Here is a 113,068-nt window from a genome sequence, read left to right on the forward strand (position 1 = left end):
GGTGCCTGTGCGGTCGTCTGCGCAGCACTCGTCGCGGTGAGTCCGGCATGGGCGGCCCCCTCGACCGAGGTCGTGCAGGGACAGGTGCTGCGGCTGGTCTCCGTCGCCGACTGGGATGCCGCGTCGAGCCTCCTGCCTGGTCAGCCCGTGCAGTGGGATGTGACGGTGAGCGCGGAGGCACCGGACCCCGGGACCGTGGCGGTCGGAGTCAGTGCGAGCGGCGGTGCGGCGCTGGTGATGGACGTGCTCCGCTGTGCGCAGGAGTGGGATGAGAGCGGATGCCGGGGAGGCGCGACCACACTCGAGTCCGGCTGGTCGATACCTCGTGACGGCCTCGAGGTGCCGCTCGTCGAGATGGCCGACACAGAGGTGGCCCACCTCAGGCTCGTCATCGCGTTGGACGGCGCGGACGACGGCAGCACCCAGGTGCGCGTGCATGCACGCGGCGCCGGAGAGTCCGCGACGGTCGGACCGGACGGCGGGCTGGCGACGACGGGCGGTGCGCCCTTCGCTCCCTGGGCGATCGGCGGGGCGCTGGCCCTGGTGGCCGGTGGTGCCGCGCTGAGTGCGACCCGGCGCCGCCGCAGCACCGGAGCTCACCGAGGCGAGTCGTGATCGTGCGGCGGCAGCGCGTCCTGGCCGGAGTCGCCGGTGCGGCGCTGCTCTGCGGAGTGGCCCTCGCGCCGCCGGCGCAGATCACCGACGCGGCATTCACCGACCCGGAGTACGGTCGAGCCACGATCACGGCGTTCCGCGTTCCCCCCGCCACGATCATCGCCTGCACGGTGGCGAACAACGGTCTGGGCGTCTTCCAGAACGTCCGGCTCGTGTGGACGTCGGTCTATCCCGCCAGCGGGGTCAGGCTCACACTCACCCAGGGAGCGACGACAGCAGTGGTCCCGGCGGCGAACATCACCACGACAGGTCCTGCCGGCGGCCTCTACACCCACACCGCCGTCCTCACCCAGAGTCTGCTCGCCAGCCTCATCTCCAACCTTCTCGGCAGCACCACGACATTGACGGTGACCAACCTCCTGGCCGGTACGTCCTGGGTGTCGGCCGGGACCTCGCGCCAGCTGTCGATCGCGCTGCTCGGGCTCAACGCGTCCTGCACGTGAGTTCGTGCGGTGCGGACCGGCTCAGTCGGCGAGTGCGAGAGCGCGGAACGCATCGCGCTCGCGCAGGTGCTCGCGCCGGCTGGCGGCGGCGGCCGCCGCGGCATCCGCGATGCGGGTCGGCACCTGCTGACCGGTGGTGCGCCGGTAGAGCTCGTCGATGAGATCTGTGGCGAGGCCCACGAGCTTCGCGATCTCGCGGTCGTCGCGGTCGATCCAGACGCAGCGGGGTTCGTCATGGATGGGGGAGAAGTCGACGTGCTCCTCCCAGACGAAGAGCGTGCGCTCGGCGCCCAGCACGTGCTGCTGCCACCACACCTGGCGCAGGTAGGTGCGGGGGATGCCGCGGAACGCCTTGTTCGTGGTCTTGATCTCCGCGAGCTTCACGCGACCGTCGGCGTCGACGGCGATACCGTCGGGAGTCGCGAGATGGCGGTGCTCGACCTCGGCGCGGAACAGGGCGGAGGAGGGGAGGATGCCGTGCGTCGCCGCCACCCAGGCGGCGATCTCGGGCTCGCGGCGGCGTCCGTGATCGGTGTAGGCGTTGCCTCCGAACCGGGGCCCGCCGCCGAGCTTGGAGTCGGCGGCGCGGGCGATGGACCGCTCGCTCGTGAGTCCGGCGACATCCGTGGCGGTGATCCCACGGGACCGTGCCCGCATCCAGGCGACGCGGTCGCGGGAGTCCGCGACGATGCGAGCTTGGAGTTCGGGGGTCACCTATCGAGGGTAACCCCGGTCGCCGACTCTCCCTCCCGCACACGCCGCCCGGGGCGTTCCCTCGGGCGTTCGACCCCGGCAGAGACTCAGCTGTGCGTCGGCCACGCCTCCGGGCCGGCGGATCCGGCGACGTAGTCGTCGAGCGGCACATCGCCCCGCTGCCACGCCTCGAGGATGGGGGCGACGATCCGCCACGACTGCTCGGCGGCGTCTCCCCGCACGGCGAGCATCGGATCCCCGTCGAGGACGCCGGACAGCACCTCGGCGTACGCCTTGAGCGCGCCCTCGCCGAGCTCCGCGGACAGGATCGCGCGTTCCAGCTCGAGCGGGTCCTCGGATGCGTTCAGGTTCAGCTCGAGCGACATCCGGTCGGGACCGAGCGAGAAGCGCAGCACCGCTCCGTCGGACGTGCCGGTGAGCCCGCGGGGCAGATGGCGGACAGGACGGAAGCGCACGACGATCTCTCTGGCGGGCGTTCCGAGGGCCTTGCCGGAGCGGAGCCGGAACGGGATTCCCGCCCAGCGCGCGTTGCGGACCTCGAAGGTCGCCTCGGCGAGCGTCTCGGTCTCCCGACCCGGGTCGACGCCGGGTTCGTCGACGTACGAGGGCTTCGCGGTGCCGTCGATCTCTCCCGCGGTGTAGCGGGCGCGGCGAGACGACCCGGCGGGGTCGTCGCCCCACACGGTGGTCGCGCGGAGCACCGCGCCGGTCGCGGCGCGGAAGTCGACCTCGTCGAGGGTGGCGGGCTCTTCCATCGCGAGCACGGCGAGCACCTGGAGCAGATGACTCTGGATCATGTCGACCAGTGCGCCGGCCTTGTCGTAGTAACCCGCACGCCCCTCGAGCGCCAGCGCTTCGTCGTAGACGATGTCGATGGACTCGATGCTCTCCGCAGACCAGAGCGGTTCGAGGATGCGGTTCGCGAACCGTGCGCCGAGGAGGTTCAGCGTGGTCGAGCGACCCAGGAAGTGGTCGACGCGGAACACCTGGGTCTCGGGCACGAGGGCGGTGAGGATGCTATTCAGCTCGCGGGCGCTCGACTCGTCGGTGCCGAACGGCTTCTCCATCACGAGCATGGCGCCCGCGGGCAGCATGTCGGGCGTGAGTGCGGCGATGCACGCCGCCGCCACGGCCGGAGGCACTGCGAAGTAGAGGGCCACGCGGCCGGTGAGTCCGCCGAGCAGCGCACGCAGATCGTCGGCGCGCGTGATGTCGGTGCGGGCGTAGGTGACGTCGACACGGGCTGCCGCGTCCTCGGCGTCCATCGAGGCGAAGGCCGTGTCGACGACGGCCCGCAGCTCGGCATCCGTCCACTCCTCGCGATCGGCGCCGACGATCCGCACCGAACGCGCGGGTTCTCTCTTCAGCAGCTGGCCCAGAGCGGGCAGGAGGAGCCGAGAGGTGAGGTCGCCACCTGCACCGAGGATCACCAGCGTCGTCGCATCGGTCATGTTCTCACCGTAATCGCTCCGACCCTCGCGTGAACATGTCAGACTCGGTCGATGCCCGCTCCGATCGAGGACTACGCCCTGCTCAGCGACTGCCGCACCGGCGCGCTCGTCTCGCGAGACGGCAGCATCGACTGGCTGTGCCTTCCGCGTTTCGATTCGTCCTCGGTGTTCGGCGCTCTCCTGGGCGACCCCGGTCACGGATGCTGGACGCTGCGCCCGAGCGATGCCGGGGCGACATCGACGCGGTACTACCTCTCGGACACCTTCATCCTGGTCACCCGGTGGGAGACGGCGGAGGGCGTCGCGGAGGTGCACGAGTTCATGCCGATCCAGCCGACCCGCACCGAGGTCATCCGCAGGATCGTCGGCGTCTCGGGCAGCGTCGAGTTCGACACCGAGCTGCGCCTGCACTTCGACTACTCCCGTCGGCTGCCGTGGGTGCGGCAGGTCGGCACTCCGGATCGCCCGGCGCTGCATGCGACGGCCGGGCCCGAGTCGGTGATCGTGCGCGGCGTGCGATTCCACGCCGAGGACCATCGGCACCGGGCGACGGTGACGGTCGGCCCCGACGAGATCCGGGACCTCACGCTCAGCTGGTTCCTCTCATATGAGCACGCGCCGAAGCCGCTCGACGTCGAAGAGGCGATCGCCGGGACGCGGGCATGGTGGCAGGGATGGGCGAGCGGGATCCGCCACGACGGCCCGCATCGTGACGCCGTCGTCCGCTCTCTGCTGGTGCTGCGTGCGCTCACCAACAAGGACACCGGAGGCATCGTCGCCGCGGCCACGACCTCGCTGCCCGAGGACTTCGACGGCTCGCGCAACTGGGACTACCGCTTCGTCTGGCTGCGGGATGCCGCGCTGACGCTCGAGGCGCTGATCGCTCATGGCTTCCTCGCCGAAGCGCATCAGTGGCGTCGCTGGCTGCTCCGGGCCGTCGCGGGGGAACCGCGGGAGGTGCAGATCATGTACGGGATCGCCGGGGAGCGCGATCTCCTCGAGCGCGAGCTGACCAGTCTCCCCGGTTATGACGGTTCAGCGCCGGTGCGCATCGGCAACGGGGCCGTCGACCAATACCAGGGTGATGTGATCGGCGAGGTCCTGGTCGCTCTCGAGGCGGCCAGGATCGCGGGTCTGGAAGAGGGGGACTTCTCCTGGCCCTTGCAGCGCGCGCTCGTCCAGCAGGTGATCGCGTCGATCGATCGCCCCGACAACGGCATCTGGGAGATCCGGGGCGAGCCGCAGTGGTTCACGCACTCGCGGGTCATGATGTGGGCCGCGCTCGACCGGGGAGTCCGTGCCGTGCGGGAGCACGGTCTCGCCGGCGATGCCGAGCGGTGGGAGGGCGTGCGCGATCGCCTGCGTCGCGAGATCGACGACCGCGGTGTCGATGCGGAGGGCGGCCATTTCGTCCAGCACTACGGATCCGGCGACGTGGATGCCTCGCTGCTGCTGCTGCCGCAGGTCGGGTACTGCGCCGCCGACGACCCGCGCATGCTGCGCACCGTCGCCGAGATCGAGAGTCGCCTGCTCGTGAACGGATTCGTGCGGCGCTACCGCACCGAGTCCGGCGTCGACGGACTCGGTGGAGGGGAGCATCCCTTCATCGCCTGCAGCTTCTGGCTCGTCGAGCAGTATGCGGCGAGCGGGCGCACGGGCGACGCGCAGACCCTCATGGCCGGAGTGATGGCGATGGCGAACGATCTCGGCCTGCTCTCGGAGGAGTACGACGTCGGACACCAGCGGCAGGCCGGCAACACTCCGCAGGCGCTCTCGCACCTGAGTCTCATCCGGGCCGCCGACGCACTCGCCGGGCACCGGGGACGCGCGGCGCACCGGGACTGACGTCCGATTTGAGGGTCGGCGGTCGATGAGGTAGCCTGGGATCAACCGAAGACCGCTGGTCATCGTCGTGCGTGAGAACGCGAGGCGATCGAAGCTCTGCTCAGCAGGGGCCCGCGCAGGACACGAACTTTCAAAGCTCCGTGCGCTTGCGCCGGAGCTTTTCTGTTGCATGCGGTCAGGGGTCGGCGCCTCACCTCCGTGAGGCGCCTCGTACACACCAAGGAGTGACCATGGCGCAGAAGGACGCATCGGTTGCCGAGCTCACGAAGTCATTCGAGAACTCGACTGCCGTTCTGCTGACCGAGTACCGCGGTCTGACGGTTGCCCAGCTCAAGGAGCTGCGCAACAGCATCCGTCAGGACGCTGAGTACGCCGTGGTGAAGAACACGCTGACCAAGATCGCCGCCAACAAGGCTGGCATCACCGCGCTGGACGACGACCTCAAGGGTCCGTCGGCTGTCGCGTTCGTGCATGGCGACTTCGTCGCCACTGCCAAGGCTCTTCGTGACTTCGCCAAGGCCAACCCGCTTCTCGTGATCAAGTCCGGCATCTTCGAGGGCAACGCCCTCTCTGCCGACGAGGTCAACAAGTACGCCGCGCTCGAGAGCCGTGAGGTTCTGCTGGCGAAGGCTGCGGGCATGATGAAGGCGACGATGGGCAAGGCTGCTGCCACCATCGATGCTCTTCGCGAAAAGCTGGAGACCGCTGAGGCCGCGTGAGCGACCCACGATCTCGTTCAACAAACCCACCTATCTAGGAGATACATCATGGCTAAGCTCACCACTGAGGAGCTGCTCGAGCAGTTCGCAGGCCTGACCCTCGTCGAGCTCAACGACTTCGTCAAGGCGTTCGAGGAGAAGTTCGAGGTCACCGCTGCTGCCCCCGTCGCCGTTGCAGGCGCAGGCGGCGGCGCTGCTGAAGAGGTTGAGGAGAAGGACTCCTTCGACGTCATCCTCGAGGCTGCCGGCGACAAGAAGATCCAGGTCATCAAGACCGTCCGCGAGCTCACCTCGCTCGGTCTCGGCGAGGCCAAGGCCGTCGTCGACGGTGCTCCCAAGGCCGTGCTCGAGGGCGCGAACAAGGAAGCAGCCGAGAAGGCCAAGGCTGCCCTCGAAGAGGCAGGCGCCACGGTTACCCTCAAGTAATCCGTTCCAGGTCGCGGCGTGATGCCTCGCCCTGGAAGCGTCTGAACGCTTCACGAAAGCCCCGGGTCCGCCCGGGGCTTTCGTGCGTCCGGGGCGCAGATCCGCAGAGGAGCGGTCAGCGTCGTCCGGCGGTGGAGCTCCGGACGACCAGCGAGGATGTCGTCACGGTGCGCTCGCGCGGAGAATCCGGGTGGTCGATCTGCTGCCGCAGCAGGCGCACTGCCTCGTGGCCCTGTTCGCGCGGTGACTGCCTGATGGTCGTGAGCGCGAACATCTCGGCGTGCTGGTGGTCGTCGACTCCGACGATGCTGAGCTCGGTCGGCACGGCGATGCCGAGGCGACGTGCCGCGATCATCGCGCCGATCGCCGCCTCGTCGCAGACGCCGACGATCGCGGTGGGGCGTCCTCTGCGGTCACCGAGGAGCTCGACGGCGGCGGCGTAGCCGCCGGGCATGGTCGGGCGGCTGTCCGCGATCCTCGCGACCGCCTCGAGTCCCGCCGCGGCGAGAGCCTCGAGATATCCCTCCACGCGCTGGGCGTCGCCGAAGCTGAGATGGTCCGGATCCGTGGATCCGCCGACGAACGCGATATCGGTATGGCCGAGTTCGATCAGGTGCTCGGTGGCGATCCGGGCGGCGGCGATGTCGTCGATCGACACGGCACTGGATCCCTCACTGTACGGACCGACGCTGACGAGCGGTCGCTCGGAGCGGTGCAGACGTTCGAGCTCCTGTGCGCTGGGCTGGATGCCGACCGCGATGATCCCGTCGAACCGTCGCCCGGGCAGCACGACGTCGAACAGGCGCTCGCGGGTCTCGCTGCCTTCGCGGATGCCGTAGAGGGCGAGCTCGTAGTCGAGGGCGAACAGCGATTCCTGGATGCCGGCGAGCAGCTCCGAGAAGAACCAGCGGTCGACCGGCGGCATGATGACTCCGACGGTCTGCGTGCGGCCCGTGGCGAGACTCGTCGCGGAGGAGTGTGCGACATAGGCGAGTTCTCCGGCAGCATCGGCGACCCGCTTGCGGGTGTCTTCCGAGACGTAACCGCGTCCGCTGAGTGCTCGGCTCGCCGTCGCCTTCGACACGCCAGCGCGCGCCGCGACGTCGGCGATCGTGCTCATCCGGTCCTCCTCGACCATGACTGCGACGCGAGCCCCCACCCCTGCGCCGATGACAGCGTAACGGGTCGCAGGGACGAAAAGGAACCGGTTCCACAGGAATTGCGAGGGAGCGCTCCCATGGTTCGTGCCAGGGCGCTGCGAATGGTTGTCAGTCTGTGATCCTGGCTTATTGTGCCGCGGCGTCGGACCCCGATAGGTTGTCCTGGAATCGGTTCCCGATTCTGTGCCGAGGGGCGGCGCGGAATGACGTGGGAGCCGGGAAACTCGAAGAGGAGAATTCACATGGGTCTGTCACAGCGTTCCCGGCGTTACGCGCCAATCGCACTGCTGGGAGTCGCGGGCATCGCGCTCGCCGGTTGTGGTGCTCCCGGCGGCACGGACGGCGGGGGAGAAGGCGGCGGCGGAGACAACACCGTCACGATCTACGGCACGATCGTCGAAGGAGAGGCAGAACTTCTCGCAGAGTCCTGGGCGGACTTCGAGAAGGAGAACGACATCACGATCAAGTACGAGGGCAGCCAGGACTTCGAGACTCAGCTCGGCACCCGTGCACAGGGCGGCAACCCGCCCGACATCGCGATCTTCCCGCAGCCGGGTCTGTTCGCGGACTACGCGGCTCGCGACTTCCTGAAGCCGGCCCCTGACGCCGTCGAGGCGAACGCCAAGGAGTACTGGACGCAGGGGTGGGTCGACTTCGGCACCTACGAGGACGAGTTCTACGGCGCGCCGCTCATGGCGAGCGTCAAGGGCTGGGTCTGGTACTCGCCGACGAAGTTCGCCGAGTGGGGAGTCCAGGAGCCCACGAGCTGGGACGAGCTGCTCACACTGACCCAGACCATCCAGGAGAAGAGCGGCAAGGCACCCTGGTGCGCCGGCTTCGAGTCGGGTGTGGCGACCGGCTGGCCCGGCACCGACTGGATCGAGGACCTCGTGCTCCGCAACGCGGGCGCCGACGTCTACGACCAGTGGGTCAAGAACGAGATCCCCTTCACCGACCCGCAGATCAAGGAGGCGTTCGACGCCACCGGTGAGATCCTGCTCAACCCGGCCTACGTCAACGGCGGCTTCGGCGACGTGCGTTCGGTCAACTCCACGGCATTCGGCGACGTGGCCCCTGCGGTCGCGAGCGGCGAGTGCGCACTGACGCACCAGGCGTCGTTCCTGTCGGGCTTCTTCCCCGAGGGCACGAACATCGCCGAGGACGGCGACGTGTGGGCGTTCCTGCTTCCGAGCCAGAGCGAGGACGAGACGTTCATCACCGGTGGTGGCGAGATCGTCGGCGCGTTCAGCGACGACGAGGCGACGCAGAAGGTGCTCGAGTACCTCTCGAGCCCCGAGTGGGCTGACAGCCGTCTGGCGCTCGGTGGCGTGACGTCTGCGAACAAGGGCGTCGACATCGAGGCCGTCGAGAACCCGATCCTGCAGGAGTCGATCAAGCTGCTCCAGGACGACTCGGTCACGTTCCGCTTCGACGGATCCGACCAGATGCCCGGCGCCGTCGGCTCGGGAACCTTCTGGAAGGGCATGGTCGCCTGGATCAACGGCACCTCGACCGACGAGGTCCTGACCCAGATCGAGACCGGCTGGCCCTCCAGCTGATCGGATGAGGTGGGCCGCCCCGTCGGGCGGCCCACCTTCTCCCTCTCGGTCCGCGCATCGCCGCGCGGACCGCTGATCAGCTCCGTCTCATGAAGGGGAATCCATGAACGCGACTGTGTTCTTCCAATGGATCGGGTCTCTGCCCCCGATCGCCCAGGCTCTCGCCGTGGTCATCGCGTTCGCGGTGGTCGTCGTCGTCATCCTGCTTCTCGTCGACATCGCGCCCCGTAAGGGCGCGCTCTACACCGGCATCCGCCTGGCGATGTGCCTGCTCATCCCGTTCGCGGTGATGTGGTTCTTCAACTCCTATTACTGGGCGATGGGAGTAGCGGTCGCCGTCGGTGCCCTGTTCTTCTTCCTCGACTACCGTTCCCGCGACGGAGCCGGGTACCTGATCCAGCTCGTGGCATTCATGGCCCCGGCCATGCTGCTGCTGCTCGCGGGCCTGATCCTGCCGTCCATCCAGACGGTATACGCGTCGTTCTGGAACTCCACCGGCAGTGACTTCGTCGGCTTCTCGAACTACCTCTGGATCTTCACGCAGTCCGACGGCGTCACCTCGGTCGTGAACACGATCGTCTGGGTGCTCCTGGTCCCGACGCTCTCGACCATCGTCGGTCTGGCCTACGCGGTGTTCATCGACAAGACCCGCGGCGAGAAGATCTACAAGCTCCTCGTCTTCATGCCGATGGCGATCTCGTTCGTCGGCGCGAGCATCATCTGGCGCTTCGTCTACGCCTACCGCGGTCCGGAGTTCGAGCAGATCGGTCTGCTCAACCAGATCCTGGTCTGGTTCGGCGGAGAACCGCAGCAGTTCCTGCTCAACGGACCGTGGAACAACCTCGCCCTCATCGTCGTGCTGATCTGGGTGCAGACCGGTTTCGCGATGGTCGTCCTGTCGGCGTCGATCAAGGGAGTTCCCACAGAGCTCCTCGAAGCGGCCGAGCTCGACGGCGCGAACGCGTGGGAGCGATTCCGTTCGGTGACGATCCCGTCGATCCGCCCCGCGCTGATCGTCGTCCTCACCACCATCTCGATCGCCTCGCTGAAGGTCTTCGACATCGTCCGCACGATGACCGGTGGCAACTACGGCACCTCGGTGCTCGCGAACGAGATGTACACGCAGTTCTCCAAGTTCGAGGCGGGACGCAGCGCTGCGCTCTCCGTCATCCTGTTCATCCTGGTGCTCCCGATCGTGATCTACAACGCGCGCCAGATCAAGAAGCAGCGGGAGATCCGATGACCGACACCGTGAACTCAGACACCGGACAGAGCACGAGGGCGATCACCACCGCCGGACGCTTCGAAGCCTCGGCCGGCCGCGCGCGCAAGCGCCTGAGCCGTCCGTGGGCCACTGTCGCGTCGATCGTGATCGCCGTGGTGTGGACGATTCCGACGCTCGGGCTGTTCATCTCGTCGTTCCGTGAGAGGGACGCGATCGAGACGAGCGGCTGGTGGACGGTCTTCACCAACCCGCAGCTGACGCTCGACAACTATGTCGCCGTGCTGCAGTCCGGAACGACGCAGCTGACGATCCTGGAGTCGTTCTTCAACTCCATCGTGATCACGATCCCCGCCACGCTCATCCCGCTGATGATCGCGGCGATGGCGGCCTACGCGTTCTCCTGGATCGACTTCAAGGGACGCAACGCGCTGTTCATCTTCGTGTTCGCGCTGCAGATCGTGCCGATCCAGATGGCTCTCGTGCCGCTGCTGTCGTCGTTCTCGCGGGGCATCAACCTGTTCGGCGTCCAGGTGACGCAGGGACTGGACGCCTCGGGCGGCTACGCACAGGTGTGGATCGCGCACACGATGTTCGCGCTGCCGCTGGCGATCTACCTGCTGCACAACTTCATGTCGGAGATCCCGGGGGAGATCATCGAGGCGGCTCGCGTCGACGGCGCCTCCCGCGGACAGATCTTCTTCCGGATCGTGCTTCCGCTGACGATGCCGGCGATCGCGTCGGTGGCGATCTTCCAGTTCCTGTGGGTGTGGAACGACCTGCTCGTCGCCCTCGTGTTCGCCGACGGCGCCGCCTCGCCGATCACGAAGGTGCTCGCCGAGATCACCGGTCGCGGCGAGGGATGGTACCTGCTCACCGCAGGAGCCTTCGTGTCGATCATCGTCCCGCTGATCGTCTTCTTCTCGCTCCAGCGGTACTTCGTGCGAGGACTCCTGGCGGGGTCCACCAAGGGCTGATCGGCTCTCGGAGACAGGTCGAGCACACGATGCCGCGATCGGGCGCAACACAGCCCCGGTCGCGGCATCGTCGCACGTACGCTGTGAACATGAAGTACGCAGACTCCATCGTCGACCTCGTCGGCGACACGCCCCTCGTGAAGCTCCAGCACGTCACCGAGGGCGTGGAGTGCACGGTTCTCGTGAAGCTCGAGTACCTCAACCCCGGCGGCTCCGCGAAGGACCGCATCGCCTCGCGCATCATCGACGCGGCCGAGGCCTCGGGCGACCTGCGGCCGGGCGGCACGATCGTCGAGCCGACCAGCGGCAACACCGGCGTCGGACTCGCGCTGGTCGCCCAGCAGCGCGGGTACAAGTGCGTCTTCGTGCTGCCGGACAAGGTCGGCGAGGACAAGATCGACGTGCTGCGCGCCTATGGTGCCGAGGTGGTCGTCACTCCGACCTCGGTGGCGGCCGACAGCCCCGAGTCGTACTACAGCGTGAGCGACCGGCTCGCCCGCGAGATCCCCGGGGCGTTCAAGCCCAACCAGTACGAGAACCCCAACGGGCCGCGCAGCCACTACGAGACCACCGGCCCCGAGATCTGGCGAGACACCGACGGCCGCGTCACGCACTTCGTCGCCGGGGTCGGCACCGGGGGCACGATCACCGGAACCGGCCGGTATCTGCGGGAGGTGTCGGACGATCGGGTCCGCATCGTCGGAATCGACCCCGAGGGCAGCGTCTACAGCGGCGGCACCGGGCGCCCGTACCTGGTCGAGGGAGTCGGCGAGGACATCTGGCCCGGCGCCTACGACCCGAGCGTGCCGCACGAGATCGTCGCCGTCGACGACGCCGAGTCGTTCGCGATGACCCGGCGGCTCGCGCGAGAAGAGGGCATCCTCGTCGGAGGCTCCAGCGGCATGGCCGTGGTCGGCGCGCTGCGGGTGGCGCGTGACCTTCCGGCGGACGCCGTGATGGTGGTGCTGCTGCCGGATGGCGGGCGCGGGTATCTCGGCAAGATCTTCAACGACGGCTGGATGCGCTCGTACGGCTTCAGCGAGGTGGAGGAGGGCGAGACCGTCGGCGACGTGCTCGCCGCGCGCACGGCCCGCCTGGGGGAGGGCATCCCCGATCTGGTGCACGCGCATCCGACCGACACCGTGCTCGAGGCCATCGGCATGATGACCGAGTACGACGTCTCTCAGCTGGTGGTGCTGAGCGCCGAGCCGCCGGTCATGATGGGCGAGGTCGTCGGCACGGTCGACGAGAAGGGGCTGCTGGACCTGCTGTTCCGAGGCGATGCGAAGCCCGCGGACGCCGTGGGCGATCATGTGGGGGACAGGCTGCCCCTCATCGGCATCCACGCGCCGATCGCGCAGGCACGTGCGGCGCTCGCCGACGTCGACGCGCTGCTCGTCACCCTCGACGGCAAGCCGCACACGGTGCTCACGCGACAGGACCTGCTGTCGTACATCTCCCGCTGATCCCGCACGGACGCCGGACGTAACAGGAGCGGATGCGGTCGCCGGAGCGGACGTAGGCTGAGGGACATGTCCGAGCATGCCTTCGCCACCAGAGCCATCCACGCAGGTCAGGCGCCTGACCCGACCACCGGGTCGATCATCCCGCCGATCTATCAGGCCTCGACCCATGTGCAGGACGGCATCGGCGGGTTCCGAGACGGGTACGAGTACAACCGAGCCGGCAACCCGACACGGTCATCGCTCGAGACGCAGCTCGCCGCACTCGAAGGCGGCGCGAGCGCGCTGTCGTTCGCGTCGGGGCTCGCTGCGGAGGATGCGCTGCTGCGCGGCATCCTCCGACCGGGCGATCACATCGTGCTCGGCAACGACGTCTACGGCGGCACCTACCGACTGCTCACCAAGGTGCTCGCGCCCTGGGGCATCGAGACCACGACGGTCGAGCTGTCGAACGTCGACGAGCTGCGCGCGGCGATCCGGCCCGAGACGAAGATCGTCTGGGTCGAGACGCCCAGCAACCCGCTGCTGAAGATCGTCGACATCGAGCTCATCGCCGAGATCGCCCACGCGGCCGGGGCGATCGCCGTCGTCGACAACACCTTCGCCTCACCGGCACTGCAGCAGCCGCTCTCGCTCGGCGCCGATCTCGTCGTGCACTCGACCACGAAGTACCTCGGCGGGCACTCCGACGTGCTGGGCGGTGCTGTCGTGTTCCGCGACGACCGTTTCTTCGAGCAGGTCAAGTTCCAGCAGTTCGCGGTGGGTGCGGTCTCCGCGCCTCTCGACGCCTGGCTCACGACCCGCGGCATCAAGACGCTCGCGGTGCGGGTGCGCCAGCACTCCGAGAACGCGCAGGCCATCGCCGAATGGGCAGCCGGCCGCCCGGAGTTCGCGACCGTGTACTACCCGGGGCTCGCCTCTCACCCGGGGCACGACGTCGCCACGCGGCAGATGAGCGGGTTCGGCGGGATGCTGTCACTCGGTCTCTCCGCCGGTGCCGATGCAGCCAAGTCGTTCGCGGAATCGACCGAGCTGTTCCAGCTCGCGGAGTCCCTCGGCGGTGTCGAGTCGCTGATCGGATACCCGCCGGACATGACCCACGCCTCGGTGCGGGGCACCGCGCTCGCCGTGCCCGAGAACGTCGTTCGGCTGTCCGTCGGCATCGAAGGCGTCGACGACCTGATCGCCGACCTCGAGCAGGGGCTCGCTCGCCTCGGCTGACCCCTCAGCGTCGATGGCGCACGCAGGTGGGCGCGAGCGGGCTGTAGCATGGGGACTTCGCCCGGATCGAATCGATTCGACTTCCGTCGCGGATTCGGCCGCTCTCGCGACGTGATCCCTCGCGACTCACCTGATCCCCCCCAACTCCGGAAGGACCGTCGTGCCCGACGCTCCACGCACTGACTCCATCCCGACCGCCCCCGCTCCTGAGCGGACCGCCACGGGCAGCATCCGCATCCCGTCGTCGACGGGCGCGATCCGCACGCTCGGCTCGAACCCGGCCACCGCGCCGATCATGCTGCACCCCGGCGACTCGATCTCGAACGGCCGTCGAGCCCTGTACATCGTGCTGCTCGGCGCGCTCACCGCGCTCGGCCCGTTCACGATCGACCTGTATCTGCCTGCCTTCCCGGTGCTGGAGCAGGACTTCGAGACCACGGCGGCAGCGATCCAGCTGACCCTGACGGGCACGATGATCGGCTTCGCGCTCGGCCAGCTCGTCGTGGGGCCGCTCAGTGACAAAGTGGGCCGCCGAATCCCGCTGATCGTCGTGACAGCGCTGCACGTGCTCGCCAGTGCGGCGGCGGCGTACGCGCCCACCCTTCCGCTGCTCAGCGGCGCGCGAGTCTTGATGGGCGTGGGAGCGGCCGCGGGCGGCGTCGTCGCCATGGCCATCGTCCGCGATCTGTTCGGCGGCCGCAGGCTCGTGGTGATGCTGTCGCGGCTCGCCCTCGTGTCGGGCGTCGCCCCGGTGATCGCCCCGCTGATCGGCTCATGGCTGCTCACGCTGATGCCGTGGCGCGGCATCTTCGTCGTGCTGGCCCTGTACGGCGTCGTGATGCTCGTGTCGGCCATCGTCTTCATCCCCGAGACGCTGCCGATCGCACGCCGCCAGGAGAAGGGCGGCGCGACAGTTATGCAGCGCTACCGCTCGGTGTTCTCCGATCGCGTCTTCATCGGCGTGCTGATCATCGGGGGCATGACCTTCTCGGGTCTGTTCTCGTACCTGTCTGCCTCGCCGTTCCTGTTCCAGCAGACGCACGGGCTCGACGCGCAGCAGTACGGTCTCCTGTTCGCGGTCAACTCGCTCGGTGTCGTCGCCGGCGTGCAGACGGCCTCGCGACTCGCCGCGCGCTTCGGACCGCAGTGGGTCATGGCCTACTCGACGGCGGTCCTGCTTCTCGCGGGCATCGCCATCATCGTGACCGATCAGCTCGGCCTCGGGCTGTGGGGCACGGTCATCCCGCTGTTCGTCTTCATGACAGCCTGTGGCTTCACCTTCCCGAACGTGCAGGTGCTCGCTCTCGACAGGCACGGCAAGGCCGCGGGCACCGCGGCGTCCGTGATCGGAGCCACGAACTTCGGCGTCGCAGGGCTGATCTCGCCGGTCGTCGGCTGGGTCTCTCAGGGTGCGGGGATCACCGCCACGACCATGGCCTCCGTGATGGTCGGATGCGCGGCCATCGGGGTCCTGTCACTGTGGCTGATCGTGCGTCCACGGACTGTCGGCATGCTGGCTCCCTGACTTTCAGCTTCCGACCGGCAGAATGGTTCGATGAGATCACGAACGCTGCTGTGGTGGGGAATAGGGATGCTCGTCGCGGCGACGCTCCTCGGAGCGGCGATCGTGTTCGGGTACACCGAGCCTCCCGGCTTCGACACCTGGTGGAACGAGACGATCAGCACGTACCGCACCGACGCGATGCTGTCGTTCGCGTTGGTGCTGAACAGCATCGGCGGCGGGTGGATAGCGATCCTGCTCGTTCCGCTGCTGCTGATCACCGCTCTTCTCGTGGCTCGGCGATGGCAGGCCGCCGTGTTCGCCGCTGTGGCGTTCCTCGCGAGCGCCGGCGCCGTGCAGCTGCTGAAGCACCTGTTCGGACGAGCGCGCCCGGAGGACATGATCGTCGTGAGCGACTACGGATCGTTCCCCTCGGGGCACGCCGCCAACGCGGCGACGATCGCGATGGTCCTGTGGCTGGTCTTCCCTCGCGTGTGGACCGCGATCCTCGGCATCCTCTGGGTGGTCGCGATGGCGCTCTCGCGTACTCTCCTGTCGGTGCACTGGGCCACCGACACGCTGGGCGGTGCGCTGGTCGGCGCCGGCGTCGTTCTCGTGCTGGGGGCCTGGCTGCTGCCGTGGGTGCAGTCGACGTCGCAGCGGGACGACCCCGCAGTCGCGCCGGTAGGCTGACACCGTCCACATCGCATCGAGGAGCAGCATTGTCGCGCATCCGTCCGTATCGTCCGTCCGACCGCGCCGCCCTCTACGATGTCTGCGTCAGGACTGCGGATGCCGGAGCCGACGCGACCGGGATCTTCTCGGACGACTCGCTCTGGGGTGACCTCTTCGCCGTGCCGTACGTCGAACGCCACCCCGACCTCGCCTGGGTCGTCGAGACCGACGACGAGCGCGTGATCGGCTACATCGTGGCGACGGACGACACGGATGCCTTCGCGACCTGGTTCCGCGACGAGTGGTGGCCTAGGCGACAGGAGCGGTACCCGAGGGTCGACGAGCCGAGCACCCGTGAGGATCGCATGATCGAATACGGCTATGCGCAGGCCCCGGGCCGGGACGCGAACGCGGAGGAGTACCCCGCGCACCTGCACATCGACCTCCTGCCCGAGACCCAGGGTCAGGGACTCGGGCGCCAGCTGATCGAGACGCTCTTCAGCGAACTGCGCCGTCGCGGAGTGCGGGGGCTGCATCTGGGCATGGACCCGAACAACACGGGCGCCGCCGCCTTCTACAAGCGGCTGGGCATGACACCGCTCCCTGCGGAGCCGGGCGGACAGAGCTTCGGCGTGACGTTCGACTGAGCTCTCGGCCGGGCGGCGGGACTCCGGTGCTCGCTGCGCTCGCGCCTCCCCGAATCCCACGGTGCTCGATAAAAAGCATGAAGGGCCCCCGCTGGCGCGGAGACCCTTCATGCTTTTTGGCGGTGACGGCGGGATTCGAACCCGCGGTTGCTTGCACAACACACGCTTTCCAAGCGTGCTCCTTCGGCCGCTCGGACACGTCACCAAGGAACAACCTGAACAGTCTATCCGATCGGGTGGGCAGCCCATGACCAGCTCGTGTGAGGAGCCTCATACGGCGGGATGCTGCTCCACCGGTATGCGATCTGTCCGAGCCTTGCGCCCGCAAAGCGATGCTCTCTAGCCTCGAACGTAGGCACTATGCAGTCATATAAGAGCGCACGGCCAGGGTGTGTGAGCCCGGCCGCGCAGCCGACACCGATCGGCGAACTCGTCTCGGAAGGACGTTCATGGCGACAGACCCTCTGCCCACCGTGGCCAGCACTCCTGTGCGCACCGCGTTGCGCCTGGCACACTCCCGCGCTCTCGCAGACCTCGGCCTCGATGCGATCGGCCGTTCACGCTTCGGATGGCGCGACCGGTCGATCGGCTCAGCCGTCGAACGGGCCGGCTCCTCATACTGGTTGCGAGTCGTCTGGGCTCGAAGCGAGTGGGCGAGGAGCTCGTGGTGGGTCGGCAACCAGGACGCGATGACCATCACCGGGGTCGAGAAGCCCCGACTGATCGACGCGCGGGCGTGGGAGGAAGGACCGCTGGTGTATCGGGCCGACCTCATGAGCCTGCTTCCCGGTCGGGTGTGCGCTCCGACATCCGTGCTCGAGCGGACGCCCGGGCTGGACGAGACGTGGTGGACCGCGCTCGAACGCAACCTCGACGCCGTCGCGGCGACGCCGACGGACCGCACCGTGCTCGATTCCGAGATCATGCGCCGCAGGATCGGCGTGTTCTTCGGCATCGACCTCGACGTCGACCAGGACGACTGGGTGGCGAGCCACGGCGACCTGCACTGGAACAACCTTCACCGGGAGCCGTTCGCGATCGCCGACTGGGAGTCCTGGGGTCTGGCGCCGCGCGGCTATGACCCGGCGTTCCTGCTCGGACACTCCCTGGCCGTTCCGCACGTGGCAGATCAGATCGCGCGGCGATTCCGTCGGGACCTCGAGACCGAGAGCGGCATCGTCTCTCAGCTGTACGTGATGACGAAGCTGCTCACACGTGCGGACGCCGGAGAGCACGTCGGACTCGTGCCCGCGGTGCATCGTCACGTCGGGCGGCTTCTCGGCACTCGGGTGCCGCTGCGGCGTCGGGCTCCCGCTCGTGCGACGTAGGATCTCTGGGTGGCAACCCCCAAGATCGTCCTCTTCTACGTCTTCACCCCGCTCGCCGATCCGGATGCGATCCGGGTGTGGCAGCGCGACCTCGGCGAAGCGCTCGGGCTGCGCGGACGGCTCCTCATCTCGAAGGACGGAGTCAACGGCACGTTGGGCGGTGACCTTCTGGCGCTGAAGAAATGGGCGCGGTCATTCCGGGCCTATGCGCCCTTCAAGAACGCCGACATCAAGTGGAGCGAAGGCACCGGCGTCGACGCCGATGGTCGCAGCGTCGACTTTCCGAAGCTCAGCGTCAAGGTGCGCGACGAGATCGTGTCATTCGGAGCACCGGGCGAATTGCGGGTCGATGAGAACGGCGTCATCGGCGGCGGCACTCGGCTCACACCGGAAGAGCTGCACGAGCTGATGGGGGAGCGAGGCGACGAGGTCGTGTTCTTCGACGGACGCAACGCGCTCGAGGCGCAGATCGGCCGCTTCCGGGGAGCGGTCGTGCCCGACACCGAGACGACTCGCGACTTCGTGCAGCTGCTCGACTCGGGTGCCTACGACGACCTCAAAGGCAAGCCGGTCGTCACCTACTGCACGGGCGGCATCCGCTGTGAGGTGCTCTCGAGCCTGATGACAGCCCGCGGGTTCGGCGAGGTGTACCAACTCGAGGGCGGCATCGTCCGCTATGGCGAGCAGTACGGTGACGAGGGCCTCTGGGAGGGGTCACTCTACGTGTTCGACAAGCGCGGCTCCGTCGACTTCTCCGACCACGCGGCCGTCATCGGCGAGTGCGTCGGCTGCGGTGTGCCGACCAAGCGCACCGCGAACTGCCCGGACCCCGCCTGCCGCACCCAGTTCGTCGTCTGCGAATCCTGCGACTCGGTGCGCTGCGAGCTGCACGCCGCCTGATCCCCTGGCCAGCACCTTCGGCAGTCGCGGTACTACTCAGACGAGCAGCGGCACGTCGGTGCGGCGGCTGACGAAGAGCGATCGCGGCAGCAGGAACGCGTGGACCCTCGTCCAGCGATCGACGCTGCGGCGCAGTTGAGCCGTCACATCGATCAGAGCGGCGTCGAGATCTCGGGCCGCGCTCGCCGAGGGGCGCGCATAGCTCGCCTGCTCGACTGCGGCGACGAGCACTCTGATGGCGTCGGCATTCACGCCGCTGTCTCTCACGAGGTCATCGCCGCGCATGCGAGGGGTCTCGGCGTCCGACAGGGGTACGCGCAGATCCTGCATGGTCGCCCGCAGCTCGGCCCACGCGGCTCCGGCGTCACCGTCCCGCGCGCGCCCGCGTCGCGCGAACCGCAGCGCGAGACGAGCGAATGCGGGCATCAGCAGCACCACCAGCACCCCGAGAGTCGTCAGCACGACGGGAGTGGGGTCGAGCTGACGACGCTCCCCGGTCGCGCCGGCGTTGTCGCCGGCATCCTCACGCTCGAGCTCCGGTCCCGAGGTCTGCTCGGTGCTGGGAGCCGCCGTCGGAGCGGGCGTCGCGGCGCCGCCCGTGCCCCCGCCCGTCGTCGCCGCGGCGCTGAAGGCCGTCGGAACCCCGAGAGACGCCGTCGGTTCGAACGGGACCCAGCCGACGCCGGGGAAGAGGACCTCGGGCCATGAGTGCAGCTGGTCGCTCGAGACCGAGTACACCGCCTCATTGCCGCGCGTCGTCTCGGTCAGCGCACCGGGAAGGTAACCGACGACGATGCGCACCTCCATGTCGAGGCTCTCCGCCATGAGTGCGAACGCCCCGGCGAAGTGGATGCAGTATCCCGACCGCACCTCGAGGAACTCGGCGACCGCATCGGCTCCGGTGCCGTCGAAGCCCTCATCGACAGGGGTCTCGAGAGAGTAGGCGAACTGGCTCCGGAACCACGACTGGAGCGCGACCAAGCGGTCGTAGTCGTTCGTGGCGTCCGCCGTTACCTCGGCCGCCGTCTCGCCGATCACGTCCGGCAGGTCGACCGGCTCGGCATCGGGGTCGACGATCGGCGAAGCGGCGGGAAGCGCGCGGATCTGCTCGAGAGTCGGTGAGACCTCGAGCGACCGCACCGTGTAGTCGTTGCCGACGGCATCCCCGTTGCGAGACGCGAGAGTGCGGTTCTCGGGGCTCACCCGCCAGGCGGCGGAAAGTCCCTGCACGCCGGTCGCGGGGTACGGCACGGGGAGCCATGAACTCGACATCCGGATCACGCGGATGGAGGTGTTCTGGTCGGTCGTCTCGATGTCGTCCGCCCACTCGTCGGGGCCGAATCCCTCGCTCTGCGCCTGCAGGTCGCCGCGATCGGGCTCCCACACGCGCCCGTCGAACGACGACAGCGTCGTGAGTCGCAGGTAGGGCGCGGTGTCCGCCGTCGTCGCCAACGTGAGCACCTCGACAGGGTTCGGCTGTCGCAGGTCATCGCCGAGGCGCAGCGACGCATCGACGGTGACCCCCGTACCTGTACCCGTGAGAGTGGCCGAGACCGGCAGCACCGGTGCGACGATCACCGTCGCCGCGAGCGCAGCGACGCCGACGCCGGCGGCGACCGCCACGGATGTCCGCCGCGGCGAATCGGGATTCTGCGCCGCCGTGTACCGCAGCAGCACGAGGATCAGGATGCCGAGCAGCACGAACCAGACGACGTTCACACCCCCGAGAGTGGCGATCATCGGCATGGATCCGACGACGGCGGTGAGGAGGCTGGCGAGGATCGCGCCGCGCTGGGCGACGAGCTGGTCGAGCAGGATGGCGACGACGCCGAACCCCAGGCCCATCACCGCCTGGAGCCCCGGTGATGCGGCGAGCGGGGCCGAACCGAAAGCGATCTCCTCCCAGGCAGCGGCAGCGAGAGCCTGGAAGGTGTAGAACGTCGCTTCGGTGGGCACGACGCCGAACACCGCGGTGTCGCCCGCGACGAGCAGGATGACGGTGCCCATCACCACCAGGATCTGGACGGCGATCGTGACGAGGTCGCGTGCCCAGGCCGGACGGCCGCGCATCAGCGTGCGACACGTCATGCCCGTGAGCGCCGTGACGACGATCACGGCGAGCACCGCGAACGACCAGCTGCCGGGTTCGATGACCGAGGTGAACGGCCACATCGCGACGAGCCCGGCCGCCGCAGCCAGCACCGACGGCAGGACGGTGCCGACGGGCAGCTCGTGCTCGCGGTGCCACGACAGGCGGGATCCGCGTTCAGCCTGTCGTTCAGCTCGGGACATCGGTCGCTCCCCGGTGGTCCGCGATGCCGCCGATGCGGTCGGGCAGCACGTCCTCCCACGCCTCTGCGATGTCGTCGCCGAGTCTCGCGAAGCGCCAGCCGTTCCGCTCGGCCGCCGCGACGACGCCGGTGCCCGGTGCGGTCGCGAACAGCATCGGCGCTGCCGCTCCGGACGGGCGCAGCAGGGCGGCATCCTCGTCGTCGATCTCGCCTGTGATGTAGACGAGCGGACCCGGAGGTGTGCCACCGACCAGAGTCGGGAGGTCGCGGGGCTCGCCGCGCGGGCCGACCAGCGCGAGGGCGACGAGAAGGCCGTCCCGATCGTCTTCGTGGCCGCGCAGCGTGCCCAGCAGAGTCCCGCCGCTGTCGATCACATCGACGCCGTATCCCTCCTGCACGAGGTGCACGGCGACGGAGGCGCACATCGACACCGCGGTCTCGAAAGCGGGGTCCTCGGCATCACCCGGGCGCGCCCAGCGTGCGGCGCTGCGGTCGAGGATCACGAGAGCGTCGGGGCTGGACTCCTCCTCTTCCTGCCGCACCATCAGCTGTCCGCGATGCGCGGTCGCCCGCCAATGGATGCGGCGCATCGAGTCGCCCGGGATGTAGCGGCGCGGCGAGAGATTGTCGCTGCCCTGCCCGAGCCGGCTCGAGGACGTGTGCGCGGTCCCGCCGGCGGCCCCGACCTTGACGGTCAGCGGCGCGAGCGTGAACACCTCAGGGACGACGGTGACCGTGCGCGTCTCGCCGAACGCCTGCTCGCGCTGCGCGAGACCGAACGGGTCGACGGTGCGCACCACCAGTGGGCCGATCGGCCACACGCCGCGACGGACGCCGGTGATCAGATAGGTCAGCTGGCCGGTCTCGGACGGGTACTCGCCCGCCGAGTCGCCGCTCACCGCGGGCGGTAGCACGTCGCGCCAGAGGCCGCGGGGAACGCGCAGGGCCCGCAGGGTGAAGCGCAGGGTCACTCGCGAGGTCTCCGACACGGTCAGCAGGTCGGTCGAGACCTGCCGCGTGACGGTGCCCGTGCGCCGCGGCAGTCGCACGACGAGAACCGAGAAGACGGTGAGCACGAGAAGGAGGATGCCGATGTAGAGGAGGATCGGCGCGCCCAGCATGTTCGCCGCGATCAGGCAGCCGAGACCGGAGAGGAGCGCACCCGTTCCCCGCAGGGTGAGGGTTCGACGGCGAGGCATGGCGAGCGGCGGGTCAGGAGCGCGCGGTCACGGGCACCCGCACGCGCTCGACGATCTGCCGCAGAGCCGCCTCGACCGGCTGGGCTCCGGCGCGGTGCGCGCCGCGGGCGGGAAGGAGACGGTGGGCGAAGACCGGGACGATCAGCGCGGTCACGTCGTCCGGGATCACGAAGTCGCGTCCGTCGAGCGCCGCCCACACCTTCGCGGCGCGGATCAGCTGAAGAGTCGCCCTCGGGCTCGCACCCAGGTGCAGATTCGGGTCGGCTCGGGTGGCCTGCGCCAGAGCGACCGTGTACTCCTCGAGCGCCGGCGCGACATGCACGGAGCGCGCCCAGGCGATCAGTCCCGAGATCGACGCCGCGTCGGCGACCGCTCGCACCGCGGCGAGCGGGTTCACGGTGTCTCGCTGTCGCAGCATGAGCGCCTCGGCCGCCGCATCCGGGTAGCCCATCGAGATGCGCATCATGAAGCGGTCGCGCTGTGCTTCGGGCAGCGCATAGGTCCCCTCCATCTCGAGCGGATTCTGGGTCGCGACGACCAGGAACGGATCGGGCAGCATGTGGGTCGACCCGTCGACCGTCACCTGCCCCTCCTCCATGGCCTCGAGCAGCGCCGACTGCGTCTTGGGTGACGAGCGGTTGATCTCGTCGGCGATCACGATGTGCGCGAAAACCGCGCCGCGTTTGAACTCGAACTCGCGATCGACGGGGTTGTAGACGCTCACGCCCGTCACATCGCCGGGGAGGAGGTCGGGAGTGAACTGGATGCGGCGGACGGTCGCATCCACGCTCGCGGCCAGCGCGCGTGCCAGCATCGTCTTGCCGACGCCTGGCACGTCCTCGATCAGCAGGTGTCCCTCGGCGAGCAGGCACACGAGCGCGCTCCGCACGGCATCCGGCTTGCCGTCGATCACCCGTCCGACGGACTCGACGATGGCAGACGTCTGCGCGGCGAACTGCTCGGCGTCGACGACGGCCGGGATCAGGGGCGGGTTCTCTGGCATGCGTTCCCTCTCGCGTGGGCGCTGCGGTGCGCGTGAACCGATCGTAACCCGGCTGCCTACGGTTGGGGTGAGAACCGGCGTCGGGCATCAGCCCCAGACACGAGCCCGGGGTTCTGCGGGGTCCACCCGGCGGTCGGCGCTGCGCGCGACACGCAGCAGGGCGAGTCCCTGCACCCCGCTCAGCTCGTGCAGTGAGCACGTGCCGATCAGGGCCCGCCAATGGTCGCAGAAGCGCTCGGCGTCTGCGCGCCGCCGGGCGATCAGGCGAGGCACTGCGAGAAGCGTGCGTCCGGGGGAGAGGCGGTCGGCGAGGCGTTCGAGCACCCGGACCCGCGGCAGCCCGGCCGCGTCGATGCGCAGCAGGAACCGGGGTGTGCGCACCGGTGCGAAGAGCTCCTCGACGGCATCGGCGATCACGCGTGCGTCCGAGACGGAGCCGCCGAGCTCGATGCGGATGCGGGTGGGGTCGGCGTCGTCCGGCCGCGCAGTGATCGCTGACTCGTCGATCCGCCCGACGCGTCCTGCCTCCTCCAGCGTGCGGGCGACGGCGACCGCCGCGGCTCGGTAGATCTCGGCCGGCCTCGAGCGATCGCGCAGAGAGCGGACGAGCATGCGCACAGCGGATGCGGTCGCAGCGACAGCGCCCCCGATCAGCGCGAGCGCGACCCCGAAGGCAGGGGCGAAGGAGACCCCGAAGAGCGCGAGCGGGGTGACGAGCACGCCTGTCGTCGCGGCGCCGGCGAGGAAGCCGCCGACCGCTCCCGCCCTCGCCGTCTGCGCGGCGCGAAGCAGTGGGGCGCGGGTCGTCCGACGGATCGACACCGTCTCCCGTTCGTGGGCACGGTACGGCTCGCCGATCCGCCACTCCTCCCTCGTCCGACTCCGAGAGGGCCACTGCGCGCGCGCGAGGGCGCCGAGATCCGCGATCGTCGTCGACGGGTCCTTGTCGAGCACACGAGTCCACGCCTCGACGGCGGGTGGGGTGAGTGCATGACCCAGTCCGCTGACGATCCGGCCGTCGCCCTCGGCGCTCAGGCCCCACAGATGCGAATGCCGACGACGGAGTCGCAGGGACTCGGACGCATCGTCGAGGTCGACGTGCGACGGGATCAGGCAGACGGCCGACCAGTTGTGCGCGACCTTCTCGGGCCATGCCGGATCGAGCCTCAGGGTGCGCCCCCGCAGCTGCTGGGTGCCCGACGAGGTGGCCACGGTCGTGAGATCGACGAGGGTGTTCACCGACGGGCAGTCCCAGCCTTCGCCGAGCAGCCCCCGGGTGCCGACGAGCAGGCGCACATCGTCTCGGCGGATCAGCTCGGACACGGCCGCGACGACTCGTCCGCTTCCGGCGGCGCGCACCTGCAGGTCGCGCACGGGACCGGTGCCCTCCGCGATGCCGACCGGCTCGCCGAGCAGTTCTTCGAGCGCGACCGCGATGTCGGCGGCGTCGTCGGCGCGGACACGCAGGTGCTGCGAGGTCAGCAGCACGGGGCGCAGTCGGGAGGTGACAGCGTCGACGGCGAGGAGGCCGAACGTGCGGAGCGCCCCGGCGGGTGCGTCACCGGCCAGACCGCGGCTGTTGCCGTGCTCGACGAAATCGGTCACGACGACCGCGCGGATCCGATCGCCGTCGGCGCCGGCGAGTTCTCGCTGGAGGATCTCGACGGCCGCGTGGTCCTTGGCGGCGGAGAACGCCAGAGTGGTCTCGATCGGGTTGCGGCCGCGTCGGATACCCCGGTCGGTCAGCGCGTACCCGAAGTCCGCGAGCGAGCGCCGCACGTACTCCCACTGGCGCACGGCAGAGGGATCCGAGAGCAGCCGTGCCTGGGCGAACCGTGACAGGACCGTCAGCAGGTCGTCGGTCGTGCATCGGTCGAGCAGGGCCGGCGGGATGGAGGCGATGAGCGGATGCTGCGGAGAAACCTCGCGCAGCACGAGAGCGCATGACCGGGTGAGGGCGAAGTCCGTCGCGAAGGCCCGGTCGAGGCGGGCGAGCGGAGTCTCGGCGAGAGAGGCGTCCTGCGGCTCTGCGGGTTGGAGGTGATGCTCGAGGTACGACAGCGCGTCGGGGGTCGACAGCACCTGCGTGATCAGGTCGTGCAGCAGCGATTCGTGCCGTCGGATGAACGCGGCCTCTGCGGGCAGGGGCTCGGTGAACATCACGTGATCGCGATACGGAGCCAGGTGGCCCTCCTTGACCACCGCCGGTGTCGGCACCTCGTAGTCGACCTCGCCGAGCAGGTGGCTGTAGTTCTCGTACTCGGTCTCGTCGTCGGGCGACGGCAGGGTCGCGGTGAGGCCGATCAGCGTCGGCTCCGCGCCGCTCTCTCGGATGCGGGCGACCAGATAGGCCACCACGATCGCCCAGTGGTCGAGCAGATGATGGCACTCGTCGAGCACGACCGTGCGCACCCCCGCCTCGACGAGTCGGTCGATGAGCGCGACGGCGTTCGGGTGCAGCACGCGAGCGAGCTCCGAAGGGCGCTGGCGGGTGACACGCGAACGCAGTCGGCGCGCACGACTGCGGATGCCGGAGCGGTGGCGGGCGGGGTTGTCGACCGCCAGCTCGGCGAGCCACGTCGCGGCATCCGCCTCGCTGCGGCCGCTCGCGACGAGTTCCTCCGTCCAGATCGCCCTGGCGAGGTCGTCGAAGGGTGAGTCGTCTCCCGTCACGCTGAGCAGCTGATAGGTGAGCACCGTCAGGTCGCCGAGACGCTCGGGATCGTCCGAGACGGCCGCCGCGTCCGGCGCCAGCTCCGACGCGGTGCGCACCCACTGATGGCGGATGGTCACCGTCGGCGACAGCACGAGAGTGCGGTGGCCTTCGCGTGCGGCGAGCAGCAGGCCCAGCAGCGTCTTCCCGGAGCCTGGCGGGGCGACGATGTGCAGCGGGGCTGCTCCTGCCGGAGGGATCCGGTCGAGGACCTCGGCCTGGTAGGTGCGCAGCGTGCCCGGAAAATGCCACGTCGACAGGGGAGGGGCGGCGACGGGATCCATGACCTGCCCAGTCTGTCAAAGAGCAGGGGCAGACATCGGCTAGACTTGTCGACGGCTCTCCGCGTGGCGGCATCCAGGCCAATTCCCCCAGGGCGGAAACGCAGCAAGGGTAACCGGGCTCTGCTGGGTGCGCGGAGGGTCACTTTCTTTTTGTCAGGGTCCTCCGGGGCAGTCCTGACAGGATCGTGACGTGACAAGGCCCGATGTGACCCGCACCGCCGACTCCCCGCGCTCCAGCGCTCTCGGCCGTTTCGCGGCGCCTCTGCTGCTCGTCGCCCTGATGTGGCTCGTGCAGCTCGTCGACGCGATCCTCCCCGGGTCCTTCACGGGCTTCGGTCTTCGGTCCTGGGACCTCTCGGGTCTCGGGGGCATCGTGGTCGGGCCTCTCCTGCACGCGGATTGGGCGCACCTGATCGGCAACACCGTGCCGCTTCTCGTGCTCGGCAGCCTCGTCGCTGTCGAAGGCGCCCGCAGGTTCTGGACCGTCACCGCATTCGCCGCCGTGGTCGGCGGCCTCGGCACATGGCTCGTGAACGCGCCAGGAGCATTGACCGTCGGGGCATCAGGACTCGTCTTCGGATACTTCGGATACACCGTGATGCGGGTCTTCGCGCCGGGACGAGTCGCTCATCGCGTGCTCTATGCGATCGTCGCGCTCATCGTGATCGGACTCTACGGCGGCTCGATGCTCGCCGGCGTCGTCGGCGTTCGCGAGGGCATCTCGTGGCAGGCGCATCTGTTCGGTGCGATCGGGGGCGGCCTCGCCGCGTTCGTCGGCAGAGGCGGACGCGAGACCCGCAGCGTATGAGCTCTCGGGGCGCGACCACGAGGAAGACGCCGTCCACGAGGAAGACGGCGGCTCGCAGGAAGGCAGGCGCCCGCAAGGCGACCGACGGCAAGACGGCGAGTCGGCAGCGCGCACGCACGCACCGCGCGTCGCCGCGACGTCGAGCGCAGCGGCGGATGCGGCGGGCGAAGGTGCTGCGACGCGTCGCACTCTCTGCGGCGGCGGTGATCGTGGTCGCGCTCGCCGCGGTGCTGATCCCGCTGGGACTCGCCCACGAGAAGCCGCTGGCGATCTGCATCTCCGATCCGACCACGTTCCCGGAGGCGGGTGTCGCGGGCTGGCAGGGGGAGCAGCTCGAGAACGCCGCGACCATCATGCAGACGGCGACCGCGCTCGGCTTCGGTCGAGACGGGCAGATCCTGGGCGTCATGACGGCGATGGGCGAGAGCAGCCTGAACAACATCGACTACGGCGACTGGGAGACGAGCGGGTTCACGAACCCCGACGGCAGCCGGACGACGAGCATCGGACTCTTCCAACAGCAGCACTGGTGGGGTTCGGCCGAGCAGCGCATGGACCCGGCGACCGCCGCGACGCTGTTCTACGAGCGCCTCGCGAGAGTCCCCGACTGGCAGTCGATGGATCCGTCGCTCGCGATCCACCGGGTGCAGATCAACCTCGACCCCACCTATTACACGCGCTACGCCTCTGACGCCGCAGCCGTGGTCGATGCGCTCTCGACGCCCTGCTGAGCTGTTTCGCACGGCTGTCAACCCAGCGAGATCATGAGGTCGTGCACCTAGGGTGGGACTGTGGCGCAGAGCATCTACATCACCTCGGCCGAAGGCCATACCGGTAAGTCGACCATCGCCCTCGGCGTGCTCGACGCGCTCATGCGCGTCACCCCGCGGGTCGGCGTCTTCCGCCCGATCGCCCGGTCGGTGACCGAGCGCGACGACGTGCTCGAGCTGCTGCTCGCACACGACGGGGTGCACCTCGACTACGAGGACTGCATCGGCGTGACCTACGACGATGTGCGAGACGACCCCGACCGGGCGCTGTCGACCATCGTCGCCCGGTTCAAGGCGGTCGAAGCCCAGTGCGACGCGGTCGTCATCATCGGCAGCGACTACACCGATGTCGCCAGCCCCGCAGAGCTGGGGTACAACGCCCGGATCGCCGCGAACCTGGCGGCGCCCGTGCTGCTCGTGCTCAGCGGTCGCGATCAGCAGCGGCAGGCCGAGCAGCTGGGCACGACCACCGCCCGCACTCCCGCCGCGGTCGGACAGATCGGGGCGCTCGCGCTCGCCGAACTCGAGGTCGAGCGTGCGGAGCTGTTCGCGATCATCGTGAACCGGGCCGACCCCGATCGGCTCGACGACATCGAACAGGCCGTCGCGGCGGTGCGCCCGCAGAAGACCACGCCGGTGTGGGCGATCCCCGAGGACCGCACCCTGGTGGCACCGTCGATCGACGGCATCCTCGCCGCGGTCGACGGCCGGCTCATCAAGGGTGACCGCGACCGTCTCGCACGCGAGGCGCTGACGATCGTCGTCGCGGGCATGTCGATGGTGAACGTGCTTCCCCGGCTCACGGAGGAGTCGGTCGTGGTGATCCCCGCCGACCGCACCGAGGTGCTGCTCGCGACGCTGCTCGCGGATGCGTCCGGCACGTTCCCCCGAGTCGCCGGCATCATCCTGAACGGCCCCTTCCCGCTTCCCGAGCCGATCGTCCAGCTGCTCGACGGCTTCACCTCGACCGTGCCGATCATCGCGACCGACCTCGGCACCTACGACACCGCGGTGCGCGTGATGGGGGCCCGTGGCCGCATCTCGCCCGAGTCGCGGGGCCGCTACGACCGGGCGCTGGGGCTCTTCCAGACCCACGTCGACATCGCCGAGCTCACCACTCAGCTGGGTCTCGCGGAGTCGCGCGTCGTCACTCCGCTGATGTTCGAGTACGGCCTCATCGAGCGAGCACGCTCCGACCGTCGACGCATCGTGCTGCCGGAGGGCGATGACGACCGCATCCTCCGAGCGGCGGCGACCCTGTTGGCCCGGGAGGTCGCGGATCTCACGATCCTCGGCGACGAGTCGGCGGTCAGGGCTCGGGCGGTCGAGCTGGGCGTCGACATATCGGCGGCCCAGGTGATCAGCCCGAACGATCCCGAGATGGTCGAGCGCTTCGCGGCCGAGTACGCGCGGCTGCGGGCGCACAAGGGCATCACGCTGGCCCAGGCCGCCGACACGGTCACCGACGTGTCGTACTTCGGCACGATGATGGTCCACCTGGGCCTCGCGGACGGCATGGTCTCGGGTGCCGCGCACACGACGGCGCACACGATCCGCCCGTCGTTCGAGATCATCAAGACCAAGCCGGGCGTCACCGTCGTGTCGAGCGTCTTCCTCATGGCGCTCGCCGACCGGGTGCTCGTCTACGGCGACTGCGCGGTGATCCCGGATCCGACGAGCGAGCAGCTGGCCGACATCGCGATCTCGTCGGCAGCGACCGCGCAGCAGTTCGGCATCGAGCCGCGCATCGCGATGCTGTCGTACTCGACGGGGGAGTCCGGCTCGGGCGCCGACGTCGACAAGGTCAGAGCCGCGACCGCACTCGTGCACGAGCGTGCACCCGAGCTGCTCGTCGAAGGCCCGATCCAGTACGACGCCGCGGCCGACGCAGCGGTGGCGAAGGCGAAGCTCCCCGACTCGGCGGTGGCAGGGCGGGCGACCGTCTTCGTCTTCCCCGACCTGAACACCGGTAACAACACGTACAAGGCGGTGCAGCGATCGGCGGGTGCCGTCGCGATCGGCCCCGTGCTGCAGGGTCTCAACAAGCCGATCAACGACCTCTCGCGCGGTGCGCTGGTCGACGACATCGTCAACACCGTCGCGATCACGGCGATCCAGGCGCAGTCCGAAGGAGCGACCGCATGAGCGCGATCCTCGTCATCAACAGCGGTTCCTCGTCGCTCAAGTACAGCCTGATCGACATCGAGAACGAGAACGAGCTCGCGACGGGACTCATCGACCGGATCGGACAGGACCTCAGTGCCGTCCGCCACACGGTGCGTCCGGATGCCGGAGGGGATGCCGTCGTCACGATGCTCGATGCCTCGTACGACTCCGAGCAGCCCGTAGCCGATCACGATGCCGCGTTCACGGTGATGCTCGACCAGTTCGCCGAGCACGGTCCGCTGCTCGACGAGCATCCGCCCGTCGCAGTCGGACACCGGGTGGTGCACGGCGGGGCACGGTTCTACGCACCCACCCTCGTCACACCGAACGTCGAGGAGCAGATCGAGGAGCTCTCGGTGCTCGCCCCGCTGCACAACCCCGCGAACCTCGCCGGGATCGTCGCGGCGAGGGCGGTGTTCTCCGGCGTCCCGCACGTCGCCGTGTTCGACACGGCGTTCCATCAGACACTGCCTCCGGCCGCCTACACCTATGCGATCGACGCAGAGCTCGCCGCGGAGCACCGGGTGCGCCGATACGGATTCCACGGCACCAGCCACCAGTTCGTGAGCGAGTCGGCCGCCGCGTTCCTCGGGCGCGACCTCGGCACACTCCGCCAGCTCGTCTTCCATCTCGGCAACGGCGCCTCGGTGACCGCGATCGAGGGCGGCCGATCGGTGGAGACCTCGATGGGGCTCACTCCGCTCGAGGGGCTCGTCATGGGGACCCGGTCCGGGGATCTCGATCCTGCGGCGCTCGTGCACCTCTCGCGTCGAGCCGGGTACTCGATCGACGATCTCGATGCGCTCCTCAACACGCGCAGTGGGCTCAAAGGCCTCGCAGGGCGCAGCGACATGCGCGACATCCTCGCGGGCAGGGAAGCGGGAGATGCGGCGGCGACGCTCGCGTTCGACGTCTACATCCACCGGCTCAGGGCGTATGCGGGGTCGTACATCGCGCAGCTCGGCGGAGTCGACGTGATCTCCTTCACCGCGGGGGTCGGCGAGAACGCAGCGGCCGTGCGCGCGGAAGCGATGGCGACGCTCGGATTCGCCGGCGTGGAGATCGATCACGGGCGCAATGCCGCACGCCAGCGCGGAGTCCGGCGGATCTCGACGGACGCGTCCAGAGTCGCTGTGCTCGTGGTGCCCACGAACGAAGAGCTCGAGATCGCCCGGCAGACGTTCCGTCTGCTCTGACCGATACGCCCTCGGGGGTTACCGCTCGGTGCCGAGCCGCACTACGCTTGCACAGTGGCACGGAGAGGTGCCGGAACCCTCGTCCTTCTCCTGGAGGCTGCTGTGCCCGAAGCCCTGCCCGATCCGCTCCGCGCCGAAGGCGTCCTGTTCGATCTCGACGGCGTGCTGACGCCGACCGCCGAAGTGCACATGCGCGCGTGGAAGGTCGTCTTCGACGACGTGTTCGAGCGCTGGGGCATCACTCCTCCGTATTCGGATGCCGACTACTTCGACTACGTCGACGGCAAGAAGCGCTATGACGGCGTGGCCAGTCTGCTGCGCAGCCGCAACGTCGAGATCCCCTGGGGTGCGGTCGACGACCCGCCCGAGGCCGAGACGATCTGCGGCATCGGCAACCGCAAGAACGCCGCGTTCGCCGAGTCCCTGCGTGGCGAGGGCATCGCCCCGTTCCCCGGATCGCTCGCACTCGTCGAGAAGCTCTCCGCCGCCGGCATCCCGCTCGGTGTCGTCTCGAGCTCCAAGAACGCCGAAGAGGTGCTGGCTGCCGCCGGCATCCGCTCGTTCTTCCGCATCGTGGTCGACGGTGTCGTCGCAGAGCGCGAGAACCTCGCCTCCAAGCCCGCCGCCGACATGTTCAGCGCCGGCGCCGTGGCGCTGGGCGTCGACCCGGCCCGCAGCATCGCCGTCGAGGACGCGACCTCGGGCGCGGCCTCTGCCGCCGCAGCCGGATTCGCGACCGTCGTCGGCGTCGACCGCGGCACCGGGGCCGACGCGCTGCGCGCCGCCGGCGCGACGGTCGTCGTCGACGATCTCGACGTGTTCCTCGACCCCGCGGCCGACGAGTCCGCGCCGTCCGACTCCGCCGCTCAGGCACCCCGCTCCGACAACGAGGAGACCGCATGATCGACCGCGACCGCTTCCCCGTAGACCCCTGGCGCCTCATCGAGACGCGTTACTCCGAAGACGGGGTCGCCGAGACCCTGTTCGCCGTCGGCAACGGCTACCTCGGACTCCGGGGCAACCACATCGAGGGGCGCGGCGCCCACGAGCACGGCACCTTCATCAACGGACTGCACGAGACGTGGCCGATCCGGCACGCCGAGCAGGCCTACGGCTTCGCCGAGGTGGGGCAGACGATCGTCAACGCCCCCGACGCCAAGGTCATGCGCGTCTATGTCGATGACGAGCCGATCTCGTTCGACGAAGCGGACGTGCGCGAGTACCGCCGCACGCTCGACATGCGCACCGGCGTGCTCGAGCGCACCGTGGTGTGGGAGACCCCGTCGGGCAAGCGCGTGCGGATGCGCGACGAGCGCATCGTCAGCTTCGAGGAGCGCCACCTCGCCGTGCTGCGACTCGAGGTCGTCGTCGAGAACGCCGACGCCCCGGTCACCGTCAGCTGCCAGATGATCAACCGCCAGGACGGTGCCGGCGTGTACGCGGGCACCCCGAACCAGGCCAAGGGCGGATTCGATCCGCGCAAGGCCGAGAAGATCGCCGAGCGCGTGCTCGAGCCCGGCGAGTACTGGCAGGACGGACTGCGCTCCGCGCTGTCCTACAGCGTCGCGGCATCAGGCATGACGGTCGCAGTGGTCGCCGACCACATCATCGAGACCGAGAACGACTACACCTCGCGCACTCTCATCGAGGCGGACATCTCGAAGAACGTGTTCCGGGTGCAGGCGAAGGCCGGGGTGCCCATCACGGTCACCAAACTCGTCAGCTACCACACCTCCCGCGGTGTGCCGGCCCGTGAGCTCGTCGACCGCTGCCGTCGATCCCTCGACCGCGTCGCGGTCGAGGGCGTCCAGGCGCAGTTCGATCGACAGGCCGAGTGGCTCGCTGCCTTCTGGGCTCGCAGCGACGTGCAGATCGGCGGACAGGACGACATCCAGCAGGCGACCCGCTGGTGCCTCCTGCAGCTCGCACAGGCCTCGGCCCGCGCCGACGGAACCGGCGTGCCCGCGAAGGGCGTCTCGGGGTCGGGATACAGCGGACACTACTTCTGGGACACCGAGATCTACGTGCTCCCGTTCCTCACCTACACGTCGCCGCAGTGGGCGCGCAACGCGCTCCGGGCGCGAGTGCTCATGCTTCCGGCGGCTCGCCGACGGGCCGCGCAGCTCAACGAGGCGGGCGCGCTGTTCCCGTGGCGCACGATCAACGGCGAAGAGGCCTCCGCCTATTACGCGGCCGGCACGGCGCAGTACCACATCAACGCCGACGTCAGCTTCGCGCTCGGCAAGTACGTGCGCGCGACGGGCGACGACGACTTCCTGCGGCGTGAGGGCATCGACATCGCGATCGAGACGGCGCGACTGTGGGCGACACTCGGGTTCTGGCGCACCTCGCGCCTCGTCGCCGACACGAAGGACGACGACGGCATCGAGACCTTCCACATCCACGGTGTGACAGGTCCTGACGAGTACACCACAGTGGTCAACGACAACCTCTACACGAACGTCATGGCGCGCTACAACCTGCGCTACGCGGCGAAGGTCGTGCGTGAGGCGCAGGAGGCCAACGGCGAGGAGTTCGCCCGGGTCGTCGAGCGCACCGGACTCGCCGAGGGCGAGGCGGAAGGCTGGGAGCGCGCCGCCGACGCGATGTTCATCCCGTTCAGCGAACGGCTCGGCATCCACCCGCAGGACTCGCTGTTCCTCGAGCGCGAGGTCTGGGATCTGGCGCACACGCCGAAGGAGCAGCGACCGCTGCTGCTGCACTTCCACCCGCTCGTCATCTACCGGTTCCAGGTGCTCAAGCAGGCGGATGTCGTGCTCGCGCTGTTCCTGCAGGGCAACCACTTCACGCCGGAGGAGAAGAAGGCCGACTTCGACTACTACGACCCGCTGACCACGGGCGATTCGACGCTGTCGGCCGTCGTGCAGTCGATCCTCGCCGCCGAGGTGGGCTACCAGGATCTCGCTCTGCAGTACTTCCGGCAGTCGCTGTTCGTCGACCTGCACGACCTGCACCACAACGCGGCGGACGGTGTGCACGTAGCGTCGGCCGGAGGCGTGTGGACCGCTCTCGTCTGCGGTTTCGGCGGTATGCGCGACTATGCCGGCGAGCTCAGCTTCGACCCGCGGCTGCCCGCCGACTGGCCGTCGCTGTCGTACCCGCTGCAGTGGCAGGGGGCCTCTCTGCAGGTCACGCTCACGACGGGTGAGCTGCGCGTGCGAGTGCTCTCCGGAGACCCGGTGCCGTTCACGGTGCGCGATGTGGCATACATCGCCACGACCGAGCAGGAGGTCGTCGTCCCACTCGCGGATCAGGGACCGCTCATCCCCGGTCGCCCGTCGCTGCGGCAGTTCGCCGACGCGCTGCGCGAGGACGGCACGCGGCTGTCCGCATCCGTCCCGGTGATCACGACCGCCATCCCCATCATCGAGCCGATCGACTGAGGTGCTGATCACCGCAGCGCTGTTCGGACTCGCGCCCGCGCTGCTCCTGTTCGTGCTCGCGGTGGTCGAGCGGGCGCGCTCGGTGCAGCGCGTCGCGTCCCCCGGTGCGCGGTTCAGCCCGGCCGAGGGTGCGACCGTGCTGCACGACGCGCTGCTGCTGAACGCGGATCGGAAGGCCGTAGCCGCCGCGCTGATCGATCTGGCCGTGCAGCGCAAGGTGCGGCTGCTGGTCGACGCCGACGCGGCGACGACCGGCAGGTCGCAACGGCGTGCACCCGTCGGCATGGAGGTCGTCGTCGGTGCGACGTTCACGTCCGAGGAGCTCAGCGTGCTCGAGGCGCTGTTCGGGCCGGATCACACCCCGGGGCGGGTGCGACGGTTCAGTGCGGATGCCCGGGCCCTGCACCGCCGGGTGCGCGGTGTCCTCGATGAGGCGGAGAAGCGGCTCGCGGCCGCGGGGCTCATCGACCGGAGTCGACGCGGGTGGGCCACGTTCCTGATCCGCGTCGCCGCGGTGCTGGTGGGGGGCATCTGCCTTCTGCTGCTCATAGCCGCCTGGTCGGTGAGCGAGCCGGGTGCGGCTCTCTACGCCGTGCTGGTCGTCGGCCTGGTCGCGGCGGTCGCGGCGATCGTGGTCGCTCCGCGGGCGTGGCGACGGTTCCGCCCTGCGGCGCAGCCGCTGCGCGCGCACCTCGCCGGTATGCGCGAGTACATCGCCCTCGCCGAGGCGGAGCCGCTGCGGTTCTCGCAGTCGACGGACGGGGCGGATCTGCGGGCGGACGTCTCGTCGGCGGCGTCGGCGGAACGACTGCAGAGGTTCCTGCTGAACGAGCGACTGCTGCCCTATGCGGTGCTCTTCGGTCTGGAGCGGTCATGGACGGCTGTGCTGCAGACCGAGTCGCAGGCCCTGCGGGTCACCGAGGGGATCGAGGGCGCGATGGAGGTCGCGGGAGCCGTGGTCGAGGTGATCGAAGCGGTGGGTGGCGTCGTGCATCTGGTGAGCGCGGTCGGCGAGCTGGTCGACGCGACGGGCGGGGTCGTCGAGGTGGTCGGCGGCGTCTTCGAGGCCGCGTCGTCGTGAGCCTTCGCCGAACCTCGGCCGTCTCAGCGGCGCGTCGCGGATCCCGGGCGCGATCGTCGGCGCTCGTCTGCCTGAACGTCCGTGGCACGCCGTAGGCTGTTCTGGTGACCACAGCCCTCTACCGCCGCTACCGCCCCGAGTCGTTCGGCGAGATGATCGGGCAGTCCCAGGTGACCGAACCGCTGATGACTGCGCTCCGCGGCGACCGTGTCGGCCACGCCTACCTCTTCTCCGGACCCCGTGGATGCGGAAAGACGACGTCTGCGCGCATCCTCGCCCGCTGCCTGAACTGCGCGGAGGGCCCGACCGACGTGCCCTGCGGAAAGTGCCCGAGCTGCGTCGAGCTGTCGCGGGCGGGCGGTGGCTCGCTCGACGTCGTCGAGATCGACGCGGCCAGCCACAACGGCGTCGACGACGCACGTGATCTGCGCGAGCGGGCGACGTTCGCCCCCAGCCGCGATCGCTACAAGATCTTCATCCTCGACGAGGCGCACATGGTGACGCCGCAGGGGTTCAATGCTCTCCTCAAGCTCGTCGAAGAGCCGCCAGAGCACGTCAAGTTCATCTTCGCGACGACCGAGCCCGAGAAGGTGCTCGGCACGATCCGCTCGCGCACGCACCACTACCCGTTCCGACTGGTGCCCCCGGCGGCGATGCTCGAGTACGTCGAGAAGCTGTGCGGCGAAGAGGGCGTGGTCGCCGAGCGCGGTGTCCTTCCTCTGGTGGTCCGCGCCGGGGGAGGCTCGCCGCGAGACACCCTGTCTCTTCTCGACCAGCTGATCGCCGGTTCCGACTCGCCCGCAGGTTCCGAGACCGTGACCGTCGCCTACGAGCGCGCCGTGGCGCTCCTCGGCTACACGCACGCCGCGCTGCTCGACGAGATCGTCGATGCGCTCGCCGGCGCCGACGCCGCAGCGGCGTTCCCGGCGATCGACCGTGTGGTGCAGACCGGCCAGGACCCGCGTCGCTTCGTCGACGATCTGCTCGAGCGTCTGCGCGACCTCATCGTGATCGCGGCTGTGGGTGCGGGAGCGTCGTCGGTGCTCCGTGGAATCGCCGACGACGAGCTCGCGCGCATGCGCACGCAGGCCGATTCCTTCGGGTCGGCCCGACTCTCGCGCACGGCCGACATCGTCAGCGCCGCCCTCGACGACATGTCGGGCGCCACCTCGCCCCGTCTGCACCTCGAGCTGATGGTCGCTCGCGTGCTCGCTGCGGGAGCGGATGCCGTCGCCGCCGTCCCATCCGCACCGGCCGCTGCCGCCTCCGCCCCGCCGCGGGCGTCCGCGCCTGCACAGGCGGCTCCCGCCGCTGCCGTTGCTTCGTCGGCTGCTCCCGCCGCGGCTCCTCAGGCTGCGGCCGATCGACCGGCGACCACGACCGAACCGGCCGGCGGGGAGACCGGGGAGTCCGACACGGCCGAAGCGACCCCTGCCGATGCGACGTCGAGCGCTGCACCGGCTGTCGACGCCGCACCGGCCGCCGAGGTCGCAGCGCCCTCCGGGCCGGTCGCCTTCGAGCAGATCACCGCCGCCTGGCCGGCCGTCCTCAAGCGGCTCGAGAGCGTCAGCCGCACGTCGTGGCTGCTGGCCACCGCCGTCCAGCCGCTCGCATACGTCACGGACACCGAGGTGCTGACTCTGGGCTTCACCAGCCAGCACGATGTCGCCAAGTTCAAGGGCACGACGCCGGGTTCGGGTCCCTCCGACCATCTGCGCGGCGCCATCGAGCAGGAGCTCGGCGTGCGCGTCAAGTACCTCCCTGCTCCGATGCCAGCGGGGGGGGCGCCTCGCCAGCCCGCGACGCCTTCATCGGGACGCCCGACCGACGACGCGCCCGCATCGGAGCCTGCGTCAGCGGAGTCACCGCGAGCTCAGTCACCGCGATCGCAGACCCCGCACGCCGAGAAGCCGCGTGGTGAGTCGCCGAAGACGGAGACCGTGGCCGCTCGGTCGTCGGCTCCTCAGACAGGGAGTTCCTCGGCCCCCGTCACCGAGTGGGCGGTGGCGTCGATCCCGGCATCCGAGCTCGCTGAGCCCGCTCCGGTGACCGCTCCGCCGGCGGCGCCTGTGCCTGCTGCCACCTCTGCCGCAGCGGCGCCTCAGACGGCGGCGCCTCAGACGGCGGCGCCTCCGAGCCGCGCGACGAGTGACGTCTCACCGGAGATCCGAGACGACGCACCTCCGCCCATCGACGATGAGCCGCCGTACTTCGACGACGAGCCGCCCTACGACCCGTCGTACGAGCCGGCGCCGATGTCGCAGGCGGCGCCGCCCGCCGGAGGCTCGTCGTCGACCGCTCCCTCCGCGCGGTCGACGACCGCACAGGCATCCCCTGCGCGCAGAGTGGCTTCGGCCGCCGCAGCCCCGGCGATCACCGAGCGCGCCCCCGCCGGGGGAGTCCAGCGCTACGGCGAGGCCGTGATCCGCCAGGTGCTCGGCGCGACGTTCGTTCGCGAAGAGCCCTACGAGCCCCCGACGAGGTTCTCCTGATGTATGACGGCATCGTCCAGGAGCTGATCGACGAGTTCGGTCGACTCCCCGGAATCGGCCCCAAGTCCGCGCAGCGCATCGCTTTCCACATCCTGCAGACGCCGACATTCGACGTCGCGCGTCTCTCCGAGCTGCTCGTGGAAGTGCGGCTGCGGGTGCGCTTCTGCGAGATCTGCGGCAACGTGGCAGAGCAGGAACGCTGTGCGATCTGCCGCGACCCCCGACGCAATCCGGCCGTCATCTGCGTCGTCGAAGACGCGAAGGACGTCGCCGCGATCGAACGCACCCGCGAGTTCCGTGGCCTGTACCACGTGCTCGGGGGCGCGATCAGCCCGATCGCCGGCATCGGCCCCGACGACCTGCGCATCGCCCAGCTGATGTCGCGTCTCGGCGACGCCACGGTGCAGGAGGTCATCCTCGCGACGAACCCCAACCTCGAGGGCGAGGCGACTGCGAGCTACCTCAGCCGCCTGCTCACCACGATGCAGATCACCGTGTCCCGCCTCGCCTCCGGCCTTCCGGTCGGTGGCGACCTCGAATACGCCGACGAGGTCACCCTCGGGCGCGCATTCGAGGGTCGGCGCGTGCTGTGAACGCACAGGGCGGCTTCTCGCGACGCGGGTGGCTGCTCTTCGGGGCCATGGCGCTGCTGTGGGGCGTGCCGTACCTGTTCATCAGCATCGCGGTCGAGTCCCTGTCGCCCCCCGCGATCGTCGCCGGGCGCACCCTCATCGCGGCGCTGCTCCTCCTCCCGTTCGCGCTTCGCGGCGGTGCGCTGAGAGCGGCGTGGAAGCACTGGCCCTGGGTGCTCGCGTTCGGCCTCGTCGAGATGGCGGGTCCGTTCGTGCTGCTCGGCCACGCCGAGATGACCCTGCCCTCGGGCATGACGGGTCTGCTCGTCGCGACCGTGCCGCTGTTCGCGGCGCTCATCGCACTGGGCGGGGGAGACCGGGGAGTCCTGCGCCCGGCGCGGGGGATCGGTCTTCTCGTGGGATTCATCGGCGTCGCGATCGTCGTCGCCGGGCCCGGACTGTTCGGTGGTGAGGTCAGTCTGATCGCGGCCGGCGAGGTGCTGCTGGTCGCCATCCTCTATGCGATCGCCCCCTTCATCGTCGCCCGAAAGCTGAACGACGTCCCCTCGCTCGGCACCATCACGCTGTCGCTGCTCATGATCGGCGTGATCTACCTGCCCATCGGTCTGCTCACGCAGCACCAGATGCCGACGCTTCCCTCGATCTTCGCGCTCCTCGCGCTGGCCGTCATCTGCACCGCCGTCGCCTTCCTGGCATTCTTCGCTCTCATCCGCGAGGTCGGCCCCGTCCGCGCGCCGTTGTTCACCTACGTGAACCCGGTCGTGGCGATCATCCTCGGTGCGATCGTGCTCGCCGAGCCGCTGACGCCCGGGCTGCTCATCGGATTCCCGCTGATCATCGCGGGCTGCTGGTTCGCGGCCACCGGCGGGCGCCTCCGTCCCCAGGCCGCTGCCCGAGCCGACCTGCCTGCAGTGCCCCTGCCGCCCGCGCCCTGACCCACCCGGGCGCGACCGTCACATGCGAAGAAGCGCATATGCGCCAAACGTAGAATGGGGGTGGGCGGATCCGCCCGACATCCCAGGGAGTGAACGTGGCCCTCATCGTGCAGAAGTACGGCGGCTCCTCAGTCGCCGACGCAGAGAGCATCAAGCGCGTCGCCAAGCGCATCGTCGACACGCGTCGCGCCGGCCATGACGTCGTCGTCGCCGTGAGCGCGATGGGCGACACGACCGACGAGCTGCTCGACCTCGCCAACGAGGTCGCGCCGATTCCCGCTCCGCGTGAGCTCGACATGCTGCTCTCGAGCGGTGAGCGCATCTCGATGGCGCTCCTGGCCATGGCCATCCACTCGATGGGCTTCGAGGCGCGGTCGTTCACCGGCAGCCAGGCGGGCATGATCACCGACTCGCAGCATGGCGCCGCCCGCATCGTGGATGTCACCCCCATCCGTCTGCGCGAAGCGCTCGACGAGGGGGCCATCGTCATCGTCGCCGGCTTCCAGGGCTTCAACCGCGACACCCGCGACATCACCACGCTCGGACGCGGCGGCTCGGACACGACGGCCGTCGCTCTCGCCGCGGCCCTCGACGCCGACGTCTGCGAGATCTACAGCGACGTCGACGGCATCTTCACGGCCGACCCCCGCGTCATCCCGAAGGCGCAGAAGCTCGACCACATCGGCAGCGAGGAGATGCTCGAGCTCGCCGCCAACGGCGCGAAGGTGCTCTACATCCGCGCTGTCGAGTACGCACGCCGTCACGGCGTCCTGATCCACGCCCGTTCGACGTTCTCGTCGTCCGAAGGCACATACGTTCTGGGCGAGGGTATGAAGAACCCTCGCGAAGCCGAGGGAGCAGCAGCCATGGAAGAACCGATCGTCGCCGGTGTCGCCACCGATTTCGGCCAGGCCAAGATCACCGTCGCCGGCGTTCCGGACGTGCCGGGAAAGGCGGCGGAGATCTTCAAGATCGTCGCGAAGTCCGGCGCCAACGTCGACATGATCGTGCAGAACGTGTCGGCCACGGGTCGCACCGACATCTCGTTCACGGTTCCCAAGGCCGATTCCTCGGCTGCGCTCAAGGCGCTCGCGGGGGAGCAGACCGAAGTGGGCTTCCAGAACCTGGTGCACGACGATCAGATCGGCAAGCTGTCGGTCGTCGGAGCGGGTATGCGGACGCACTCGGGAGTCTCCGCGACGCTGTTCGAGGCGCTGTCGGCCGGTGGCATCAACATCGAGATGATCTCGACGTCCGAGATCCGCATCTCGGTCGTGCTCCGCGACACCGACCTGGCCGAGGCCGCCCGCACCGTGCACACGGCGTACGGACTCGACGGCGATGCCGAGGCCACGGTCCACGCCGGCACCGGTCGCTGACCCTCCCCGATCGCGCACGATCTGCGGATGACCGCACGATCTGCGGAAGTGTCAGCTGATCCCGTCCGCGAATCGTGACTCGATCCGCAACACTGACTCGGGATGCTGACCCGGCCCGCACCCCGCCCGACGGTCGGTCCTCGATCACCGGACGGCACGGTAGACTCACCGAAACCCTGACATCGGCGCCAGGCGCGGCATCCGCATCCCGACGTCGCGCCTGAAGCCTCGCATGCAGCACTGCACGACGCCAAGGAACATCATGACCCGCATCTCCGACTCAGGACTCTCCGTCGCCATCGTCGGCGCCACCGGCCAGGTGGGCACCGTGATGCGCGAGATTCTCGCCGAACGGTCCTTCCCGATTCGCGAGCTGCGTCTGTTCTCGTCGTCGCGCTCTGCAGGCACCGCCATCGAGTTCGGCGGCGCGACCGTCATCGTCGAGGATGTCGAGACGGCGGATGCCGCGGGCATCGACATCGCCCTCTTCTCGGCCGGCGCGACCGCCAGCCGCGCATACGCTCCCCGCTTCGCCGAGGCCGGAGCCGTCGTCGTCGACAACTCCAGCGCCTGGCGCAACGATCCCGAGGTTCCGCTGGTCGTCAGCGAGGTCAACCCGCACGCGATCGACGACCGCCCTCGCGGCATCATCGCCAACCCGAACTGCACGACCATGGCAGCCATGCCGGTTCTGAAGGCGCTGCACGCCGAAGCGGGTCTCGAGCGCCTGATCGTCTCGACCTACCAGGCCGTCTCCGGTTCGGGTCTCGCCGGTGCGCAGGAGCTCCTCGGGCAGGTCGAGGGCGTCCTCGCCCAGGGCGACACGCTGCGCCTCGTGCACGACGGCTCGTCGATCGACTTCCCGGAGCCCGAGAAGTACGTCGCTCCGATCGCGTTCGACGTCATCCCGTTCGCGGGCAACCTGGTCGACGACGGTCAGAACGAGACGGACGAGGAGAAGAAGCTCCGCAACGAGAGCCGCAAGATCCTCGAGCTGCCCGACCTCCGTGTCGCCGGCACGTGCGTGCGGGTTCCCGTCTTCACGGGCCACTCGCTCTCGATCAACGTCGAGTTCGCCCGCGACATCACGCCGCAGCGCGCCGCCGAGGTGCTCGCCGCAGCCCCCGGTGTCGTCCTCGACGAGGTGCCCACGCCGCTCCAGGCCGCGGGCAAGGACCCGAGCTTCGTCGGACGAATCCGCGCCGACCAGTCCGCTCCCGAGAACAAGGGCCTCGTGCTGTTCATCAGCAACGACAACCTGCGCAAGGGCGCGGCGCTGAACGCGGTGCAGATCGCCGAGATCCTCGCCGAGCGCCTGGTCGCCATAGCCTGACCGCATCGCGGTCATGCGGATCCGGTCTCGCCGGACGGCCCCGCGTGGTCTGTCGTGCCGTGACCGCGAACTAGACTGTCGTGGTGACCGAAACCGTCGATGTCGTCTTGATCGGTGGTGGCATCATGAGCGCCACCCTGGGTACCCTTCTGCACGAGCTGCAGCCGGATTGGAAGATCGTCGCGTTCGAGCGACTCTCCGATGTGGCTCAGGAATCGTCGAACCCGTGGAACAACGCGGGCACCGGCCACGCGGCGCTCTGCGAGCTGAACTACATGCCGCAGCAGAAGGGCGCTCCGCTCGACCCCGCCAAGGCCGTCTCGATCAACGAGCAGTTCCAGCAGAGTCGTCAGTTCTGGTCGTCTCTGGTCGATCGCGGCGTGCTCGATGCGCCGTCGACCTTCATCAACGCGACGCCGCACATGACGTTCGTGCGCGGTGAGAAGGACGTCAAGTACCTCAAGGACCGCTACGAGGTCCTGAAGAAGCAGCCGCTGTTCGAGGGCATCGAGTACAGCGAGGATTCCCGCGTCATCAACAAGTGGGCGCCGCTGCTCATGCAGCAGCGCCGTAAGGGCGAGCCGTTCGCGGCCACCCGCGTGCCCGCCGGAACCGACGTCGACTTCGGTGCGCTGACGCACCAGCTCTTCGACCACCTCACCGAGTCGGGCGTCGCGCTGCGCACCAACCACGAGGTCAAGAGCCTGAAGAAGCAGAAGGACGGCACCTGGCTCATCAACTACCGCACGACGATCGGTCGCACGCCGAACCAGATCAAGGCGCGTTTCGTGTTCGTCGGCGCCGGCGGCTGGGCGCTCAAGCTGCTGCAGCGCTCGGGCATCCCCGAGATCAAGGGCTACGGTGTCTTCCCGATCGGCGGGCAGTTCCTCAAGACCTCGAACCCGAAGATCGTCGCGCAGCACAAGGCGAAGGTGTACTCGCAGGCCTCGGTGGGCGCCCCGCCCATGTCGGTCCCGCACCTCGACACGCGCGTGGTCGACGGCGAGGCCTCCCTGATGTTCGGCCCGTTCGCGACCTTCAGCCCGAAGTTCCTCAAGAACGGCTCGATGCTCGACATCGTGTCGCAGGTGCGCACGCACAATCTGTGGCCGATGCTGCGCGTCGCGTTCGCGAATCCCGACCTCATCACCTACCTGGTGGGGGAGCTGCTGAAGAACCACGCCAAGAAGGTCGACAGCCTGCGCACGTTCATGCCGACGGCGAAGGACGAGGACTGGACGCTCATCGACGCGGGGCAGCGCGCCCAGGTCATGAAGAAGGACCCCAAGAAGGGCGGCATCCTGCAGTTCGGCACCGAAGTGGTGTCCGCGGCCGACGGTTCGATCGCCGGTCTGCTCGGCGCCTCGCCCGGCGCCTCCACCGCCGTGCCGATCATGCTCGATCTGCTGAAGAAGTGCTTCCCCGACGAGTACCCCGGCTGGGAGTCGGAACTGCGCGAGCTCATCCCGACATTCGGCGAGCAGCTGAACAAGGACCCCGAGCTGGCGGCGAAGTCCACCGCGGCGACGGCGGCCACGCTCGGCATCAACGAGTAGCGCGCCGGTGGCGAAGCTCTACTTCCGCTACGGGGCGATGAACTCGGGCAAGTCCACCTCGCTGCTCCAGGCCGCGTACAACTACGAGGAGCGCGGCCAGCACGTGCTGCTCGCGAAGCCGGCGATCGACACCAAGGGTGCATCCGAGATCGCGAGTCGACTCGGTGTCACGCGGCACGTCGACTATCTCATCGCTCCGGATGCGGACGTCCGCGAGCTCTTCGACGAGCACCGGGATCGCGTGCGCCGTGCGGTCGCCGATGAACCGGTCCGCGGGGGGTCGATCGATGTCGCCTGCCTCCTGATCGACGAGGCGCAGTTCCTCACGGCGGAGCAGGTCGACGACCTCTTCCGCATCGCGATCGAGGACGGCATCCCGGTGATCGCCTACGGCATCCGCAATGACTTCCTCACCCACGCCTTCCCGGGGTCGGCTCGTCTGCTCGCGATCGCGCACTCCCTCGAGGAGCTGAAGACCATCTGCCGCTGCGGGCGCAAGGCCGTCTTCAACGGTCGTGTGATCGGTGGTCGGTTCGTCTTCGACGGCGACCAGGTCGCCATCGACGAGGGCGCTGACGGATCGCTGGCGCCGGAGATCACGACCTACGAGTCGCTGTGCGGCGCGTGCTACCTCGAAGAGTCGGGTGGGCGGCTGGGCTGAACGCCCTCGCGTCCTGCTCCGCCCTCGGGCGCTGTGTCGGCGTACCCCGATTGCGTGGTCTGACCACACGCGCTACTGTGGTCAGACCACAGGTGCGTCGAGGATCGATGCCGCCGACGCACACGATGAGGAGAGCGGATGCCGGAGCAGCCAGCCCGCGCCTGGAGGCTCGTGCTCGAACACGTCGAGCGCGACCTGCTCGACGGGCGTCTCGGCCCCGGTGATCGTCTCGCCTCGGAGCGCGAGCTCGCCGCAGACCTGGGTGTCGGGCGCTCGAGCGTTCGAGAGGCGCTGCGCGTGCTCGAGGTCATGGGGCTGATCCGCACCTCGACCGGCTCGGGGCCGCAGTCGGGCGCGATCGTGATCGCGACCCCGTCCGGTGGCATGTCGACGCTTCTGCGCCTCCAGGTCGCCGCACAGGGCTTTCCGCTCGCGGACGTGGTGCAGACCCGACTGCTGCTCGAAGACGCGGTCGTCGCCGCTCTCGCGAGCCAGCGCGCGCCCGATCTCGCCGCGGCGCACAGCGTGCTCGATGCGATGGACGTCGGCGCCCTGACGCCTGACGAGTTCCTCGCCCTCGATGCCCAGCTCCACCTCGCCCTCGCGGAATCGAGTGGCAACACCGTCGTCGCCGCGATCATGGCGGGCCTGCGCACCTCCATCGAGTCGTACGTGCAGCAGGGCGCCTCATCCATCGCCGACTGGGATGCCATGGCAGACCTGCTGCGCGCCGAGCACCGAGCCATCATCGAGGCCATCGCCGCGGGTGACGCGGCGACCGCCCAGACCCTCGTCCGAGCGCACATCACCGGCTACTACACCGCGGCGGGGCTCACCCGCAGCGTCCGACCCACCGACTGAGAGGACAGCCATGGTCCAGCGCCAGGTTCCCAACCCCGCAGAGCTTCTCGACCTGATGAAGTTCAAGAAGCCCGAGTTCAACGGCAAGAAGCGCCGTCTCGACGCGGCGCTCACGATCGACGACCTGCGCACGATCGCCAAGAGGCGCACGCCGAAGGCCGCGTTCGACTACACCGATGGCGCCGCCGAGGGCGAGCTGTCGCTCACGCGGGCACGCCAGGCGTTCCAGGATGTGGAGTTCCACCCCGGGATCCTCCGGCCGGCTCCGGATGTCGACACCGCGGTCGAGATCCTCGGCGGCCCGTCGGCGCTCCCGTTCGGCATCGCGCCGACCGGCTTCACGCGTCTCATGCAGACAGAGGGCGAGGTCGCCGGCGCGGGAGCGGCGGCGGCGGCCGGCATCCCGTTCACCCTCTCGACCCTGGGCACGACGTCGATCGAGGGCGTGAAGGCCGCCAACCCGCACGGCCGCAACTGGTTCCAGCTCTATGTCATGCGCGACCGCGAGATCTCCTACGAACTCACTCGCCGTGCTGCCGCCGCGGGCTTCGACACGCTGCAGTTCACGGTGGACACCCCGGTCGCCGGAGCGCGGCTGCGTGACAAGCGCAACGGCTTCAGCATCCCGCCGCAGCTCACGCTCGGCACCATCATCAATGCCATCCCGCGTCCGTGGTGGTGGTACGACTTCCTGACGACCCCGAAGCTGGAGTTCGCGTCGCTGAGCACCACCGGCGGCACGGTCGGCGAGCTGCTCGACGCGGCTATGGACCCCACGATCAGCTACGACGACCTTGCGGTGATCCGTGACATCTGGCCGGGCAAGATCGTGATCAAGGGCGTGCAGAACGTCGAGGATTCGGTGCGCCTGCGTGACGCCGGCGTCGACGGCATCGTGCTCTCCAACCACGGCGGGCGGCAGCTCGACCGCGCACCCATTCCGTTCCACCTTCTGCCGGAGGTCCGGACCGCCGTGGGCGACGACTTCACGGTCATGGTCGACACGGGGATCATGAACGGCGCGGACATCGTCGCGGCGGTCGCGCTCGGAGCGGACTTCACCCTCATCGGCCGCGCCTACCTCTACGGCCTCATGGCCGGCGGCCGTGCGGGCGTCGACCGCACGATCGAGATCCTGCGGACGGAGATCGAACGCACCATGCGTCTTCTGGGCGTCGCCTCACTGGCGGAGCTCGAGCCGTCGCACGTCACTCAGCTCACGCGCCTCGTGCCGGTCGCACGCGCCGCGTCGGAGGTCGTCGTGCGCTGACCTCGTCCCCGGATTCGAGGGGAGGGGAGGGCTGTCAGAGGGTCGCGAGAAGCTCGTCGAGCTTGTCTGCGGTGTCCTCCCACCCCTCGACCGCGACCGAGGGCACTCCGATCGCAAGGACGGGGTAGTCGTTGCCGCCTTCATCGAGTCGGTCACCGTAGAACAGCATCGAGGTGAGGGGGATGCTGGTGTGCTCGGCGAGCTGCTTCATGCCGAAGGCCTTGTCGATGCCGGCCAGAGTGATGTCGATGGAGGTCGAACCGCCGGATCGCACTTCGAGCTCGGGGAGTCTCGCCGCCACGGCGTCCCGAAGAGCTTCTCGTTTCGTACCGGATGGGTCCCACTCGTGCTTGGCATCGCGGGGAGCCTTCTGCCCGAGCGCAGAGAAGGTGATCTGGGATCCGCGGTCCTCGAGGATCTCACCCCAGGGCTGAGACTCCCACAGCCCCAGACGCTCCGCCTCCTCGCGCAGGGCGGCGAGAGCGCCGGCCTTCTGCTCCGCGGTGAGGTCGTGGGCGTAGAGCGGCGAGAAATCGGTGCCGTCGTGGCGCAGGTACCGTGTGCCGCAGGTGGGGAGCAGGTGCAGTCGCGCCGCGGCCGCCTCGTCGATTGTTCCGAGCCGCGCGATCACCTGAGCGCGGAACTGCGCCTCGTTGCCGCCCGAGATGATCGCGACCTCGACCCGCTGCAGCAGCGCGAGCAGCAACGAGGCGATGCGAGCATCGATGGGCTCTTTCGACGGGGCGAGGGTGTCGTCGAGATCGAAGGCGACGAGTGCAGGCGAGGTCATGATGCTTCCAGAGTAGACGGGCGGTGCTGAGAGACACGCGGAGCGAAGAGGAGGGTGCACAGGATCGCGAGCGCGACGCCGATCAGCGCGCCGCCGGAGTTCGCGATCACATCGGACACGGTGGCCGTGCGATTCGGCAGGGCGAGGCGCTGGGCGGCCTCGATGGAGAGGGACACTGCCGGGCCCAGGGCGAGCGCCAGCGGCCAGAGACGGCGGGGGACGAGGATGAACGCCAGGATGCCGATGGGCACGAAGACCAGAACGTTGGCGATGACCTCGAGGCGGGTGAAATCAAGAGACTCCCACCCCAGTCGGTGCGAAACGGACAGCACGAGATCGAGCAGGTTCGGCATGGACTGCTCGATGCGCGTCGGCGTGAGCGTCAGCAGCGCGATGCCGCCGAAGAACGGCAGGGCGAGAGCGAGGGCGATGCCTCGGGTCAGTCGTCGAGGCGGGGGGAGCAAGCGACTCATGCGGTGCCTTTCTCCTCGTTCCGGATACAGAGAAGGCCGCCCGTGAGGACGGCCTTCCGGTGTTACTTGTCGGGGTGACAGGATTTGAACCTGCGACCTCTTCGTCCCGAACGAAGCGCGCTACCAAGCTGCGCCACACCCCGTTTTGCAACCCTCCGAGTCTACAGCGAAATGCTCCCAGCGCCGAATCGAGGCATCAACCGCGCGCCGTCAGGGTCAGCAGCGTCGCCTCGGGGCGGCACGCGAAGCGTATCGGCGCGTAGATCGAGTGTCCGCAGCCCGCGCTGACATTGAGGGGCACGGCGCGATCGCCCTGAGTCCACGTGCTGAGACCCTTCGCCTGCTTCAGCGGGATGTCGCAGTTCGCGACGAGAGCACCGAAACCGGGCAGGCACACCTGACCGCCGTGCGTGTGGCCTCCGAGGATGGCGTCGGCGCCCATCTCCACGAACCCGTTCAGGACGCGCTGATAGGGCGCGTGCGTGACGCCGAGAACGGATGTGCCGGCAGTCCGCGGGCCGAGAGCATCGATGGCATCCGGCAGGTCTTCGAGCCGGTCCCAGTCGCAGTGCGCATCACTCACGCCGAACAGGTCCAGGGGACTGTCGGCCACCATGAGTCGCGCTGCGGCGTTGTTCAGGCTCGTCCATCCGAGCTCGTCGGTGAAGTACGCGTCCATCGCATCGGTGTCGAGGAAGTTCAGCTCTCTCGGGCGCTGCGACGGGCCGGCGAAGTAGCGGATCGGATTCCGCGGCGAGGGGCCGATGACGTCGTTGGAACCGTGCACGAAGACACCGGGGATTCCGGCGAACGGCTCGAAGGCACGTCTGATCCCGGCGAGACCGTCGCGGTGCCCGAGATTGTCGCCGGTGTTGACGATGAGATCGGGCTTCAGCTGCGCGAGTGACGCGAGCCAGTCCTGCTTGCGGTGCTGCCACGGAGCCATGTGCGCGTCCGAGATGTGCAGCACGCGCAACGGTGCGGAACCCGGGGCGAGAGCGGATGCGGTCGCCTCACGCACCGTGAAGAGGTAGCGCTCGATGCCGACGCCCCAGACGGCGGCTGCGGCACCAGCGGCCCCCACCGCGCCGAGCGCGATGAGGGCCGGGTGCGCCGCGTGGCGAGACGTCACTTGCAGCGGACCTTGATGGACGTGCTCTTCGTCGTCGGTGTGTTCGCGGCCGGGTCGGTGGACGTGACCGCGGCGTTCTGACCGTTGCATGACCCGTCGAAGTCGATCGACGAGAACCCTGCCCCGAACAGCGCGCTCTGCGCTTCGGCCTTCGATTGTCCGGTGATGTCGGGCACCGTCGCGCCCTGGCCGTTGCTCGGCGAGATCGTGATCGTCGCACCGCTCGGGGCCTGTCCGGACGGGTCCTGCGCCATGACGACATCGCCGGCGGGACCGTCCACGGCGGGTCCGACGGCTGCGGTGAAGCCCGCAGCCTCGATGAGAGAGGTCGCTTCGCCGACGGACTTGCCCACCACGTCGGGAACGTTCGTCAGAACCTGACGAACCAGCTTGTCGTCGGGGCGAGGGAAGTCCTCCGCGGGGTACACGGCATCCGCGGCACCCTGGATCGCCTTGGCGAGGCCGTAGCGGATGTCGCCGAGTCGCGTCCCGTTGCCATTGCGGAAGTCGTTCAGCGGCACGCGGCCGTCGACGTTTCCGACCCACACCGCTGTCGTGACCTTGGTGCTCGACTCGACGAGCATGGTGTGCTCCTTCTCGGCGGTACCGGTCTTGCCGATCAGCTGGGTTCCGTCGTACGGGTTGGCCCTCGTTCCGGTGCCGTTGCCCTCCATGACGCCTCGCAGTGCGTACGCGGCGGTCGCGGCGACCTCCGGGGTGAGCTGCTGGGAGCACTTCTGCGCGGGAGGAGTGATCTCGGCGCCGTCCTCGCCGACGACCCGGTCGATCACGCGAGGCTCGCAGTAGACGCCGTTGTTGGCGACGGTGGCGTAGGCGCCGGCCATCTGCAGAGGAGCCACGCTCTTCGAGCCCAGAACCGTCGGGAACGGATCGTTCGGAGCGGTGTTGGCGTTCGTTCCGCCGACCGTGATGTCGTCGCCGTTGCCGTAGTGGACGCCGAGTCGCTTCGCCACCTCGTTGATGTCGCAGAGATCGAGCTGCTGCGCCATCGCGAGGAAACCGGTGTTCAGGGACTGCGCGGTGAACTGTCGCACGCTGCCCACCGAGCCGCCGGAGTTGCCGAAGTTGTTGATCTTGGAGCTGTTCGTCACCTTGTCCCCGCACCTGGTGAAGGGGCTGAAGGTCTTGAGGCGACCGTCGAGGACCTGGTTCACGGAGTGGCCGGACTCCAGCCAGCTCAGAAGCGTGAACAGCTTGTAGGTCGATCCCGTCTCGAACCCGTAGGTCGAGCCGCCATGCGCCTTGTCGGCCGCGAAGACCTGAGAGGTCTCGCCGGCAGCCAGGTTGGCCTCGGTCGTCTCGTTGAAGACGGTGTTCTGTGCCATGGCGAGTACCCGACCCGTGGACGCCTCGATCGACACTCCGGTGCCACCGACGAGGATCCCGGGCATCGCCTGCGGGACCTGCGCCCTGACCGCGTCGATCGCGGGCTGCTGGACCCGCAGATCGAGGGAGGTGTAGATCTCCATTCCGCCGCGGCGGAGGTTCGAGCGACGCTCCTCTTCCGTGGCGCCGAACGCCTCGTCGTTCTCGATGACGGCCTTCACGTACTGGCAGAAGTACGCGTTGTCGCCCGCGGCCGCACAGCCCTGCTGGGGCTCGCTCAGCAGCGGCGTGACCGGCGAGGCGACGGCCTCGTCGTGCGCGGCCTGCGTGATCTTCGCGTCCGCGAGCATCCGATTGAGGACGTAGTCTCTGCGATCCTTCGTGTCCTTGTAGCCGTCGGCGTCCCCGTTGTGCGCCACGCCGGCGTCATCCGTCCAGATTCCCTCGGGGCGGTCGATGCGGAATCGGTTGGGCTCCTGCACCATGCCGGCGATCGTCGCCGCCTGCGCGAGACTGAGATTCGCCGCGCTGGTGGAGAAGTACCGGTTCGCTGCGGCCTCGATGCCGTAGATGGTGCCGCCGAAGTTGGCGATGTTGAGGTAGCCGAGGAGGATCTCGTTCTTCGAGTAGTCCTTCTCGATCTTCAGCGCGTAGCGCATCTCCTGCAGCTTGCGCTCGACGCCCTCGCCGCCCTTCGCGACTGCCGCATCGAGGAAGCACTGCTCGATCTGCTTCGAGTAGTCCTCGGCTCCAGGATCGACGTCCTGTTCGCATTCCTGCACCTGGACGTTCTTCACGTACTGCTGGGTGATCGTGGACGCTCCTCGATCGGTCGTGCCGGCGACGTTCCCGACTGCGGCCTTGATCGTCGCGCCGAGGTTGATTCCGCCGTGGGTGTAGAAGTTCTTGTCCTCGCTCGAGAGGATCGCGTCGTACATCACGGGCGCGACCTGGTCGTAGGCGACCGGGATGCGCTTCTGCTCGTAGAACGACGCCATTGCGACGGGGTTGCCGTCGAGACCCGTCGCGTAGATCGTCGACTGCTGCATCGGAGCGCCGACCTGGAGGTTCTCGGGGAGGTCCTCGAAGATGGTGAGGGCCTGCGACCCGGCGATACCGGTCATGGCGAGGACCGGGGTGACGCTGGCCGCGACGAGGAGACCGGCGACGGTGCTCAGCCCGACGAGTCCGAGGACTCCGCCGAGCGCACCTTTCACCGTGCGATTCTTTTGAGGCATACGCTAGATCGTAGGGGAGTTCCCTGAATACCGCCTTTGACGCAGCCGCCGTCGCGGAGGCCGCCAGACAGGAGAGCCATGACCACCTGGGAGTACCTCACCACCCCGCTGCTGATCCACAACACCGCAGCGATCCTCAACAACTGGGGCAAGCAGGGCTGGGAGCTCGTGCAGGTCATCCAGGGCCCCGAGGGTGGGCTCGTCGCCTACTTCAAGCGCCCGGTGACGGCGGATGCCTCGGGCAACGCCGGTCTCGCTGCCGCAGCCGAGGCGTCCCGCCAGTTCGAAGGGGGAGCGGCATGAGCGTCTCTGAGCGCCTGACCGAGCTGGGCATCGAGCTCCCCGTCGTCGCGGCGCCGGTCGCAGCCTACGTCCCGGCGGTCGTGCACGACGGACTCGTCTACACCTCCGGCCAGCTGCCTTTCGTCGAGGGAACGCTGCCCGCGACGGGCAAGGTCGGGGCAGAGGTCACCGCCGAGGACGCCAACGCCTATGCGCGCACCTGCGCCCTGAACGCTCTCGCGGCGGCTGCGGCTGCGGCCGGGGGCGTGGACAGCATCGCCGGAGTGCTGCGGCTCGGCGGCTTCGTGGCATCCACCCCCGATTTCACCGGCCAGCCCGGCGTGATCAACGGGGCGAGCCTGGTGCTCGGCGAGATCTTCGGCGACGCCGGGCAGCATGTCCGCGCGGCCGTCGGTGTGCCGGTGCTCCCGCTCGACAGCCCGGTCGAAGTCGAGGCCACGTTCATCCTGGCCTGAGGTCGCCACCCCTCACCACGCGCACACGGCAACGCCCCCTTCCGGATCGGTTCGGAAGGGGGCGTTTGCTGTATCCGTGCTACTTGACCTGCGCCGAGATGATGCTCATCACCGCGGTGTCGGCCAACGTGGTGGTGTCTCCGACCTCGCGCCCCTCAGCCACATCGCGCAGCAGACGCCGCATGATCTTGCCCGAGCGCGTCTTCGGAAGCTCGCCCACGATGTACACGTCGCGGGGCCGTGCGATCGCGCCGATCTGCTCACCCACCCAGAGGCGCAGCTGCTGCGCGAGTCCGGCGGGGTCGTGCGCCGAGAGGTAGCTCTCCTTGATGATCACGAATGCGACGACGGCCTGACCGGTCGTCTCATCTGCCGCGCCGACGACCGCGGCCTCGGCCGTCGCCTCGTGTGCGACGAGCGACGACTCGATCTCGGCCGTCGAGAGGCGGTGTCCGGAGACGTTCATGACGTCGTCTACCCGGCCTAGCAACCAGAGGTCGCCGTCCTGGTCGAGGCGCGCACCGTCACCGGCGAAGTAGTAGCCCTGCTTCTCGAACTTCTCCCAGTACGTCTCCGTGAACCGCTCGGGGTCGCCCCAGATGCCGCGGAGCATGCTCGGCCACGGTTCGGTGACGACGAGGAGGCCGCCGTTGCCGTTGCCCACCTCGGCGCCCGACTCGTCGACGACGTCGATCGAGATTCCGGGCAGCGGCACCTGGGCGGATCCCGGCTTGGTGGCGGTGACACCGGGCAGTGCAGAGACCATGATCGCGCCTGTCTCGGTCTGCCACCAGGTGTCGACGATGGGCGTCTTGCCCGCGCCGATCACGTCGCGGTACCAGATCCACGCCTCGGGGTTGATGGGCTCGCCCACCGAGCCGAGCAGGCGCAGCGACGACAGATCGAACTTCGCGGGCACGCTGCGGCCGATCTTCATGAACGAGCGGATCGCGGTGGGCGCCGTGTAGAAGATCGAGACCTTGTACTTCTCGATGATCTCCCACCAGCGCCCGGGGTGCGGCGCGTCAGGCGTGCCCTCATAGATGACCTGGGTCGCGCCGTTCGCCAGCGGACCGTAGGTGACATAGCTGTGTCCGGTGATCCACCCGATGTCGGCGGTGCACCAGTACACGTCGGTCTCGGGATGCAGGTCGAACACGTACTTGTGCGAGTAGGCGGCCTGAGTGAGGTACCCGCCGGAGGTGTGCAGGATTCCCTTGGGCTTTCCCGTAGTCCCGGAGGTGTAGAGGATGAACAGCGGGTTCTCGGCGGGGAAGGCCACGGCAGTGTGCTCGGGGGAGGCCGCGGGGACGACCTCGTGCCACCAGAGGTCGCGACCGTCCTCCCAGTCGACCTCGTTCTCGCCGCGCTTGACGACGAGCACGTGCTCGACCGTCTGCTGCTCGCCGTCGCCGCGGTCGGCGAGCGCCTGGTCGACGGCCGGCTTGAGCGCGGACACGCGGCCCTTGCGGTAGCCGCCGTCGGCGGTGATGACGAGCTTCGCCCCTGCGTCATCGATGCGCGAGCGGAGGCTGTCGGCGCTGAACCCGCCGAACACGACGGAGTGGATGGCGCCGACGCGGGCGACGGCGAGCATCGATGCGACCGCTTCGGGGATCATCGGCAGGTAGATCGCGACGCGGTCGCCATGGGCGATGCCGAGCCCCTCCAGCACGTTCGCGACGCGCTTGACCTCCTCGGTCAGCTCGGCGTAGGTGATCGACCGGGAGTCGCCCGGTTCGCCCTCCCAGTGGAGAGCGACACGGTCGCCGTTGCCCGCCTCGACGTGGCGGTCGAGGCAGTTGTACGCGACGTTGAGCTCGCCGTCGTCGAACCACTTCGCGAACGGCGGGGTCGACCAGTCGAGCACGCGCGTGAACGGCTTGTGCCACTCCAGCAGTTCGCGTGACTGGTCGGCCCAGAAGGCCTCGCGGTCGGTCGACGCATTCTCATACAGCCGGGGAGACGAGACCGACTGGGCGACGAACTCCTCGGACGGCGGGAACTGGCGGGTCTCATCGAGAAGGTGATCGATCTGGCTGCTCATCGGCAGGCGCTCCTTTGCGGCGTGGCAGGTCGTGCGGGCATGAACGCATCTCTGACGCGATCAGGTCAGGGCGAATCTAGTCCCGGGCACGGACATCGCATTACTGCCGAAAGTCGGTAGTCCGACGGGTTTTGTCAGGACGGTCGCCTTGCGTACACTCGACGACAGCCGAATTCTCATTCTGGCCTTGGCGTGCCCGATTCCCCCATGAGGGACGCCGTGGGCGGCATCTCATTCCCCCCGTGAGGTGCCGCCCATCTCTATGCCGGGAGCGCTCCCATCCTGTGGCTCGCGATCTGACGCCGTCCACACCCGCTCTGCACGGATGCCATCGTCCAGACGTTGCTCACAGTGGTTGTCGCGGGAGCGCCGCGGCGACCCCGCGGATCCGCCGTGAGCCCTAGCTTCGGGGCATGCCTGATCCCTTCGTCATTCAGCCGCGCGGCTCGGCGGCGCTCGTCGACGGAACCGTCCGGGGTGCTCCTTCGCCGCTGCAGGTCGATCCCGCCTTCGGCCTCCTCGCCGAGCACTGCGCAGACGAGGAGGTCACCGACATCTTCGTCAACGGCGCATCCGGGCTGTTCATCGACCGAGGGCATGGTGCGGAACCCGTGCTCGGGTGGAGCGCGTCCGAGCGGGAGGTCCGCGACCTCGCGGTCGGGCTCGTCGGACTCGGCGGTCGACATCTCGACGACCAGGCTCCGTGCGTCGATGTCAGGCTCGACTCCGGCATCCGCGTTCATGCCGTGCTCGCGCCGATCTCGACGTCGGGGACGGCGCTCTCGATCCGTGTGCCCAGAGTGCGCGCTGCCGATCTCGACGCGCTGGCGGCGCTCGGCTCCTTCGACGCGGCCCAGCACAGCTGGCTTCTCGAGCTCGTCGCCGAGCGCGCCAACATCCTCATCACCGGCGGGACGGGAACGGGCAAGACCACGCTGCTGTCGGCATTGCTGTCAGCCGTCCCGGCCTCTGAGCGCATCGTCACGATCGAGGACGTCGCCGAACTGCGCCCGCAGCATCCCCACCACGTCGCTCTGGAGGCACGGCAGTCGAATCTCGAGGGAGCCGGCGGCATCAGCCTCGCCCGGTTGGTCCGCGAGTCGCTGCGCATGCGCCCCGACCGTCTCGTGGTCGGAGAATGCCGCGGCGAGGAGGTGAGAGAACTCCTGACTGCTCTGAACACCGGACACGACGGGGGAGCGGGAACTCTCCACGCGAGCGGTCTCAGCGACGTGCCGGCCCGGCTCGAAGCGCTCGGCGCCCTCGCGGCGATGGATGCCACGGCGCTCGCGCGCCAGGCTGTGAGCGCCTTCACGATCGTCCTTCATCTCGACAGGGCGCCTGGCGGGCGGAGACGCATCGCGCACGCCGGCGAGCTCGCGGTGAGCGGGGATCGGCTGAGCATCGAGGAGGTGCGGCCGTGGTGAGGGGATGGCGTCGTCCGGTCGTCGAGACCGGGGGCGACGCCGCGACATCGGTGCAGACGCTCGCGGTGCTTCTCCAAGCCGGCGCGGTGCCGATGGTCGCATGGCGCCATCTTGCCTCGATCGGCGACCGTCACGCTGCGTCCGTGATCGCCCGTGTGGATGGCGGCGTCCCGCTCATCGCGGCCATCGAAGCGGAGGGTGGCGCGTGGCGTGACCTCGCGGCCGCCTGGGAGATCGCGACGACCGTCGGCGCACCGCTCGCCGAGGTGCTGAGGATGCTCGCTGAGACGCTGCGCGACGCGTCATCCGCCGCGGACGACGTGCGCATCGCGCTCGCCGAGCCCGCGGGAACCGCCAAGCTCCTGCTCTGGATGCCGTTCGCCGGCCTCTTCCTCGGCTTCGCCCTCGGCTTCGACACTGTCGGCGTCATCGTCGGGACGCCCGCCGGCGCCGGGTGCGTGGTCGCCGGGCTCCTGCTCGTCGCCGCGGCGCGCGCGTGGACCGGGCGACTCCTCACGCGGGCGCGTCCCGAACCGGGAACACCGGGCATGCGAGCCGAGCTCATGGCGGTCGCCCTCTCAGGAGGCGCGTCGATCCCACGAGCCCTGCGCCTCGTCGCCGAGAGCCCGGCATCGTCTACCGGTGACGACGCTCGCATCGGCGCGGTGCTCGAGCTGTCGCATGCTGCCGGGGTCCCGGCGGGTGAACTGCTTCGGGCTTCCGCCGGCCAGGAGAGACACGCGTCACGGGTGGACGGACGCCTTCGCGCGGCCAAGCTCTCGACGACGCTGCTCATCCCGCTCGGAGTCTGCACTCTCCCGGCCTTCCTGCTGCTCGGCGTCGCACCGCTTCTGCTGAGCGTGCTCGCCTCCACTCCACTGCCGCTGTGACGGCCGAGTTCCACCGGATGCACCGCGTATCCGTCCCATAGAAAGAAGGAACACATGAACACCATCCCCTCGCTCACCCGGCGCAGCGCGGCAACCCTCTTCGGCGACGACAGTGGCGCGGCCACCGCCGAGTACGCCATCACCACGATGGCCACCGTGGACGCTTAGAGACATACTCTGACAAGATGGCCGCATGACCCCTACCGACTCTCGAGTGCCGCGCGTCGCGATCTATGCCAGACAGTCGGTCGACGAGGATCAGGGCATCACCCAGCAGCTCGAAGACTGTCGTGCGGAGATACACCGCCGCGGATGGCGCGTCGTAGCCGAACACCAGGATAACGACACGTCCGCCTCGAAAGAGCGAGGGCCGAAGACCGCATGGTCGGCGATGCTGAACTCTTTCGATGCTGGCGAGTTCGACGCCGTCATCGTCACAGAGACATCGCGCATCACCCGCAGCCTCATTGACGTGCTGGATATTCGGCCGCCGCGCCGGAACATGCGCGTGGTAGTTATTCGCGAGGGCATCGACACTCAACTAGATGACTTCATGCTCAAGCAACTCGTGCTCCTCGCCGAACGAGAAGTCCGGATCAAGACAGAGAGAGCTGCCCGATACGCCGTGGGACGGCGTCTGGCAGGACACCCGACGCCGGGTAAACCTCCTCATGGGTACAGCTGGGTGCCGAGCATTGAACGAGATGCCGCGGGCACGCGGTACCGAATTGATGAGGCAGAAGCAGAGGACGTTCGGCAGATCTTTCGGGAGTTCCTCGCTGGGGCACCACTCGCTCAGATTGCACGTGATCTCAGCGACGCTGGCAGACTGACGCGACGGGGCGTCCGCTGGCAGTCGACCACTGTTCGGCGGGTCCTCCTGAACCCGCTCTACGCAGCGCTTCTGCCCCCCGCGCAGCCAACCGGCCAGTATGACGCGACCTCGATCGACCTTGACGCCTGCACGCCGGGCGCTTGGAAGGCGATTGTCGAGCGGGATCAGCTCATCGCTAGTCGTGGTCGACTTATCGGCGTCCGGGCGAACCACAGCGGGACTGCACGGAAGTGGTTGCTCTCAGGGCTCGCTGTGTGCGCGATCTGCTCACATCCAGTCAGATCCGCCAGCGGCGAGACCCATCCCACTGCCCGCAAAAACGGTGGCCGTGCAGCACCATCACGTCGATATCACGCGTACCGGTGTCCGAAGGGGCATTTCATGCGCAACGGCGACATCATCGACCAGTACGTCTCAGACATCTGTGTCGCTCGCCTGTCGCAAGAAGACGCCATCGACCTGATCACTCCGCGATCAGATTCGATCGACATCGCTGTGCTGAACTCGAAGCGGGAAGCGCTTACGGCGCGCCGCCAGTCGATCGCAAGCTTTGTCGCTCGCGGCCTGATGACCGACATCGAGGCGGACGACAGCCTTATGGAGATCTCGCGAGAACTTCAGGCGATCAGTGACCAGATCGCTCTCGCTGTTCGCGAAGATCCCTTCGCGGAGTTGGCCGTCGTCGATGATGTCGAAGCTTGGTGGGACAGAGCGACCCTGGCTAGGCGTCGGCTTCTCGTTGAAGGGCTGATGGTCGTTCGAATCAAACCTGTGGGCCACGGTAAGCGTGTTATGACCTCAGATGGGGCCGCGGCGAGCGTCGAGATCGAATGGCGACGCGGCTAAGAGCCGTTGGTGGCCGGCCGCTAGCGCCTCACTAGATCGGCTGGGCTTCGCTTCATCTGCGGGGCTCAAGCGGGCCGATGATCAACGGGCAGCGGCCTCCGAGGTCTTCTGATCGGCCTTGGCGTCGGATGGCTTTCCTGCGGATTGAGCGCCAGCGCCCGACTCGTGCTCGGTCTCGGAGAGAGCGGGCTTGAGCCCGGACCGGAGGAGGGCGAATCGAGCCTCTTCAGACACGAGAAAGATCTCTGCGATCTGATCGATGAGGCGCTCACGGCGCTTCGGGTCGTATTCTTCCCATCGGTCCCAATCATCGCCCATGCCGGCGTACCACTCGGCGTATCGCTTCGCCGTCTCATGGACGAGAGCAACTTGGAAAGCGGACAATTCTGAACGCCAATCAAAACTCATCAGCGTCTCCCCCCGCTGTCCCATCGCGGTCCGGACTCGCCAACAGACTCATCGCCACTTCTGCCCCTCTACGATGCGCTCAAGCGCCTCGATCCCGCCGCCGCTTCGAAACCATTCAACCGGCGTCTGACGCCCTTCGGCCACCATGGCCGTCTGGGGCGTTGCCATCAGGCCGGAGACCGAGATCCAGTTCCTCTCCCTCAGTAGCGCGATGATCTCCGCAAGGTGCGGGAGAAGCTTCCCCGGCGAGGACAAGCTGAACTGCCAAGACGGGAATCGTCTGTGCCCGGCGACATCGACGGCGTAAAGCTCACCGTTCTCGACTGCTCGATTCAGTGAAGCTTCATCGAGGTGCAGGAACAACGCTGCGCTCTCTGCAGACATGCTTTGGTGCAGGCTCGTTAGAAGCGTGCTTGCCGCAACTGCGGGGAGACTGCCGCGCGCCACTCGGCTCGAGGTTTCCTGGAAGTCCTCTGGAGTGGTCGCTCCGGAGCTAACTAGATACCCGGCCTCTTGCGGTGTTGGATCCTCATCGTCAGATACCGGTCGCTGCGCGAGGAGCGCACCGGTCAGGACACTCGCAACGTAATCGCCGTCGGCGTTGAGTCGCGCGATCGCGTCTGCGAGTGCGGCCATCGACACGGCCGACGGCTCAGCCTGCCACCGATGACGAACGGACTTCTCTTCGGGGGAGTTCATGGCTGTCATCGTAGGCGGGGAGAGGGACAATGTCGTCGTGGAAGGCCGAGTTGCCTTCGACGAGGTCATTCCGTTCTCCTCGCTTGAGGATCAGGCACCGTCGAGTGACCGCGAATGGGGCGCCAGATGACCATATTGTGGACAGTCTCTCGAGCGAGGGTTGCGGCCACCGCTGGTTGTGGCCGCAAGGTGACCGCCTCGTGGTCACAGTATGGCCAGTTCAGGGTCAGTAAGCGCGGGATATTGCATCTAGATCGAGCGTGTCCGCGGAGTGACCGCATAGTGGTCACTCTGCGGACACCAGCCGCCCACAAGCCGCGGGTCCGCGTTATCGCTCGCGATCGAACCTCGTGACATCCGGCCGCATGTCTCGCTCCATCATCTCGACCAATGACCTCCGGGTGTTGCGTGCTTTCGCCATGTCGGCTTCGAAGAGCTCGCGAAGAGGCTTACCGCCAACCTTCACCTTGTCCAGCCATCGGTCAACATCCGCGGGGACGCTCTCCAGACGCGCGTTGATGTCTCGCATCCTTTGGCTCTCTGCGTCGGCGTCCTCCCGCGCTTGCGCCGCTGTTCGCTGCGCAAGCTGCGCCTGGCGCCGAGCCTCGTTCGCGTCCCGGACTGCATGCTCCGCGGCCGCCCGGCGAGACGCCAGCTCGCGCTCCCTCTTAACAGCGATGGACTCCCGATCGTCAAGGTCCGAATCCCTGGACGCGAGTCGCCGCCGCACCGAATCGCTCGCCTCCCGTTCCTTCTCCAACTCACCGGTAGCCTCCCGGAGCCAATCTGCCTTTCTCTGAAACTCGCTGCTGCTGAGATGCTCTCTCGAGCGTTCCGTAACTCGGTGCTCCACGTCGTACCCGGCTTCGGCCATCACAGCACGAAGCTCCTTGTGTTGGCGCCTCAGATCGGCCGGCCCCTTGAAGAAGTCCTTCTGGGAGAGCCGTCCGTCGCCCGTTACGGGGACAACTGCCACCTGCAGGCCCGGATGCAATTCATCTAGGTGCACGGAGAACCCCACGATGTTGTCAGCGCCGAACTCGGCGACGGCCCAATCCAGCGCCGCTCCCATGTACGCGTAGGACTCCTTGCTCGGCCCCTTCTCGCGCCAAGAGGCATCGTGCTCGGCGAACCACTTCGGATCGAGCTGGAGGACAACGCCGCGAATCAAGACCGCGTCCTTGCGAAGGGCCCTTCCGACCGACTCAAGGCGCTGCTTGAGGTAGTCGTCGAGCTCGTCCGAAGGCGGCCGGCCATCGACGGATTCAAGACGCCTCACGCTACCGGAACCGTCATTGACCATCGTCATGTTAAGAGCGGTTCTCTCCGGGATGATGTTCGCATTCGACTGGGGGAAGATGAAACCAGCTTTCTGGTCAGCATCTCGCGCGATGTGCCTGAAGAATGCCTTCGCATGCCCTCCACGCTTCACCTTGTGAGACACGTCGAACGTCATCGTGTAACTCATGCCTCGTTCCTCTCGACGTGGTCCGTGGTCTGTTCCGTCCTCGACGCAACAGACCACGGAGCCTCCGGCGGCTCTCCCGAGGGGCTTCTCCTGCCGCTCATCCGCAACCCACCCCTGCGCTTCCTTTGGAGGGTGCGATGCTCCTTCTCGTCAGAAGAAGGTGTAGCCCCATACACTTCTGAGCACGCTTCGCTCGTCAGAAGCTCCTGGTGCCCTCCGGGGGCCGCTGTGCGGACAAGACGGCAACTGTGTCGACGGATCGTCACGACGCGCCTCCCGATGGCTCAAAAGGCGAAGTGCCCGGAGCCGCCGACAGCATGCGTGAGAGCCACGGCTCGAGCTCCGATAGAGGCAACATCTGCGAAGCTCGCTCGGGCCGACGAGCGTTCTTCCAGTCACCTTCGCTCACCGTGCCGAGATCCCATCGGGCGATCCAGTCGAGACGCTCGAGGAGGCTGAGATCGCGATCTGCCAGGGTCGGAATGGTGACGACTCCCTGGCGGTGAGCCATGACGATTGACATCAGCACAGCCCGACGAGGGGTGACGATCCTGTGCCCCTTTCCGTGCGCGAATCGGACGTGCCAGTCCTTCCACTCGTCGACGGTCCTCAGGCAACCCGTTTTCGCAATCTCGCGAGCGATCGCTCGCGCACGCAGGCACTCTTCGATGGAGTCCCACGGAGCGGTCTCAAACGTCGCCATCTCGTGCTTCGATCCGTCTGGAACCGGGACGCTTTCGCCGGACATAGATGCCATCAGTGGCCGGCGCTTGAGGTCGAAGTCCATGCTGAGTGCGCGCTCGACAACCGACGGAATGAAGTCCTTGCGCCCTTCTCTCCGAGAGAGCTCTTGGAAGCTCGGGAATCGACGGTAGGCATTCTCGACCCGACCTTCACGAGTAACCACGTTGACCAACAGCTCTTCACGATCCTCGAGACTGTCGGCGTCGATTCCCGCGGAGGGCTTTAAGCCGTTGTGAGCGCACACGCCGTCGACGCGGAGCGACACGTTACCGCGTGTGGTGAAGTTCACCAGATCATCTTGTTCGTGCTTGGCTTCCCAGATCGTCGCATCCCCGGTGAGCGCTGTGCGAGCTTCGCGCAGATGCTCCGCGAGACCATAGAGATCGAGACTCTCAACGTCGGTAACGGACCAGTCCGTGATGAATCCGTCAGTGGTGACCGAGAAGACCTGGCCGCCTCGTTCGGTGATCTGATTCATCGTCGCCAGGAGCTGAGCTCGCACGAGGCTTGTCGTGGTGGCCGCATGTGACGGACTGGAGATCGCAGAGCCACCGACATTGTCCATCTCCTGCTTGTGGGCATCCCACGAGCGCTGCTCAGCCACGTCTTGTGCGGTCTTCCCGTAGATCGTGCATACGCCCGTCTTCAACGTCTCCTCCTCAAGCGACCCCTTTCCGAAGAGCCGCTTCGCAGTAGTGCGGTCCTCGATCAGCTGTTTCACGCCATAACGAAGCGACAGGCTGAGCGAGCCATCTGCACGGTGAGCCGGTCGCCCCGCAAAGCCGATCTGGCAAAACACCCTCGCGCCAAGCTGGAGCGCGAGCCAGAGCTCCGGCCCGCAAACCCATGTCCCCGCAGTTCCCTCGCTCGACCGCGGATAGATGAGCGTGCCGTCGGCCACGATGGGGAGAGTCGGGTACGAGACGTGACCGGGGAACTCGAACGAGACAAATCCCACGAAGGACGTGGTCGGCTCCGGCACGTCATGGGTACTCAGCATCCGTTCGTGAACGACCTCCTGAATAGCACCGGTTTCCCAGTCCAGATCAGGCACGAGCGCCATAGCCGTCGGGTAGGCGTTCTTCGCATCGATATCGATCGTTCGCGTCGGGTAGTACCCGGGCGCGGGACACGCGTTCAGTCCGCCGTGGTACGCGGACGCAAAAGCCTTGCTCAGCTGCGCTGCGGCACCGTCCAACGGCGTGCGACCACGCTTTGAGTAGAACGTCAACTCATCACCTTCTTCTACAACATCAACGGCCTCGTCCTCGACGAGCCCGGAGAACGCGAGCCTGAACTCCTTAGGAGACGCCACCCCGAAGTACTCCGATCCCGACGCCACGAGCGAGGCCGCCGCACCACCGCCGAGAGTCACAGGCGGGAGCACGCCCTCACCCCAGATGCGGCCGAGGAACTCGACGACGATCTCTGCGTCGTTGACGCCATAGTCGAGGAAATCGTTCAACTGTTCGCGGCGGTAATCCGTCATTCGCGAGATGCGGTCGCCTGGCACCTCGAGCTTCTCAATGCCAGCGGCCGCGCCGATTGCGGCGAGCGTCCGCTTGCCCGCAGGAGCGTGCGTCATCGTGTCGCGGACCGTAACACTCAACGACCGCCACCAACCGAAGTCATCGCCCCGCTGGTCGCCACTCTGGAGGCGGAACGGAAGCAGCGTGACAAGGCCGCCGGCAGCGGACGTGAGGCGCGTCAGATGATCGGTCACTCTCGCGCCACCACGAAACGACGTCAGATCGGCAGCACCGTAGTGACAGGCCAAGACGATTGGGACGCGCCAGGGCGCAAGGGCCGCAGCCCTGGCCTGCCAATCGCCGGGGTTAGCCGCCCAGCTTCGAGCGGCGTCACCAGCGGGACCCGCGCTGGCCTGCTCGATGACCGTGCTGCGCCGCACTCCGCGGTCATCTACCTCTGCTCTCACTAGAGGTGACCGCCACAATGACGCAGCCCGGACAACCTCCCAAAGAGCGGTGTGCATCCCGATCCTGCGTCCATCGAGCGGAAGGATGACCACTTGGACCATCGTCGACGAATCGTCCAAATCGGGCGTTGCGAACTGCCAACTGTTGATCGTCCGAACACCATTCACAGTGGTGAACTCGGAGTCGAACCCGACGACGATCGCGCGCCGACCAGTTCCCATCGATCGCACAGAGGCAAGTTCTCCGAATGCGACTTCACGGCCCGCGAGCGGGGCGGCGGAGCCCACCGCGGGCAGTAGGGGGTCGGGGTCATGAACACGGGGACCCATGGGCGCCTTATGACCCCGCGGCGAAAACCCCGGAAAATCAAGGGACCGCTGCGCTCCCGACGGCTCGATTGCTGGGGCACTTCTCTGGAGACCCCCAGTAATCGAGCTCAAGTGAGCGGATTGAGCGTGCCGCTGCATGCGCCGGACCAACACCTGGAACGTGCCGCCGGCGTCACGAATTTCGTGCGCTTTCCAGCCGGAGTGGAACGGTGTATTCACGCCGCACCTCCGATGATCACGGCAAGGCGCTCGCGCTGTTCGGCGGTAAGTCGCGGCGCGGCTGCGACGACACGGGCAACGGCTGAGTCGATCTCCGCCGCCGCTCGCGGCCGGCCGACGACCGGAGCCGCCATCGCGTCAAGGTGGGCGGGCTCAACATAGATGCGGCGACCAATGCGCTCCGCAGGCAAGCTCCCATCAGCAACGCGCTTGCGAAGTGTGGAGTAGCCAATGCGCCGCGCGTGCGCTGCTTCCTGAAGGGTGAGTCGAGACACTGTTTGAGGTGTGGCGTGAGTAGGCAAGCCCACTCCTCTCGTTTGAGAAGGAGCACCTCGCATGTCTCACGGGCCACCTGCCGGTGCCTTTTCCCGCCAGGACCGCCATCGCGATCCGTGTTCACCAGTTCGTTGACCCTCGGGTCAACATGCGCTGGTGTCGCATTCGCCGCGGGCGGGGCCTCAAGTGTTCGACGGGCGGGGGGCCAACCCCGTAGCTCCCGTCGGGTGCGATCCTGTTGGATCCCGCTCAAAGTAGCACTCTCGAGCGTCGGAATGCAACACGATAGACTCGTTTATGAGGAAAAATGGTGTTGCTCGGTGGGCCACAACTCGCTCTACCTCTCGGCGACCTCTTGTGGACGTCGTGGTGCGCCCCGTGCTCGAATGCTCCAGCACATAGCGCGATTTTTCCCGAACCCGGCTAGGTCTGACTGCGACCTCCGCCCTCTCGATGATTCGGGCCGTGATTAGTACCAGCGCTCACCGTCGACAATGTCGTCGATCGCATCGAGATTTCCCCCTCGGAGCAGCCACTGAATCGGTGTCTGCTGTTCACCCCGGAACGTCAGATCCTCTTTGGGTACCGTCATGAATGCTTGCAAGCTCGCAGGATCGCGTTCATCGGGCAGAAGTTCGCTAAGTAGATGTGCGAGGTGGGGCAGTATGCCCTGCGGCCTCGCGTCGGTGAACTGCCATCTGGGATAGACAGTGACCGCCCCAACCTTGAAGCCGAACAATTGCTCTGCACCGCAAAGGTCTCGAACCCGGTGGCGGCTGACTCCAAGTTTTTCGGCCGCCTCGGACTCGCTGAAGCTGGCAGCGATCGTTTCGAGCAAGGTTCGATTCTCTAGTTCTCGAAGATCCCCGCGCGCGACGCTCGCTTCTGTCTCCGCCAACTCCTTCGGTGTGAACTCGCCCGACTCGATCAAGAATGCGCGCTCCTGCGCGCTGAGCCCAGGAGAGCCGGGGCCGGCCTCGCGCAGAAGCTCGTTTGCCGCGAGCCGTAGGACCTCGGCGATCTCTGGGCCGAAACCTTCGGTAGTGATAGCGGAGAGCGTCGCATCAACAGCATCGTCGATCTTCAAAGGTCGAACAGCTTCCATTGGATACCCTTCCAACGCGAGTCTCGATCGGGCGTACGACGACTGTATCGCCACCACCATCAATCGAGTTCCGCCGCTCGAAGGTGACGCCGATCCGGAACCTGACGCACCAGCCCCTCTTGCGCTTCAACATGAATCCCATCGCCGCGTCGCGCGTCTACCAACAGGCATCCGCTGCCCGATGTTACGACCGGACCCGGCACAACGCCAGCGCCTCGAATCCATCCTGGCCAACCTCCACGAACGGCTCGCCGAAGCGAAATGGATGGGCTGGCTTGGAGAAGTAAACGGCATCGAGATCAGCATCGGAGCGGCCGAGGACAAGCTGAGGCAGATGACGCAGATCGCCCGGCTTACGCTCGAACGACGACGTCCAGGAGGCATGGTTTCATGAGCTCGACAACGCGCGCCGATACCCTACACCAGCGGTTTCGGCACCTTTAGGTTTCGGCAGGGGGTTACGGCGGAGCGTGCTTCGGCGTGTCGCGCTTCCGCTCAGCGACATCGCCCAAGTCCGCCGTAAACGATCGTTTACGGCAGGCGGGGGTAGTCGGTGGCGTCGACCTTCCGGCCCCACTCGGTTTCTGGCTCTTGGTCGGTGGCCGGCGCTTCCCAGAGTGCGAGGTGGCTCATGAAGTTGTCAGCCGTCGCTCCGTGCCAGTGCCACTCGCCGGGAGGCGTGTAGACGGTGTCGCCGGGGTGTAGCTCGATGAGTTCTTCACCCCGGGTCTGGACGTAGCCGGTGCCTTCTGTGACGTGCAGGGTCTGGCCTACGGCGTGCCGATGCCAGGCTGTATGGGCACCTGGCGTGAATCGGACTAGATTCAACCGAGCTCGGGAGGGGCGATCGTACTGACGTCCGGGTTCTCGGGAGCTGCGGTGGTCTCGTTCGGCGTGCTGCGGATGCAGGGCGGTGAAGCACGGGCGTATACCACAGCAGCCTTCGCCATCGCGGCCGTCGCCTTCGCCGTCTTCCTGGTCTCAGTACTTCGAGAGGTCCGCGATCTCGAGAAGAAGGGCGCGGACGAGAACTGAGACCCCCACTGCGACAACCCCCGGATGCTGTGCCTCCGCATCAGTCCCCGGGAGTCTCCAGAACCTCCTCGCTTCTCAGCTCGTCCTCGCTCTGAGCGTCGCCATCACCGGGTGACATCGGTACTCCCGCCGTCAGCGACATTGAGACGTTGGTCCGGCCCTACGCCCCGGGCGTGACCACCGCCACGTCGCCGAACCTGCCCGACCTGAAACGTGAGCAGCGCTGCAGACCCGAAAACGAGCAACCCAACGACAAGCCATTGGAGTGGCGAGTAGTCGGTGCCGAGTTGGACTGTCCTCGTGAGCAGGCCGATCATGTATCCGAACAGGACGGCGCTGAGTCCGAGCATGGCGCGATGAAACCGAAGGCTCCGCTGATCGTTCGATCCCACCATGCGTCGAGAATACGGCGAACAGCCAGTGGCGCACCATGCGTGCGTCAGTGGGCGGCGCGGAACGCCTGAGGCAGCGGTCTCAGATGGCGACGTCGACGGGGCGTCGACACCTCGCGTATTCGGCGCGCTGACCACCAGGAACCGCGTCTCCACGGCGCCCGGAGTTGAGAACCGGTGCGCCGGCCCGGCCGGGCCGGACTATGGGCGCGAACTCCTCTTTCCGCGGGAAAGCGACGCCCAAGCCCGACGGTGTCGGCTTCCAGCGGTTCGACGCCCACGTCTGACGCCGCGTCATGGGGCGGTATCTGACCGGGTGCATCGTGCAGGGCGCGTTCAAGCCGATTGCCTCGCACCGATCGGGTGAGTCAACCCTTGTCCCGTAGCCCCACCGTGAGTAGCGTCAGCGGTATTCGCGCGCCAGTATCTGGGGTTCGGGAAGTCCGGGCGAAGGGCCCCGGTCATCGGCGAGGTGGAGGGACGAGCCGTGGGAATCGACGTGACGAAGACTGGGCGCTTGGGACAGGTCGAGATGGACGGGGAGCTGCCGGCTCGGTCGTCGATCCCTGTGATCTTCGATGAGCTCGACTACCAGTTCGCGTGTCAGGCATACCTGTGGGCGCTGCCGCTCGTCTCCTATGCGCAGTGGAAGACGCAGCACTATGAGGTCTTCGGCGCCACGGGCAGTGACCTCGTGCGGTACCTCAGTTACCGTGACCGGCTCGGCCTCATCACGGCGAACGCCACCACGCCCTACATCCTGAACTTCTTCGACCTGTCCGAGAGCGGGCCGCTCGTGATCGAGCTGCCCGCTGGGCCCACGGCCGGCGGCGTGTCCGACTTCTGGCAACGTGAGGTCGGCGCGATGGGCGAGATGGGTCCGGATCGCGGCGAGGGCGGCAAGTACCTGATCCTCGCGCCGGGCGTCGACGAACCGGCCGAGCTGAGCGAGGACTACCGCATCCTTCGTTCCTCGGGGGTGAACATCATGTTCGGCTTCCGAACTCTCGACCCGGATCCGACGCGCGCCGATGCACTCGTCCACGGTGTGCGGATCTACCCCTATGCCGACCGTGACGAGCCCGCTCCCACCCGCATCGTGTCACCCGACGGGCGGCCGTGGACGGGAGACCAGCCGAAGGGCCTGGACTATTGGCGGACACTTCACAGCATCTACCAGAGCGAGGTCGTCGATGAGCGGGACCGCTTCTATCTCGCGATGCTCAAGCAGCTCGGCATCGAGAAGGGCAAGCCGTTCGCCCCGGATGAGCGTCTCACGCGCATTCTCGAACAGGGCGCGGCCGCAGGCGAGCTGATGGCGCAGGCGAACACGTTCGCCAAGCGATTCGAGCAGGGCTCGTATTGGCCCGATCGCGCCTGGGAGCAGGCGATCGTGCTCGACAACTCCGCCCAGCGCGGCGACGGATACGACGAACTGCTCGAGCGCGCATCCTGGTTCTACGAGGCGGTCAGTTTCTCCGAGGCCATGAAGAGTCAGACTCCGGGCGTCGGGCAGGCCTATCTCGGCTCGTACACCGATGGCGCCGGAGAGTGGCTCGACGGTGGCCGCGACTACACGTTGCACGTGCCCGCGGATGTCCCCGCGAAGCTGTTCTGGTCGGCGACCGTGTACGACGTCGCCACCCGGTGCCTCATCGACAACGAGCAACAGCGCGGTGATCGCGGCTCGCGCGATCCGGACCTGGTTCGCAACGATGACGGCTCAGTCGACCTCTACTTCGGTCCATCTGCGCCGACTGCCGGAGAGTCGAACTGGGTGCAGACGATTCCCGGCCAGCACTGGTTCTCCTACTTCCGCCTCTACGGGCCGCTGGAGTCGTACTTCGACCGCAGCTGGAAGCTCGGTGACATCACCCCGATCGAGTGACGTGGGAGAAGTCATCGGGGAGATGCTCCCCCTCGCGCTCGGCATCGCCATCAGTCCGATTCCGATCATCGCGGCGATACTCATGCTTCTGTCCCCGAAAGCGCGGGTGACGAGCGTTGGCTTCCTGCTCGGGTGGATCGTGGGCATCGTCGTCGCCGTCGTGGTCTTCACGCTCGTGTCATCGGTCCTCCCCGACGATGACGGGGACACGTCCAAACCGGTCAAGGGTGTTATCCAGCTGCTCCTCGGCTTGGGACTCGTGTTGCTCGCGATCAAGCAGTGGCGCGGGCGAGCTAAAGCCGGCCAGACGCCAGCGCTGCCCAAATGGATGCAGGCGATCGACAAGATCACCTTCGTCACCGCGGCCGGGCTCGGGTTCCTGCTGTCCGCCCTCAACCCGAAGAACCTCATCATGGCGGCCGGGGCGGGCGTCGCTCTCGGTTCAGCGATGCTCGACGGCGGATCGACCACCATCGCAGTGACCGTGTTCACCGTGATCGCCGCATCAACCGTCGCGGTCCCGGTAATCGGCTACCTCATCGCCTCCGACAAGCTCCGCGGTCCCCTCGGTGCTCTGCGTGGATGGCTCGAGAACGAGAACGCTGTCATTATGGCCGTGCTTCTGCTCGTGATCGGCGTCTCGATGATCGGCAAGGGTATCGGCAGCTTCTAACCCGTCGCCGCCACGACGTCAGGTCCTCACGGCGACTCAGGCTGCTCGGGATCGCCCCCTGCCCCTGCCCCTGCCCACGCTGAGCGGCGCAGGCGGGGCAGCAGCCAGCTCAGCGAATCAGTGGTCGCGGGTCGAAGGTCACTCGGATCCGTGTGATGAGCCCGTCCTCGACGTGACTCCAATTCGCCGTCGGCACGTGGACGTCTCCACTGATGAGGTCGAACCACGTGACGGCATCGGATTTCTCGACGACTCGAGTATGGAGTACCAGGTCGGTCATCACTGCCTTCGCCATTCCCTCGAGACCGGCTACGCACTCGTCGACACCGTTCGCCGTGCCCATCACTCCGACGAAGGTCACCTCGGGGTGCAGGACGGAGCGCAGACGCTCGAAGTCGCGCGCACGCCACGCGTCGAAGTAGGTGGCGACCGCGGTGCGCGTCTGCTCCGTCTGCCCGGCTTCTTGCTGAGTGTTCACAGCGACGGGGTCCAGGCCCGCGTGGTGACGCCAACTGCGTTCCAGGCGTTGATGGTCACGATCAACGCGACTAGGGCTCCCAGCTCAGCCGGAGTGAACTCGGCAGCCGCGTCGCGCCAATCGGCGTCGGGAACATGACTCTCTGCCGCGAGTGTGATGCTTTCCGTGAGTGCCAACGCTGCTCGTTCTTGTCGCGTGAAGAAGGGCGATTCGCGCCAGACGCTCACCGCGACGAGGCGCGCGACCTGCTCTCCTGCGTTCAGGGCGTCCTTCGAGTGCTCGGAGACGCAATACGCGCAGCCGTTCAGCTGGGAGGCGCGGAGCCGGATCAGCTCCCGCAAGAACGGGTCTATCGCGGCCGAGTCAAGTTCCTTCGTCGTCGCGGCGTCGAGTTGGGCGAGCGCCCGCGAGAACAAGGGCGCGACGGTGTCGATCTCGAGTCGGATCGGAATGCCGACAAGTGCTGAATCCATGGGTGTGTGTCCTTTCCACCTCGAGCCTCCCGTGCCAGCGATCCATCCGTCCAACATCTATCGGCGAACAGATCTAGCATTCTGAGATATGGAACTGCATCGGCTCAGGTACCTGCTCGCTGTCGTCGACGAGGGCTCCGTCACCGACGCCGCCAGGAAACTGCAGGTCGCTCAGTCGGGCGTGAGCAGTCAGCTCGCCAAGCTCGAGAAAGAACTGGGCGTCGCCATCTTCCGCCGGGTCGGGCGCAGAGTGGTCCTCACCGATGAGGGGCTCGCTCTGCTCCCCGCCGTGCGCAACGCCGTGAATGCCGTCGACGCAGTCACAGCATCTGCCGCCGATCTGCGCGGGCTCGTGATCGGGTCCCTCAAGGTCGGGACGGTCGCGAACCTGATCTGGCCACGACTCTTCGAGGCGATCGACGAGCTTCATACCCATCACCCCGGGGTCGATCTGCGCCTGTCGGAAGGGACATCCCACGCGCTGTTGACTGCGGTGCGCCGGGGCGAAGTCGACGTCGCGATTGCGACCTGGGCAGAGAATGAGCCGTCGGACCTTCACAGGCACGTCATCGTGGATGACCCGCTCGTCGCTGTCGTCGGCACGACGCATCCGTGGGCATCGCGGTCGACGATCACGCCTGCTGAGCTGGTCCACGTGGATGTGATCAGCCTCGAACCCGGGACTGGATCACGCGATGCTCTGGACGCAATGATGAGGCGCACCGCCCTCACCCTCACACCGCGCTGGGAAGTGGCTGGCCCCTCGTTCGTGAAGGAACTCGCAGGTCGCGGGCTCGGAGTCGCAATCGTCAGCGAAACGACCGCGTCGACGTGGGGGTTGCGCTGCATCCCGTTCGACGACTCGCAGGCGCGATCCCGTCTGGGGATCGTGTGGGGAGAGAACCCGAGCGCTGCTGCACGGGCGTTCCTGAACGAAATCCGCGGGTGAGCGCTCACTCATCGTGCGGCTTGTGCCGGTCGGCCGACATCCCTGTGCCAGACTGTGGACGGCCTTCACATCAACGGTGATGTTCCCCGTCTCGAAGGGACACCATGATCTCGCTGGCCGCCGCGACCGGAATTGCCCTCATCGAACTGGGACTCGCCCTCACGCCAGGACCCAACATGATGTACCTCGTCTCACGGAGCATCGGACAAGGCTGGCGCGCCGGCATGATCTCTCTCTCCGGCACCGCGGTCGGATTCGTCGTCTATATGTTGATGGCGAATCTCGGCTTGGCCGCAGTGTTCGTCGTTGTTCCAGGCCTGTTCATCGCGCTGAAAGTCGTCGGCGCCGCGTACCTCCTGTGGCTCGCGTACAAGACCTTCCGTCCCGGGGGCAGCACACTGTTCCAGACCACCGAGCTGCGTCGGCACTCATCGGGCGCCCTGTTCCGCATGGGGTTGGTGACAAACCTTCTGAACCCGAAGGTCGCCATCCTCTACCTGGCGCTGATCCCGCAGTTCATCGACCCCGAGCGGGGAAACGTCGTCTCTCAAGGCCTCCAGCTCGGCACCATTCAGATCCTCGTCGGAGTGACGGTGAACGGAGTGATCGTCCTCGCGGCCGGCTCCATCGCCGCGTTCCTGCAGCGCAAGCCCTCATGGATACGCTGGCAGAAATGGATCACCGGCACGATCCTCGGAGCGGTCGGCGTCAAGCTCGCCATCGACGCCCCCGCACCCGCCGTAGCTGCCTAGCCGCACTGTCCGGATCTCACACCTCATTCGTCGAGAAACCGGGGTTCGCATGCTTCGCCGATTCTCATACAGCGCCTCGCAGGGCTCGCACCTGCACTCTCGCTCACCTACCCGGCAGGAATCTCCAGCACCTCGTCGACGAGGCTGATGCCATCCGTGGAGCTGGCAGACTGCATGAGCTGCTCGATCCACTTCACGTTCAACTGAGGGGCCTCCGGCTCCTCGAACGTGAACCGCAGCGGAATCGACGGGTGCAGCCAGATCGTCGATCGGCCGAGGGTGTCCTCGTCGTGATGCTTCCACGACAGGGTGAAGCTCTCGTTGCGACGGAGCTTTGTGGCGATGACGACTTTCAGATGCGCGAGAGCACGATCCTCGATGTGGATCTCGTCACCGACACCGCCGTACTGGATAGTTCCCATGAGTCGAACAATACCGGGAAGAGGAGAACGGCCAACGCGGCCGCGGGCACGGAGTTATTCACGGTCGTGAGCGAGATTGTGCGACATCGTCTCGTGTCACAATGAAGCCACCACGGTGCGGACATCGTCAGCCGCACCTCACTCGAGGACCTCGTGGCTGAGCAGAAAGCACCCGATGGGCAAGTTTATCTACGAGAACGGTGTGAAGACCGAGATCGAAGACCGCGCACTGACACACCTCCAGCTCGTCATCATCGCCAAACTTCGCCGCGGTGAGCCCTTCACCTTCTCGTGGCGCGAAGACACCAGCACAGGTGGCGGACGAACATCAGTGTGGGTTCATGCGGGCAGCTCCCTCGTGTTCAAGTACCACGGCAGCCGCCAGCCCGCGATCAACCGCGAATGGATTGAAGCTCTCGCATTCACGGCGAATGCGCCGACGGGGCTCTACCTTGTTCCCGAGCCAGCCGAGAAGACCGCTGCAGACCGTCTCGAGACGCCGGCTCGCGCCTGACACACCCCGCCCGGCTCGCTCCCTGACGCGGCGCTGTACATCGCCGACGTGTGGGATGCAACCCCGAAGTCGCCGCTCTCCGGCAGAGGTTACCCTCGCGGGATGACAGGGACGGAGTGCATATGAGTACGCAGGTCATCATCGACGGACACCCTTTCCGTCTGCACGGAGACCAGGACGTCGACGACCTCATGGGTCGTATCGAGGTTGCGGCGCGGTCAGGACCCTCGTTCGTGCATCTCGACGATGGTGACAGCTCCGTGCGCGTCCTCGTCGGAAGCCAGTCTCACGTCGTGATCACTGTGCACCCTGATCGACCGAGTGGGGCCCGGACAAGCGCCGACGACGAGCCGCTCCTCGTGGTCGACATGGTCGATTGGGAGCTGTGACGGGTTTCAACGACCGCAGGAAGGCCAAAGCCGCACCTTCTTGGCCGGTGCGACCATCGCACACCGGATGGACGCGCTCGGTTCCTCGGCGATGATTCTTTCCGGGGAACCCGAAGATAACCACCGGGACGCCGAATACTTGACCGCGACGAAGAATCGCTCAAGGGTCCTACGGGTGTGACGACCGAAAGCTACTTTGAGGGCCGATCGCAACACATCGCGATCCGCGGGCCGGTGAAGTCCCCCGCGACACCGGCAGGGTGGTCCCGAAGGTACCCCAGATCTGTCGGGACCACCCCCGCAGCGCGGCTGCACCAACCGAAACAGGGGGCGGCTGTGCGGGACGCCTCGCGCGAGGGAGGAACGCTGATGCGAGGCGTCCCGAGTGACACCGATGCCCGCCGGAGTCACTCCGGCCAGATGATCGCCCCCCGGCGCCATCCGGCAGATTCAGGATCCTCGCTCGGATCCATTCCCGCAAGACTCAGCTAGACATCGAGTGACGCGAGGTACTCCGCGTTGCCGCGCATCGCCGGCTTGTATCGCTCGAGCTCCTCGGTGTGAACGTGATCCGCGAGCAGAGTGAGCAGACTACCCAGTGCGGCGCTCATGTGACCCTGCGCATGTAGGGTCAGCGCCTCGAAGGCGCCCAGCGCCACGTCGTCCGGGAACTCTTCGCGAGCCGTGCGGAACACCTCGGCTGATCTGTCCAGGTCGCCGAGGTTGCGCAGCGTGGATCCGTACTGGAGGAAGCACCGGCGGCGGATGTCGCCGTGGAGTCCGTTCTCGAGGGCGCGCCGGTAGTAGCCCTTCGCCATGACCTCTTCGCCCGCGGTGTCGAACGCGCCGCCGACTTCGTAGAGCACGCGCGGATCGTGCGGGTGCTTCTCCAGGATCGGGCGAAGCGCCGCGATCGTCGGCGCCATGTTCTCGCGATCCCGCTCCCGGAAGATCCGATCCAGCTCAGCGTTCAGTTTGTCCGTTGCCATCGTGACCCCCCGGCGCACGGCGGTGGAACCGTACTCGGTCACGCTATCCGAAGCGCACGCCTCAGAGTGGCACGTTGACGGGGCGTCTGTTTCCCCGAGTGCTCGGGGTGCTGATCACGAGGAACCGGGTTTTCGTTCCCCGGGGTTGAAGAACCGGTGGCGAGCGTTCAGTGGGTGCGGAGGTCGTGGATCAGTTCGTGCTCGTCTTCTTCCGACAGGGACGTCTGCACGACCGTGCCGTTGTACGGCGCGAGGGCCGCCGCGAACTTGTCTTCAGTGAGTTTCGAGGCGTAGATGACGATCGCGGATTTGCCCGCGGTCACGGTCGACTTGACTCTGTCACGGAACTCGGCGTCGAGGCCGGTTTTGTCCAGGCCTGCGAACAGCGCCCCGAACAGACCCCCGAAGATCATGCCGGCGAACGGCACGAAAAACAGGATCCCGATCAGAGCACCGAAGAGCGCACCGCTCGCTGCTCCGACGCCGACTTTGCCGGTGGTTCCGGGGTACTCGACCTTGGTCTTGCCTTCGCCGTCGACCTTCACCAGCGCAAGGCCGGAGAGCTCGACCACGAGGTCGCCCTGCAGCTCTTGGACGCGATTGTAGGCCGCCTCTGCGTCTGCTTCGGAGTCGTATGCGATGACGATGAGATCTGCCATGTCCATCCTGCTTTCTGTGTGAAGTCGTCTACCGGGAGGGGCTGCACTCAGGCGCTCGAGGTGAGGCCGTGCACCATCTTTTGGATCTGCTGTTGGACCTGCGCATCCTCGACATCGAACATGGCGTAGCTGATGCCCGCGGATTGCAGCGGACGGTTCGGATACTGCTTATAGCTCGGGAGCACGCTCAGAAGTCGTGCGGCCATCTGCGGGGCCTGCCAGGTCTTCTCCGCGAAGCTGGTCATGAAAATGTCGTAGCGTTCCTGGGGGTCCTGCCAGAGGTCGAACAGCTCCGGCACAATCGCCGTGTACGACGATGGCCCACGCCATTGGTCACGGACGTTCCAGATCGCCTTCCACTTACCGACTCGCACGGCACCGGGGATCATCTCGGTCTCCGTCATGTACAGCCAGTGATCTCTGGTTGAGCCGCCCTCGCCTTTCAGTAGCGCGGTCTGGTCGAAGCTGTCGAAGATGGTCGGCTCGCCGTCCCGGTCTTCGGAGGGGAGGTCGACGCCGGCGAGGTTCGCGAATGTGGCCATGAGGTCGAGAGACCCGATGATCTCGGAGTTGCGGCGGCCGGCTTCAATAGTCCCGGGCCACCACGCAATGGCGGGAACGCGGCTGCCGCCCTCGTAGTCGGTCCCCTTCGTGCCCCGATACGGGGTGTAGCCGCAGTCGGGATACACGTCCTGCCATGCACCGTTGTCCGTCGTCCACACGACCAGTGTGTTCTCGGCGATCCCGAGCTCGCGGATCTTGTCGATGACCTCTCCCACGCGGTGGTCGAGTTCGACAAGTGAGTCGAGGAACTTCGACTTCCCCATCGACGCTCCTTCGAAGTCGGGGTGAGGAAGATTCGGCTGGTGCAGCTTGGCCGTGTTCAAGTAGAGGAAGAAAGGTTCGTCGTCGTCGGCGTGTGACTCGATGTAGTCGATCGCACGGTTGGTGGACTTCTCGTCGATGAATGGGATGTTCGCGGAATCCAGCTTCTCCACCTCGGTGGGCTCTTCACCCGCCTTGCCGTCGAGCGCGCCGATGACGTTGCCCCACATCTTCATGGTGGCCTCGTCGTCGAACGGGAAGTCGGGATTGAAAGCCTTGTCCGTGTACGTGTACGCGTTCAGGTGGTAGAGCGTCGTGTTGTACATCTGGTCGAACCCGTGCGCGATCGGCATCGCGTAGTCCGCTTCGCCGAGGTGCCACTTCCCGATGTGGCAGGTGTTGTAGTCCGCCTTTTTCAGCACACTCGCGAGCGTCCATTCCGGCGCAGGCAACCCGCCCCCGTCACCGGGGAACGCGACAGTCGTCATTCCACTGCGAATCGGCAGACGCCCCGTCAGGGCCGCGGCACGACCCGGGGTGCAGCTGGGCTGCCCGTAGAACGACATGAACTGCAAGCCTTCGGCGGCGAGCCGGTCGAGATTGGGAGTCGGCGCCCCACGGTTCTCCCCACCGCCGTAACAGCCGAGATCCCCCCAACCCACATCGTCAGACATGAACAGGATGATGTTCGGCTTCTCCGCCATGGGTCTCTCCTCGATCGAGTCGTGCACCAATGGAGCCGAAGCTAGCAACCATTGAAACCGTCCGACGCCGGACCTCACCCGATGCGGGTGAGGTCCTACTCCGCGGGAGTCTCCAGCACCTCGTCAACGAGACTGATGCCCCCAGTCGAGCTCGCAGAGTGCATGAGCTGCTCGATCCACTTCACATTGAGCTGAGGCGCTTCCGCCTCCTCGAAGGTGAAGCGCAATGGGATCGACGGGTGCAGCCAGATTGTCGAGCGTCCGTCCGCGTCGCCGTCGTGGTGCTTCCACGACAGGGTGAAGCTCTCGTTGCGGCGGAGCTTCGTGGCGATGACGACCTTCAGGTGCGCCAGAGCTCGATCTTCGATGTGGATGTCGTCGCCGGCGCCGCCGTACTGAATGGTTCCCATGCCTCGGACCCTATCGAGCAACAGGAGAACGCTCACCGTGCGGCTGTCAGGCGGATATTCACGGCCATGAGCGAGATCGTGAGACATCCTCCCGTGTCACAATGAAGCCACCACAGTGCGGCATCGTCAGCCGCACCTCTCTCGAGGATCTCGTGGCTGAGCAGAAGGCACCTCATGGGCAAGTTCATCTACGAGAACGGTGTCAAGACCGAGATCGAGGATCGCGCACTCACGCACCTCCAGCTGGTCATCACCGCCAAGCTGCGCCGCGGGGAACCATTCCCGTTCACCTGGCGCGAAGACACCAGCGTCGGCGGTGGCCGGGTGACTGCGTGGGTCCACGCGGGCAGCTCACTCGTGTTCAAGTTCCACGGCAGCCGGCAGCCGGCGATCAACCGTGAATGGGTGGACGCTCTCGCGTTCACGGCGAACTCGCCGAGCGGTCTCTACCTCGTACCCGAGCCGGCCGAGAAGACGGCTGGTGACCGGGTCGCGGTCCCAGCGCAGGCCTGATCACCCCGGCTCTCAGCGCGCCTTTCGGTGGGTGGTCGCTACAACGCGCCGCCCTGGGATGCAACCCCGAAGTGCGAGCCTCGCCGCAAAAGCTACCCTCGCGGGATGACCGATACACGAGTGGAGACGAACACGCAGGTCATCATCGACGGATGGTCCTGGCATCTGCCGGCGGATCACGATCTCGTCGAGTTGATGAGCCAAATCGAAGCTGCCGCCCGCTCGGGCCCCTCATTCGTCCATCTCTCCGACGGCGACGGGATGGTGGGTGTGCTCGTCGGCCGTCAGTCCAAGGTCGCCATCACCGTGACGTCGAAGCGTACGGGTCCAGCCCGAGACACGCTCACGTTCGAGCCCACGCTCGCCACGGACTTGACCGACTGGGACCTGTGACCGCCCTCGAGTTGTGGCTTCGAGATGATGGGCCAGCTTACGCCGACCCATCACCACCGCCAGCGGGGTCCGGGCCGACACCCTCACTGTACGCGCGTCTTCGCCGACACACTCCCAGAATTGCGACCGGACAAGTCAGCGCCACGAGCACGGAGTCCGAACCGCCCTGCCCGTTGCGTCAGCGCGCGAAAGCGGGATGCCTCGCCCGAGGGAGGGAAAGTCAAAGAGAGGCACCCCGGAGCGACGCCGATGCCCGCCGACGTCACTCTGATGCCAGATGATCGCCCCCCGGCGTCTTCTGGAAACCTCAGGCTCCACGCTGAGATCCATTCCCGCAAGAGCCAAGATTGCGCAGCGCACTCCTAGAACGGCTGCCCGGTCCCCGGCGTTCAGTGAGGCAGGAGCAGCACAAGCGTCACTATCGCCACAACGGCAACGCACAGGGTGACCCACCCCAGAATCACGCGGCGACGAGGCGGCTCCGGTGGATGCCGGGTCGGCTCCCCAAGACGAGCGCGAACGACATCAGCTTTGCGCTCTAGCTCGTTGGCCCGCTCGCCAGCTCTGCGTTTCCCACGCTGACCATTCCGATCGTCGTAGACAGCAAGTCTGCGTGCTCGGCCTCGATACTTCGAAGCTGAGCTCTCAGCTGGGCCTCGGACGACCGATCGTCGCCATCACTGGCCTGCATTATTTTTCCCATCCTGGGTATCGTCACGGGCAGAGCCTCTTCGCGCCCGCGAGCGATTGGACAGCCACACCCCGAGCACGACCCCGAGCAGCACGATGACGGCCACAGCGATGCCGACGATCAGCAGCAAGTCGGGGAACGACGGCAGCAGCGGGTTCGGTTCCATGCGCAGAGCCTATGCGCAGGATCGCAATCGGCACACCCACGTGGTGGTCGCCTTCGACTCCGCGTTAGCTCGCTCTCAGCTTCGGTATCAAGTCCGCGTGTCGCCCCGAGAGCCCGCGCCATCACTGGAAACGCGCCCTCACCTGCTCAGCCCCTTCTTACTTCCCTGTCTGGCCGTTTACGGACGATAAGACCAGTTATCGCAGCTATCCGGCGCAGCCCCTCGCGCAACAATAGGCTCGGGGCACCGCAGATCGCGCAGCGCTGCCCAACTAGGTGGCAACGTAGACGAAGGTGGGGATATTTTCCTCCCGTTGGCCGTAGCCTGGCCATACGTTGCCTAGACCTCGCGACGGAACCCGGTGGCGCCTTCCGCGACACCGGCGAGAGAAGCCTCCGTAGCTATCCAGCAGCCCGCGATTTTATACTCGCCTCTTGCGGTAGTTGCACCTGGCCGATCCCTCGTCCGTTCTGACCGAGCTGAGCCAGAAAGGACAGCGGACAATGGGCAAGTTCATCTACGACGGTAATCAGAAGGTCGAGATAGAGGACCGCGCACTGCACCATCTCCAGGTCGTCATCACGACGAAACTCCGCCGAGGGGAGCCATTCCTGTTCACGTGGCGAGAGGACGTCAGCGTCGGAGGCGGACGCAGCTCCGTGTGGATATCGGCCGTCAGCGACCTCGTGTTCAAGTACTCCAGCCCGGGCCAGGCCGACCTCAACCGGCCACTGGATCGAAGCCCTCACGTTCACCGCGAACTCGCCCACAGGGTCTACGTGGTGCACGAACCGGACGGCGCCACGAAAGTGGAGCCGGGTCAACCAGCTCACGCCTATTCGTAACCGCGACCGGTTCGCAGATCACCCAGAGGCACCTCGCGTTGTGAGCAAACGGGAACCCGCATCATTCTGATTCGGGCGCGTCTATCACCTCGTCGACGAGCATGATGCCGCCGGTTGAGTTCGCTGACTGCATCAGCTCATCAATCCACTTCACATTCAGCTGCGGCGCCTCCGGATCCTCGAAGGTAAACCGGAGTGGAATCGACGGATGAAGCCAGATCGTCGACCGACCACGAGGGTCGTCATACCCGTGCTTCCACGACAGCGTGAAGCTCTCGTGTCGTCCGTAGCTTCGTCGCGATAACCACCTTGAGGTGAGCTAGCGCACGGTCCTCGATGTGAACCGGATCGCCCGTCGCGCCGTAGTGAAGAGTCGCCATATTGCAACGATATCGAGGTGCCAGCCGCCGTCTACGGCAGGCTCGCAGGCGTTGCCCCTGACCCGCAAACTTCGCGAAGTAACGGAACAATAGGGGCGCAGGCGGAAGAGGCCGGATCCCCGCGGCCTCTCATGTTGCCGATGAAGCGGACAACCCCGCGAGACGTCGCAGCCCAAGGGGGAAGGTGCAACGTACCGCTGACTGTACTCGGCCACGACGCCTCACATAAGGGCCCCTCGCGACGGGCAGTTGGCCTCAAGTGGATACGTGTGTTCCGGTGGTGCCGCCGCGCGCCAGATACGTCGTCGAGGGCGGTCCGCCGCGTGGGCGTCTCAGGCAGTGTCTGACTGTTAGGAAGGCCTGTGACGCGTGGCTCCCTAGAAGAACTCCCAGTCGTCAGCCACTCCTTCCGGCGGGGCGAGCTCGGTGGCACCAACGACGTCCTCCTCCACCACGACGACCACACGGGTCGTGGGTTGGATGAGTACGCTCGCGGTGTGGTTGTCCCCGGAGAGCGAGACAAATTCCGGAGGCGACACCGCCGCCGCTTTGATCTGGGACATGACCTCGTTCACGTCCTGACCAGCACCCAATACGAAACCTCTCCCATCGATTTCGATCCGTGTTCTCACCATCTCTGCCTCCGATCCCCGGCGAGAGTACGCGTCCGGCTGGAGAGTCAATGAGGGGCTTGCATCGGTCGCGAGCAGCGGCTAGCGACGAGCGTGCTCTCGCTTGGATGAGCTCGCTGACGGACGACGTTAGCCCGTGAGATGTTCCTCGCAGTGCGACTGTGGCAGAGTGCGGCAATGGAAACTGCGAACGCGAATCCTCACATCGGACTCGTAGGAGTCGGGCGCATGGGCGCTCCGATAGCGAGACGGCTAATCGAGCGGTACTCGGTGTCCGTCTCCGACACCAACGCAGCGCGGGACGGAGTCGTGCCGGACGCCGCCTGGGTGAACTCAGCACGCGACCTCGCCGCAACCTCCGACATCTTCATCACGGTTCTGCCGGGGCCGACCGAACTTCGCGAGTGCCTGGCCGAGGCGCTTCCGGCGCTTCGTAGAGGATCGTTGTGGCTCGATCTGACGTCGGGGGACCCCGCCGCTACGCGCGAGCTTGCCGCGCAGGCCACCCGCCGTGGAGTGCAGCCTGTGTCCGCGCCGATGGGAGGTTCCGTCGCCGAAGCCAAGACAGGCGAGCTCATTTTCTATGCCAGCGGCGCGGACGAAGCTGTCCAACGAGCGCGCCTCATCCTCGAGATGCTGGCGCGTGCCGATGGTGTGCGGCGAGCGGGCACAAGAGCCGAGGATGGTCAGATTGTGAAGTTGCTCGCCAACGCCCTGTGGTTCGCGAACGCCGTTGCCGCCTCGGAAGCGATGCTCGTCGGGCAGGGGCTGGGACTCGGCGTGGACGACCTGCACGGTCTGCTTCGGCAGAGCGCGGGAGGCAGTCGATTTCTCGACGAACACCTCTCGCGTCTCCTCGGCGGTGACTACATGGCGAGCTTCGGCATCGACCGCGTGGTCGAGGAGCTCGACACGGTCGAAACGATGAGCCGGGCTGCGGACGTGACGACACCGATACTCGACTCTTCCGCGCGACTCCATCGCGCCGCCCTTGACCGATTCGGTCCCGTGCTCGGCGAACTACTCGCCGTGAAGCTGCTCGAATCCGACGCCGGGCGCCAACTCCGTTCCTGAGCCCCTACATTTCTCATCTGCCCGCTAGTGGCCTTCGTGGATGGAGATGCGAGTAGCGTGTGACCATGCCGGAGCGATCTCGGAACACCCCATCAGGTTCGTCCGCGGGGCGGCTGAGCCGCGAGCTCATCATCCAGACGGCACTGAAGCAGATCGACCGCACCGGCGCCGACAGCCTGTCGATGCGCTCACTCGCCCAGGACCTCGGGGTCGAGGCGATGTCCCTGTACCGGTACGTTCACGGCCGGGAAGACTTGCTGGAGGGCATCATCGCCTCGCTGATGGGGAAACTCACCACCAGCCTCGATGATGAGTTGGCCGAGCACTGGCAAGGCTTCTTGCAGACCGTCGCGCATCGGGTGCGCCGGATCGCTACCGAGCATCCACGCGCGTTTCCGCTCGTGGCGAGCCGGCACCCGGCGGCACCGTGGCTGCGGCCACCGCTGCGCAGTGTGGAGGTCGTAGACATGTTCCTGCGCACGCTCATCGACCTCGGGTTCACGGACGAGCAGGCGGTCGACACGTACCGTTCCTTCAGCAGCTTCCTTCTCGGGCAGCTCCTCTTGGAGTCTGCGGTGCATGGGGCTGAGACCGCCCCCGTGGGGACTCCGCTCGATGAGGGCGGTGCCGACATCCCCGAGCGCGACGGACAGCTCAGCCTGACCACCGCTCCGGAAGTACTTCGCCTTCGCCCTCTGCTGAGCGAGGACCGGAGCGAGGAAGAGTTCGAAGTCTCCCTCGAGGCACTCCTCGACCGGTTGAGCGCCGACATCAGCCGCTGATCCGCTTCTCACCGGGTCAGTCGCTGTCGTCCGTCTTCTCGGCGCTCATGCCGGCGCGGATCTTGCGGCCTTCTTCGATGTCCTCTTGCTCCTTCTTGGCCGTCTTGTCGCTCTTGCGAGTGTCGCGCGGGGGCAGTTGGATGTCCTCTTCCGCCGCGATACCTGCCTGCAGTTGACGACCACGCTCGAGTTCTGCGTCGAACTCCGCCCCGAACAGCAGCGCGAGGTTCGCGATCCACAGCCACAGCAGGAAGATGATGATGCCGGCGAGGGACCCGTAGGTGCGGTCGTAGTTGGAGAAGTTGGCGACATACAGCCCGAAGCCGACCGTGCCCAGCACGAGGACGACGATGGCGATGAGCGCGCCGATGCTGATCCACCGGAACTTCGGCTGCTTCGCGTTGGGAGTCGCGTAGTAGAGGATCGCCACAATGAGTACGACGATGGACGCGAGCACCGGCCACTTCACGATGGACCAGATTGTCTGGGGGACCTCTCCGAGCCCGAGAGCGCTGCCCAGTGCTTCGGTGACGGGTCCCGACACGACGAGGATGATGGCGGCGATCACGAGCAGCACGATGGCGATGATGGTGACCAGCAGTTGAGCGGGCTTCAACTTCCAGAAGGGCCGCCCCTCTTCGATCTCGTAGATGCGGTTCATCGCCCGGCTGAACGCCGCCACATACCCGGATGCGGACCAGATCGCCAGCACGATTCCGGTGATCAACGCGAATCCCGCTGCCGGTGACCCCGAGATCTGCTCGATGGGTCCGCGGATGGTGTCGGCGGTGTCGCCGGGAGCCACCTGCTCGACGATGCCGAGGACGGCGTCGCTTGCAGCCTGACCCTGCCCGAAGACGCCGAGGAGCGAGAAGATCGCGATGAGGCCGGGGAAGATCGAGAGCACCGCGTAGTACGTCAGTGCAGCGGCGATGTCTGTGCACTGGTCAGACGAGAACTCGCGGATCGTCTTCTGCAGCACGTACCTCCAGGACCGCTTGTGCAGATCGTCCGGCGAATCCGGCTTGCCTGCCGCTTCGGGATCGGGGGCGTGGTGGTCGCTGGTGGATGCGGGACGGGACATGGTGGTTCCTTCATCGTGAGGGCGGACCCACCCCATTTGCCCGCGGGATGGGTCCGCCCGACCTGGGGAGGGTTAGTTGTCCGCGATGTGCTCGCGTGCCTGCTGCGCCTGATCCTTGACCTCGTGCGCTGCGGTCTGCGCTTCGTCCTTGACTGCCGAGACCGAGTCCTGAGCCGAGTCCTTCACGGCCGCGACGGACGCCTGCGCAGGCTCTTTCAGGTGCTCGCCAACCTCTTTCGCGACGTCGGTGACCTCATCGACGAGCGGCTGCGCCTGGTCTTTCACGGTGGCCGCGAGGTCTTTCTCCTTGGTCGACGCGGGCACAAGTGACGCGGCCACGAGGCCGATGCCGAACGCGATCAGACCGACCGCGAGAGGGTTGCCCTCGGCTTTCGCGACTGCGCGATCCTTCACGTCGCCGAGATGAGACCCCGCGTCGGAGAACGAGGAACCGGTGTCATCAGCGGCCCCCATCACTCGGTCACGGACCGATCCGAACACGCCGCGGACCTTGCCCATCTGTCGATCCACGATCTTGGACGGGGATACTTTGTCTGCCAGCGCATCGACGTCGAGTCCTAGATCTTCGCGCGTCCGCTCGATGTCGGCTCGAATCGCATCGGGTGAATCACTCATCGGTTCTCCTCATTTCTCTTCAGCGTTTCGGGAATCTCTTTCACGGTGTCCACCGTCTGCGGAACACCTTTCACCTGCTTGAACTGACCGCGACCCACCAGGAACAGGATCAGCGCGATCACCGCCCACAGCACCGCGACGACGACGCCTGCCCACCCGCCGCCCATCAGCGTGCCGAGCGCCCACCACAGTGCGACGGACAGGAAGAACACCGCCATCAAGGCGCCGTACCCCGCCGCTCCCATGAGGCCTGCGCCCTTGGCGGATTTCGTTGCGGAATCCTTTAGCTCGGCCTTCGCGAGCGCCACCTCCTGTCGCATGAGGTTCGAGATGTCGCGCGAGACCTCACCGAGCAGCTCTCCGAGCGACGTCGACGCGGCCTTCGCTTCAGACGGTGTGGGATCGGTCATCATCGCCCTCCAGAATGTTCGGTCGCGTTGACGCGGTCTGGGCGTACAGCGGGGTCGCACTGACGTCACTCGTCATCGAACCCACCGGAACCGGAATCGAGGGGTCAGGATGCACTTCCCTCGGTGCGGGAGCTGGGGTCGAGGTTGAAGTCGAGTCCTTAGCGTCGGAGGCGTTCGCGGCAAGAGCGCGGGTGAGCCTGCCGACCACGATTCCTGCGACGGCAGCAGCCAGGATGAATGTGCCGGGCTTGCGGCGCGCGAAGCGCTTGACCTCGGTCAGTACAGAGCCGGGGTCGCGGTCTCCCAGCCAGGCAGCTGCAGCGGACAGACGCCCGGACACCTGCTGTACGAGATCGCCAGCGATCCCTGATCCATCAGAGTTCGCGGCCATCGTGTCGAGCTCGTCACTGACGGAGCGCAGCCCTCCGGCGAGGCGCTGTTGCTGGGTGTGAGCCTGCTCGGTCAACTCTCGCTGTGTCTGCGCGAACAGGTCTTTGGCCTGCGCCTTCGCCTCCGTCGCAACGGTAGCCGCTTCCTCCTTCGCTGCGCCCAGAACATCCTTCGCCTGGCCGGTCGCAACGTCTTTCAAATCGGCGGCTTCATGCTTCGCCGCATCGACCTTTCCCGACGAGCCCTGGGGTGGCACGTCCGAGCCGCTCGGGCTGGTCGTCTCAAAACTGTCCGACATGAGTGCTCCTTTTCGCGGACCGACCCAAGCGGACCGGTGGCAACCGTTATAGGACGCAATCGTGTGCCAGTGAGGGGGCTTGCCACCGCTAGACTTACGGTGTAAACCTCTCCCCCGCGGTCCGACGATGCTGACCTCCAACCCGTCGCACACATCACGGCGCCCAACGCCGAGCCGCGCGAGCGCCGCGCGCAGTACGGCTCAACGAGCAAAGGACCTCCTGCAAGATGGGCACACTTCACTACGGCGGATCCGACGATCCCATCCACATCGAGGAACGCGCTCTTGCGCACCTGAAAGTCGTCATCGCGACGAAACTGCGCCGTCAGGAGTCCTTCACGCTGTCGTGGCGACACCCAGAGGGCGATCCTGAGGGTCGCAGCACGATCTGGCTCCACCCATCGATTCCGATGAGATTCACCTTCGACGAGCCGGAAGCTCCGCGCCTGAACGTGAAGTGGGTCGAAGCACTTATGCACTCGGCCAACAGCTCCGGGGGCATCACGCTCGTCGATGAGGTACTTGAGACTCCGGAAGAGTAACCAGTTAGAGCCGGCAACGCACTCGCACCAGCACAGTCCCTTCTTACTTCCCTGTCTGGCCGTTACCGACGATTAGACCACTTATCGCATCTATCCGGCGTGGGACGTCAGACTAGAACGCTACTTTCGTAGCGCCGATACCCAGCCCGCCTGCGCGCTGTCGACCTCGACGGCAACACTCCCAATCTCATACCCTCTGCGGTGCGCGTGGTGCGCGACCCGAGCACTACGCTCGCTCGGCGCATCGCCCAAGAAGCCTTTTGACCGGTACGAACCACTAAGCCGGGCGATCGCCAGATGGTGCCGTTCGGATCGCCCACCAGAATGCAAGCCATCTCTCCCCTCCTAGTGCAGCGGATAAGCCAGCCGCGCCCCTGACGCCGTGCGGATCTTGGCTTCTCGCCGGGAGGCTTGGCCGGGCGGAGAAGGAACTGCTCCTATTGAACCCTGGAGGTGTTCCGCCCCCGTGGCCCGCCGCTAGTCAAGATCCTCCTGTTCCGGCCACTCGTCGTCATCCAATCCCCATAGCTCGCTGGCCTCCCACTCGCATTCGCAGCCGAAGAGTTGCCCTCCTTGGCGTGGGCATTCCTCTAGAACGCAGCCCGGACCGTGATACTCGTCAATCGCTGCACCGCAGTCTCGGCAATACTGCGAAGGCGACACACCGCGCATCCACTCTGCGCTCCACACCTGCTCGTGACCCCATCGCAACCGCGGGTACTCGACTTCTTGGAGAAAGAGTGAGGGTACTCGTTGAGCAGCGACCAATTTTCGCGCCCACATGCGGTGCATTCTCCGACCACGAAACTGTATGAACTCTCGCTTGAACGACTCCGCCAGGTCCATGGCAGTCTGAACATGCGCGTCAGGTATGTGTTCCGAGAGCGACCCATCGAAGTGATCCTCATGGAACTTGTCCAGGAACTCAAAGATGAGCAGGTAGTTCTCACGCACCTCGGAGGCAACAAGGTCGACCTCGTAATGGGTGATGCTGTTTCGCCACTTGATCGCGACCCTGATCGCTCGAGTGTCCTCCTCCTCAAGCCCAACGCCCGCAGACAGCAGCCGATCGATGGACTTTTCGAGGCTTACCGTCGTGCGACCAGGCCGATCAACGTCTTGCCAGAGAAGTAAAGGATGCTCATCTAGGAGCTTCTGCTTCAGTACTAGCTCAGTTGCATGCACAAGATTGAGCACTGCGAACTTCCAGCGCGACAGATCCGACGATGATCGTTCGACATAGTCAAGCGATTCGGCGAATGAGTCATAGGCGTTCTCGAGAAGGGACATGCGAAGCGTGCTTGGTGCTGATGGATCCACAACGTCAACATACGCCGGGCGCAGTGTAGGTCGACCGCACGGAGCCGAGGGTGGTGCTTTCCAGCAGTGCATAGGGGAGCGATATCCATCGCTCGCGCCGTCCAACCCGACCCCCCGATGGAGTGTCTCGAAAAACACGGGAACATAACGGGCTACTCGCCGAACGCTCCCGGAAAAGAAGAGCTTCAGGGTCTGGACGTCGACCACGCCGATCGCGGGTGATCGTCAGCCGTTCAGGGATGCGTGGCCGTACCCACCGTAACGAGGTCTTCGCTCTAGGTAGCGGTCGATTGGCCTACGAAGCAGAGGCAGTCCCTCCCGCAATACCTACGCCTTCTCGGTCTGTTGCCCGCGGAGTACCGGACTCATCGGAGCCTGCACTCGGTGCATCCTCTCGGATGCCGGCGAGCTTGCGGAGAGTCTGATCGATCACGTCCGCAAACTCGAGAGCCCTCGCATCGCGGAGCGCTTCGCTCATCCGCTTGGGCGCGGGCTCCCCCGCCAGAGCTCGACGAGCCTCGGTCTTATGCCAGTAGTCGACCTGCTCCCGAGTGGTATTTTCGACCGCTTCGGGATCATTGTGGGCGATGAGCATAAACAACTCGTCGGGAGTGTATAGGTCGAACGGCAGCGTCTCCGCGATGGGTGCGAAATCTTTCATGTTCTCGGTGACGAGAATCTCGACCTGTGCGTGAGTGGCGGCGTGGACGACGTGCCAGTCTTTTTCATCCGGCATACCTTCGATCGCGCCACCGGGCCAGTTATCGATGACGTCGTGGAGTGCACCATCGATGGATTCACTGATCTGTCGGATGGCGCCGCCGTCGAGGTGAGGGTGACGCTCGCGAATGCTTGCGAGAGCCTCGACGATGCAGTCCTGTGAGGAGACAACTGCGAAGCGGTTGCAGTGCTTACTTAGTAGGAGCGTCCAGTCCCTCAGCGTCTTGCTGTGGAGGACGTTCGCGTCGACAAAGACCAGGCCCATGTCATGAGGATAGACCCCGCATGTACACACCGTGCCGGGGGCGCAGCCTGCCTCAGTCGATATCGCGATCCAGGTCCATCTCACGCAGTTGATTGAACGCCCTCTCGCGCTCTGCTTCGCGCTGCTCCCGCAGCGCGAACACATCGTGCGCGTTCAGACGATGGTGGCTGCCCACCTTTGTAGAGGGGAGGGCCTGCGACTCGATCAGCTTCATGACGGTGGGGCGCGAGACGCCCAGAATCGACGCCGCGGTGGAGGTAGTGAGTTCGTCCGGAATGGCGCGCATCGAAACATCGCCCTGGGTCAGACCTCGGACTGTGAAAAGTAGCGCTCTAGAGAGTTCGGTGGGCAGTTCAATCTGGCTACCGTCCTCAAGCTGCAAAACGACGCCAGTCAGCTTGCGGTCGTGGGCCTCGGCTGCGACTGCGCGTGCTTCCTCCTTGACCTGCTCATCGAAGAGGAGTCGCTCGGTAGGTGAGCTGGACTGTGCGAGAAGCGTGGCCTTCATGATCTGCTCTCTGGTTGCTCTCTGGTTGCTTGTTTGCTTGTTCCGTGTCTGCAATTTCGTTCTTTGAGTCGAAGATACGTCGTTGCAGTTACAAACGCAACCATACGCTCGCCGCCTGTGAGCTGCCTTCGATTGGCAGGATCATGCACCCACCTTCTCGACGTCGACGCGTCAGAACTCAGGGCCCCAACCCCGAGCTCCTAGCGAGGATTGACTGTTGCAGTGATTGCACCCGCAGCGATCAGTCGTCTTACGAAATACGTCTTTCGCTGCCCACGGCCGCGGCCGTCGCCTTCGCCGGCCTCCTGGTCGTCATCATGAGGTCAGACGAGGTGCGTGGCATCCTCACGGACCTGGTGCGTCGGGCACTGACGGTGTCGTGATGACTCCGGCCCGTGCAGGCGAGCGCGGCTCCGTGACTGCGGAGCTCGCGCTCGCGGTTCCCGCCGTCGTGCTCGTCCTCCTACTCGGAGCCGGCGCTCTGGGCGCAGCCTCCCGTCAGGTGGCACTGCAGGATGCGACCGCTGACGCGGCCCGGCTGCTCGGCAGAGGAGAAGGCGAGGGGGCCGCCGCACGTGCGGTGTCGGCTGCAGTGCCCGGTGCGTCGATGTCGAGCAGCACGTCGGGCGATCTCGTATGCGTGTCCGCAGAGACGGACTTCACCGTCGGCGGCTTCGTGAGGGTCGGCGTGCGCGCGTCGAGTTGCGCGCTCGCCGGAGGACTCTGATGTTCTCGACGGTGGAGGTGGAGCACTGATGGCGGGGTCGGTGCTCGCGGCCGGCGTGCTGGTGGTCGGCGCGACTCTGTCATTCGGACTCGCCGCCGTCGGCGGCGCGGCAGTCACTGCGCAGCGCGCAGCGGGAGCTGCCGACGCCGCGGCCCTGGCAGCGGCCGACGCCGCCAGCGGCGCAGTCGTCGTCACGGTCGACCCGTGCACCCTCGCCGCGCGGGTCGCCGCGGCCTCCGGTGCAGCACTCACCGAATGCGCCGTCGACGGCTTCGTGGCGACCGTGCAGGTCAAGGCGAAGTACGCTGGACTCGCTGCCGTCTCCCGAGCCCGTGCTGGGCCACCCGAGGGGATCTGACTGCGGCGCGAGGCACTTTCCGGCGAAAATGCAGGCGACCTCTGTGACCAACCCATCACGGCGGTGTGTATGGTGTGCTTCGAAGAAAGGATGCTCCCTTGGCTGAAGGCAAGAAGCTCGTCATCGTCGAGTCTCCGACGAAGATGCGGTCGATCCAGGGGTACCTCGGCGATGGCTACGAGGTGCTCAGCTCGGTCGGCCATATTCGCGACCTCGCAGACAAGAAGGACATCCCCGCCGCGGACAAGCAGGCGTACGGAAAGTACTCGATCGACGTCGACAACGACTTCGACCCCTATTACGTGGTCTCCGATCGCAAGACGAAGACCGTCGCCGAACTCAAGCGGGCGCTCAAGACTGCCGACGAGCTTCTGCTCGCCACTGATGAGGACCGCGAGGGCGAGGCCATCGCGTGGCACCTGCTCGAGACGCTGAAGCCCAAGGTCCCCGTCAAGCGGATGGTGTTCCACGAGATCACCAAGGACGCGATCCAAGCGGCCATCGGCAACACGCGTGAGCTCGACACCGACCTGGTCGACGCGCAGGAGACCCGCCGTATCCTCGACCGACTGTACGGGTGGGATGTCTCGCCCGTGCTCTGGTACAAGGTCAAGACCGGTCTCTCTGCCGGCCGAGTGCAGTCCGCCGCCACCCGCATGATCGTCGAGCGTGAGCGCGAGCGCATGGCGTTCGTGTCCGCCGAGTACTGGGACGTCGAGGCGCTCGCGTCCTCGTCGTCCGGATTCAAGGTCCGTCTGGTCCGCGTGGACGGCGGTCAGCTCGCCCGAGGCACCGACTTCGACGACGACGGCAAGCTCAAGAAGGCCGTCATCATCCTCGACGAGGCCAAGGCGGCGGCCCTCGCGCTGGCGATCGACGCCGCAGGCACGGGCACGGTCACCAAGGTCGAGGCGAAGCCCGGCACCCGCAGCCCATACGCGCCGTTCACCACCTCCACCATGCAGCAGGAGGCCGGACGAAAGCTCTCCATGAGTGCCAAGCAGGCGATGAGCGTCGCCCAGCGGCTCTACGAAAAGGGCTACATCACCTATATGCGAACCGACTCGGTGGCGCTGAGCACCCAGGCGGTGCAGGCCGCTCGCAGCCAGGCCGTCGCGTTGTACGGCGACAGCGCCGTGCCGCTCAAGCCGCGCGTCTACAAGTCGAAGAGCAAGAACGCCCAGGAGGCGCACGAGGCCATCCGCCCGTCGGGTGAGAACTTCCGCACCCCGAAGTCGGTCGCCGCCGAACTCGACCGCGAGGAGCACCGCCTCTACGACCTCATCTGGAAGCGCACCGTCGCCAGCCAGATGGCCGACGCGAAGTACGAGACCACGACCGTCACGATCGCGGTCGACGCCGGCGGGCAGAAGGCCGAGTTCACCGCGTCGGGCACCGTCTACACCTTCAAGGGCTTCCTCGAGGCGTACGAAGAGGGACGCGACGAGAAGCGCAACGACAAGGACGCCGACGAGAATCAGTCGCTCCCTGCGGTCGCCGTCGGCGATGACCTGCGGATGTCCGATGCCGAGGCGAAGGGGCACCGCACGACCCCGAAGCCGCGCTTCACCGAGGCATCGCTCGTCAAGGCGCTCGAGGAGCACGGCATCGGCCGCCCTTCGACGTTCGCGAGCATCATCGGCACCGTGATCGATCGCGGCTACGCCACCAAGCGCGGCCAGGCTCTCGTGCCGACGTGGCTCGCCTTCAGCGTCGTGCGCCTGCTCGAGGAGCACTTCGCCGACCTGATCGACTACGACTTCACCGCAGCTCTCGAAGACGACCTCGACGCGATCGCCCGCGGTGAGCAGAAGCGCGTCGAATGGCTGCGTTCCTTCTACTACGGCTCGGATTCGCACGTCGGACTGCGCCAGACCGTCGACAACCTCGGCGAGATCGACGCGCGTGCGCTCAACTCCACGCCGATCACCGAGACCGCCACCCTGCGATTCGGCAAGTACGGACCCTACCTCGAGGTCGCGAACCCCGACGCTCCGGACGAGAAGCCGCGCATCGTCAACGTTCCCGAAGACCTCGCTCCTGACGAGCTGACCGAGGCCAAGGCGCAGGAGCTCATCGATGCGCCGGTCGCCGGCGACCGCGTGCTCGGCACGAACCCGGACAACGGCAAGATCGTCGTCGTCAAGGACGGCCGATTCGGGCCCTACGTTCAGGAGAACGACCCCGTCTCTGAAGATGCGGCGGTCGACGAGGCCACCGGCGAGGTCGTCGAGGCGCCCAAGCCCAAGCGTGGGGCGAAGAAGGATGCCGCGCCGAAGCCGCGCACCGCTTCGCTGTTCCGTTCGATGTCGGTCGACACGATCGATCTCGACACGGCGCTGCAGCTTCTCAGCCTGCCGCGGGTCGTGGGAGCCGACCCGGAGAGCGGCGAGGAGATCACCGCGCAGAACGGCCGGTTCGGGCCCTACCTGAAGAAGGGCACCGACTCGCGCTCGCTCGAGAGCGAATCGCAGATCTTCGATGTGACCCTCGAGAAGGCCCTCGAGATCTATTCGCAGCCGAAGTACGGTGCCGGATCCCGCCGAGCATCCAGCGCGCTCGCCGAGTTCGAGGCAGATCCCGTGAGCGGCAAGCCGATCCGCATCCGCGACGGACGCTTCGGCGCCTACGTCACCGATGGCGAGACCAACGTCACGATTCCGCGGGGCCAGAAGGTCGAGGACATCACGTTCGAGACCGCGGTGCAGATGCTGGCAGACAAGCGAGCCAAGGGGCCGGCGCCCAAACGCGGTGCGGCCAAGAAGCCCGCGGCGAAGAAGCCCGCGGCGAAGAAGCCCGCGGCGAAGAAGGCGCCCGCGAAGAAGGCGCCCGCGAAGAAGGCGACCGCGACCGATGCGGAGAAGGCAGCCGCGCGGTCCGCAGCCGCCAAGAAGGCCGCTGCCACCCGTGCCGCGAATGCCGCGAAGAAGGCCGGTTCGTGACGTCTGACTCCGGAGTCTGGATCACGCTCGAAGGCGGAGACGGATCGGGGAAGACCACGCAGTCGAACCTGCTCGGGCAGTGGCTGACGGATGCGGGGCGGACGGTCGTGCGCACCCGTGAGCCGGGTGGGTCGGAGGTCGGCCAGCTGATCCGCGACATCGTGCTCCACCATCGCGGCGACATCGCCCCGCGGGCAGAGGCTCTGCTCTACGCGGCCGATCGCGCGCACCACGTCGCGACCGTCGTTCGACCGGCGCTCGCCCGCGGCGAGGTCGTGCTGCAGGACCGCTACCTCGACTCGTCCGTCGCCTATCAGGGCGCGGGGCGTGTGTTGGACGGCGACGAGATCCGCGACCTGTCGCTCTGGGCAGCCGAGGGAGCGCTTCCCGATCTCACCGTGCTGCTCGACCTCGATCCCGAGTCGGCGCGCGTGCGACTCGACTCCGCCGACAAGCCGTTCGACCGGCTCGAAGCCGAGAAGACCGAGTTCCATGCCCGCGTCCGCGACGCGTACCTCGCCCTGGCCCAGGCCGAACCGGAGCGGTTCCTGGTTCTCGATGCCGCCGCGACTCCGGAGAACATCGCCGAGCAGATCCGCGATCGGGTCTCGACGCTCATCGGCTGATCCGCCCGGCGGTGCGCCCGACCACGTCATGGCCAGGGCTTCACCCGGTCGGTGCCGCGTACATCGCCCGGCGGTGCCGCGCACGTCGGTGCTCCCGATTAGGCTGAGGGCATGCCCCAGACTGTCGCCGCCCCTTTCCCGTGGGCCGACGTGTGGGGGCAGGATGCCGCGGTCGACACGCTGCGCAATGCCGCATACGATCCGTCCGCGCTCTCGCACGCCTGGCTGATCACGGGTCCTCCCGGGTCGGGACGATCCACCCTCGCGCATGCCTTCGCCGCGGCGCTCGTCGCGGATCACCCGGACGACGAGGCGGCCATGCGTCAGGTCCTCGCGGGAACACATCCCGATGTGACGGCCCTGCGCACCGACAAGGTCATCATCACGATCGCGGAGGCCCGTGCGCTCGTCGAGCGCTCGTACTTCGCGCCCTCTGCGGGCCGCTACCGCGTGATCGTGGTCGAAGATGCCGACCGCATGGTCGAGCGAACCTCCAACGTGCTCCTGAAGGCGCTCGAGGAGCCGCCCGAGCAGACCGTCTGGATCCTCTGCGCGCCGAGCGAAGCCGACCTGCTGCCGACGATCCGCTCCCGCGTCCGCTCGCTGCGACTGCGTGAGCCCGATGTCGCAGACGTGGCACGTCTGATCACCCTCCGCACGGGGGTCGACGAAGCCATCGCCGAGCAGGCCGCCCGCCACGCACAGCGTCACATCGGCATGGCCCAGCGTCTGGCCACCGACGAATCCGCCCGTCGCCGCCGCGACGAGACCCTGAGGTCGGTGCTGGGAGTTCGCGGTGTCAACGACGCCGTCGAGGTCGCCGGGCGCATCATCCAGGCGGCCACGGACGACGCCAAGGCGCTCACTGCCGAGCGCGATGCGGCCGAGCGCGCATCCCTGCTCCGCACCGTCGGGATCGCCGAGGGGCAGGCTGTCCCGCCCGCCCTGCGAGCGCAGATCTCAGCCCTGGAAGACGATCAGAAGAAACGCGCGACCCGAAGTCTGCGCGACGGGATCGACAGGGTGCTCACCGATCTCCAGTCGCTGTTCCGTGACGTCGTGATGCTGCAGTTCGGCAGGGACGACGAGCTGATCAACCGTGAGCTTCGTGAGGATCTGGCTGCTCTCGCGGCGGCCTGGCCCGAGACCCGTACTCTTGTCGTACTCGACCACCTTGCCGACACACGCCAGTCGCTGGAGCGCAATGTCGCACCGCTGCTCGCCCTCGAGAGCTTGCTCGTGACTGTCACGAGCGGGAGGACACCGTGAACAATCGACCGACTTCCCGCATCCGACGTGCCGTCGCTGTGATCGCGGGCCTCGCCGCGGCATCGGTCGCACTCTCCGGGTGTCTGTATTCGATGATCCCCGAGCAGGCCGAGCCGAAGCCGTCGACCACCAACGCTCCTGACACGGAGGGCGTCGCCGACGACCTGCTGCCGTTCTACGGGCAGACGCTCACCTGGAGCGAATGCGGCACGGGCTTCGACTGCACCGACGTGACCGCGCCGCTCGACTGGGAGAACCCGGGGGAGGGAGAGATCACCCTCTCCGTCGTGCGCCACCAGGCGACGGGAACGGCTCAGGGCTCGCTGCTGACCAACCCGGGCGGTCCCGGCGCCAGTGGAGTCGAACTCATCCGCGACAGCCTCGACTTCGCCGTCGGAGCCGCCCTCATCGAGAACTACGACGTGATCGGCTTCGATCCCCGCGGCGTCGGCGAATCGACGGCCGTGACGTGCTTCGATGCTGCGGGCATGGACGACTACCTCTACTCGATCCCCGCGGGCAAGCGCGGGAGCGCCGAGTGGGAGGCGGAGCTCCTCGATGCGCACAAGGAGTTCGCCGACGCGTGCGAGGCGAACAGCGGTGGCATCCTGCCGTACGTGACGACGATCAACGCGGCGCGTGACATGGATCTGATCCGTGCGGTGCTGGGCGACAAGCAGCTCAACTACCTGGGCTACTCGTACGGCACCTTCCTCGGTGCGACGTACGCCGACCTCTACCCCGACAAGGCGGGGCGCCTCGTGCTCGACGGCGCGATCGACCCTGCCGTCTCGGGCCTCGATGTCGGCGCGACCCAGGCGCTCGGATTCGAGTCGGCCCTTCGCGCCTACATGCAGGACTGCCTCGACTCGGGGGAGTGCCCGTTCACCGGCACGGTCGACGAGGCGATGGCCGACCTCGGTGCGCTGCTGGCGAGTGTCGACGCCGCTCCGCTCGAGAACGGCGACGGACGCATGCTCGGCGCGGACTCGCTGATGACCGGCATCATCGCGGCACTGTACTCGGCGGACAGCTGGCAGTACCTCACCCAGGCCCTCGACGAGGCGCTGCAGGGCGACCCGACGACGGCGTTCTTCCTCGCCGACTTCTACAACGGTCGCGAGAACGGCACGTACCTCGACAACTCGAGCGAGGCGTTCCGCGCGTACAACTGCATGGACTACCCGGTCGAGGACGATCCTGCCGCCGAGGCGGCGACCGAGAAGAAGATCGCGGACGGAGCTCCGACCATCGCTCCGTACTGGAACGGACCCGACTCCTGCTCGGTGTGGCCTTATCCGCCGACCGGCACCCGGGGCGAGATCAACGCCGAGGGCGCGGGCCCCATCCTCGTGGTCGGCACGACCAATGACCCGGCGACCCCGTACGAGTGGTCCGAGTCGCTCGCTCAGCAGCTCGAAGAGGGCGTGCTGATCACCCGCGTGGGCGAAGGGCACACCGGATACAACAAGGGCAGCAGCTGCGTCGACAGCACTGTGGAGGCCTTCCTGCTCGACGACGTGGTGCCCGAGAGCGACGTCCGCTGCGAGTGATGTCGGCTCGATTCGCGGTGCGGCTCCGGAACGGGTAATATCGATGATCGCGCCGCTTTAGCTCAGTCGGCAGAGCATTTCACTCGTAATGAAAAGGTCGTCAGTTCGATTCTGACAAGCGGCTCCAGCAGGCCCCGTGATGTGAACAACATCCCGGGGCCTTTTGGTTTCCCGGGGGTTGGGCGGGCGCGCGCGGGCGGCGTACCCTCGGATCATGAGCAGAGCGCTTCTGATCGTCGATGTCCAGAACGACTTCACCGAGGGCGGGGCGCTGGCCGTGACCGGCGGCGACGACGTGGCATCCGCGGTCTCGGACTTCCTCGCGGTGCATGCATCGGAGTACGACGTCATCGTCGCCTCACGCGATTGGCACGACGCCGAGGGTGACAACGGCGGCCACTTCGGGGAGGTTCCGGATTTCGTCGACACCTGGCCCGTGCACTGCGTCGCGGGTACGCCGGGTGCGGATTACGATCCCCTGCTGGTGACGGATGCCGTCACGCACCATGTGCACAAAGGGCAGGGTCGCCCGGCATACTCGATGTTCGAGGGCGCGACCGAGTCGGGGGAGACGGTCGGAGCGATCCTCACCGCCGCCGGGGTCATCACGGCCGACGTCGTCGGCATCGCCACAGACCACTGCGTGCGCGCCTCTGCTCTCGATGCGATCGCACACGGAGTCCGCGTCCGGATCCTCACCGACCTGATCGCGGGTGTCGCTCCGGAGCCGAGCACGGCAGCCCTCGCAGAGCTCGCACACGCAGGCGCCGAGCTCATCGCGAGCGACGCTGCGTGAGCCGCAGTGCCCTGCTCCTGCGAGCGGTCAACATCTCGGGCCGCAACAGGGTGCCGATGGCGCGGCTGCGCGAACTGATCGCGCCCGAGCTGGGGGAGGTCTCGACCTACATCGCGAGCGGCAACATCATCTGCGAGCAGCCGAGTGACCCGCGATCGGTCTGCGCCGACGTGCGCGCAATGATCGCGACCGAGTTCGGCGTCGATACGCCCGTCGTCCATCGCACGCACGACCAGCTCGTGCGGTCGCACGCGAACCAGCCGTTCCATGGGGCATCCGAGAATCTGCTGCACGCCATGTTCCTCGAGGGCCCCGCGTCGGCAGGTGCGGTCGACGCCCTGCAGGAGCGGCTCGTGCAGGGGGAGCGGATAGCGCTCGTCGACGACGATCTGTGGATCGACTACGCCGAGGGAGGCGTGCACACCACCAAGCTCACCAAGGCGGTGCTCGATAGGCTGCTCGGCGTCGCCGGGACGGCACGCAATTCGCGCACCGTGCGCAAGCTCATCGAGCTGACGGAATGACTCCCTCGGAGCCGGCGGTGCTGTCCCTGCCCTTCACGGGGCGATGGCTGGTGCAGAACAGCCCGGCGTCCCGCGTTCCGAGCCACGGCACGACGCTGTTCGGCAGCTCGTATGCGATCGACTTCGTCCCGGTGGGCGCGGACGGGCGCAGCGCGCCGCGCACGGTCCGGAGCCTGCTCCGCACTGAGAGCCCGGAGGGTTTCGTCGGTTTCGGGCGCTCGATCCTCTCGCCGGTGTCGGGCGAGGTCGTCCGTGTCCATGACGGCGAGGTCGACCACGTCGCGCGTCGTTCGGTGGGTGCCCTTCTCGGATACGCCCTCACGCAGCCCTCGCGCGTGCGTCGGGGCGCGGGGGCTGTCGCCGGCAATCACGTCGCCATCAGATGCGACAGGGGACTGGTACTGCTGGCGCACCTACGTGCGGGCAGCGTGACCGTGCGGGTCGGCGATCTCGTCGTTCCGGGTGATCGGATCGGCGACTGCGGAAACTCCGGCAACAGCACCGAGCCCCACCTGCATCTGCAGGTGTCGGACACGCTGGAGCGGGATGCGCGCGGCATCCCGATGGCCTTCCAGCGGTCAGGGCAGCAGCCGTGGATGCCACGCAACGGAGACATCGTCACGGCCTGATGTCTCGTCTCGGCGGGTCCGGACGAACGCGGCGCTGAGGGCCGTCGCCGGCCGCTGCGGGTGCGTCTCGAGATCGACGCGATGCGTGCCGCACTCAGCGCAGCGGACGTACACGACGACGCCCTCGCTGGTCGGATGCCGGGAGTCCGCGGTCCAGGCGTGCTCGTGGATTCTCGCTGTCTGGTGAGGGATCGGCAGAGTGTGCAGGGAGGTCATGACTCCAGCGTGATGTAATGGCCTTATGCATCTCAACCCTTACGGAGAATACGCGGTGCTTCTCGCGGCATCCCTCGCCGATGACTTCCCCGCCGACCGTCCGGGCATCGAGGAGCGCACACTCGAGATGGGGATGACGATGACGTTCCCACCCGCGGCGGACGACCGCGCACGCGTGAGAGAAGTGGTCGACGACTGGTTGACGATCGTCGACGCACGGGACCCGGACGCCCGCGCGGAGATCCTCAACGCGCAGATGGCCCAGGCGGCGGCCTACCCTCGCCTCACGAACCACGACGGCGAAGGCTGGCACCTGCACTACCGCGACGACGTCCAGTCTCTGCCCTACGTCCTCCGTGCGATCTTCGCCGTCGGAACCTCGCTGCACCTGGTCACCCGCGGCATGGATCGACTCGGGCGCTGCGAGGCCTCGCCCTGCACGAACGTGGTCGTCGATGTGACGCGCAACGGCCGCCAGCGGTTCTGCTCGGTGCGCTGTGCGAACAGAGCGGCGGTCCGGCGTCACCGAGCGCGCGCGGGCGCCTGACACCGGACCGCCCGGTGCTCAGATCACGCGGTCTGCTCGGCGTGCTTGCCTTCAGCGACCTCTTCGATCAGCTTCGCGTTGAACGCGGGAAGGTCGTCGGGCGTGCGGCTCGAGACGAGCCCCGCATCGACCACGACCTCCTCGTCGACCCAGGTGGCTCCGGCGTTGCGGAGGTCGGTCGCGAGGCTCGGGTAGCTGGTCAGCGTCCGTCCGTCGACCACGCCGGCCTCGATCAGGATCCAGGCGCCGTGGCAGATGACGGCGACGGGCTTGTGCTGCTCGAAGAACGAGCGCGCGAGGTCGATGGACGCCTTGTCGAGCCGCAGGTGGTCGGCGTTCACGACACCGCCCGGAAGCACGAGAGCGTCGAACTCGTCGGCCGTGGCCTTCTCGGAGGTGAGGTCGACGTGCTGCACGTGACCGTTCTTGCCGGTGATCTGCTGTCCGTCCGGTGCGATGAGCGTGGCGCTCGCGCCCTCGCCCTGCACCGCTTCCCACGGACTGGTCAGCTCGCTGTCCTCGAATCCGTCTGTCGCGAGGAATGCCACTCGGCTGTCGGTGAGAGTCGCCATGATGCGTCCTTTCGTGGGGTGGATGTCCCGGATGGGGACGCCACGACTCTCGCGCAGGATGCGGATGCGGTGAAGGGGGTGGCCGGATCCGGCCGACGGTGATAACGGTGGGCCCCGTGGGGCTCGAACCCACGACCCGCGGATTAAAAGTCCGATGCTCTGCCAACTGAGCTAGAGGCCCGCCCCTCCAGTCTAGGGCGCAAAGAAGGAGCCGCTGACGACGATGTCGTCAGCGGCTCCTTGCACCATCCCACCGACCTCCCCCGAGAGGTGAGATGGCTTACCGAGTGTCCGCCTCGGCGTTCCCTGGCCTTACTCGGCCGGGGGCATCAGAACCGTGTCCACGAGGTACACGGTGGCGTTCGCGGTCTGGACTCCACCGCAGATGACGGTCGCGTCGTTGACCATCAGGTCGTCGCCGCTGCCGGTGACCTCGACGTCTGCACCCTGCACGGTGGCGTGCGTTCCGACGATCTCATCGGGGGTCAGCTGTCCGGGGATCACGTGGTAGGTCAGAATCGAGCTCAGCGTGGCGCTGTCCGTCTTGAGAGCCTCGATGGTGGCCGGGTCGATCTTCGCGAAGGCGTCATCGACCGGAGCGAAGACGGTGAACTCGTCGCCGTTGAGCGTGTCGACGAGGTTGACGTCGGGGTTCAGCTGTCCGCTGACTGCCGCCACCAGCGTGGTGAGCAGCGGGTTGTTCGATGCGGCGGTGGCGACCGGGTCGAGAGCCATGCCCTCGACGGAGCCTGCGCCGTCGGGCACAGCCTCTGCGTATGCGGCGCAGCCGGGGCCGACCAGGTTGGCGGCCGGGTCCATCGTCTCGGTCTCGGGAGCCATCGTCTCGGACGACTCGGGGGCCGTCGACTCTGCCGGCTCTTCGGTGGTGCCGCCCATGGAACATGCGGAGAGCAGGAATGCGCTCGCAAGGCCGAGGGTGATGGCTGCGGTGACCTTCTTCTTGGTGCTGAACATCTCAAGCTCCTTCAGAACACTGCCACGGCCTCTCCGTGGCGTTGACAGTCGTTCGGAGCCCCGTCGGGATCGGATGGGAGAAATCGCAAAGTTTTTTTCGAGTCGTCGAATCCAATCCGTTCCGGGGGTCGGCCGCGAACATCATTCGACGAACCGCACTTAAGAGGACTCATTTCCGTCACTTTCGGGTGGCGGTTGCACGGGAAAGCGGGGTGAATGCGGCATGCTGTTAGAGATGGTCATCGACGGAATGGACGTACCGGAAGACGGTACGGCTCGGGATGCTGTCGCTGACCTGCTTCTGCGCATCGGCGGCGGCGATCAGCGCGCGTTCGCGGAGCTCTACGACAGTCTGTCGTCCCGTGTCTTCGGCCTCATTCTCAGGGTTCTCGTCAATCGCTCGCAGAGCGAAGAGGTGCTTCAGGAAGTCTTCTTGGAGATCTGGCAATCCGCTACGAAGTTCGCTCCGAACAAGGGACAGGGAAGAACCTGGGTGATGACGATCGCGCACCGTCGTGCGGTCGACCGGGTTCGGGCGTCCCAGTCCAGTGCGGACCGAGACGTGCGAGCCGGGTTCAGGGATATCGGAGTCGCGCACGACAGTGTCGCGGAGACGGTGGAGCTGGGCATCGAGGGCGAGAAGGTCGTTCACGCACTCTCGGGCCTTCCTGAGGCCCAGCGCGAAGCTCTCGTCCTGGCCTACTACGGCGGTTACAGTCAAAACGAAGTGGCAGTGCTCGTCGGGGCACCGCTGGGGACGATCAAGACACGGATGCGAGATGGGCTCTCGCGTCTGAGGACAGCTATGGGGGTGACGGCATGAACGAGCAGGAATTCGCAGAACTCGCGGCAGGAGCGGCACTCGACGCGCTGTCGCCCGATGACCAGCAGCGCTATCACGCCGCTCTCGCAGCGCATCCCGAGTGGCAGAGCATCGTCGATGCGGATGCCGACAGCGCAGGATTCCTCGCCGACGGCGCAGCTCCGGTGGTTCCGTCGCCCGACATCCGCGCGACGCTGCTCGCACGGATCGCGGAGACACCGCAGAACGGCGACATCGTGTTCGCCGATTCGACCCCTGACGCCCTGGCGGACGAGACGTCGGATGCCGGGCCTGCGGAGGACTCCGCTCCGACCGCTCTCGGTGGGGAAGCCGCGCCGAAGGCTCCGGCACACCGCCTCCGCTTCCTCTTCGCGCTCGCCGCGTGCCTCGCACTGCTCGTCGGTGTGGGAGCGGGCGCTGTCGCGATCAACACGTACATCAACCGTCCGGCCAGCGTCGTCGCTCTCGAGGACATCCAGTCGGCCGATGATGCCCAGCAGGCCAGCGTCTCTCTCGAGAGCGGTGGCACGGCGACCGCGCACTGGTCGGCGTCTCTCGGCAAGTCCGTGCTCGTGACCGACGGCATCCCGTCGCTGGCCGAGGGGGAGACCTACGAGCTCTGGTACGTCCGAGGCGACACCCCGGTGCCGGCAGGCGTGTTCGCGGCCGAAGACGGCGAAGCGACGGCAGTGCTCGCCGGAGAGATGCAGGCAGGCGACGTGATCGCGGTCACGGTGGAGCAGGACGGCGGTTCGCCCTCCGGCCTGCCGACGACCGACCCCGTCGTCGTGATTCCGACAGCCTGACCTCCCGGATCGCGCGTACCCTGGACTGATGCCTGAGCAGTTCTCCCGTCCGGTGCGCCGGCCCACCAGCGCCTTCGACAACATCGTCGGCAGTCACGATCCCGCCGAGGAGACGCGCATCGCGCACGCGACGGCATCCGCTCTGCTGACCCGTGTCCGTGCCGACGAGAGCGGTGTGAGCGCTGACAGACTCGTCGCCTTCACCGATGAGCACGGCATCGACGAGATCGCCGAGCTCTGGTCGAAGGCACCGTCCCGCACCCTGCCGGGCGCCCTCTGGCGGCTCTACATCCTGCAGCTGGCGATCCACGGCGACCCGCAGACCGCCGCCCTGCTCTACGAGCGCGGCAGGGTGGAACTGGCGTCGGTGGATGCCGTGATCGCCGGGGCGCCGGTGCCGGCGAACCCCGATGAGCTCGTCGCGCTGATCGACACGATCCTCCGTGGCGCGTTCCGGGGGGACTTCGCGGTCGCCCTGGACCGGGCGGCGGCGTTCTGCCGGGTCCAGGCCTCGGGAGCGACGCACACGGCGGACGACTACGAGCCGACCGAGCCGTCGCGCGCCAGTGAGCTCACCACCCGCGCCCTGCGGCTGAGCAGCTATGCGCAGGATCTGTCGGCCTCCGCTGTGCTGTGGCGTTCCGGAGCCCTCGCCTGAGCGGACGCGTGCGGGTGAGCGCGAGCCCTCGCGGACTCGCGACGGGCACGACCTGCGACCGGGCATGAAAAGACCGGGCCGCAAAAACGCCTCTCGGCGGAAGGCCGCTCGCAGCGGCAAAAATTGGAGCCCGGGGTTATGCGGCCCGGCCACTCCATTGTAACAAGATCATGCTGCAGCTATTCCCGGGGCCCTAGGCTCGGATCATGACACGGCGCTTTGCTCTGATGATCGATCCTGCGGCGGCTGACGTCGACCGTTCCGACTTCGCAGAGACTTTCACTCTCGTCGATGCGGCCGCTCCGGCGCTCAGCGTGGGGGAGCTGAGCACGCAGCGCGGCGACGGAGTGTTCGAGTCGATCGGCGTGATCGACGGTCATGCGCAGGAGGTCGTGCCGCATCTCGAGAGGTTGACTCACTCGGCGCAGCTGTGCGATCTGCCGCTTCCCAACCAGGCGCAGTGGCACCAGGCGATCGAGCGGGCCGCCGCACACTGCGAGCAGGGCGAGTACGTCATCAAGCTCATCCTCAGCCGAGGCGTCGAGCACGGCCCCACGCCGACGGCCTGGGTCACCGCGGCGCCGGCATCCGACTTCTCGACTGTGCGGGAGCAGGGAATCCGCGTCGTCACCCTCGACCGCGGATACGACCTCGACGTGGCCGAGAAAGCACCGTGGCTGCTGCTGGGCGCCAAGACGCTCTCCTACGCCGTGAACATGGCGGCGCTTCGCGAGGCGCATCGACGAGGAGCCGACGACGCCATCTTCCTGTCGCGTGACGGCTTCGTGCTCGAGGCGCCGACCGCGTCGCTGATCCTGCGTGTCGGGGATCGCTTCGTGACACCGGCCCCGAACGGCGGCATCCTGCACGGCACGACGCAGCTGAGCGTCTACGACTACCTTGCCGGGAAGGGGCTCGTCGCAGAATACAGCCGAGTGCCGGCATCCGACCTTCCCCGGGCTGATGCCGCATGGCTGGTCTCGAGCGTCCGCCTCGCCGCCCCGATCACCGCCGTCGACGGAGTCGACATCCCGGTCGATCACGCCCTGACGGCCGAGCTGAACGACTACCTCCTCTCGCCCCGCGACTGAGGACCCGTCCGCTTGGCCCGACCGCCCGCTACGGGCACAACTTCGGAGCTCTCGACCGACCCGCCGCGCGCAGTCACCCGGATCGGCGCGTCGTCGACCGGCATTCGAAGTTGTGCCCGTAAATGGGGCGCTGATCCGAGAATGATCAGGGCCTGAGCGCCATCATTCCGACAATCGCTCGCTCGACGAGATCCCAGTCATGTATGACCATCGCATAGTCGAACCGAAGTGTGGCGTGCCCCCACGCTGCGGCCGTGGCGTCCCGGGTGAGATCGCGGTGTCGATGCGACTGTCCCTCATGATTCGCCTTGCCATCCGTCTCGATGAGAAGCCAATCATCGATCATGAGATCGACGATGCCGCTCGCGACGAACCGCACTTGGCAGCGGACGAACCATCCGTACTTGCGGAGTCGCAGCCGAACGAGTGACTCCAGGCCGCTGTCGGCATCCGCGCGGGAGAAGTCGATCAGGTCTCGTCCAAAGGTATCGACGTGCAGCCGCAGCCATCGCAGCCCATCGCCGTCGATCAGGCCGAGGCGGCGCGCGGACTCGAGCGCGACGAAGAACGCCTCGCCGCCGCGGCAGTGGAGCATCTGCAGCAGTATCCGAGGTGCCGAAGGGAGCCCGAACGTTCGCGAGGAAGCGCCTGAATCCCAATGACGGATGCAGGTGCACTCACGGCTGACGCCCGGGTGATGGTGTCTGTCTGCGCGAAGCCAGACGTGCAGAGCTGGATCCTCGAGAACCCAGATGCCGAGGTGCCGTGCTGCGCTGGCGCATCCCAGAGAGCCTCCATGCTCAGCAGCCTCGACGGCGCTCGCGCAGGCCGTGTCGGCAGCGTAGACCCCCCGTCGGATTCGACGGAGCTGCCCGCGCCGCACGCGAGCGTCGAGAGTCCGGCGTGAGCTTCTCGCCCGAAGGTCGCGCCAGGTCCAGATCTCGATCGATGATGAGCTGCACATCAGAGGAGCATCCGCGATCCCGATGCCCGTTCTCGACCATGATGCCGGCATCTGTGGACGCAATTCGTCCTGGCTCGTCTCTGCAGGATGAGTGCCGCGGTCTGGCCCCGGGCACCGATTCGGACTAAAACGACGAAACGCCGTGGGACCAGAGGGTCACACGGCGTTTCGGACCAGCAGCTCCGAAGCTGTGCCCGCGAAGAACGGGCGCCCGGTCGAAGCTGAGGCGGATGCTTATCCGAAGCGACCCGAGACGTAGTCCTCGGTGGCCTGGACAGACGGAGTGGTGAACATCGTACGGGTGTCGTCGTACTCGATGAGCTTGCCCGGCTTGCCGGTGCCCGCGATGTTGAAGAACGCCGTCTTGTCGGACACGCGGCTCGCCTGCTGCATGTTGTGCGTCACGATGACGACCGTGTACTGGGTCTTGATCTCGGCGATGAGCTCCTCGATCGCGAAGGTCGAGATCGGGTCGAGCGCCGAGCAGGGCTCGTCCATGAGGATCACGTCGGGGGAGACGGCGATGGCACGCGCGATGCAGAGACGCTGCTGCTGACCGCCGGACAGGCCGGAGCCCGGGCGGTCGAGGCGGTCCTTGACCTCGTTCCAGAGGTTCGCCCCACGCAGCGACTTCTCGACCAGGGCATCCTGGTCGCTCTTGGCCATGCGCGTGTTGTTGAGCTTGACGCCCGCGAGCACATTCTCCTTGATCGACATGGTCGGGAACGGGTTCGGGCGCTGGAAGACCATGCCGACCTGGCGGCGCACGAGCACAGGGTCGACCCCGGTGCCGTAGAGGTTCTTGCCGTCGATCAGCACCTCGCCCTCGACGCGCGCGCCGGGGATGACCTCATGCATGCGGTTCAGGGTGCGCAGGAACGTGGACTTGCCGCAGCCCGAGGGGCCGATGAAGGCCGTGACGGTGTTGGGCTTGATGTCGATGCTGACGCCTTCGACCGCGAGGAAGTCGCTGTAGTAGACGTTGAGGTCGTTGACTTCGATGCTCTTGGACACGTGAAATCCTTCTTCTTCTTCAGTCGGGTATGACGGCTCAGCGGCCGTTGATCTTGGGGGCGAACACCTTGGCGATGACGCGAGCCAGGAGGTTCAGCACCATCACGATGACGATCAGGGTGAGGGCGGCTGCCCAGGCCCGCTCGAGGTAGGCATCGACGGGGATGCCGGGGTATTTGGCCTGCATGTACGAGAACACCGGCAGTGTGGCCATCTGGCCGCTGAACATGTTCAGGTTCATGCCCTGCACGATTCCGACGGTGAGCAGCAGCGGGGCGGTCTCGCCGATCACTCGGGAGATGGCCAGCATGATGCTCGTCAGGATTCCGGCGATCGCGGTGGGCAGCACGACCTTGAGGATGGTGAGCCACTTCGGCACGCCGAGTGCGTAGGCCGCCTCGCGGAGCTCGTTCGGCACGATGCGCAGCAGCTCTTCCGAGCCGCGCACGACGACCGGGATCATCAGCACCGAGAGCGCGAGCGAACCCATGATGCCCATTCGCGTGCCCGGTCCGACGATGATCGAGAAGACCGAGTAGATGAAGAGACCGGCGACGATCGACGGGATGCCGGTCATGACGTCGACGAGGAAGGTGATGCCGCGAGCGAGGTTGCGGCCTTCGCCGTACTCGACGAGGTAGATCGAGGTCATCAGGCCGATCGGCACCGAGATGATCGTCGCGCCGAGGGTGATGAGCAGCGTGCCCCAGATGGCGTGCACCGCGCCGCCGCCCTCGCCGACGACGTTGCGCATCGAGAAGCTGAAGAACTCTCCGTCGAACCGCATGAGGCCGTTGACGACCACGGTGTAGAGCAGCGAGATCAGGGGCAGGAGCGCGACCACGAAGGCGCCGGAGACCAGCGCCGTCATGAGACGGTCGATCGCGTGGCGACGGCTCTCGACCACGGTGGAGATCACCATGATGAGCACCATGTAGAACAGCAGGCCGACGACGAGCGTCAGCGCGATGTTGAAGTCGGCGGGGTCGTTGCCCACGTTCATGAAGGCGAAGATCGTCGCCGACACGACGAATGCGACCAGCAGCAGTGCCCAGGGGGCCCACTTGGGCAGGTGGCCGGCCGAGGTGATGTGCGTCGGGGCGACGACGGACGCGGGCGACGGTGAGGGCGTGAGAGTGGCGGTCATGTCAGTTGGCTCCCGAGAACTCGGCGCGGCGCGAGACGATCCAGCGGGCCACGAAGTTGACCGCGAAGGTGACGATGAAGAGGATCAGACCCGCGGCGATCAGCGTGTTGACGCCTTCGTCGTGGGCCTCGGGGAACCGCAGCGCGATGATCGCAGGGATCGTCGTGGGGTTCTCCGGGTTGATCAGGTTGAAGGTGACGATGCCGAGCGGCGAGAGCACGAGGGTCACTGCCATCGTCTCGCCGAGTGCGCGACCGAGACCGAGCATCGCGCCCGACACCATTCCGCTGCGTGCGAAGGGGAGCACGGCCATCCGGACCATCTCCCAGCGCGTGGCTCCCAGCGCGAGGGCCGCCTCTTCGTGAAGCTTCGGCGTCTGCAGGAAGACCTCGCGGCAGATCGCGGTCATGATCGGCAGGATCATCACCGCGAGCACCAGGGAGGCGGTGAGGATCGTCTTGCCGGTTCCGGAGGGCGTTCCGCTGAAGAGCGGGATGAAGCCGAGGTTCGTGTTCAGCCACTTGTAGAAGGGCACGAGCATCGGCGCGAAGGTGAGCGCTCCCCAGAGGCCGAAGACGACCGAGGGCACGGCGGCCAGCAGGTCGATGATGTAGCCGAGGACGCCGGCGAGGCGGCGAGGGGCGTAGTGCGAGATGAAGAGCGCGATGCCGATGGCGATCGGGGCGGCGATGACGAGGGCGATGAAGCTCGACCACAGCGTTCCGAAGACGAACGGCCACACCCACGACAGGAACGACTGCCCTTCGAGGATGTGGTTGTTGGAGGTGTCGGACGACAGTGCGGGGATCGCCTGCACGATGAGGAAGACGGCCACCGCGGCGAGGGTGACGAGGATGATGATTCCAGCCGCCAGCGCGGTGCCCGAGAAGACGAGGTCGCCGCGGCGGCGGGGAGCGGTGCGCGTCCCGGTGGAACGGGTGGTATCGGGACCCGTTGAGGTTGTGGTCATCGGAGCGACTCCAGGCTCTGAGGGACGTTCGGGGTTTTCATGCGGGTGCCCCCGCGGTGTCGGTCGAGTCCTACGACCGACACCACGGGGGCGTCGGGACCGGGGCTCAGCGGTGTGCTGAGCCGTCGATCACTCCGTGACGATCGCGTCGATCGCCGTGTTGATCTGCTCGCGCAGGCTGTCCGAGATCGGGGCGCTGCCCGCGGCCTCTGCTGCAGCGTCCTGGCCCTCGGCCGATGCGACGTACTGGAAGTACGCCTTCACGAGACCGGCGGTCTCGGCGTCGTCGTACTCGACGCAGCCGATGAGGTACGAGACGAGTGCGATCGGGTACGAGCCGGCGGGCGCTGCGGCCGGGTCGACGGCGTACGCGAGGTCGTGGTCGGAGCGCCCCTCCTCGAGCGGGGATGCCTCGACGAGCGCTGCGGCTGCCTCGGCGGAGTACGCGACGTACTCGCCCTCGACCTCGACGGCGACCTGGCCCAGGTCAGCGGTGCGTGATGCGTCGGCGAAGCCGATGTAGCCGACACCGTTGGTGATCGCGTCGACGACGCCCGAGGTGCCGTCGCCGGCCTCACCGGTCGACAGCGGCCACTCGTCGCTGGCCTCGTAGGTCCACACGTCGGGGGCGACGGCGCTGAGGTACTTGGTGAAGGTCTCCTGCGTGCCCGACGCGTCTGCGCGGTGCACGGGGACGATCGCCTGGTCGGGAAGCTCCACGCCCTCGTTCTGCGAAGCGATGGCGGCGTCGTTCCAGTTGGTGATGGCGCCGGAGAAGATCTTCGCGATGGTCTGGCCGTCGAGGTTCAGCTCGTCGATGCCCTCGAGGTTGAACGCGACGGCGACGGGCGAGATGTAGACGGGGATCTCGACGATGTCGTCGGAGGTGCAGGAGCCGAAGCCGCCTGCGGCGAGCTCGTCGGCGTCGAACGCGCGGTCGGAGCCGATGAAGTTCGAGGAGCCGGCGATGAAGTTCTCGCGGCCGGTGCCCGAACCGGTGGCGGTGTAGTTCACCGTCGTGTCGGGGTTGGCGGTCTGGAATGCGGCGACCCAGGACTGCTGCGCGGCCTCCTGCGAGGAGGCGCCGGTGGCCTCGATCGTGCCGGAGAGCGTGGACTCGCTCGGGGCGTCGGTGGAGCCGCCGGTTCCGCCTTCGTTCGCGGCACAGCCGGCGAGTGCGAGAGCGGCAACGGCGCCGACGGCGCCGATACGTGCGATTCGGGAGATCTTCACTGTGGATCCTTCGATCTTTGATGGGTGGGGCCCGGTGCAGGGCACACAGTGACGCTATGTGCGGCGGTTAACGAGACTCTCCCGCGCAGGTGAACGGGAGGTGAACGGCACGCGTCTCTCTGGGGCATGCGAAAGGCCGCACCCGGAACCGGGTGCGGCCTTCCCACGGCTCGCGGCGCGAGACGGACGGTGTCACGCCTTGGGGATGTGCGTCTCGATCGCGATGATCCCCGACCCCGGATTCGACGCCGAGAGGTGGACGACCGAGAAGGCGGCCGGTTCGAGATCGGCTGCGCTGCTCACGTACGAGCCGCGGACGGTGCCGGTCGCCAGCGCGATCTCCGTCAGGATTCCGGGGAGGACCGGGCCATGGCTGCACAGCACGGCGGGCTTGCCGGAGCGCACGCGCCGGCCGACCACGGAACGCAGATCGTCGTCGCCGTCCTCCCACGCATCCTGACTGATCTTCGGGGTCGTGACGGTCTTGCGGTCGAGGGCTTTCGCGAGGGGTGCCACGGTCTGCATGCAGCGCACGGCATCGCTCGTGATGATCTTGCGCACACCGAACGCCCGCAGTGGACCGACGATCGACTTCGCCTGCTGCTCGCCGCGGTCTGTCAGAGGCCGTGCGGCATCCGCCCCGTCCCAGTCCGAGCGCGAGAGCGCCTTCGCATGACGCAGAGCGATGATCGGGAAGGTGCGCAGCACGCCGTCGTCGACGAGCTGCGTGAAGAAGTCGAGGATCTCGATGTCGACGGGGTAGCTCAGCCGGGCGCGGGCCTTCTTAACGCTCACCCATTCGAGGGCGGCGATCTCGCGATTGGGCACGAACGTCGAGGCGCGGATCGCGTCGGCCGTCGCCTCGGCCGCCCAGTAGTGCACGACCTTCTGCTTGCTCGACGGCAGGTGGTACCGACTGACGCCGACGGGCACGCCGAGGGAGACGCGGATGCCGGTCTCCTCATGCACCTCGCGCACCGCGGTCTCGGCGAGCATCTCGCCGGGATCCACCTTGCCCTTGGGGAGCGTGACGTCGCGGTACTTCGTGCGATGGATCAGGAGGATGCGCAGCTTGCCGTCGATGAGCCTCCACACGACCGCGCCGGCCGCATACACGGCCTTGTCCGTCCATTTCGACCGTGCGGTCTGGGTGCTCGTGTGCGCGCTCATCGAACCGCCCGTGCTCGACGACGCCGCTGGATCAACCCCATGGTCTTGTCCTGCAGGTCGACGAGGGGCTTGCCTGCGGCATCCTCGGCGTGGCGGGTCCAGACGCCGTCGGCTCCGAGGTGCCACGACGTGGTTCCCGGGTCCATGGCGAGATCGAAGAAATCGAGCAGATCCTTCATGTGGACCGGGTCGGTGACGCGCACCAGCGCCTCGACGCGGCGGTCGAGGTTGCGATGCATCATGTCGGCGCTGCCGATGTAGACCTGGGCGTCGCCGTCGTTGTGGAATGCGAAGATGCGCGAGTGCTCGAGGTAGCGGCCGAGGATGCTGCGGACGGTGATGTTGTCGCTGATGCCCTCGAGGTCGGTGCGCAGGCTGCAGATCCCGCGGACCCACACGTCGACCTTCACACCGGCGGCACTGGCGCGGTACAGCGCGTCGATGACCTCTTCGTCGACCATCGAGTTCACCTTGATGCGGATGCCGGCGGGCTTGCCGTCCTCGGCATTGCGGCGCTCGTGGTCGATCTGGCGCACCAGTCCCTTGCGCAGGTGAAGCGGCGCCACGAGGAGACGCTTGAACTTCTTCTCGATCGCGTAGCCGCTGAGCTCGTTGAACAGACGCGTGAGGTCCTTGCCCACCTGGGCGTCGGTGGTGAACAGCCCGAAGTCCTCGTAGATGCGGCTGGTCTTCGGGTTGTAGTTGCCCGTGCCGATGTGCGAGTAGTGGCGCAGCACGCCGTCCTCCTCGCGGATGACGAGGGCGAGCTTGCAGTGGGTCTTGAGTCCGACGAGGCCGTAGACGACGTGGACTCCCGCCTTCTCGAGCTTGCGCGCCCAGACGATGTTGTTGGCCTCGTCGAAGCGGGCCTTGACCTCGACCAGCGCCAGCACCTGCTTGCCGGACTCGGCGGCGTTGATCAGCGCCTCGACGATCGGGCTGTCACCCGAGGTGCGATAGAGCGTCTGCTTGATGGCCAGCACGTGCGGGTCGCGCGCCGCCTGCTCCAGGAACGCCACGACGCTGGTGGTGAACGACTCGTACGGGTGGTGCACGAGCACGTCCGACTTGCGGATCGCCTTGAAGATGTCGGCCCGTGTGTTGCTGCCGGTGGGCTGGAAGGCGACCGCGGTGGTGGGCAGATGCGGCGGGTAGCGGAGATCGGGTCGGTCGATGCGCGACAGGTCGAACAGGCCGCGCAGATCGAGCGGCCCGGGCAGGCGGTAGATCTCCTGGTCGGTGATCTCGAGCTCGCGCACGAGGAGGTCCATCGTGACCTCGTCCATGTCGTCCGTGATCTCGAGGCGGATCGGCGGGCCGAAGCGGCGCCGCAGCAGCTCGGCCTCGAGCGCCTGGATGAGGTTCTCGCTCTCGTCCTCCTCGATCTCGACGTCCTCGTTGCGGGTCAGGCGGAAGGCGTGGTGATCGAGGACCTCCATACCGGGGAAGAGGTCGCCGAGGTGGTTGGCGATCAGTTCCTCGAGCGTCAGGAAGCGCTTGATCTCGCCGGTTCCGGGCACCTCGACGAAGCGGGGAAGCATGGGCGGCACCTTGAGGCGGGCGAACTCCTGGCGGCCGGTGCGGGCGTTGCGGATGCGGATGGCGAGGTTGAGCGACAGTCCCGAGATGTACGGGAAGGGGTGCGCGGGGTCGACCGCGAGCGGCATGAGGACGGGGAAGACCTGCGCCCCGAAGTACTCGGAGAGCTTGGACCGCTCGTCGTCGCTGAGCTCGGACCATTCGGTGATCTCGATGCCGGATTCGGCGAGAGCCGGTCGTACCAGCGACTTCCACGCGTCGGCGTGGCGCAGCTGCAGCGCGTGCGCCTCGCGAGCGATGTCGGCGAGGGCGTCGGCGGGGGAGCGGCCGATGTTGGTGGGCACGGCCAGGCCGGTCACGATGCGACGCTTGAGCCCGGCGACGCGGACCATGAAGAACTCATCGAGGTTGCTCGCGAAGATGGCGAGGAAGTTCGCGCGCTCGAGTTCGGGGAGCGAGGGATCCTCCGCCAGCTCGAGCACGCGCTGGTTGAACGCGAGCCAGCTCAGCTCACGATCGAGGTAGCGGTGGTCGGGGAGGAGCGCGTCCGGGGACTCGATGGCATCGAAGTCGTCATCTTCAGCGTCACCGAGACCTGCGTCGGCGAGTGCGGGATCGATCATGGGGTACATCTAAGCACCGTGAGGTGTCGCGCGCGTGAACTGACCTCTCGTGCGTCAGCGCGCAGCGGCGACCGGCTCCTCGTCGTAGACGTTGAATCGGTAGCCGACGTTGCGCACCGTGCCGATGATCTGCTCCTGGTCGCCCAGCTTCGCCCGCAGTCGGCGGACGTGCACGTCGACCGTTCTGGTGCCGCCGAAGTAGTCGT

Annotated in this window: 109 protein-coding genes, 4 tRNA genes, 1 other RNA gene and 2 pseudogenes (2 of these 116 cut by a window edge); 67 read left to right on the plus strand and 49 right to left on the minus strand. The window is 67.1% G+C overall.

Going from position 1 to position 113,068, the window contains the following annotated elements; genetic code table 11:
• Together ACZZZF_RS16415 and ACZZZF_RS16420 are read left to right on the plus strand one after the other, a co-directional pair.
• Nucleotides 1-615, plus strand: the 3' portion of a protein-coding gene (locus ACZZZF_RS16415; protein WP_053097433.1) for a hypothetical protein. Its footprint begins 27 nt before the window's first position; the window shows 615 of its 642 coding nt (coding positions 28-642); its start codon lies off the left edge, out of view; its stop codon occupies nt 613-615.
• Nucleotides 612-1,118 carry a hypothetical protein gene (locus tag ACZZZF_RS16420; RefSeq protein ID WP_056279802.1) on the plus strand — a complete coding sequence of 169 codons (507 nt, stop codon included), beginning with the start codon at nt 612-614 and terminating at the stop codon, nt 1,116-1,118. Before ACZZZF_RS16415 ends, ACZZZF_RS16420 begins: the two co-directional genes overlap by 4 nt.
• Nucleotides 1,119-1,139: 21 nt before the next feature.
• On the opposite strand, the gene ACZZZF_RS16425 is transcribed toward ACZZZF_RS16420, so the two are convergent.
• Together ACZZZF_RS16425 and ACZZZF_RS16430 are read right to left on the minus strand one after the other, a co-directional pair.
• A complete protein-coding gene (locus ACZZZF_RS16425; protein WP_053097431.1) occupies nt 1,140-1,832 on the minus strand; it encodes a YqaJ viral recombinase family protein in 693 nt (230 codons plus the stop codon).
• Between the two features lie 86 nt (nt 1,833-1,918).
• Nucleotides 1,919-3,283 (minus strand): glucose-6-phosphate dehydrogenase, encoded by a 1,365-nt coding sequence (locus ACZZZF_RS16430; RefSeq protein ID WP_463499603.1) that lies wholly within the window; start codon nt 3,281-3,283, stop codon nt 1,919-1,921.
• A gap of 51 nt (nt 3,284-3,334) precedes the next feature.
• Between ACZZZF_RS16430 and ACZZZF_RS16435 the strand changes: the two genes are divergently transcribed.
• From ACZZZF_RS16435 to rplL, 3 genes are all read left to right on the plus strand, one after another.
• A complete protein-coding gene (locus tag ACZZZF_RS16435) occupies nt 3,335-5,128 on the plus strand; it encodes a glycoside hydrolase family 15 protein (RefSeq protein ID WP_463499606.1) in 1,794 nt (597 codons plus the stop codon).
• Nucleotides 5,129-5,358: 230 nt separating this feature from the next.
• Nucleotides 5,359-5,847, plus strand: a complete 489-nt coding sequence (gene rplJ, locus ACZZZF_RS16440; RefSeq protein ID WP_053097428.1) for a 50S ribosomal protein L10 — start codon at nt 5,359-5,361, stop codon at nt 5,845-5,847.
• Between the two features lie 48 nt (nt 5,848-5,895).
• Nucleotides 5,896-6,273, plus strand: coding sequence for a 50S ribosomal protein L7/L12 (rplL, locus tag ACZZZF_RS16445; protein ID WP_042539579.1), 378 nt, complete (start codon nt 5,896-5,898; stop codon nt 6,271-6,273).
• A 115-nt stretch (nt 6,274-6,388) separates the two neighbouring features.
• On the opposite strand, the gene ACZZZF_RS16450 is transcribed toward rplL, so the two are convergent.
• Nucleotides 6,389-7,393 carry a LacI family DNA-binding transcriptional regulator gene (locus ACZZZF_RS16450; RefSeq protein ID WP_053097427.1) on the minus strand — a complete coding sequence of 335 codons (1,005 nt, stop codon included), beginning with the start codon at nt 7,391-7,393 and terminating at the stop codon, nt 6,389-6,391.
• 282 nt (nt 7,394-7,675) lie between these two features.
• Between ACZZZF_RS16450 and ACZZZF_RS16455 the strand changes: the two genes are divergently transcribed.
• From ACZZZF_RS16455 to ACZZZF_RS16490, 8 genes are all read left to right on the plus strand, one after another.
• On the plus strand, nt 7,676-8,992 hold the full coding sequence (locus ACZZZF_RS16455) for an ABC transporter substrate-binding protein (protein WP_053097426.1): 1,317 nt from the start codon (nt 7,676-7,678) through the stop codon (nt 8,990-8,992).
• 103 nt (nt 8,993-9,095) lie between these two features.
• Nucleotides 9,096-10,235 carry a carbohydrate ABC transporter permease gene (locus ACZZZF_RS16460; RefSeq protein ID WP_053097425.1) on the plus strand — a complete coding sequence of 380 codons (1,140 nt, stop codon included), beginning with the start codon at nt 9,096-9,098 and terminating at the stop codon, nt 10,233-10,235.
• Nucleotides 10,232-11,191 carry a carbohydrate ABC transporter permease gene (locus ACZZZF_RS16465; protein WP_053097424.1) on the plus strand — a complete coding sequence of 320 codons (960 nt, stop codon included), beginning with the start codon at nt 10,232-10,234 and terminating at the stop codon, nt 11,189-11,191. The genes ACZZZF_RS16460 and ACZZZF_RS16465 overlap by 4 nt, the downstream gene beginning before the upstream one ends.
• Nucleotides 11,192-11,280: 89 nt before the next feature.
• Nucleotides 11,281-12,657, plus strand: coding sequence for a cystathionine beta-synthase (locus ACZZZF_RS16470; RefSeq protein WP_056279809.1), 1,377 nt, complete (start codon nt 11,281-11,283; stop codon nt 12,655-12,657).
• Between the two features lie 66 nt (nt 12,658-12,723).
• Nucleotides 12,724-13,875 (plus strand): cystathionine gamma-synthase, encoded by a 1,152-nt coding sequence (locus ACZZZF_RS16475; protein ID WP_285364086.1) that lies wholly within the window; start codon nt 12,724-12,726, stop codon nt 13,873-13,875.
• 160 nt (nt 13,876-14,035) lie between these two features.
• On the plus strand, nt 14,036-15,400 hold the full coding sequence (locus tag ACZZZF_RS16480) for a multidrug effflux MFS transporter (protein ID WP_394194683.1): 1,365 nt from the start codon (nt 14,036-14,038) through the stop codon (nt 15,398-15,400).
• A 30-nt stretch (nt 15,401-15,430) separates the two neighbouring features.
• The gene (locus tag ACZZZF_RS16485) at nt 15,431-16,069 is read left to right on the plus strand and encodes a phosphatase PAP2 family protein (protein WP_072591647.1); all 639 of its coding nucleotides are present in this window, start codon (nt 15,431-15,433) and stop codon (nt 16,067-16,069) included.
• Nucleotides 16,070-16,098: 29 nt separating this feature from the next.
• A complete protein-coding gene (locus tag ACZZZF_RS16490; RefSeq protein ID WP_053097419.1) occupies nt 16,099-16,698 on the plus strand; it encodes a GNAT family N-acetyltransferase in 600 nt (199 codons plus the stop codon).
• A 117-nt stretch (nt 16,699-16,815) separates the two neighbouring features.
• Here ACZZZF_RS16490 and ACZZZF_RS16495 read toward each other — a convergent pair.
• Nucleotides 16,816-16,903: transfer RNA gene (locus ACZZZF_RS16495), tRNA-Ser, on the minus strand.
• A 244-nt stretch (nt 16,904-17,147) separates the two neighbouring features.
• On the opposite strand from ACZZZF_RS16495, the gene ACZZZF_RS16500 reads away from it, so the two are divergent.
• Both ACZZZF_RS16500 and trhO read left to right on the plus strand, forming a co-directional pair.
• Nucleotides 17,148-18,026, plus strand: a complete 879-nt coding sequence (locus tag ACZZZF_RS16500) for a hypothetical protein (protein WP_463499609.1) — start codon at nt 17,148-17,150, stop codon at nt 18,024-18,026.
• A 9-nt stretch (nt 18,027-18,035) separates the two neighbouring features.
• Entirely contained in the window at nt 18,036-18,926 is an 891-nt protein-coding gene (trhO, locus tag ACZZZF_RS16505) for an oxygen-dependent tRNA uridine(34) hydroxylase TrhO (protein WP_056279814.1), read from the plus strand.
• A 36-nt stretch (nt 18,927-18,962) separates the two neighbouring features.
• On the opposite strand, the gene ACZZZF_RS16510 is transcribed toward trhO, so the two are convergent.
• The 4 genes from ACZZZF_RS16510 to ACZZZF_RS16525 form a co-directional block, all read right to left on the minus strand.
• A complete protein-coding gene (locus tag ACZZZF_RS16510) occupies nt 18,963-21,218 on the minus strand; it encodes a transglutaminase TgpA family protein (RefSeq protein WP_463499612.1) in 2,256 nt (751 codons plus the stop codon).
• Nucleotides 21,205-22,416, minus strand: a complete 1,212-nt coding sequence (locus ACZZZF_RS16515; RefSeq protein ID WP_463499614.1) for a DUF58 domain-containing protein — start codon at nt 22,414-22,416, stop codon at nt 21,205-21,207. Before ACZZZF_RS16515 ends, ACZZZF_RS16510 begins: the two co-directional genes overlap by 14 nt.
• A 13-nt stretch (nt 22,417-22,429) precedes the next feature.
• Complete coding sequence (locus tag ACZZZF_RS16520; protein WP_056279820.1) at nt 22,430-23,419, minus strand: AAA family ATPase; 990 nt, start codon at nt 23,417-23,419, stop codon at nt 22,430-22,432.
• Between the two features lie 87 nt (nt 23,420-23,506).
• Complete coding sequence (locus tag ACZZZF_RS16525; protein ID WP_463499618.1) at nt 23,507-26,416, minus strand: DEAD/DEAH box helicase family protein; 2,910 nt, start codon at nt 26,414-26,416, stop codon at nt 23,507-23,509.
• A 50-nt stretch (nt 26,417-26,466) separates the two neighbouring features.
• Here ACZZZF_RS16525 and ffs point away from each other — a divergent pair.
• The 17 genes from ffs to ACZZZF_RS16610 all read left to right on the plus strand — a co-directional run bounded on the left by ffs (nt 26,467) and on the right by ACZZZF_RS16610 (nt 46,921).
• Nucleotides 26,467-26,563: signal recognition particle sRNA small type (ffs, locus tag ACZZZF_RS16530), an RNA gene on the plus strand.
• Nucleotides 26,564-26,606: 43 nt separating this feature from the next.
• Entirely contained in the window at nt 26,607-27,224 is a 618-nt protein-coding gene (locus tag ACZZZF_RS16535) for a rhomboid family intramembrane serine protease (protein ID WP_232224462.1), read from the plus strand.
• Nucleotides 27,221-27,955 (plus strand): hypothetical protein, encoded by a 735-nt coding sequence (locus tag ACZZZF_RS16540; RefSeq protein ID WP_056279826.1) that lies wholly within the window; start codon nt 27,221-27,223, stop codon nt 27,953-27,955. Before ACZZZF_RS16535 ends, ACZZZF_RS16540 begins: the two co-directional genes overlap by 4 nt.
• Before the next feature lie 60 nt (nt 27,956-28,015).
• Nucleotides 28,016-30,139, plus strand: a complete 2,124-nt coding sequence (gene pta / locus ACZZZF_RS16545; RefSeq protein WP_056279828.1) for a phosphate acetyltransferase — start codon at nt 28,016-28,018, stop codon at nt 30,137-30,139.
• Nucleotides 30,136-31,356 carry an acetate/propionate family kinase gene (locus tag ACZZZF_RS16550; protein ID WP_072591638.1) on the plus strand — a complete coding sequence of 407 codons (1,221 nt, stop codon included), beginning with the start codon at nt 30,136-30,138 and terminating at the stop codon, nt 31,354-31,356. The genes pta and ACZZZF_RS16550 overlap by 4 nt, the downstream gene beginning before the upstream one ends.
• A gap of 54 nt (nt 31,357-31,410) precedes the next feature.
• Entirely contained in the window at nt 31,411-32,259 is an 849-nt protein-coding gene (locus tag ACZZZF_RS16555; RefSeq protein WP_400341846.1) for an HAD-IA family hydrolase, read from the plus strand.
• Complete coding sequence (locus ACZZZF_RS16560) at nt 32,256-34,760, plus strand: glycoside hydrolase family 65 protein (protein ID WP_056279834.1); 2,505 nt, start codon at nt 32,256-32,258, stop codon at nt 34,758-34,760. The genes ACZZZF_RS16555 and ACZZZF_RS16560 overlap by 4 nt, the downstream gene beginning before the upstream one ends.
• Nucleotide 34,761: 1 nt before the next feature.
• A complete protein-coding gene (locus ACZZZF_RS16565) occupies nt 34,762-35,841 on the plus strand; it encodes a DUF2207 family protein (RefSeq protein ID WP_463499620.1) in 1,080 nt (359 codons plus the stop codon).
• 104 nt (nt 35,842-35,945) lie between these two features.
• Nucleotides 35,946-38,333 (plus strand): DNA polymerase III subunit gamma and tau, encoded by a 2,388-nt coding sequence (locus ACZZZF_RS16570; protein WP_463499624.1) that lies wholly within the window; start codon nt 35,946-35,948, stop codon nt 38,331-38,333.
• Nucleotides 38,333-38,926: a recombination mediator RecR gene (recR, locus tag ACZZZF_RS16575; protein ID WP_053097391.1), complete on the plus strand. Its 594-nt coding sequence runs from the start codon at nt 38,333-38,335 to the stop codon at nt 38,924-38,926. Before ACZZZF_RS16570 ends, recR begins: the two co-directional genes overlap by 1 nt.
• Nucleotides 38,923-39,861, plus strand: coding sequence for a DMT family transporter (locus ACZZZF_RS16580; RefSeq protein WP_285364125.1), 939 nt, complete (start codon nt 38,923-38,925; stop codon nt 39,859-39,861). The genes recR and ACZZZF_RS16580 overlap by 4 nt, the downstream gene beginning before the upstream one ends.
• Nucleotides 39,862-39,956: 95 nt before the next feature.
• Nucleotides 39,957-41,240 carry an aspartate kinase gene (locus ACZZZF_RS16585; protein ID WP_053099207.1) on the plus strand — a complete coding sequence of 428 codons (1,284 nt, stop codon included), beginning with the start codon at nt 39,957-39,959 and terminating at the stop codon, nt 41,238-41,240.
• 262 nt (nt 41,241-41,502) lie between these two features.
• Complete coding sequence (locus ACZZZF_RS16590; protein ID WP_053097389.1) at nt 41,503-42,573, plus strand: aspartate-semialdehyde dehydrogenase; 1,071 nt, start codon at nt 41,503-41,505, stop codon at nt 42,571-42,573.
• An 83-nt stretch (nt 42,574-42,656) separates the two neighbouring features.
• Entirely contained in the window at nt 42,657-44,129 is a 1,473-nt protein-coding gene (locus ACZZZF_RS16595) for a malate:quinone oxidoreductase (RefSeq protein ID WP_053099206.1), read from the plus strand.
• A gap of 7 nt (nt 44,130-44,136) precedes the next feature.
• Nucleotides 44,137-44,790 (plus strand): thymidine kinase, encoded by a 654-nt coding sequence (locus ACZZZF_RS16600; protein ID WP_056279839.1) that lies wholly within the window; start codon nt 44,137-44,139, stop codon nt 44,788-44,790.
• Nucleotides 44,791-44,928: 138 nt separating this feature from the next.
• Nucleotides 44,929-45,651 (plus strand): FadR/GntR family transcriptional regulator, encoded by a 723-nt coding sequence (locus ACZZZF_RS16605; RefSeq protein WP_463499627.1) that lies wholly within the window; start codon nt 44,929-44,931, stop codon nt 45,649-45,651.
• 10 nt (nt 45,652-45,661) lie between these two features.
• Complete coding sequence (locus tag ACZZZF_RS16610; RefSeq protein ID WP_463499629.1) at nt 45,662-46,921, plus strand: alpha-hydroxy acid oxidase; 1,260 nt, start codon at nt 45,662-45,664, stop codon at nt 46,919-46,921.
• 34 nt (nt 46,922-46,955) lie between these two features.
• On the opposite strand, the gene ACZZZF_RS16615 is transcribed toward ACZZZF_RS16610, so the two are convergent.
• From ACZZZF_RS16615 to ACZZZF_RS16635, 5 genes are all read right to left on the minus strand, one after another.
• A complete protein-coding gene (locus tag ACZZZF_RS16615) occupies nt 46,956-47,711 on the minus strand; it encodes an HAD-IIB family hydrolase (protein ID WP_295104669.1) in 756 nt (251 codons plus the stop codon).
• The gene (locus ACZZZF_RS16620) at nt 47,708-48,184 is read right to left on the minus strand and encodes a VanZ family protein (protein WP_072591629.1); all 477 of its coding nucleotides are present in this window, start codon (nt 48,182-48,184) and stop codon (nt 47,708-47,710) included. The genes ACZZZF_RS16615 and ACZZZF_RS16620 overlap by 4 nt, the downstream gene beginning before the upstream one ends.
• A gap of 69 nt (nt 48,185-48,253) precedes the next feature.
• Nucleotides 48,254-48,327, minus strand: a tRNA-Pro gene (locus ACZZZF_RS16625).
• Nucleotides 48,328-48,380: 53 nt separating this feature from the next.
• The gene (locus ACZZZF_RS16630) at nt 48,381-49,316 is read right to left on the minus strand and encodes a metallophosphoesterase (protein ID WP_463499632.1); all 936 of its coding nucleotides are present in this window, start codon (nt 49,314-49,316) and stop codon (nt 48,381-48,383) included.
• On the minus strand, nt 49,313-51,880 hold the full coding sequence (locus ACZZZF_RS16635) for a transglycosylase domain-containing protein (protein WP_463499635.1): 2,568 nt from the start codon (nt 51,878-51,880) through the stop codon (nt 49,313-49,315). The genes ACZZZF_RS16630 and ACZZZF_RS16635 overlap by 4 nt, the downstream gene beginning before the upstream one ends.
• 99 nt (nt 51,881-51,979) lie before the next feature.
• Here ACZZZF_RS16635 and ACZZZF_RS16640 point away from each other — a divergent pair, with 99 nt between their 5' ends.
• Nucleotides 51,980-52,204 carry a DUF4177 domain-containing protein gene (locus tag ACZZZF_RS16640; RefSeq protein WP_053097373.1) on the plus strand — a complete coding sequence of 75 codons (225 nt, stop codon included), beginning with the start codon at nt 51,980-51,982 and terminating at the stop codon, nt 52,202-52,204.
• Nucleotides 52,201-52,659: a RidA family protein gene (locus ACZZZF_RS16645; protein WP_463499638.1), complete on the plus strand. Its 459-nt coding sequence runs from the start codon at nt 52,201-52,203 to the stop codon at nt 52,657-52,659. Before ACZZZF_RS16640 ends, ACZZZF_RS16645 begins: the two co-directional genes overlap by 4 nt.
• 79 nt (nt 52,660-52,738) lie before the next feature.
• Here the strand turns inward: ACZZZF_RS16645 and acs are convergent, their stop codons facing one another.
• A complete protein-coding gene (acs, locus tag ACZZZF_RS16650; protein WP_463499641.1) occupies nt 52,739-54,706 on the minus strand; it encodes an acetate--CoA ligase in 1,968 nt (655 codons plus the stop codon).
• Nucleotides 54,707-55,119: 413 nt separating this feature from the next.
• Between acs and ACZZZF_RS16655 the strand changes: the two genes are divergently transcribed.
• The 3 genes from ACZZZF_RS16655 to ACZZZF_RS16665 all read left to right on the plus strand — a co-directional run bounded on the left by ACZZZF_RS16655 (nt 55,120) and on the right by ACZZZF_RS16665 (nt 58,704).
• Nucleotides 55,120-56,133, plus strand: coding sequence for a TadA family conjugal transfer-associated ATPase (locus ACZZZF_RS16655; protein ID WP_053097367.1), 1,014 nt, complete (start codon nt 55,120-55,122; stop codon nt 56,131-56,133).
• Nucleotides 56,127-57,023 carry a type II secretion system F family protein gene (locus ACZZZF_RS16660; RefSeq protein ID WP_285364138.1) on the plus strand — a complete coding sequence of 299 codons (897 nt, stop codon included), beginning with the start codon at nt 56,127-56,129 and terminating at the stop codon, nt 57,021-57,023. The genes ACZZZF_RS16655 and ACZZZF_RS16660 overlap by 7 nt, the downstream gene beginning before the upstream one ends.
• Nucleotides 57,024-57,216: 193 nt before the next feature.
• Nucleotides 57,217-58,704, plus strand: a complete 1,488-nt coding sequence (locus ACZZZF_RS16665) for a recombinase family protein (RefSeq protein ID WP_400865566.1) — start codon at nt 57,217-57,219, stop codon at nt 58,702-58,704.
• An 81-nt stretch (nt 58,705-58,785) separates the two neighbouring features.
• Here ACZZZF_RS16665 and ACZZZF_RS16670 read toward each other — a convergent pair whose 3' ends face one another.
• The 6 genes from ACZZZF_RS16670 to ACZZZF_RS16695 all read right to left on the minus strand — a co-directional run bounded on the left by ACZZZF_RS16670 (nt 58,786) and on the right by ACZZZF_RS16695 (nt 65,889).
• Nucleotides 58,786-59,136: a hypothetical protein gene (locus ACZZZF_RS16670; RefSeq protein WP_463499643.1), complete on the minus strand. Its 351-nt coding sequence runs from the start codon at nt 59,134-59,136 to the stop codon at nt 58,786-58,788.
• 24 nt (nt 59,137-59,160) lie between these two features.
• Nucleotides 59,161-59,811 (minus strand): hypothetical protein, encoded by a 651-nt coding sequence (locus ACZZZF_RS16675; RefSeq protein WP_400865572.1) that lies wholly within the window; start codon nt 59,809-59,811, stop codon nt 59,161-59,163.
• A 328-nt stretch (nt 59,812-60,139) separates the two neighbouring features.
• A complete protein-coding gene (locus ACZZZF_RS16680) occupies nt 60,140-61,279 on the minus strand; it encodes a plasmid recombination protein (protein ID WP_400865575.1) in 1,140 nt (379 codons plus the stop codon).
• A 262-nt stretch (nt 61,280-61,541) separates the two neighbouring features.
• Nucleotides 61,542-63,746 carry a hypothetical protein gene (locus tag ACZZZF_RS16685; RefSeq protein WP_463499646.1) on the minus strand — a complete coding sequence of 735 codons (2,205 nt, stop codon included), beginning with the start codon at nt 63,744-63,746 and terminating at the stop codon, nt 61,542-61,544.
• Nucleotides 63,747-64,504: 758 nt separating this feature from the next.
• The gene (locus tag ACZZZF_RS16690) at nt 64,505-64,846 is read right to left on the minus strand and encodes a helix-turn-helix domain-containing protein (protein ID WP_400865580.1); all 342 of its coding nucleotides are present in this window, start codon (nt 64,844-64,846) and stop codon (nt 64,505-64,507) included.
• A 407-nt stretch (nt 64,847-65,253) separates the two neighbouring features.
• Complete coding sequence (locus ACZZZF_RS16695; RefSeq protein ID WP_400865583.1) at nt 65,254-65,889, minus strand: hypothetical protein; 636 nt, start codon at nt 65,887-65,889, stop codon at nt 65,254-65,256.
• Between the two features lie 181 nt (nt 65,890-66,070).
• Between ACZZZF_RS16695 and ACZZZF_RS16700 the strand changes: the two genes are divergently transcribed.
• Complete coding sequence (locus ACZZZF_RS16700) at nt 66,071-66,283, plus strand: hypothetical protein (RefSeq protein ID WP_400865586.1); 213 nt, start codon at nt 66,071-66,073, stop codon at nt 66,281-66,283.
• A 137-nt stretch (nt 66,284-66,420) separates the two neighbouring features.
• Here ACZZZF_RS16700 and ACZZZF_RS16705 read toward each other — a convergent pair whose 3' ends face one another.
• Nucleotides 66,421-66,717, minus strand: coding sequence for a cupin domain-containing protein (locus tag ACZZZF_RS16705; RefSeq protein ID WP_400865589.1), 297 nt, complete (start codon nt 66,715-66,717; stop codon nt 66,421-66,423).
• 51 nt (nt 66,718-66,768) lie between these two features.
• Here ACZZZF_RS16705 and ACZZZF_RS16710 point away from each other — a divergent pair, with 51 nt between their 5' ends.
• The 3 genes from ACZZZF_RS16710 (at nt 66,769) to ACZZZF_RS16720 (ending at nt 69,877) form a co-directional block, all read left to right on the plus strand.
• Nucleotides 66,769-66,924 (plus strand): hypothetical protein, encoded by a 156-nt coding sequence (locus ACZZZF_RS16710; protein WP_400865592.1) that lies wholly within the window; start codon nt 66,769-66,771, stop codon nt 66,922-66,924.
• Between the two features lie 909 nt (nt 66,925-67,833).
• Nucleotides 67,834-69,204: a DUF1254 domain-containing protein gene (locus tag ACZZZF_RS16715; protein ID WP_400865594.1), complete on the plus strand. Its 1,371-nt coding sequence runs from the start codon at nt 67,834-67,836 to the stop codon at nt 69,202-69,204.
• Nucleotide 69,205: 1 nt separating this feature from the next.
• Complete coding sequence (locus ACZZZF_RS16720) at nt 69,206-69,877, plus strand: GAP family protein (protein ID WP_463499649.1); 672 nt, start codon at nt 69,206-69,208, stop codon at nt 69,875-69,877.
• A gap of 109 nt (nt 69,878-69,986) precedes the next feature.
• Here the strand turns inward: ACZZZF_RS16720 and ACZZZF_RS16725 are convergent, their stop codons facing one another.
• Together ACZZZF_RS16725 and ACZZZF_RS16730 are read right to left on the minus strand one after the other, a co-directional pair.
• Nucleotides 69,987-70,355, minus strand: coding sequence for a nuclear transport factor 2 family protein (locus ACZZZF_RS16725; RefSeq protein WP_400865598.1), 369 nt, complete (start codon nt 70,353-70,355; stop codon nt 69,987-69,989).
• Nucleotides 70,352-70,828 (minus strand): carboxymuconolactone decarboxylase family protein, encoded by a 477-nt coding sequence (locus ACZZZF_RS16730; protein WP_400865601.1) that lies wholly within the window; start codon nt 70,826-70,828, stop codon nt 70,352-70,354. Before ACZZZF_RS16730 ends, ACZZZF_RS16725 begins: the two co-directional genes overlap by 4 nt.
• Before the next feature lie 88 nt (nt 70,829-70,916).
• On the opposite strand from ACZZZF_RS16730, the gene ACZZZF_RS16735 reads away from it, so the two are divergent.
• Complete coding sequence (locus ACZZZF_RS16735; RefSeq protein ID WP_463499652.1) at nt 70,917-71,777, plus strand: LysR family transcriptional regulator; 861 nt, start codon at nt 70,917-70,919, stop codon at nt 71,775-71,777.
• 104 nt (nt 71,778-71,881) lie between these two features.
• Nucleotides 71,882-72,529: a LysE family translocator gene (locus tag ACZZZF_RS16740; RefSeq protein WP_400865607.1), complete on the plus strand. Its 648-nt coding sequence runs from the start codon at nt 71,882-71,884 to the stop codon at nt 72,527-72,529.
• 107 nt (nt 72,530-72,636) lie between these two features.
• On the opposite strand, the gene ACZZZF_RS16745 is transcribed toward ACZZZF_RS16740, so the two are convergent.
• Nucleotides 72,637-72,951 (minus strand): DUF7882 family protein, encoded by a 315-nt coding sequence (locus ACZZZF_RS16745; RefSeq protein ID WP_463499655.1) that lies wholly within the window; start codon nt 72,949-72,951, stop codon nt 72,637-72,639.
• A 175-nt stretch (nt 72,952-73,126) separates the two neighbouring features.
• Here ACZZZF_RS16745 and ACZZZF_RS16750 point away from each other — a divergent pair, with 175 nt between their 5' ends.
• A complete protein-coding gene (locus ACZZZF_RS16750; RefSeq protein WP_463499658.1) occupies nt 73,127-73,465 on the plus strand; it encodes a DUF7882 family protein in 339 nt (112 codons plus the stop codon).
• 122 nt (nt 73,466-73,587) lie between these two features.
• Complete coding sequence (locus tag ACZZZF_RS16755; protein ID WP_400865614.1) at nt 73,588-73,854, plus strand: hypothetical protein; 267 nt, start codon at nt 73,588-73,590, stop codon at nt 73,852-73,854.
• Between the two features lie 488 nt (nt 73,855-74,342).
• Here the strand turns inward: ACZZZF_RS16755 and ACZZZF_RS16760 are convergent, their stop codons facing one another.
• From ACZZZF_RS16760 to ACZZZF_RS16775, 4 genes are all read right to left on the minus strand, one after another.
• A complete protein-coding gene (locus ACZZZF_RS16760) occupies nt 74,343-74,843 on the minus strand; it encodes a tetratricopeptide repeat protein (protein WP_400865617.1) in 501 nt (166 codons plus the stop codon).
• Nucleotides 74,844-75,010: 167 nt separating this feature from the next.
• A complete protein-coding gene (locus ACZZZF_RS16765) occupies nt 75,011-75,502 on the minus strand; it encodes a DUF1269 domain-containing protein (protein WP_400865620.1) in 492 nt (163 codons plus the stop codon).
• Between the two features lie 47 nt (nt 75,503-75,549).
• A complete protein-coding gene (locus tag ACZZZF_RS16770; protein WP_400865623.1) occupies nt 75,550-77,031 on the minus strand; it encodes an arylsulfatase in 1,482 nt (493 codons plus the stop codon).
• Nucleotides 77,032-77,126: 95 nt separating this feature from the next.
• Nucleotides 77,127-77,441 carry a DUF7882 family protein gene (locus ACZZZF_RS16775; RefSeq protein ID WP_400865626.1) on the minus strand — a complete coding sequence of 105 codons (315 nt, stop codon included), beginning with the start codon at nt 77,439-77,441 and terminating at the stop codon, nt 77,127-77,129.
• A gap of 174 nt (nt 77,442-77,615) precedes the next feature.
• Here ACZZZF_RS16775 and ACZZZF_RS16780 point away from each other — a divergent pair, with 174 nt between their 5' ends.
• Both ACZZZF_RS16780 and ACZZZF_RS16785 read left to right on the plus strand, forming a co-directional pair.
• On the plus strand, nt 77,616-77,954 hold the full coding sequence (locus tag ACZZZF_RS16780; RefSeq protein ID WP_400865629.1) for a DUF7882 family protein: 339 nt from the start codon (nt 77,616-77,618) through the stop codon (nt 77,952-77,954).
• A gap of 105 nt (nt 77,955-78,059) precedes the next feature.
• Nucleotides 78,060-78,347, plus strand: a complete 288-nt coding sequence (locus tag ACZZZF_RS16785) for a hypothetical protein (protein WP_400865632.1) — start codon at nt 78,060-78,062, stop codon at nt 78,345-78,347.
• Nucleotides 78,348-79,024: 677 nt separating this feature from the next.
• On the opposite strand, the gene ACZZZF_RS16790 is transcribed toward ACZZZF_RS16785, so the two are convergent.
• Nucleotides 79,025-79,204 carry a hypothetical protein gene (locus tag ACZZZF_RS16790; RefSeq protein WP_400865635.1) on the minus strand — a complete coding sequence of 60 codons (180 nt, stop codon included), beginning with the start codon at nt 79,202-79,204 and terminating at the stop codon, nt 79,025-79,027.
• Between the two features lie 503 nt (nt 79,205-79,707).
• Here ACZZZF_RS16790 and ACZZZF_RS16795 point away from each other — a divergent pair.
• Nucleotides 79,708-80,049: a DUF7882 family protein gene (locus ACZZZF_RS16795; RefSeq protein ID WP_400865638.1), complete on the plus strand. Its 342-nt coding sequence runs from the start codon at nt 79,708-79,710 to the stop codon at nt 80,047-80,049.
• 61 nt (nt 80,050-80,110) lie between these two features.
• Here the strand turns inward: ACZZZF_RS16795 and ACZZZF_RS16800 are convergent.
• A pseudogene (locus ACZZZF_RS16800) lies at nt 80,111-80,429 on the minus strand (DUF7882 family protein).
• Nucleotides 80,430-80,806: 377 nt separating this feature from the next.
• The gene (locus ACZZZF_RS16805) at nt 80,807-80,992 is read right to left on the minus strand and encodes a hypothetical protein (protein ID WP_400865640.1); all 186 of its coding nucleotides are present in this window, start codon (nt 80,990-80,992) and stop codon (nt 80,807-80,809) included.
• 246 nt (nt 80,993-81,238) lie between these two features.
• On the opposite strand from ACZZZF_RS16805, the gene ACZZZF_RS16810 reads away from it, so the two are divergent.
• Both ACZZZF_RS16810 and ACZZZF_RS16815 read left to right on the plus strand, forming a co-directional pair.
• On the plus strand, nt 81,239-82,135 hold the full coding sequence (locus tag ACZZZF_RS16810; protein ID WP_400865643.1) for an NAD(P)-dependent oxidoreductase: 897 nt from the start codon (nt 81,239-81,241) through the stop codon (nt 82,133-82,135).
• A gap of 65 nt (nt 82,136-82,200) precedes the next feature.
• Complete coding sequence (locus ACZZZF_RS16815; RefSeq protein ID WP_400865646.1) at nt 82,201-82,917, plus strand: TetR/AcrR family transcriptional regulator C-terminal domain-containing protein; 717 nt, start codon at nt 82,201-82,203, stop codon at nt 82,915-82,917.
• A 16-nt stretch (nt 82,918-82,933) separates the two neighbouring features.
• On the opposite strand, the gene ACZZZF_RS16820 is transcribed toward ACZZZF_RS16815, so the two are convergent.
• From ACZZZF_RS16820 to ACZZZF_RS16835, 4 genes are all read right to left on the minus strand, one after another.
• On the minus strand, nt 82,934-84,001 hold the full coding sequence (locus ACZZZF_RS16820) for a YihY/virulence factor BrkB family protein (RefSeq protein WP_463499660.1): 1,068 nt from the start codon (nt 83,999-84,001) through the stop codon (nt 82,934-82,936).
• Between the two features lie 72 nt (nt 84,002-84,073).
• A complete protein-coding gene (locus ACZZZF_RS16825; RefSeq protein WP_400865651.1) occupies nt 84,074-84,637 on the minus strand; it encodes a DUF3618 domain-containing protein in 564 nt (187 codons plus the stop codon).
• On the minus strand, nt 84,634-85,047 hold the full coding sequence (locus ACZZZF_RS16830) for a phage holin family protein (RefSeq protein WP_400865654.1): 414 nt from the start codon (nt 85,045-85,047) through the stop codon (nt 84,634-84,636). The genes ACZZZF_RS16825 and ACZZZF_RS16830 overlap by 4 nt, the downstream gene beginning before the upstream one ends.
• Nucleotides 85,025-85,735, minus strand: coding sequence for a hypothetical protein (locus ACZZZF_RS16835; RefSeq protein WP_463499662.1), 711 nt, complete (start codon nt 85,733-85,735; stop codon nt 85,025-85,027). Before ACZZZF_RS16835 ends, ACZZZF_RS16830 begins: the two co-directional genes overlap by 23 nt.
• A 227-nt stretch (nt 85,736-85,962) precedes the next feature.
• Here ACZZZF_RS16835 and ACZZZF_RS16840 point away from each other — a divergent pair, with 227 nt between their 5' ends.
• Nucleotides 85,963-86,277 carry a DUF7882 family protein gene (locus ACZZZF_RS16840; RefSeq protein WP_230101250.1) on the plus strand — a complete coding sequence of 105 codons (315 nt, stop codon included), beginning with the start codon at nt 85,963-85,965 and terminating at the stop codon, nt 86,275-86,277.
• Nucleotides 86,278-86,754: 477 nt separating this feature from the next.
• Here the strand turns inward: ACZZZF_RS16840 and ACZZZF_RS16845 are convergent, their stop codons facing one another.
• From ACZZZF_RS16845 to ACZZZF_RS16855, 3 genes are all read right to left on the minus strand, one after another.
• The gene (locus ACZZZF_RS16845) at nt 86,755-87,567 is read right to left on the minus strand and encodes a hypothetical protein (RefSeq protein ID WP_400865660.1); all 813 of its coding nucleotides are present in this window, start codon (nt 87,565-87,567) and stop codon (nt 86,755-86,757) included.
• A 325-nt stretch (nt 87,568-87,892) separates the two neighbouring features.
• Complete coding sequence (locus ACZZZF_RS16850; RefSeq protein ID WP_400865663.1) at nt 87,893-88,582, minus strand: hypothetical protein; 690 nt, start codon at nt 88,580-88,582, stop codon at nt 87,893-87,895.
• A gap of 52 nt (nt 88,583-88,634) precedes the next feature.
• Entirely contained in the window at nt 88,635-89,090 is a 456-nt protein-coding gene (locus ACZZZF_RS16855; protein ID WP_400865666.1) for an excisionase family DNA-binding protein, read from the minus strand.
• Nucleotides 89,091-89,365: 275 nt separating this feature from the next.
• Between ACZZZF_RS16855 and ACZZZF_RS16860 the strand changes: the two are divergent.
• The 12 genes and pseudogenes from ACZZZF_RS16860 to ACZZZF_RS16915 all read left to right on the plus strand — a co-directional run.
• Nucleotides 89,366-89,473, plus strand: a pseudogene (locus ACZZZF_RS16860) (DUF4244 domain-containing protein); the annotation flags it as partial.
• Nucleotides 89,473-89,817, plus strand: a complete 345-nt coding sequence (locus ACZZZF_RS16865) for a TadE family type IV pilus minor pilin (RefSeq protein ID WP_463499665.1) — start codon at nt 89,473-89,475, stop codon at nt 89,815-89,817. The pseudogene ACZZZF_RS16860 and the gene ACZZZF_RS16865, both read left to right, overlap by 1 nt.
• A 28-nt stretch (nt 89,818-89,845) precedes the next feature.
• On the plus strand, nt 89,846-90,175 hold the full coding sequence (locus tag ACZZZF_RS16870) for an Rv3654c family TadE-like protein (protein WP_056279855.1): 330 nt from the start codon (nt 89,846-89,848) through the stop codon (nt 90,173-90,175).
• A 98-nt stretch (nt 90,176-90,273) separates the two neighbouring features.
• Nucleotides 90,274-93,117 (plus strand): type I DNA topoisomerase, encoded by a 2,844-nt coding sequence (gene topA, locus ACZZZF_RS16875; protein ID WP_463499668.1) that lies wholly within the window; start codon nt 90,274-90,276, stop codon nt 93,115-93,117.
• On the plus strand, nt 93,114-93,743 hold the full coding sequence (tmk, locus tag ACZZZF_RS16880) for a dTMP kinase (protein WP_056279859.1): 630 nt from the start codon (nt 93,114-93,116) through the stop codon (nt 93,741-93,743). The genes topA and tmk overlap by 4 nt, the downstream gene beginning before the upstream one ends.
• Before the next feature lie 111 nt (nt 93,744-93,854).
• Nucleotides 93,855-95,012 (plus strand): DNA polymerase III subunit delta', encoded by a 1,158-nt coding sequence (locus tag ACZZZF_RS16885; RefSeq protein WP_056279862.1) that lies wholly within the window; start codon nt 93,855-93,857, stop codon nt 95,010-95,012.
• Nucleotides 95,009-96,565: an alpha/beta hydrolase gene (locus ACZZZF_RS16890; protein ID WP_363521350.1), complete on the plus strand. Its 1,557-nt coding sequence runs from the start codon at nt 95,009-95,011 to the stop codon at nt 96,563-96,565. Before ACZZZF_RS16885 ends, ACZZZF_RS16890 begins: the two co-directional genes overlap by 4 nt.
• Before the next feature lie 51 nt (nt 96,566-96,616).
• A tRNA-Thr gene (locus tag ACZZZF_RS16895) sits at nt 96,617-96,692 on the plus strand.
• Nucleotides 96,693-96,779: 87 nt separating this feature from the next.
• Entirely contained in the window at nt 96,780-97,361 is a 582-nt protein-coding gene (locus tag ACZZZF_RS16900; RefSeq protein WP_463499670.1) for an isochorismatase family protein, read from the plus strand.
• The gene (locus tag ACZZZF_RS16905) at nt 97,358-97,885 is read left to right on the plus strand and encodes a DUF1697 domain-containing protein (RefSeq protein ID WP_463499673.1); all 528 of its coding nucleotides are present in this window, start codon (nt 97,358-97,360) and stop codon (nt 97,883-97,885) included. Before ACZZZF_RS16900 ends, ACZZZF_RS16905 begins: the two co-directional genes overlap by 4 nt.
• A complete protein-coding gene (locus ACZZZF_RS16910) occupies nt 97,882-98,514 on the plus strand; it encodes a M23 family metallopeptidase (protein ID WP_463499675.1) in 633 nt (210 codons plus the stop codon). Before ACZZZF_RS16905 ends, ACZZZF_RS16910 begins: the two co-directional genes overlap by 4 nt.
• Before the next feature lie 241 nt (nt 98,515-98,755).
• Nucleotides 98,756-99,277 (plus strand): CGNR zinc finger domain-containing protein, encoded by a 522-nt coding sequence (locus tag ACZZZF_RS16915; protein WP_056279871.1) that lies wholly within the window; start codon nt 98,756-98,758, stop codon nt 99,275-99,277.
• Nucleotides 99,278-99,300: 23 nt separating this feature from the next.
• Here ACZZZF_RS16915 and ACZZZF_RS16920 read toward each other — a convergent pair whose 3' ends face one another.
• The 3 genes from ACZZZF_RS16920 to ACZZZF_RS16930 all read right to left on the minus strand — a co-directional run bounded on the left by ACZZZF_RS16920 (nt 99,301) and on the right by ACZZZF_RS16930 (nt 100,824).
• On the minus strand, nt 99,301-99,849 hold the full coding sequence (locus ACZZZF_RS16920) for a type 1 glutamine amidotransferase domain-containing protein (protein WP_053097341.1): 549 nt from the start codon (nt 99,847-99,849) through the stop codon (nt 99,301-99,303).
• A gap of 108 nt (nt 99,850-99,957) precedes the next feature.
• A tRNA-Lys gene (locus ACZZZF_RS16925) sits at nt 99,958-100,030 on the minus strand.
• 131 nt (nt 100,031-100,161) lie between these two features.
• The gene (locus tag ACZZZF_RS16930) at nt 100,162-100,824 is read right to left on the minus strand and encodes a fasciclin domain-containing protein (protein ID WP_053097339.1); all 663 of its coding nucleotides are present in this window, start codon (nt 100,822-100,824) and stop codon (nt 100,162-100,164) included.
• A gap of 223 nt (nt 100,825-101,047) precedes the next feature.
• Here ACZZZF_RS16930 and sigK point away from each other — a divergent pair, with 223 nt between their 5' ends.
• The 4 genes from sigK (at nt 101,048) to ACZZZF_RS16950 (ending at nt 104,202) form a co-directional block, all read left to right on the plus strand.
• A complete protein-coding gene (gene sigK / locus ACZZZF_RS16935) occupies nt 101,048-101,647 on the plus strand; it encodes an ECF RNA polymerase sigma factor SigK (RefSeq protein WP_187250573.1) in 600 nt (199 codons plus the stop codon).
• The gene (locus ACZZZF_RS16940) at nt 101,644-102,453 is read left to right on the plus strand and encodes an anti-sigma factor (RefSeq protein WP_463499678.1); all 810 of its coding nucleotides are present in this window, start codon (nt 101,644-101,646) and stop codon (nt 102,451-102,453) included. Before sigK ends, ACZZZF_RS16940 begins: the two co-directional genes overlap by 4 nt.
• A gap of 28 nt (nt 102,454-102,481) precedes the next feature.
• Nucleotides 102,482-103,111 carry a hypothetical protein gene (locus ACZZZF_RS16945; protein ID WP_053097335.1) on the plus strand — a complete coding sequence of 210 codons (630 nt, stop codon included), beginning with the start codon at nt 102,482-102,484 and terminating at the stop codon, nt 103,109-103,111.
• Between the two features lie 206 nt (nt 103,112-103,317).
• Nucleotides 103,318-104,202: an aminodeoxychorismate lyase gene (locus ACZZZF_RS16950; protein WP_072591615.1), complete on the plus strand. Its 885-nt coding sequence runs from the start codon at nt 103,318-103,320 to the stop codon at nt 104,200-104,202.
• Between the two features lie 145 nt (nt 104,203-104,347).
• On the opposite strand, the gene ACZZZF_RS16955 is transcribed toward ACZZZF_RS16950, so the two are convergent.
• The 8 genes from ACZZZF_RS16955 to ACZZZF_RS16990 form a co-directional block, all read right to left on the minus strand.
• The gene (locus ACZZZF_RS16955; protein ID WP_230100380.1) at nt 104,348-104,797 is read right to left on the minus strand and encodes a DUF559 domain-containing protein; all 450 of its coding nucleotides are present in this window, start codon (nt 104,795-104,797) and stop codon (nt 104,348-104,350) included.
• Between the two features lie 603 nt (nt 104,798-105,400).
• A complete protein-coding gene (gene pstB, locus ACZZZF_RS16960; RefSeq protein ID WP_045254296.1) occupies nt 105,401-106,180 on the minus strand; it encodes a phosphate ABC transporter ATP-binding protein PstB in 780 nt (259 codons plus the stop codon).
• Between the two features lie 37 nt (nt 106,181-106,217).
• A complete protein-coding gene (pstA, locus tag ACZZZF_RS16965; protein WP_463499680.1) occupies nt 106,218-107,327 on the minus strand; it encodes a phosphate ABC transporter permease PstA in 1,110 nt (369 codons plus the stop codon).
• 1 nt (nt 107,328) lies between these two features.
• Nucleotides 107,329-108,297, minus strand: coding sequence for a phosphate ABC transporter permease subunit PstC (gene pstC, locus ACZZZF_RS16970; protein ID WP_053097329.1), 969 nt, complete (start codon nt 108,295-108,297; stop codon nt 107,329-107,331).
• A 129-nt stretch (nt 108,298-108,426) separates the two neighbouring features.
• Nucleotides 108,427-109,530 carry a phosphate ABC transporter substrate-binding protein PstS gene (gene pstS / locus ACZZZF_RS16975; RefSeq protein WP_053097327.1) on the minus strand — a complete coding sequence of 368 codons (1,104 nt, stop codon included), beginning with the start codon at nt 109,528-109,530 and terminating at the stop codon, nt 108,427-108,429.
• Nucleotides 109,531-109,722: 192 nt separating this feature from the next.
• The gene (locus ACZZZF_RS16980) at nt 109,723-110,700 is read right to left on the minus strand and encodes an NUDIX hydrolase (RefSeq protein WP_053097325.1); all 978 of its coding nucleotides are present in this window, start codon (nt 110,698-110,700) and stop codon (nt 109,723-109,725) included.
• On the minus strand, nt 110,697-112,862 hold the full coding sequence (locus ACZZZF_RS16985; RefSeq protein WP_053097323.1) for an RNA degradosome polyphosphate kinase: 2,166 nt from the start codon (nt 112,860-112,862) through the stop codon (nt 110,697-110,699). Before ACZZZF_RS16985 ends, ACZZZF_RS16980 begins: the two co-directional genes overlap by 4 nt.
• A 54-nt stretch (nt 112,863-112,916) precedes the next feature.
• Nucleotides 112,917-113,068 carry the final stretch of a winged helix-turn-helix transcriptional regulator gene (locus ACZZZF_RS16990; RefSeq protein WP_053097321.1) on the minus strand. 532 nt of this gene lie beyond the right edge of the window, so 152 of the gene's 684 nt are visible here — the last part of the coding sequence; the start codon falls outside the window, past its right edge — the gene reads right to left on this strand; it ends in the stop codon at nt 112,917-112,919.

The organism is Microbacterium sp. AC215 (assembly GCF_979258645.1).

Coding starts and splice junctions, on each gene's coding strand:
- ACZZZF_RS16430 (WP_463499603.1), bottom strand. CDS start 3,283: ATGACCGATGCGACGACGCTGGTGATCCTCGGTGCAGGTGGCGACCTC.
- ACZZZF_RS16435 (WP_463499606.1), top strand. CDS start 3,335: ATGCCCGCTCCGATCGAGGACTACGCCCTGCTCAGCGACTGCCGCACC.
- rplJ (WP_053097428.1), top strand. CDS start 5,359: ATGGCGCAGAAGGACGCATCGGTTGCCGAGCTCACGAAGTCATTCGAG.
- rplL (WP_042539579.1), top strand. CDS start 5,896: ATGGCTAAGCTCACCACTGAGGAGCTGCTCGAGCAGTTCGCAGGCCTG.
- ACZZZF_RS16450 (WP_053097427.1), bottom strand. CDS start 7,393: ATGAGCACGATCGCCGACGTCGCGGCGCGCGCTGGCGTGTCGAAGGCG.
- ACZZZF_RS16455 (WP_053097426.1), top strand. CDS start 7,676: ATGGGTCTGTCACAGCGTTCCCGGCGTTACGCGCCAATCGCACTGCTG.
- ACZZZF_RS16460 (WP_053097425.1), top strand. CDS start 9,096: ATGAACGCGACTGTGTTCTTCCAATGGATCGGGTCTCTGCCCCCGATC.
- ACZZZF_RS16465 (WP_053097424.1), top strand. CDS start 10,232: ATGACCGACACCGTGAACTCAGACACCGGACAGAGCACGAGGGCGATC.
- ACZZZF_RS16470 (WP_056279809.1), top strand. CDS start 11,281: ATGAAGTACGCAGACTCCATCGTCGACCTCGTCGGCGACACGCCCCTC.
- ACZZZF_RS16475 (WP_285364086.1), top strand. CDS start 12,724: ATGTCCGAGCATGCCTTCGCCACCAGAGCCATCCACGCAGGTCAGGCG.
- ACZZZF_RS16485 (WP_072591647.1), top strand. CDS start 15,431: ATGAGATCACGAACGCTGCTGTGGTGGGGAATAGGGATGCTCGTCGCG.
- ACZZZF_RS16500 (WP_463499609.1), top strand. CDS start 17,148: ATGGCGACAGACCCTCTGCCCACCGTGGCCAGCACTCCTGTGCGCACC.
- ACZZZF_RS16510 (WP_463499612.1), bottom strand. CDS start 21,218: ATGTCCCGAGCTGAACGACAGGCTGAACGCGGATCCCGCCTGTCGTGG.
- ACZZZF_RS16515 (WP_463499614.1), bottom strand. CDS start 22,416: ATGCCTCGCCGTCGAACCCTCACCCTGCGGGGAACGGGTGCGCTCCTC.
- ACZZZF_RS16520 (WP_056279820.1), bottom strand. CDS start 23,419: ATGCCAGAGAACCCGCCCCTGATCCCGGCCGTCGTCGACGCCGAGCAG.
- ACZZZF_RS16525 (WP_463499618.1), bottom strand. CDS start 26,416: ATGGATCCCGTCGCCGCCCCTCCCCTGTCGACGTGGCATTTTCCGGGC.
- ACZZZF_RS16540 (WP_056279826.1), top strand. CDS start 27,221: ATGAGCTCTCGGGGCGCGACCACGAGGAAGACGCCGTCCACGAGGAAG.
- ACZZZF_RS16550 (WP_072591638.1), top strand. CDS start 30,136: ATGAGCGCGATCCTCGTCATCAACAGCGGTTCCTCGTCGCTCAAGTAC.
- ACZZZF_RS16560 (WP_056279834.1), top strand. CDS start 32,256: ATGATCGACCGCGACCGCTTCCCCGTAGACCCCTGGCGCCTCATCGAG.
- recR (WP_053097391.1), top strand. CDS start 38,333: ATGTATGACGGCATCGTCCAGGAGCTGATCGACGAGTTCGGTCGACTC.
- ACZZZF_RS16590 (WP_053097389.1), top strand. CDS start 41,503: ATGACCCGCATCTCCGACTCAGGACTCTCCGTCGCCATCGTCGGCGCC.
- ACZZZF_RS16605 (WP_463499627.1), top strand. CDS start 44,929: ATGCCGGAGCAGCCAGCCCGCGCCTGGAGGCTCGTGCTCGAACACGTC.
- ACZZZF_RS16610 (WP_463499629.1), top strand. CDS start 45,662: ATGGTCCAGCGCCAGGTTCCCAACCCCGCAGAGCTTCTCGACCTGATG.
- ACZZZF_RS16615 (WP_295104669.1), bottom strand. CDS start 47,711: ATGACCTCGCCTGCACTCGTCGCCTTCGATCTCGACGACACCCTCGCC.
- ACZZZF_RS16620 (WP_072591629.1), bottom strand. CDS start 48,184: ATGAGTCGCTTGCTCCCCCCGCCTCGACGACTGACCCGAGGCATCGCC.
- ACZZZF_RS16640 (WP_053097373.1), top strand. CDS start 51,980: ATGACCACCTGGGAGTACCTCACCACCCCGCTGCTGATCCACAACACC.
- ACZZZF_RS16645 (WP_463499638.1), top strand. CDS start 52,201: ATGAGCGTCTCTGAGCGCCTGACCGAGCTGGGCATCGAGCTCCCCGTC.
- acs (WP_463499641.1), bottom strand. CDS start 54,706: ATGAGCAGCCAGATCGATCACCTTCTCGATGAGACCCGCCAGTTCCCG.
- ACZZZF_RS16655 (WP_053097367.1), top strand. CDS start 55,120: ATGCCTGATCCCTTCGTCATTCAGCCGCGCGGCTCGGCGGCGCTCGTC.
- ACZZZF_RS16665 (WP_400865566.1), top strand. CDS start 57,217: ATGACCCCTACCGACTCTCGAGTGCCGCGCGTCGCGATCTATGCCAGA.
- ACZZZF_RS16670 (WP_463499643.1), bottom strand. CDS start 59,136: ATGGGACAGCGGGGGGAGACGCTGATGAGTTTTGATTGGCGTTCAGAA.
- ACZZZF_RS16675 (WP_400865572.1), bottom strand. CDS start 59,811: ATGAACTCCCCCGAAGAGAAGTCCGTTCGTCATCGGTGGCAGGCTGAG.
- ACZZZF_RS16680 (WP_400865575.1), bottom strand. CDS start 61,279: ATGAGTTACACGATGACGTTCGACGTGTCTCACAAGGTGAAGCGTGGA.
- ACZZZF_RS16690 (WP_400865580.1), bottom strand. CDS start 64,846: ATGCGAGGTGCTCCTTCTCAAACGAGAGGAGTGGGCTTGCCTACTCAC.
- ACZZZF_RS16695 (WP_400865583.1), bottom strand. CDS start 65,889: ATGGAAGCTGTTCGACCTTTGAAGATCGACGATGCTGTTGATGCGACG.
- ACZZZF_RS16700 (WP_400865586.1), top strand. CDS start 66,071: ATGTTACGACCGGACCCGGCACAACGCCAGCGCCTCGAATCCATCCTG.
- ACZZZF_RS16730 (WP_400865601.1), bottom strand. CDS start 70,828: ATGGATTCAGCACTTGTCGGCATTCCGATCCGACTCGAGATCGACACC.
- ACZZZF_RS16735 (WP_463499652.1), top strand. CDS start 70,917: ATGGAACTGCATCGGCTCAGGTACCTGCTCGCTGTCGTCGACGAGGGC.
- ACZZZF_RS16740 (WP_400865607.1), top strand. CDS start 71,882: ATGATCTCGCTGGCCGCCGCGACCGGAATTGCCCTCATCGAACTGGGA.
- ACZZZF_RS16745 (WP_463499655.1), bottom strand. CDS start 72,951: ATGGGAACTATCCAGTACGGCGGTGTCGGTGACGAGATCCACATCGAG.
- ACZZZF_RS16750 (WP_463499658.1), top strand. CDS start 73,127: ATGGGCAAGTTTATCTACGAGAACGGTGTGAAGACCGAGATCGAAGAC.
- ACZZZF_RS16755 (WP_400865614.1), top strand. CDS start 73,588: ATGAGTACGCAGGTCATCATCGACGGACACCCTTTCCGTCTGCACGGA.
- ACZZZF_RS16760 (WP_400865617.1), bottom strand. CDS start 74,843: ATGGCAACGGACAAACTGAACGCTGAGCTGGATCGGATCTTCCGGGAG.
- ACZZZF_RS16765 (WP_400865620.1), bottom strand. CDS start 75,502: ATGGCAGATCTCATCGTCATCGCATACGACTCCGAAGCAGACGCAGAG.
- ACZZZF_RS16770 (WP_400865623.1), bottom strand. CDS start 77,031: ATGGCGGAGAAGCCGAACATCATCCTGTTCATGTCTGACGATGTGGGT.
- ACZZZF_RS16775 (WP_400865626.1), bottom strand. CDS start 77,441: ATGGGAACCATTCAGTACGGCGGCGCCGGCGACGACATCCACATCGAA.
- ACZZZF_RS16780 (WP_400865629.1), top strand. CDS start 77,616: ATGGGCAAGTTCATCTACGAGAACGGTGTCAAGACCGAGATCGAGGAT.
- ACZZZF_RS16785 (WP_400865632.1), top strand. CDS start 78,060: ATGACCGATACACGAGTGGAGACGAACACGCAGGTCATCATCGACGGA.
- ACZZZF_RS16790 (WP_400865635.1), bottom strand. CDS start 79,204: ATGGAACCGAACCCGCTGCTGCCGTCGTTCCCCGACTTGCTGCTGATC.
- ACZZZF_RS16795 (WP_400865638.1), top strand. CDS start 79,708: ATGGGCAAGTTCATCTACGACGGTAATCAGAAGGTCGAGATAGAGGAC.
- ACZZZF_RS16805 (WP_400865640.1), bottom strand. CDS start 80,992: ATGTCCCAGATCAAAGCGGCGGCGGTGTCGCCTCCGGAATTTGTCTCG.
- ACZZZF_RS16810 (WP_400865643.1), top strand. CDS start 81,239: ATGGAAACTGCGAACGCGAATCCTCACATCGGACTCGTAGGAGTCGGG.
- ACZZZF_RS16815 (WP_400865646.1), top strand. CDS start 82,201: ATGCCGGAGCGATCTCGGAACACCCCATCAGGTTCGTCCGCGGGGCGG.
- ACZZZF_RS16820 (WP_463499660.1), bottom strand. CDS start 84,001: ATGTCCCGTCCCGCATCCACCAGCGACCACCACGCCCCCGATCCCGAA.
- ACZZZF_RS16825 (WP_400865651.1), bottom strand. CDS start 84,637: ATGAGTGATTCACCCGATGCGATTCGAGCCGACATCGAGCGGACGCGC.
- ACZZZF_RS16830 (WP_400865654.1), bottom strand. CDS start 85,047: ATGACCGATCCCACACCGTCTGAAGCGAAGGCCGCGTCGACGTCGCTC.
- ACZZZF_RS16835 (WP_463499662.1), bottom strand. CDS start 85,735: ATGTCGGACAGTTTTGAGACGACCAGCCCGAGCGGCTCGGACGTGCCA.
- ACZZZF_RS16840 (WP_230101250.1), top strand. CDS start 85,963: ATGGGCACACTTCACTACGGCGGATCCGACGATCCCATCCACATCGAG.
- ACZZZF_RS16845 (WP_400865660.1), bottom strand. CDS start 87,567: ATGTCCCTTCTCGAGAACGCCTATGACTCATTCGCCGAATCGCTTGAC.
- ACZZZF_RS16850 (WP_400865663.1), bottom strand. CDS start 88,582: ATGGGCCTGGTCTTTGTCGACGCGAACGTCCTCCACAGCAAGACGCTG.
- ACZZZF_RS16855 (WP_400865666.1), bottom strand. CDS start 89,090: ATGAAGGCCACGCTTCTCGCACAGTCCAGCTCACCTACCGAGCGACTC.
- ACZZZF_RS16865 (WP_463499665.1), top strand. CDS start 89,473: ATGACTCCGGCCCGTGCAGGCGAGCGCGGCTCCGTGACTGCGGAGCTC.
- ACZZZF_RS16870 (WP_056279855.1), top strand. CDS start 89,846: ATGGCGGGGTCGGTGCTCGCGGCCGGCGTGCTGGTGGTCGGCGCGACT.
- ACZZZF_RS16885 (WP_056279862.1), top strand. CDS start 93,855: ATGCCCCAGACTGTCGCCGCCCCTTTCCCGTGGGCCGACGTGTGGGGG.
- ACZZZF_RS16900 (WP_463499670.1), top strand. CDS start 96,780: ATGAGCAGAGCGCTTCTGATCGTCGATGTCCAGAACGACTTCACCGAG.
- ACZZZF_RS16910 (WP_463499675.1), top strand. CDS start 97,882: ATGACTCCCTCGGAGCCGGCGGTGCTGTCCCTGCCCTTCACGGGGCGA.
- ACZZZF_RS16915 (WP_056279871.1), top strand. CDS start 98,756: ATGCATCTCAACCCTTACGGAGAATACGCGGTGCTTCTCGCGGCATCC.
- ACZZZF_RS16920 (WP_053097341.1), bottom strand. CDS start 99,849: ATGGCGACTCTCACCGACAGCCGAGTGGCATTCCTCGCGACAGACGGA.
- ACZZZF_RS16930 (WP_053097339.1), bottom strand. CDS start 100,824: ATGTTCAGCACCAAGAAGAAGGTCACCGCAGCCATCACCCTCGGCCTT.
- sigK (WP_187250573.1), top strand. CDS start 101,048: ATGCTGTTAGAGATGGTCATCGACGGAATGGACGTACCGGAAGACGGT.
- ACZZZF_RS16940 (WP_463499678.1), top strand. CDS start 101,644: ATGAACGAGCAGGAATTCGCAGAACTCGCGGCAGGAGCGGCACTCGAC.
- ACZZZF_RS16945 (WP_053097335.1), top strand. CDS start 102,482: ATGCCTGAGCAGTTCTCCCGTCCGGTGCGCCGGCCCACCAGCGCCTTC.
- ACZZZF_RS16950 (WP_072591615.1), top strand. CDS start 103,318: ATGACACGGCGCTTTGCTCTGATGATCGATCCTGCGGCGGCTGACGTC.
- ACZZZF_RS16955 (WP_230100380.1), bottom strand. CDS start 104,797: ATGCTCCACTGCCGCGGCGGCGAGGCGTTCTTCGTCGCGCTCGAGTCC.
- pstA (WP_463499680.1), bottom strand. CDS start 107,327: ATGACCGCCACTCTCACGCCCTCACCGTCGCCCGCGTCCGTCGTCGCC.
- pstC (WP_053097329.1), bottom strand. CDS start 108,297: ATGACCACAACCTCAACGGGTCCCGATACCACCCGTTCCACCGGGACG.
- ACZZZF_RS16980 (WP_053097325.1), bottom strand. CDS start 110,700: ATGAGCGCGCACACGAGCACCCAGACCGCACGGTCGAAATGGACGGAC.
- ACZZZF_RS16985 (WP_053097323.1), bottom strand. CDS start 112,862: ATGATCGATCCCGCACTCGCCGACGCAGGTCTCGGTGACGCTGAAGAT.